Origin of the sequence: Haloechinothrix sp. LS1_15, assembly GCF_033042135.1 — a bacterium.
Lineage (GTDB): Bacteria > Actinomycetota > Actinomycetes > Mycobacteriales > Pseudonocardiaceae > Haloechinothrix.
In genome coordinates this window covers 228,730-342,908 of record NZ_WBXM01000001.1, presented here as the reverse complement: position 1 = coordinate 342,908, position 114,179 = coordinate 228,730, and the positions used below count along the sequence as shown (strand labels likewise).

Genomic DNA, 114,179 nt, shown 5'->3' with positions numbered 1-114,179 from the left:
AGTAGCGATCCAGCAGGATCGAACGCTGGAAATGTCCCCCTGTCCATGAGCCGCCATCCCACTCGCTGTCGAAGGCGGGCGTGTCCTCATCTCTGTCAGGGTCGCTTCTGGGGATCAACTCGTGCACTCCCAGCCAGCCGAAGGGTTGATCGCCTCCGGCGCGCACCACGCACCCCTGCCGGATCGACTCCTCCGGTGTCTCCATGTCGCCGGTCATGCCCGCCTGCTGCGCGACCTCCGAGGTGATCTGTGCGCAGTCGCCGGTGAACGGGAACGGGCGCTCCGCTGTCGACTTACGCTCGTCGTAGGCCACCGCGTCCTCCGGGATCTCCGGGGCGGGCATACCGGGTTCCGGCCCCGGCGGGGCCACACACGAGGCGAGCACCAGGCTTGCGGCGACGGCTGCCGTGACAGACATTCCCACTCGGATGATCACGCGCCCCATTTCACCATGACCGGCCGTGGCGCGGTGCCGGATCACCCCATCTCACACCTCGTCGATCACACCTCGTCGAGCAGCTCCCACGCCCGCTCGGTCAGCAGCTGGTTGCTTGCGGGCGCCAGGGTGCTCCAGTACCTCTCGCCGCCGGTGTCCTGAACCTGGAACAGGTACCGTCCCGCGTCGGTGTCGTGGAAGGCCACCACCCGCGCGCCACGCCGCCGCTGCCCCTGCCTGCCGTGCCGCTCCGCGCCGATCTGGCAGCGGCAGACCGTACCGAGGAACATGCCAGCGACCTCCTGCGCCTCCCACAGTTCCACGCCGCGATCGGCCAGCGCGGTCACCAGCGCGTGCGGGTCCCCGCGTGCCTCGGCGTCTGCCTCGCGGAGCAGCTCGTAGGGCAACGTCACCGACTGGCCCGGTCCCGCTTCGAACTTGCCCGCCACCGACACCGCCGCGCTTGCCAGCGCGTCGCAGGCGACGGGGATCAACCAGACCTCGTCGCCGTCGACCACGCCGAGGATCGCGTCGGTCCCGGTACTGGCCGCCACCGCGGAGATGCGCCGGTCCGCCCATACCCATGTGTCGAACAGCGCCGCCGGCTGGGCGAGCACGGCCAGCATGTCCAGCAACTCACCGGTGATCTGCCCGCCCCGCACCAACCCGCGCCGCGTCAGGTCGTGCCAGGCGCGTTCGACGAGCTCGGCACGTTCGCTGTGGGTGGTTCCCGGACTGGGCACCGACAGCGCCGCATGCCGCGAAGGGAGCCGCTCCTGTTCCCAGGCCACGTCGAACTCCAGTGCTGAGAGCACCACGCTGTCGCCAGGGACGGCAGCCGTCACTGGCGGCCCGGATCGACGTCACCCGCGCGGTCGTGCTCCCCCACCTCAGCCGGGTCCGCTTCCCCTCCCGCGTCCGAGGAGGCCGTGGTATCCGGGTCGACCACGGTAGGCAGAACCCGGCGCTCATCGGCGAACAGGTCGGCACCGGTCACGGGCTGCCTGCGCACGTTCTCGACTTCGCCGCTGGCGTCCTGCGGTGCCGCGGGCTCCAAGACACCCGGGTCGGGTTTGAGGTGTTCGGTCTGATCCTCGGCGGGCAGCGGGCACTCGGCGAGCGCCTGCTCCTGGTCGTCGAAGGGATACTCGCGCAGCACCCGATCGCTACCGTTCTCGCCGGTAGAGCGGGGCCGGCGGTCGGGATCGCCGCTCAACGCGGCCGCGGCACCCGCAGCGCCGAGCGCCGTCACTGCTCCACCGATCGCGTTCTCCGGCTGCTCGGCGGTCGCTGTGGCCTGCGTACCGCTGCCGACAGCGTGGGCCTGTTCCGCCGCGGGCGGCGGCGCCGCGCCGACCAGCTTGCCCTTGGCGTGCGGCACTTCCTTGGCCCCCCTCGGCGGGGCCTCGGGACCGCCGAGGCCGGGTGGCTGGCCGGGTGGCTGGCCGGGCGCCGGTCCCGACCGTGGTCCCCCGCCCGGTTGCTGCTGCCCCTGACCGGCTTGCGGGCCCGGCTGTTGGCCATGCAGTTGGCCGGGCTGCTGGGCTGCCTGCTGACCCGGCCCACCGCTTGCCGTGGCCCCACCGGCTTGCCCGCCGCCCCCAGGCTGCTTCGCCGAGGGCTGCTCGGCGGGCGGCGTCGCACCCGGTGCCGGTGCCACGCCGAGCTGACCCGCGCTTGCCCCCTGCGGCGCCGTGCCCGGCCCGGTCGTCGAGGCGGGGGCGGTGCCTTTCTGCCCTTCCTGGGTCTCCTCCGGCGGGCACGGCTGCTCGGGACCCAACACCGCGCCAGCCCGCGCCTCACCGGAGGAGAGTGCCTGCGTGCCCGGCGGGGCGGTCGCCGGGCCGTCCTGACGCGGCATCGCGCCGTGCCCGGCGGCCTGCGCGCCGGGCCCATGGGCATCGGGCGCGGCGGTCGACGCACCGCTGGCGGTTGGCTTCGGCGTGCCCAGCGGCTTCCCGCCGTCGTCGGTGGCAACGGCGGCCTTGCCCAGCATGTCGTCCGGGGACGGCTCGGGGACCGGGGAGGGCTTGCCCTTGTCCGGTGTCTCCTCGGGATGGGACAGCGCGAGGTGGTCGGGCGCGCGCAACGACTCGAGCCTGCTCAGCTGCTCGCCGGTCTCGGCGGCGTAGGTGTTCAGCGCGTCCACCGCCTGGCTGCGCGCGGCCGCGGCCTCGTTGACCCGCCGGGCCTGGTCGGTCTCGTAGCCGATGAGGCTGCCGAGGAAATCCCCGACGCCCTTCCCACCCGCACCCGCGCGCAGCGTGGCGGCGTCGGGGAGCTTGTGGAGCGTGCGGTTGAACGATTCGCCGTAGGCGAACGCGATCTCGGCGGCCTGTTTGATCCTCTCCTCGGCCTGGCTGGAGAAGTCCGAGTGGGAGGTCAGCAGTCGCCGCGCCCGCTGTGCCGCATCTCCCGTCCAGTCGATGCCGAGCCTGCCCAGCTCCGCCCGCAGTGTCTCCTCGGTCGCCGCCAGCGTGCTGGCCACCCGCTGCAGCGCCTCGACGGCGGCGTGCACATCCTCGCTGCCCCGGCCGTTCCGGAACCGGTCGATCTGCTCGGCGAGCATCTCATCGGTGTAGCCGTCGAACCGCTGGTCGGTGATCCTGCTGATGATCGATGCGGCTTCGGGCACGCTCATGAACCCTCCCAGGCTTGGTCGAGGCGCGTTCGGCTCACTCGCTAACACGGCCCGCTGCGATCGCCGAGAGCCGACGCGGCCTGCTCGTCGACCTTCCGGTACTCCTCGGCAGCGCGGCGCAGCTGGTAGGCGAAACCGTGCAGTTCCTTGACGTACTCGCGCACCCGAGCCAGGTGCGAGTGCCCGAGATCGGCCACCAGGTCGTTCCAGGCCTGCGTGGCGTGTTCGCTGACGATGTCTCCGGCTGGCGGGGCCAAACGCACCACGCCTTCCGCCTCGTAGACGGCCGAGTCCAGCGCGTGCATCTGCTCCTCGATGATCGAGGCGGCCTCCAGCAGCTGATCCGGCTCCACCTCGATGGTCGTGGCATGAGCCCCCGGCGGGATCGCCGCGTCCGCAGCATCCTCGTGCATTACCCTCACCACCGCTTCCAAACCGGCCACGGCACCGCGCGAGCGGTAGCACGGTCGGTAACCACCCACGTTCTCTTCGGAGGCTACCAAGTCGGCGCGACCAGCGCCGCTCCTTCCGCCGAATCCCTGGCGTCCCGGTCGGGTTTCCCGGCCGTTGTACTACTCCTCGCCCGCAGGCACGGAGATCTCGCCACGCACCGCGCGTAACGCGATATCGGTACGGTGATGCGATCCGGGGAGATGCACCGCGGCCACCCGCTGGTAGGCGATTTCCCGCGCGGCAGCCAGGTCGTCACCGACGCCCACGACGGACAGCACCCGGCCGCCAGCGGACACGGTCGCCCCGTCCTCGCGGCGTTTGGTCCCGGCGTGCAGCACGCCCTCGGCGTCGGCTCCGGTGATGACCTCTCCCGTGTAGGGCGTGCCCGGGTAGCCATCGGCCGCGATCACCACCGTGACGGCCGCTCCGTCCGCCCAGTCCAGCGGCGGCTGCTCGTCCAGCACGCCGGTGGCCGTCGCGTGCAGCACGCTCGCCAGCGGGGTGCGCAGCAACGCCAGCACCGCCTGTGTCTCAGGGTCGCCGAAGCGGCAGTTGAACTCCACCACGCGCGGACCGTCCGAGGTGAGCGCGAGCCCGACGTAGAGCAACCCGGAGTACGGGGTGCCGCGTGCGGCCAGCTCGTCCACGACCGGCTGCACGATCCGCCCGACGACCTCGGCGGTGAAGTCCTCCGGCACCCACGAGGGCGGGGCGTAGGCACCCATGCCCCCGGTGTTCGGGCCGGTATCGTCGTCGCCGACCCGCTTGAAGTCCTGGGCGGGCAGCAACGGTCGCACGGTGTGGCCATCGACGAAGCAGAACAGCGAGGCCTCCGGCCCGTCGAGATAGCTCTCCAGCAGCACGGGATGTCCACTGTCCAGCAGCGTCAACGCGTGCTTACGGGCCTCATCGTAGTCGGTGGTGACCACGACGCCCTTGCCCGCTGCCAGCCCGTCGTCCTTGACTACCCAGGTTGGACCGAAGCGCGCAAGCGCGGCGTCCAGGTGGGCTGGGCTGTCCACCACCTCGCTGTGCGCGGTTGGCACCCCGGCCGCAGTCATGACCTCCTTGGCGAAGGCCTTCGACCCTTCGATCCTGGCCGCTTCCGCCGACGGCCCGAAACACGGGATACCGATCTCACGGACCGCGTCGGCCACCCCAGCCACCAGCGGCGCCTCGGGGCCGATCACCACGAGGTCGGCACCCCATCCGCGCGCGGCGGCGACCACCTCCCCGGCATCGACCGGGTTGACGGGCAGCTGCTCGGCGAGCATCGCGGTTCCCGCGTTTCCCGGCGCGCACGCCAGCGCGGTCACCGCGGGGTCACGGGACACGGCGAGCAGGATGGCGTGCTCGCGGGCTCCGGATCCGATTACCAGGACACGCACGAACAGCAGGGTAGCCGCCCCGCCCGCGGGGCCGGAGCGTGGGGATGTGTCACCGCGGATGGCAGCAGGCGGTACGACCGTGCTACACAGACACGGGATACCGCGAGTTCCGGAGGTTGTCAGTGGGCACGATCACCAGGTCGTGGCGCAGGTCGGCAGGAGCACTGGTTGCGGCGGGCGCGCTGCTCGCCGCAGCGTGCGGCGGCGAGTCGGCGGACGAGGACGACCGCACCGGCGACGACGGCGCCAACGGCGATGCCGAGCAACGCGAGGAGCAGCCGGAACCGGCACACACCGAGGAGCAGGCCGCTGTGGTGGCCGTGGCGCAGGAGTTCTACCTCGCCATCGACGAGGGCGAGGGGCAGCGCGCGTGCGACCTGCTCGTCGACTCGATGCAGCGGTTCTACGCCGAGGAGGCGGCGGACTGCGCGAGCGCGATCGAGGGCATCCACGACGAGCTCGGCGACACCCGCCTGTCGACGATCCGATTCGACGCCGAGGACGTGGTGGTCGATGGCGACGAAGCCACGCTGAGCGCGGCGGACATCGCCGAGACCAACGCGACCGACCCGGACAACGTGGACGGTTTCGAGTTCGTCAACGCCGACGGCGACTGGCTCATCTCCTACATCAGCTGAATGGCGAGCTGAACGTCACGTCGGTTCCGTAGAGGGCGCCGAGCGTCACGTTCGGCGCCCCACCCGCCGGTAGCTTTCCGGGGCGAACTCGTCTCGGGCGATATGTGCCCGCCTGGCGCGCAGGTACTGCGGGCCGTTGATCCGCAACGCACGCGGCAGCAGCGGCGTGAGCGAGCGCGAGACGGCCGCGATGGCGCGCAACTGCACCTGCCGCACCGGTCCCCAGCGCAGCCCCAGCCGCTGCCGGAGCAGCGGCGGCAGTAGGCCCGTGGTGGCCAGCCGGAGCACGTACGAGGCCGGCCAGCTCGCCACCCGCCACAGCGGTTCCGTCCAGCGCGGCAGCACAGGTGGCCGCGCTGGTCTGGCCAGGCTGTCCACCACGTCTACTGCCGAGGTCGTGCGCTCCAGCCGCCTGCTCACCATCTCGTCGAAGTACGCGTCGAACCCCTCCCAGTCGGCGGGCAGGTCACCCTGACGGATGCCGAGCAGCCGCGCCAACCCCAGCCACTCCTGGTACAGCCGCGCGTGATCCTGTTCGGTCATCGTGCCGATGAACCAGCGATTGACATCCACGATCGCCCGCACCAGGGTGGCCTGCACCCAGGCGTAGGCCTCCGGTTCCAGCGCGTGATACCGGCTGCCGTCCGGGTTGGCGCCCTTGATCCGCTTGTGCATCTCGCGCAGCTTGCGGGTCACCTCGACGGCGTCGTCCCCGCCGTAGATGGTCAGGTTGACGTAGTCGAGCGTGCGGAACAGCCGCTGCCACGGCTCGGCCTTGTAGTTCGAGTGGTCCCGTACCCCCGCGCCGACGGTGGGGTGGGCGGTCTGCAACACCAGCGCGTACCCGGCACCGAAGAACCCCCGGATGTCGCTGGCGTACTGCCAGGAGACCGAGTCCGGGCCGAGCACCAGCTCGCGTGCCCACTCGTCGGCCATGTCCGCGCTACCCATCGGCGTACCTCGCTCCCGGCCCGCTCACCACCCGTCGCGTTCACGCTAGATGTAGACAACGTGCGTTGTCGAGAATTCGGACTGAGAGACCGATGGGCACGGCGAACCACCGCCACACGGTCACCCCGGAGCATCGGGCCGATCACCCGGCGGGAGGAGAAGGTCAGAAGCATCACAGTTGTCTACCACCTGACCAGGTGCGACATGAGACCGTGGGAACCGGAACCGACATGCTCCCCACGCAATCCGCAACACCGGCCGCTCCGGCGGCGGGAAGGTCGTGATCCCCGCCATGAAAGGGCCGCGAAGACCCGGAGCCAACCGGGGCAAGCCACACATCATCAGTCACCGGGGCGCCTCCGGCTACCGCCCGGAACAGACCATCGCCTCGTTCGAGCTCGCCGCCCGGCTCGGCGCCGACTACCTCGAACCGGATCTGGTGACCACCAGCGACGGCGTGCTGATCACCCGCCACGAGCCGGTACTCGGCGAGACCACCGACGTCGCCACCCGGCCCGAGTTCGCCGACCGCCGCACCACCAAGGTCATCGACGGCGAAGTGCTCCGCGACGAGTGGTTCGCCGAGGACTTCACCTTCGATGAGATCAAGATTCTCCGCGCCAGAGAACCCATGCCCCACCTGCGCCAGCAGAACACCATCTATGACGGCCGGTGCGCCATCCCGTCGTTCGCGGAAGTCATCGACCTCACCATGCGGCTGTCGATCGAGCTGGGCAGGGACATCGGTCTCTACCCGGAGACCAAGCACCCCACCTACTTCCAGCAACTCGACCTGCCGCTGGAGCCTGCGCTGGTGGGGCTGTTGGAAAGCAACGGACTCAACCGGCCGGACGCCACGGTGTACGTACAGTCGTTCGAGGTCACCAACCTCGTCAAGCTACGCGACCAGCTCGACGTCCCGTTCATCCAGCTGACCTGCCCGGAGGGCGCGCCCTACGACCGGATACTCGCCTGTCACGGAGGAACCTACCGCGACATGATGACCCCAGAGGGCCTGGCGGGGATCGCCACGTACGCCCAGGGCATCGGGCCGGACAAGCAGGACGTCATTCCCCGCCTGCCCGACGGCAGCCTCGGCGAACCCACGTCGCTGATCGCCGATGCGCACGCCGTAGGGCTAGAGGTCCACCCCTACATCTTCCGCGCGGAGAACGCTTTCCTGCCCATCGAGCTCCGTTCCTCACAACGCCCGTCCGAGCTGGGTGACCTGTTCGGCAAGATCGAGACGTTCGTCGAGGCGGGCGTCGACGGGTTATTCGTCGACCAGCCGGACATCGCCGTCGAAGCGCTCGGCGGGCCTGGCAGGCACGCACCGCGGTCGCGCGACGCCATGCGGTGATGCCGCGCCGGAAAGTGGCGCCGCGCCCCTCGGGTTCGGGCTGTCAGGCCCCGGCGATCTCGTGACGGACGATGGTCTGCTCGCGGCCGGGGCCCACGCCGATCGCGGACATGCGGGCGCCGGAGAGCTCCTCGACACGCTCCACGTAGGCGCGGGCGTTGGCAGGCAGCTCGTCGAAGGAGCGGCAGTGGCTGATGTCCTCCCACCAGCCGGGGAGCTCCTCGTAGATGGGCACCGCGTGGTGCACGTCGGTCTGCGTCATCGGCATCTCGTCGTGCCGGAACCCGTCGATCTCGTAGGCCACGCACACCGGGATCGATTCCAGACCGGAGAGCACGTCCAGCTTGGTCAGGAAGAAGTCGGTGATGCCGTTGACCCGCGCGGCGTACCGCGCGATGACCGAGTCGAACCAGCCGGTGCGCCGGGACCGGCCGGTGGTGACCCCGTGCTCGCCGCCGGTCTTGCGCAGCCGCTCGCCGAGCTCGTCGTGCAGCTCGGTGGGGAACGGCCCCGAACCGACCCGCGTGGTGTAAGCCTTCACGATGCCGAGCACCGTGCTCAACCTGCCCGGCCCGATGCCGGCACCCGCGCACGCACCGCCCACCGTGGGGTTCGAGGAGGTGACGAACGGGTACGTGCCGTGGTCCACGTCCAGCAGCGTGCCCTGTGAACCCTCCAGCAGCACCGACTCGCCCCGGTCCATCGCGCGGTGCAGCTCCAGCCGGGTGTCGGCGATGCGGTGGGCGAACTTCTCGCCGGCCTCGAGCACCTCGTCGACCACCTGCTCCGGGTCGAGCGCCTTGCGGTTGTAGACCTTCACCAGGATCTGGTTCTTGACTTCGAGGGCGGCCTCGACCTTCTGCCGCAGGATCTTCTCGTCGAGCAGGTCCTGCACCCGCACCCCGACGCGCGCGACTTTGTCCTGGTAGCAGGGCCCGATGCCACGGCCCGTTGTGCCGATCTTGCGCGAACCGAGGTAGCGCTCGGTGACTTTGTCGATGGCCACGTGGTACGGCATGATCAGGTGCGCGTCCGCCGAGATCAGCAGCCCCGAGGTGTCCACCTCCCGCTCCTCGAGACCGGCCAGCTCGTCAAGCAACACCCCGGGGTCCACCACGACGCCGTTGCCGATCACGTTGGTGATTCCGGGCGTCAAGATCCCCGACGGGATCAGGTGCAACGCGAAGTTCTGACCGTCCGGCAACACCACCGTGTGGCCTGCGTTGTTGCCCCCCTGGTACCGCACGACCCACTGCACGCGATCGCCGAGCAGGTCGGTGGCTTTGCCCTTCCCCTCGTCGCCCCACTGGGCGCCGATGAGCACGATGGCGGGCATGTCACACTCCAGGTTGATCGACGGCAGGATGTACGCACCGAGCATATGGCACGCGCGGGCCGATACGGCCGATGTCCGAGGGTAACGGAGGTAGGTGGCGTGCGGGGAGCAGTGATCGCATGCGGGAGACGCATCCCACGGCTACCCGGAGTGGACGAGAGCCGCATCACGCACGTACCGCACCGGCCGGGTAAGGCCGACATCGACGCGCTGCTCGCCTCGGCGGCCGAGCACGCCGCCGAGGCGCCTGCCGAGCGCACCGGCGCCGACGTGATCGTCGCGGGCACCGACGCCGACCTCGCCGCCGTCGCGCTCCGGCTGCTGCGCACGGACCGCTTGGCTGCGGTGTCGTTGGGGTACGTGCCGACCGAGTCCCGGTCCGCGGTCGCCGCGCTGTGGCGGCTGCCCACCCGGCCCGAGCGGGCATTGCAGCTCGCCTGGCACGGGGAGATCGATCGGGTCCCGCTGATCAGGGACGACGTCGGCGGCGTGCTGGTCGGCAGCGGGGTCCTGACGAAGGTGCGCGGTGTCGGGTACTGCGATGACACGGTCGCGCTGCGGGGCATGGCGCGGCGGATCCACGCCGAACCGGACAATTCGGGTGGGGCAGGCCTGGTGGTGCACGTGACCGGCGGCCTGCTCGGCAGGCGGCGTAGGACCTTCACCGGGCGGGCGTTCCAGCTGGGATGCGACCCCCTGGCCCCGGTGGTGGACGGGACCCCGCATCCCCGCGAGATCACCCGATGGTGCTGGTACCGCCACACCGAGGACCTCCGGCTGGTCCGCGGCGTGGTCTGACGGCGGGGTCGCGAGCTGAAGGACTCCTCCGGTACCGGCTATAGCAACTATCGCGAGGTGCAGATGGTGACCGCAGCGTGGCTGTTCACTATCGAGCGAGCATAGGGGTGATCCATGACTGTCGACGCCGACACGTTCCTGTGCGGCCCCCTGGCCTGCGGGGTCTTGCTCGCCGCCCGTGACGCGGGGTATACGGCAGCGGACGTGGTGGAACCGGCGGTGTCGTTCTCGCTGGTGGTCGCGGCCCGGGCCGCGATCGACCCGTGGGACGGCGACTTCGAGTCGGCCGTCGCCGAGGTACTGGCGCAACGCGCCTCCCTCCGCTCCTTCGCGCGGGAGGTGCTGGCGCAGCCCGGCGTGTCCTGGTGGCTGTCACCCGTCGCGCGCGGCTCGCAGGTGCACGGGCACGGCGCTACAACCGGACCGACCACCACCCTCGGCAGCAGTGTCTACGCGCAGTCGCCGCGGCACGCGACGGTGACGTCCACCCGGGTCGGCGGCGACACGTGCCACGATGCGATCACCGCCCACCATCTCGGCGACGGCGAACCCGATCCGTCTCCGACACGCACGCTGCTCCACGCCGACCACGGAGCGCGGGTGTTCGAGATCAACTCCGCGGAGTCGTGGCACCAGTTGGCGCATCGCTACCCGCTGGCAGACGCGACACCGCAGCGGGAACGTGGGGGGCTGGCACCGGACTGGAACGCGGTCGCACGGGACTGGGACGGTGTCCACCTCTCGCTGTTCGGCTACCTGGCCGCCACGCATGTGCCACTCGGCAACGGCGACGACACCACCGTGCTGTGGACCTGGGACGGCGAGCAAACATGCTGGCTGCGCGATGTCCTGACACCGGCGGACACTGTACCGGCGGCCTCGGACGCTGACCGCATGCCGCCAGCCCGGCTTCGGCTACGGTCCCTCGACCACGCGAGGGACGAGACCGTACACAGTCGCCGGCTCAGGCGCTCGGATCGATGACGCGGGGATAGTCCGGGGCGCCGTGGCGGCCGGTCACGACAGCCCGGTGGCGGTCCTGGCCTCGGGGTCGGAGTCGTCCAGTAGCTGCACGCACCGCTGGTACTCGTCGATCTCGCCGACATGGTGGGCGGCCCGTGCCAGCGCCGCCACCGACCGCAGGAACCCCTGGTTCGGCCGGTGCTGCCACGGCACGGGGCCATGGCCCTTCCAGCCTGACTTGCGGAGGTGGTCGAGCCCGCGGTGGTAGCCGGTCCTGGCGTAGGCGTATGCCGCCACGTGCTCCCCGGCCTCCAGCGACCGCTCAGCCAGCGCCGCCCAGGCCTCGCTGAAATCGGGATGCTCGGCGGCCACTTCGGCGGGCGAGGTGTCGGCATCCATCGCGGCCTGCGCGTCGGGGCGGTCGGGAAGCAAGGTGGGCTCGGGACCGAGCAGGTTGGATTGGGTCATGGTGCCTTTCTGTATGACAGCAGTCGGGGCGCGAGCGGATCACCCCGGTGGCCGCTGGTGGGAGCAGTACCCCGGGGAGGCTCACCAGGCGCTTCAGAGGAGCATGGTCACGACCACGCTGGCCGTCGACAGCACCAGTGCCGCCGCAAGTACCCCGGCGACCAGTCGCTTCGGCATCATCGCGGAAATTCTCCCCTCCGGGTCGTTCCCGTTTCGTACGGCGCCGGGATGTGGCCCGGCAGTGGCCCCACCCCGACGCCACGAGCTTGCGGTCAGCTCAACTTCTTACCGGCCGACTTGAGGTCCTCGGCCGCCTTGACGACACGCTCGGCCATCGAGCCCTCGGCCTGCTTGAGGTAGCTGCGCGGGTCGTAGGTCTTCTTGTTGCCGACCTCGCCGTCGACCTTGAGCACGCCATCGTAGTTGCGGAAGAAGTGGTCGGCGATGGCGCGGGAGTAAGCGTACTGGGTGTCGGTGTCGACGTTCATCTTGATGACGCCGTAGGAAACCGCCTCGTGGATCTCCGAGAGCAGCGAGCCGGACCCGCCGTGGAACACCAGCTCGAACGGCTTGGACCCGGCGGGCAGGCCGAGTTTCTCGGCGGCGACCTCCTGGCCGCGCTTGAGGATCTCGGGCCGGAGCTTGACGTTGCCCGGTTTGTAGACACCGTGCACGTTGCCGAAGGTGGCGGCGAGCATGTAGCGACCCTTCTCGCCAGCGCCCAGCTCCTCGACGGTGCGGACGAAGTCGCCCTCGGCGGTGTAGAGCTTCTCGTTGATGTCGTTGGCGACGCCGTCCTCTTCACCACCGACGACGCCGATCTCCACCTCGAGAATGATCTTGGCGGCCTTGGCCTTTTCCAACAGCTCGGCGCCGATCCGCAGGTTCTCCTCCAGATCGATGGCCGAACCGTCCCACATGTGGGACTGGAACAGCGGGTTCTGACCGCGGTTGACGCGCTCCTGGCTGATCTCAAGCAGCGGTCGGACGAAGCCGTCCAGCTTGTCCTCCGGGCAGTGGTCGGTGTGCAGCGCGATGTTGACCGGGTACTTCTCGGCGACGATGTGGGCGTACTCGGCCAGCGCCGTCGCGCCGGTGACCATGTCCTTGACCTTCTGGCCGGAGGCGAACTCGGCGCCGCCGGTGGAGACCTGGACGATGCCGTCACTTTCGGCCTCGGCGAACCCCCTGATCGCCGCATTGAGGGTTTCCGAGGAGGTGACGTTGATGGCCGGGTAGGCGAACTCCTGCGCTTTCGCGCGGTCGAGCATCTCGTTGTATACCTCGGGCGTGGCGATGGGCATCGTTGCTCCTCCTCGCGGCTGGACTGTGGTGCAGCGAGCACCGCATGCACTGCGGCACTGGGGTCTCTGGTTGCCATCCTACGAAGCCGCCACGATCGTGACACCGCCCGTATCGGCAGGAGCGGCAAGCAAGCCAGTCGTGAACTCGAGTAACAGTTACCTGTGGTTATATTACTTCGAGTAAGTTATGCTGCTGTGCTACAGCGGCCGTTCCGCATCGCTCATCAGCTGGAGGCACCATGCCGTTCAACCCGCTCGCCGCGCTGCGGCGACCAGGCTCCGTCGAGGGCAAGGTCGTACTGATCACCGGAGCCGCGCGCGGCATCGGCGCGGGACTGGCCGAACGCTTCGCCGCCCGCGGCGCGAAGGTCGCTCTCGTCGGACTGGAACCCGAGGAGCAACAGGCGGTGGCCGACCGCATCGGACCTAATGCCGCTTCGTGGACGGCCGATGTCACCAGCTGGGACGATCTCGAGCAGGCCACGGCTGGTGTGGTGGAACGCTTCGGCGGGATCGATATCGTCGTGGCGAACGCAGGCATCGCGACCACGGGCTTCGCTCGTTCGATCGATGTGAGCGCCTTCGAGAAGGTGATCGAGGTCGACCTGCTCGGGGTGTGGCGAACCTTCCGCGTGGCAATGCCGCATGTGCTCAAGCGCGAGGGGTACCTGCTGACGGTGTCCTCGCTGGCCGCGATCACCCACGCCCCCGGGATGGCGAACTACGCCGCGGCCAAGGCCGGGGTCGAGGCGCTGTCCAACAGCATGCGCGCCGAGCTGGCCCACCTCGGGGTGAAGGTCGGGGTGGCACACCCGACCTGGATCAAGACCGACCTGGTGGACAGCGCCGACGCGCACCCGGTGTTCGGCAAGCTGCGCGCGGGTATGCCCGGGCTGCTCGGCAAGACCTACCCGCTGGAGGTCGCGCTGGATCACCTGGAACGTGGCATCCTGCGGCGGGCACGGACGATCCACGTCCCGCGCTGGGTGGGTGCGCTGAAGCTGATCCGCTCCTTCCTACCGCCGGTCATCGAGCTCGGCGGGCGGTTCCAGGGCGTGCCCGAAGCCGATCGCGAGGCCCTTGAGGACATCGCTCGCCGCGGCGCCACCGAGGCCGCGATCACCGGCCACGGCGGCCGCGCCGCGACGCTCCGCGACTCGACCCGGTAACCTCGCACCAAACGTTTGCTCGGGTGGGGGAGCTGAACGTGACGTTCAGCTCCCCCACCCGAGACGGAAAGCGCGTCGGTGTCGAGGAGGCCGCATGTCCCGCCGTGACCAGATTCGGATGAGCCCACCCGAGGTCCGTGATTTCCTCACAGAACAACGGGTGATCAACGTCGCCACGATGGGACCGAACGGTAGGCCACACCTGACGCCGTTGTGGTACGTGCCGAAGGACGGCGACGGTGACGACGGTGTGCGCATCGAGACGTGGACCTACGGCAAGTCCCAGAAGGTGGCCAACCTGCGCAGGCTGGCGCAGGCCACACTGCTGGTCGAGTCAGGCAAGGACTACGAGGAGCTCCGTGGGGTGTCGATGGAAACCGACGTCGAGCTCATCGACGATGACGACCGGGCGCTGGCCATCGGTGCCGACCTGATGCGCCGCTACACCCTCGGCGGCCCCGAGGCCGAGATCGGCGAGGACTTTCTCGAGATACTGCGGGTACAGGCGACCAAACGCACCGGCCTGGTGTTCACCCCGACGAAAATCATCAGCTGGGACCACAGCAAGCTCGGCGGCGCCTACTGACGCGCGGGTTGCGAGCCGAAGGGGTCCTTGAGTACATATCGTGCACCGAAGTGGCCCTTCGGCTCGCACACCATCACGGCACCCAGGAACCGAGCACGGGCTTGTACTCGCGGATCGAGCGGTGCGCGATCGCGTCCTCGGTGTAGTACGGGTCGGTGTCGATCACGGCGTGCAGATCGTCCAAGTCATCGGCCTGCACCAGCATGATGCCGCCCGAGTCGTCGGCCAGCGGGCCCGCCACCGCCACCCGGCCCTGCTCGGCCAGCTCGCGCACGAACTCCCGGTGCCTCGGACGCACCTCGGCCAGCTTGTCCTGCACGTACTGGATCTCGACCAAGTACCACGCCATTGACGCCTCCCTGCGGAACTTCGGTGTGCGCCGTGACGGTACCGCGCCGGATCTCCCGTGCGGTTGCGAGCCGAAGGGCCCCTTCGGCTCGCAACCGCCACCCCCGAACGTGGTGCCGTCCGCGCAACCAGCTCCGGGCGCGTAGCGCCAGCTCCTGCAGGCGGTGCGGGCGGGGCGGGAGAGGGGCGGGATGGCGGCGCAACCGCTAGGCTGGGTCGGGTGCAGGAGCGTAGTGCGGAACGGTCCGTGGAGCGAACACTCGGGCATCTGCGCGCGATCGACGCCCCCGATCCGCACGCGGAGCCCGCCGGGCCGCTCACACTCGAGGACCTGTACCGGAAGCACCGCATGCAGCTCGTGCGGCTGGCGGTGCTGCTGGTGGACGACCAGGGCGTCGCCGAGGACGTGGTGCAGGAATCCTTCGCCGGGCTGTACCGGAGGTGGTCGCAGCTGCGCGACTCCGCGGCCGCGCTGGGCTACCTGCGCTCGGCAGTGGTCAACCGATCCCGCAGCGTGCTGCGCAAACGCAAGACCGCGCGAGAGTACGTGGCGCCCCACGGGGTGACCTCGCGCTCGGCGGAGAGCATCGCGATGCTCAGCAGCGAGCATCAGGCCGTGGTCGACGCGCTCGCCGCCCTACCGCGCAGGCAACGCGAGGTGCTGGTGCTGCGCTACTACGGTGGGCTGTCCGAAGCGGAGATCTCCGAAGCCACCGGCATCTCCCGAGGTACCGTCAAGTCCACGGCTAGCCGCGCCCTCGAGGCGTTGCAGCGGACCATGCAGCAGAACACGACCTGACCACACCCCATGTCCGAATCCCCGCACGAACGCGAGTCCCTGGTAAGCGAGGCGCTGCAGGCACACGCCGAACGAGCGACCTACGGTCCGGAGCCCGCAGCGACGCCCGACCAGCGACGCAAGGTCGGCATCCTTGTGGCGCTGCTGATCTGCGGCGCGTTCGGCCTGCTCAGCGGAGTCGTCGCGGCACTGATCACCCTGCTGTGACGGATTCCCCCGCGGTGGCGGGTTCCCGCAGGGAGAACATCGAGTTCGGGTTGAACAGGTTGTGCGGGTCGAGCGCCGCCTTGATCTGCCGGTGCACCCGCATCCCGACCGGTCCGATCTCCCGCTCCAGCCAGTCCTGCTTGATCTTGCCGATGCCGTGCTCGCCGGTGACGGTGCCACCCAGCGACAGGCCGACGGTGAGGATGTCGTCGAACGCCCGGTGCGCGCGGGCGGTCTCGTCCGGGTCCGCAGGGTCGTACACGATCGTTGGGTGCATGTTCCCGTCACCCGCGTGACCCACCACGGCGACGCGCAGCCCGACCTCCTCGCTGATCCGCTGGCACCCGGAAATCAGTTCGGCGATCCGGGTGCGCGGCACGGCGACGTCGTCGGTGAGCCAGGTGCCGTACATCTCCAGCGCCGTCAACACCACCCGTCGCGCCTCAAGCAGCATGTTGCCCTCGGCGAGGTCGTCGGTCGAGTACGTCATGGTGGCGCCTGCGTCGGCACACATCTGCTCGAGTGCGGTGATCTCACGGCGCGCCACCTCGCCGCCGGAGTCGGTCTGGCACAGCAGCAACGCCTGACAGTCGTCACCGGTCCCCAAGTCGGTGCGCAGGTAGTCCTCGGCGGCGGCGATGGAGGAGGCATCCATAATCTCCATCAGCGAGGGCACCAACCCTTCACCGACGATGCGGCGCACTGCGTCTCCGGCGGCCTCGGTGCCTGCGAAGCTGGCGACGAGCGTGCTCGGTGCCTGCGGCAGCGGGCGCAGGCTCACCGTGGCCTGGGTGATCACGCCGAGGGTGCCCTCGCTGCCGATGAACAGCTTCGCGAGGTCGTAGCCCGCCACGCCCTTCACCGTGCGGCGGCCGGTGCGCAGCAGCGAGCCGTCGGCGAGCACCACCTCCAGCCCCAGCACCGAGTCGGTGGTGACGCCGTACTTCACGCAGCACAGCCCACCCGCGTTGGTTGCGAGGTTACCGCCGATCGTGCACCAGTCGTAGCTGGACGGGTCGGGCGGGTAGAACAGGCCGCGCTTGCTGACGGACTCCCGGAAGTCGAGGTTGACCACCCCGGGCTGTACCACGGCGAGCCGGTTCGCGGCGTCGATCTCCACGATCTCGTTGAGCCGGGTGGTGACCAACACGACGCAACCGTCGATGGCGTTGGCGGCCCCGGTCAGCCCGCTGCCCGCGCCGCGCGGCACGATCGGCACTCCGGTGTCGGCGCAGGCCCGCACGCAGGCTTGCACGCCCTCGACGTCGCGGGGCATGACGACCGCGAGCGGCTGTCCCGACGGGGCCAGCGGCATCATGTCGCGCGAGTAGCTACCCATCACATCGTCGTCGGTCATCACGGCGTCGGTACCGACGTCGGCCCGCAACCGCTCCAGCAGCTCGGTGGTCATGCCTCCACGGTAGTGGCAGCTGCGCGGCGCGTCTGCATCACATTCGCCGCGATCAGCGCACTCGCGACGATCACGGCACCGACGACCATGAGCCCGATGGTGGCGGCCACGTCACCGGTCGGAGCGAGCAGCGTACGCTCCTCGGCCTCCCACGGCTGCCATGGCCACAGCGCGCGCAGCGAACCGGCCATCAGACCGGTCATCACCACCAGCGTGACGTGGTGGTGATGTTCCAGCAGCCACTGCAGCAACTTCACGAACAGCGCCAGACCGACGAACGCGCCGAACGCGAACGTGGCCAGGTACGCCACGTCGCCGTCGTTCACGGCGTTCAACGTCGCGGTGTACAGCCCGAAGGTCAGCAGCAGGAACGAGCCGGACACCCCGGGCAGCACCAGAGCGCTGACCGCCACTGCCGCGGCGAGCACCACGATCAGCGGGTTCGGTCTCACCTCGGTCGGCGGCAGCCCGGTGAGCACGAACGCCGCCGCGCCCACCGCCAGCGCCAGCAGGTAGTGCACCGGCGACCAGCGCCTGCCGGAGCCGCGGTAGGGCACCCACAGCCCGGCCAGCACGAGCCCGAAGAACACCGCGTAGGCGTACTGCGGGTGGTTCTCCACCGCGGGCGCGAGTAGCCGGGCGGCGAGCACGATGGCCACCGCCATCCCGGCGAGCGCGGCGAGCACCACCGGCCAGTCCGCCCTGCGGAACTCCGCGCCCGCCCGCGCGGCGCCCCTGCCTCGCGCCAGGTCTGTCGCGGTGATTCTCAGCCCGCTGACCACATGCCCGGCGGAGATGATCAGGCGGTCGTAGATGCCCACGATCAGCGCGACCGTCCCGCCGGAAACGCCGGGAACCACTTCGGCGGTGCCGATAAGGCCGCCTCGGAACGCGTTGAACAAGTGAGTGCCCGCGGATTTCGCCACGCGCCCAGCCTACGACCCGCCCCGTGAGGCGCCGGAGCGTCCCGCCTCCTTCAGGACGCGGGCACCGGCGCGTCGGCGGCCAGCAGGCCGTCCCGCCGGAGGGCGTCCCAGAACTCCGGGGGAATGGTGGCGCGGGAGGCCGCGACGTCCTCGCCGATGCGGGTCGGCCGTGAGGCGCCGGGAATCACCGCGGCCACAGCGGGATGGGCCAGTGGGAACTGCAACGCGGCCGCTTTGAGGTCCACATCGTACCGAGCGGCGATGGCCCTGAGGCGTTCCACGGTGTCCAGCACCTCGCGGGAGGCCTCCTGGTACTCGAAGTGCCTGCCGCCCGCGAGCACGCCGGAACTGTACGGCCCGCCGATCACCAGTTCGGCGCCCTGTTCGGTGGCGGTGGGCAGCAGGCGCTGTAGGGCGCGGGCGTGGTCGAGGAGGGTGTAGCGCCCGGCGAGCAGGAAACCGTCGGGCTGCGGTTCGTCCAGTTCCAGCGTCAGCTCGCACGGTTCGACCCGGTTGACGCCAAGGCCCCATGCGCCGATGACTCCCTCCTCCCGTAACCGGGTCAGTGCCCGGAACGCGCCGGTCCGCGCGGTTTCGAACACGTGCAGCCAGTTGTCGCCGTGGAAGTCCTGCGCCACGTCGTGTACCCAGACGACGTCCAGCCGGTCGGTCCCCAGCCGCTTGAGGCTGTCCTCGATCGAACGGAGGGCACCGTCAGCGGTGTAGTCGTCGAGCACCTTGTTGGGGCGCCCTTCGGCGAACAGCCCGTCCTTGCTCTCGGTCTCGTCCAGCACCAGCCTGCCTACCTTGGTGCTGAGCACGTAGTCGGTGCGCGGCCGCTCCGACAGGACCGCGCCGAGCCGGATCTCGGAAAGCCCGGCCCCGTAGAACGGGGCAGTGTCGAAGTACCGCACGCCCTCATACCATGCCGCCTCGACGGTGGCGGCGGCTTCGTCCTCGCTGATCGCACGGAACATGTTGCCCAGCGGTGCGGTGCCGAATCCCAGTGTTCCCGGTAGCAGCGACGTGATACGCACAGCTCTCCTTGTCGTGGTCTCCTGTGGTTGCTGTCGGCACGTGCCCGGCCGGCTCTCGCGTGCACGCCAGGCTTTCCGCTGGCCATGCTAGGTGCGGCCGGGCGTCTACGCTCCCGGTCGCGTCATGTGCCACACCCGATGGCGTGACGGCAACGTGGTGCATATACTTGTATCGCTCAACTAGTTGTTGAGGACAAGAAGCTTTCTGGACGAGGACGACGCCATGGCATCGACAGCGCAACAGGCCTCCAACCACGAGGACCTCGACACCGCCGATGCGCTGGGTACCCAGCTCATCCGGTTCGTGCGGCTGCTGAACCGGGCCACGGCGCAGCTGGCCAAGGCGCAACCCGACGGCATCGAGCAGGGCACCTTCGCCATCCTGGGCACGCTGGTACGTTCCGGGCCGCAACGCACCTCGGCGCTGGCAGAGCTGCTTCACACCGAGATCTCCACGGTGAGCAGGCAGACCGGCGTGCTGGTGCAGCACGGGCTGCTCCAACGGCAGGCCGATCCCGACGACGGCCGCGCCTGCCTGCTGGCTCCGACTGACAAGGGATTGCGGGTCTACGAGGGGGCGCGAGCGGCACGGAACCGGTGGCTCGCCGCCACGGTTCGCGAGTGGGATCCGGCCGATGTCGAGCATCTGATCAGGCTGCTCGACCGGCTGAACTCCGACCTGCTCGACAACGATCTCAACGCGGTGCCGCTGGTCGACGGCGCCGACAGGCCCGCTACTAGCGGAGAGGCAGGCGGGGGTAACGACCGGTGACCACGACCCATTCCCGCCAGGATGGTGGCGCGCACGAAGCCTGGTACTCGCCGCTGAGCCACAAGCAGATCTTGACCGTGCTGTCCGGCCTGCTCATGGGCATGTTCATGGCGGCGCTGGACAGCACCATCCTGTCCACTGCCATCCGAGTGATCGCCGACGACTTGCAGGGTCTGAGCATGCAGGCCTGGGCGACGACCGCGTACCTGATCGCGGCCACGATCGCCACCCCTATCTACGGCAAGCTCTCCGACATCTACGGCCGCAAGCCGCTGTTCCTGATCGCCATCCTCATCTTCCTGACCGGCTCGCTTGCCTGCATGCTCGCCCAGTCCATGTACAGCCTGGCCGCTTTCCGTGCGGTGCAGGGGCTCGGCGGCGGCGGGCTCATGTCGCTGTCGATCACGATCATCGGCGACATCGTGGCGCCGCGCCAGCGTGCCCGGTACCAGGGCTACATCGTGGCCATGTTCGCACTGGCCAGCGTGCTCGGTCCGGTGCTCGGCGGGTTGTTCGCGGGCATCGACAGCATCGCGGGCGTCGACGGCTGGCGGTGGGTGTTCGGCATCAACCTCCCTATCGGGGTCATCGCGCTGTTCGTGGTGTTCAAGGTGCTCAACGTGCCCCACACCCGGCAACAGCACCGTATCGACTGGCGCGGCGCGGCGAGCCTCGCCAGCGCGGTGTTCCCGCTGCTGCTCGTCGCCGAGCAGGGGCGCGTGTGGGGCTGGGATTCGGCTCCGGCGATCGCCTGCTACATCATCACCGTCACCGGTATAGCGCTGTTCATCCGGACTGAGCTGCGGATGGGCGACGCCGCGCTGATCCCGATGCGGTTGTTCCGCAACTCCACGTTCAGTGTGGCCATCGTCGGCAGCACCCTGGTGGGCGTCGGGATGTTCGGGTCCGTCTCACTCATCCCGCAGTACCTGCAAATCGTGCACGGTTACAGCCCCACCCAGGCCGGGTTGCTCGCGGTACCGATGATGGCCGGGATCATGACAGGCACTCTCATCACCGGTCGGGTCATCGCGGCGACCGGCCGGTACAAGGTGTTGCCGGTGACCGGCACGGCGACGATCGCGGTCGGATCGTTGCTGTTCGCGCAGGTGAGTTGGGACAGTCCGCTGTGGCACCCGCTGGTGGCGATGGCGACCATCGGGCTCGGGCTGGGCGGATGCCTGCAGACGCTGGTGATCACCGCGCAGAACGCCGGACCTCGTTCGGACATGGGCGTATCCACGGCCTCGGCCACGTTCTTCCGGCAGATCGGGGGCACGCTCGGCGTGGCGGTGTTCCTGTCGATCCTGTTCAGCACGCTCACCCGCAACATCCACGACGCTGCGGCGAGCCTGGGGATCGCACCCGAGGATCTGGCCAACGGACAGGCCGACATCATGCGGGATTCCTCGTTCCTGAAAGATCTGCCGCTCGCCGAGGCACAGCCGTACCTGATGGGTTTCTCCACCTCGGTCAGCCTGGTGTTCTACGTCGCGGCAGGTGTCGCATTCCTGGCGTTCACGTTGCTTCTCTTCCTGCGCGAGTTGCCACTAGCTGACGCGAACAACCCCCGCGACGCGGGCGCGAACAGTACAGTCGATCAGTAATGACGCTGGCGACCGTGGAGTACTCCGACATGGGTTTCGACCTGCTCGCCGGGGTGGGCACGGTCATGCTGTGGCTGATCGTGCTCAGCTTCATCTACGTGCAGTGCGGGCTGGTCATCGGGTTGGTGCTGCCTGGGGGAACGCTGCTGTTCCCTGCCGGGGTCGTGCTCGCCCAGCAGGGCGCCGACGTGCAGGTGTGGCTGCTGGCCGCGGCGACCACCGTGGCGGCCTTCGCGGGTAACCTCACCGGGTACGTGATCGGTCACAAGGCGGGCGCGATGGTGTCCGCTCGGCGAGGTGGCACCGTAGTGCGCCGGGATCGGCTGGAACGCACCCGCGCCTTCCTTGACCGCAACGGCATCGTCGCGGTGATCGTCGCGCGGTGGGTGCCGTGGGCCGGTCCGCTCATCCCACCGATCGCTGGTGCCGCAGGCATGGACCGCAGGCGGTTCGCGTTGGGTAGCGCCCTCGCGGCCCTGCTGTGGGTTCCGGTGGTGCTGCTCGCCGGCTACTACGCGGCGGGCCTGCTCCGGCTGGTGCCCGGCTGGCTGGAGGCGACGGCGGTGTGGGTGATGATCGCCCTGGTCGCGGTGGGCACGGTCGCGGGCGTGTGGCGCTACCTCGTCGAGATGCGCAGGCCCGCCGAACCCCTCGACGTGGCGGACAGCGAGGGCGTACGGGGCAACGTCACTCCGACCGGGGCCACAGGCCAGCATTCCCCCGACGGGGCGTGACGCGCGGTGCCCCGGCTGTCGGGGGCCGGTGCGATGATGCCGGGGTGTACAACGAGCGGCGATCGATCGTGCCGGGCGCGGTGGTGTGGTGCAGCGCCACCTCCGGCCCGTTGGACGTGCTGCCCGACGGGTGTATGGACCTGATCTGGATGAAGGGCGAGCTCGTCCTCGCCGGTCCGGACTCGCGACCGTACCGGGAGCATGCCCGCGCGGGCGAACGGTACACCGGACTACGCTTCCCGCCGGGGATGTTGCCGCGACTGCTGGCGGTACCGGCGAACGAGCTGCGCGACAGCCGGGAGGCGCTGCGCGACGTCGCGGCCACGGATGCCGTGAAACGGCTCGTCGACCGCCTCGGCCACGGGGACGATCCGGCGGCCTGTCTGGAGTCCTTCGCCCTGGATCAACGCCACGCCCAGCCGGACGCCCGGACCTCGACAATCGTCCGATTGATCGCCAGCCACGAATCTGTGTCCACTGTGGCTGATCACGTGAACGTGAGTGAGCGTCAACTCCACCGCTGGAGCCTTCGCCTGTTCGGCTACGGCCCCAAGACGCTGGCGCGGATACTGCGCTTCCAGGCAGCACTTCGCCTGGCGAAGGCGGGGCATTCGGGAGCCGAGGTCGCGACACGGAGCGGGTACGCCGACCAGGCGCACCTGCTCCGCGAGACGCGGCAGCTGGCAGGCACCAGCTTCGCGCAGCTGACAGGCGCACGGGCCGTGGCCTGAGCCGTATCAGCCGGGGAGCGCGGCGAACATGTCCACCGGGTTCCCGTCGGGGTCGGTCACGGTCGCATAGCGCTGGCCCCAGAACGCATCCCACGGCGCGTGATGGCCCGGATAGCCAGCAGCCGTGAGCTCGGCGTACGCGCGATCCACCTCGGCCGGTGTCCCGCAGTCGAAGGCCAGCGCCGCACGATGCCCACCGGATGGAGGTGTCCACCCGGGATCGATGGTGCGCACGGTGGCCATCGAGTCCCACATCAACCGCACCCCGCCTGCCACGGTGACCTCGACGTGCTCCTCGGCGTCCGCCTCGGCGGGGATGTCGAACCCGAGCAACCGGTAGAACGCGAGTGTTTCCTTCATGTCGCCTGCGATCAACCCGACCGCACTGAACCTCATCGTCATGTGTCGAGGCTAAGCGCCGTGACGGAGGATCACCTTGAACGAATCGGACACCTCGCACTCCCCCGGTGAGCGGCGTTCGGCAACCGCTGCACCCCAGCTTTCTCGCCGTTTCTTGACGCGACGCCAGCAGCACGGCCTAGGCTGAATCCACCCAGCCAGCCATCCCCGCGAGGTGATCCATGCGTACCGCCCACGTGACCTGCCCGCTCTGTGAAGCCACCTGTGGCTTGGACGTCACCGTCGACGGTGACACGGTCACCGAAGTACGCGGCGACGGGAAGGACGTGTTCTCGCGTGGCTACATCTGCCCGAAGGGTGCCTCGCTCGGCGCGCTGCACCACGACCCCGACCGGCTGACCTCCCCGCTGGTGCGCCGAGGCGGCGAGCTCGTCGAGGCCACCTGGGACGAGGCCTTCGCCGAGATCGACGCCCGGCTGCGCCCGATCCTGGAGCAGCACGGGCCGGACGCGGTGGCCGTCTACGCGGGCAACCCGGCGGTGCACAACATCTCCACCGCGCTGTACGGCCCTCCGCTGTACCGGGCACTCGGCACGAAGAACTTCTACACCGCAGGCACCGTGGATCAGATCCCGAAGCACTTCTCCTCCGGCTACCTGTTCGGCAACGCCTTCACGATCCCGGTCCCGGATATCGACCGCACCCAGCACCTGCTCGTGCTCGGCGCGAACCCGCTGGTGTCGAACGGCAGCCTGATGACCGCCCCGGACGTCCGGCGGCGGCTGCGCGGTATCCGTGAACGCGGCGGCAAGCTGGTGGTGATCGACCCGCGCCGCACACGCACGGCCGCCGTTGCCGACGAGCACCACACGATCCGGCCGGGCACCGACGCGCTGCTACTGTTCGCGCTGGCGAACGTGCTGTTCGACGAGGGTCTCGCACGGCCAGGCGCGCTCGCCGCACACACCAGCGGGCTGGATGAGGTGCGCGAGCTGGCGGCGCCGTTCACGCCGGAGGCCGTGGCCGGGCCGACCGGCATCGACGCGGGCGAGATCCGCCGCATGGCCCGCGAGCTCGCCAGGGCCGAGTGCGCGGCGGTCTACGGCCGGATCGGCACCACCACGCAGGCCTTCGGCACGCTGGCGAGCTGGCTGGTGGACGTGCTCAACGTGCTCACCGGAAACCTGGACCGGCCGGGCGGGGCGATGTTCACCGCCCCGGCGGCGGCGCTGCCTGCCAGCAGCAGGCCGTTCCGGCACGGCCGCTGGCACACGCGGGTGCGTGGGCTACCCGAAGTGTTCGGCGAGGTGCCGGTGGCCACGCTGGCCGACGAGATCCTCACCCCCGGCGAGGGGCAGGTACGGGCGCTGCTGACGGTGAGCGGCAACCCGTGCCTGAGCACGCCGAACGCCGAGCGGCTCGCGGGCGCGCTGCCTGAACTGGACTTCATGGTGTCGCTGGATGTCTACGTCAACGAAACCACCCGGCACGCCGACGTGATCCTGCCAGGACCGACGCCGCTGGAACGGCCGCACTACGACGTGGCGCTGTACCAGCTCGCGGTCCGCAACGTGGCGAACTGGAGCCCGGCGGCGCTGGAGCCCGAGCTGCCGCAGGAGTGGCAGACGATGCTGCGGCTGACCGGCATCGTCACCGGGCAGGGACCTGACGCCGACATCGCCGCGCTCGACGAGTTCGTGGCTGGCGAGGTCGCCAAGCGCAAGGGCATCGATCTCGCCGAGGTCACCGACCGCTCGGGCCCGGAACGGATCATCGACATCCTGCTGCGCTCGGGGCCGTACGGGCTGACGCTCGCCGACCTGGAAGACGCCCCGCACGGTGTGGATCTCGGGCCGCTTCAGCCACGCATCCCCGAGGTGTTGACCACCGCCTCCGGACGGATCGAGTTCGCCCCGGAGGCGATCACCAGGGATGTGCCGCGGCTGGCTGCGGAGCTGACCCGGCACCGCAACGGCGGCATGGTGCTGATCGGCAGGCGCCATCTGAGCTCGAACAACTCGTGGATGCACAACCTGGAGCCGCTGGTGCGCGGCAGCAACCGGTGCACCGCGCACGTGCACCCGACCGACGCGAGGCGGTTGGGGCTGGTCGACGGCGGGCTCGCCACCATCGCCTCCCGCGCGGGTGCGGTCGAGGCCCAGGTGGAGGTGACCGAGGACGTCGCGCCGGGCGTGGTCAGCATGCCGCACGGCTGGGGCCACGGGGTGGACGGTGTGCGCACCGAGGTGGCCGCCGCCCATCCCGGCGTGAACTCGAACGTGCTCGCCGACGAACAGCTGCTGGACGAGCTGTCCGGCACGGCCGTGCTCAACGGCATCCCGATCGAGGTGGCGCCTGCGGGGTGAGCCGAAGGGCTCCTCGGGTACCTGTCCTGTACCGAAGGGGCCCTTCGGCTCGCCTACCCGGAACCGTCACAGGCTCCGGAGCACGGATACGACGATGCCGAGCACTACAGCGTTGTCGCCGTCGATGACCTCGTAATCGGGGTTGCGAGGTTCGAGGTAGACGTGGCCGTGGCGGCGGCGGAACACCTTGACGGTGGCCTCGTCGTCGATCAACGCGGCGACGGTCTGGCCCGAATGTGCCTCGGGCTGCTGGCGGACCACGACCATGTCACCGTCGTGGATCCCGGCGTCGATCATCGAGTCGCCGCGTACGCGCAGCCCGAAGACGTTGCCCCGACCGGTCAGATCGCGCGGCAACGTGAGGATGTCGTCCACGTGCTCGTCGGCGGCAATGGGCGATCCCGCCGCGATATCGCCGACCACCGGCACGGTCACCGCATCGTCGGAGGCCTCACGTGTGGTGGTGTCCTGCAGGAACATGCGCACGTCGATCGGCCGGGAGACGGTGGAGCTGCGCCGGAGGAATCCCCGCTCCTCAAGGTCCTTCAGGTGCTTCGACACCGACGACGAGGACCGCAGCCCGACCGCGTCACCGATCTGCCGCGTGCTCGGCGAGTACCCGTACCGGACTACCCAATCCCGGATCGCGGCCAGGATCTGCCGCTGACGGGGCGGCAGCGTCGAGGTGTCCGGGAGGTCGGCGAGGTCGAGATCGTCGTAGGCAGTCACGCGCGGAATGGTAGAGGTCACCGCGCCCCGCTGGACCGCCGGGATGGCACAGCCCCCATCTCGATCACGAGACTGCTTTCCCGGAACCAGGAGGTCGGTGTCGAATTCAGCGGTGCGCCGTAGCAGGGCACGGCCGCCTGCGGCCAGCGCCTGGCACCACCGCGCGGCGTGTCCGACAGCTCCGCGAGATCACCAGCGGCCCGTGCCATCCGTAGTGACGACGCCTCGCCCCGCGCCGACCGGATCGTTCCGAAAAAATCCGTCGACCGTGTCGATCGGCGCCTGCGCGGTTCGACCTTGGGGTGACAGGATCAGAGATTGATTCGGACACCGAAGGAGCAGCGCAATGCCGAAGTACATGATGATCATGCGGGCCACCGATGAGACCCACGCCGCCTACGAGGGCGTCGACTTCAACGAGATCATCGAGCAGATGGGCCGGTACAACGAATCCATGATGAACGCCGGTGTCCTGGTCGCCGGGGAAGGTCTGGCCGAACCCACCGACGGCGTCGTCGTCGACTATTCAGGGGATACTCCGGTCGTCACGGACGGCCCCTACGGCGAGACCAAGGAGCTGTTCAACGGGTTCTGGATCATCCAGGTCGGCTCGCTCGAGGAGGCCACCGAGTGGGCGAAGCGGGCCCCGATGCAGGGGCCAGGGAGCAAGATGGAGGTACGCCGGGTGCACGAGGTGGACGACTTCCCGGCGGACAACGAGTGGATCCAGAAGGAGAAGGAGTGGCGCAAGCAGCTGGGGACCAGCTGACGCGCAGCTGCCATGCGTGATGCCCAGGAGGCGACCGACGCCGCGCGGCGGTCCGTGGAGGCGGTCTGGCGGATCGAGTCCTCCCGGATCGTCGCGGCGTTGGCGCGCTACACGAACGACTTCGCCCTCGCCGAGGACGTCGCCCAAGAGGCGCTGGCCGAGGCGCTGGTGGCCTGGCCGCGCGACGGGCAGCCGCGCGACCCGCTGGCGTGGTTACTGTCCGTTGGCCGGCGCCGCGCGATCGACACCTATCGCAGGCGCAACTCGCAGGACGGCGCGTACGCCGTAATCGCGGGGGATACCGGCGCCGACGACCTGCCGGACTCCGACCCGGACCTGCTGTGGGATCCGGATCGGATCGAGGACGACCAGCTCGCGTTGATCTTCACCGCCTGCCACCCGGTCCTGTCCAAGGAAGCCCGCGTCGCCCTCACACTGCGGGTGGTCAGCGGGTTGACCAGCGACCAGATCGCCCGCGCGTTCCTCATCCCGCTCCCCACGCTGCAAGCGAGGATCACGCGGGCGAAGAAGACGCTGGCGGCGTCGCGTGTCGACTTCGCACTGCCACCGGTCGAGGATCGCGGGGAGCGCCTCGGATCAGTGCTCAACGTCCTGTACCTGATCTTCACAGAGGGTTCGACCGGGTCGACGGGAGCCGAGTGGATACGCGCCGACCTGGCCCGCGAGGCAATCCGGCTAGCCCGGATGCTGATGCAGCTGGTGCCCGGCGAACCGGAGGCGCATGGCCTGCTCGCGCTGATGGAGCTGACTGCCGCGCGCTTCCCGGCTCGCACCGGCGCCAACGGGGAGCCGGTTCTCCTCGCCGACCAGGACCGCGGCCGTTGGGACCGGTCGGCGATCAGACGCGGCCGGGCCGCGTTGGCGTCCGCGACCTCCACCGGCCGTGGCCTCGGGCCGTACGGCTTGCAGGCCGCGATCGCCGAATGTCACGCAACCGCCTCCTCGGTGGACGAGACCGATTGGGAGCGCATCTGCGTGCTGTACGAAGCGCTCGGACGGATCGCGCCCTCGCCGATCGTCGAGCTCAACCGTGCCGTCGCTGTCTCGATGGCGTACGGCGCCGAGCGGGCCCTCCCGATGGTCGACGAGCTGGCCGCGACGGATGCACTCAGTGGCTCCTACCTGGTCCCGAGCGTCCGAGGAGAGCTGCTCGCCCGACTCGGTCGCAACGACGAGGCCCAGCACGAGTTCCGGCTGGCGGCCAACCGCTGCGGTAACGAGAAGGAGCGCGGCGTGCTCGAACAGAAAGCCGCCGCCCTCGACTGATCCCGCGACGTCGGGATCGACGCCGCAGATCGTCCGTGCCGAGGGGAACGCGGCGGAACCGCCGGGACGGCCAGCACGTCGCAGGGAAAGGCGTGGCCGACTGTCACCGTTCGCATCGACGTCGCTACGCCTAGCACGCGATGTGGGTAACGTGGCGGTCTGGCCGTCGTACTGTTGAGGGAGTGGGGTTGATGGGTGGCGCGCTTCGGAGTCGTCTAACCGTGGTGTCCTCGCTGGTCACAGGAGTGGCGTTGCTGCTTGCGGCTTGCTCGTCGGATGCGACGGCACCGGAGCCGGACGATGCCGACCAGGACGCGACGCATGCGGAGCAGGAACAGGATCCGGAGTTCGAGGTGTTCGAGCCGCCCACCACGTTCGACGAGGACGCCGAAGTCACGATCGAGGAAGCGTTGCCGGATCCTTACGTCACCGGGCACAGCGTGACGGCGGCGCACTTCTATGAACTCGGCGAAGGCGACGACGTCGTCTACTACTCGAACACCGACGGGTTACGCGCGCACAGCGTCGTGCGGGACACCGAACTGTGGGAAGTCCCGACCGAGAACGCCGTGACAGAGGCGCAGTACGGTACCGGGGTCGCGCTCGGTGAAATCGATGGGGAGCCGGTGGTCGCCGGATCGTTCGTCACCACGACGCCCGGCGAAGGAACCATCGCGGACCAGTACCACCTGGAGACCATCGCGGTCGACGCCCAGACCGGAGATGTGCGCTGGCACGTTGTACAGGATCGTGACGGCACTCGGAGCGTGCCCGTCTTGGTGGCCGGTGTCTCCGATGCGGGCGTCGTCGTCACCTACGGCGGAACCCACGGCCTGGATCCGGCCGACGGCAGCACGCGGTGGACCGACGAGGATACGACCTCCTACGGCATGGATGGAGGACTGGTCCTCGGACGCGACCGTATGGGCCGTGCTGATGTCGCCACCACCCGAGTGGTCACGGCTGACACCGGTGAGGAGCAGTGGCGAACCGACGGGCTGCCCCATGCGTGGCTCGCCGGCGAGGGCAGGCTCCTGGTAACGCATTCCTACGGCAGCGACGGCGGGGCACGCGGGGAGGTTCTGGATATGGCCACCGGAGCCGTCCAGCACGAGTTCCCCGCGCCCGAGGTGAGTGGCAACACGCAAGGAGTCACGTTCCAGTGCGCTGCCGATCACCAGGACCTCGTCGCGTGCTGGGTGCGCGGCCGCGGCCATCTGACCGCCTATGACCTCGACAGCGGAGAGAACCTCTGGACCCTGTCACCGGAGGCTACGCCCGACCGGAACGCGCCGAACGACGCCGACATGGCGCTCTGGCACGGCGCCCTGTACAGCGACCTGAGCGTGCTCGACCTGCGGGATGGCACCGATATGGAGCTGGAGCCAGGCGTCAAGCCGCATGCCACGAACGGCGTCATCGGGATCCGAATCGAGAGGGAGAATCTGGCGGCGTACCCCGCCATCGGATGAGCGGAGCGCGTAACGCGGAACCGCCGGGACAGCTGGCACGTCGCAGGGTAGGCCCACTCGGTCGAGGCGGTCCGACCGCTGCATCAACTGGTGAGGAACAGCTCATGCGTAGCGCACTTCAGAATCATCGAACCGCCGTGTTATCGCTGGCCGCAGGGGTCGCAATGCTGCTAGCGGCCTGCTCGTCGGACACGGCGACACCGGAGCAGGAAGCCACCGACGAGGACGCCACTCCAGCGGAGCGAACACCAGAGCAAGAGCCGGAGTTCGAGTTGTTCGAACCGCCGACCAAGTTCGATGAAGACGCCGAGGTCACGATCGAGGGCGTGCTGCCGGATCCCCGCTACATGGGCGGCGGCGCGACGGTGGCGCACTTCTACGAGCTCGGCGAAGGCGACGACGTCATCTACTACTCGAACAGCGACGGGTTGCGCGCCCACAGTGCCGTGCGGGACACCGAGCTGTGGAAAGTCCCGACCGAGAATGCCGTCACGCAGACGAAAAACGGAAACGGTGTCGCGCTCGGTGAGATCGATGGGGAGCCGGTGGTCGCCGGATCGTTCGTCACCATGACTCCGGGTGAAGGAACCGTCGCGACCCAGTACCACCTGGAGGTCATCGCGGTCGACGCCCACACCGGGGATACGCGCTGGCATGTCGTTGATGATCTGGCCAAGCGCCGCTTGGTGACCACGGCCGTGGCCGGTGTCTCCGATGCGGGCGTCGTTGTCGGCTTCGACGGCACCTACGGGCTGGATCCGGCCGACGGCAGCACGCGGTGGACCGATGAGGACATGACTCCCTACTTCATGGACGGCGGTCTGGTTCTCGGGCGCAATCGCAGTGCGGACCCCGAGGAGGACATGACCCGGGTGGTCGCGGCCGACACCGGGGAGGAGCGGTGGCGGAGCAACGAACTGTCCGGTACTCAACCGGCAGGCGAGGGCAGGCTCCTGGTGTCGCATTCCTACGGCAGCGACGGTGGGCCCCGCGGGGAGGTTCTGGACATGGCCACCGGAACCGTCGAACACGAGTTTGCCGCGCCCGAGGTGAGCGGCAATATGCAAGGAACGACGTTCCGCTGCGCTGCCGATCACCAGGACATCGCGATCTGCTGGGTCCGGAAGCACGGTCACTTGGCGGCCTACGATCTGGACAGCGGAGAGAGCCTCTGGTCCATGTCCCCGCAGGCCACTCCCGACCGGCGCGTGCCGACCAGCACCGACTCCGGTTTCGCGCTCTGGCACGGCGCGCTGTACAGCGAGTTCGGCGTGCTCGACCTGCGGGACGGCACCGACATGGAGCTGGAACCGGGCATCAAGCCGCATGCCACGAACGGCGTCATCGGGGTCCGCATGGAGAACCGGAGCTTGTCGGCGTACCCCGCCATCGGGTGAGCGGGACGGCCCCCGCAGCCGCGCGAGCCGTACCTACCTGGGGCGTACCGGTTCAGCTGGTGCCATGGTGCTCCGGTGGCGTCACTCCCGCCGGTGAGCCGCGCAGAAGGCGCGCCAGGCGGTGGCGTCGAGGGTCAGGATTCCGCTGTCGGGCGCCTTGGAGTCGCGCACCGCCGTGACCCGCTCGGTCACCGCGACCTCGACGCAGTTGCCGTCGCCATCGCTGTGGCTGCTGGTGCGCCACCCGAAGGCGACCTCGACACAGTTGTGGTCGGCACCGCTGTAGCTGCTGGTGCGCCAGCTGGCGCGGGAAAGATCCGGGGCGTTCATGGTCGGCTCCTCGCACTAGGTCAACTCGCCTGCGAGCTCGGCAACGAGCCGGGCCGACTCCTCCGGCGGCAGCGCCACGGCCCGTAGCCCTCGCCACGTCAGCCTAGCGCGCTGGATGACCGGTTCCTCCTCCAGCAGCCCGCTGATCGACCGCGCGTCGAAGGACACCAGGGTCGGTTGGTCGTCGAAGTCGAGCATCGTCAGCGATCCATCCAGTCCGGGATGCTGTTCGGTGGCGAACGGCACCACCCGGAGCTCGACCTTCGGCCGCTGCACCATGCCGAGCAGGTGCTGGAGCTGCCCGTACATCACCCCGGCCCCGCCGACCGGGCGGCGCAGCACCATCTCGTCCACGATCACGCTCAGCGTCGGTCCCCGGTACTTGGACAGCACGGCCTGCCGGGACATCCGCGCAGTCACCATCGCGTCCACCTCGTCCTCGGACAACATGGGGTTGCCGGTGCGGATCACCGTGCGGGCGTAGTCCCCGGTCTGCAACAACCCCGGGATCAGCAGCGACTCGTAGTTGTACAGCGCCACCGCCTCGTTCTCCGCGCGGATCAGGTCCTTCAGCGGGTCGGGGAGTTTGCCACCGATGTGGACCAGGTTGCGCTGCGCGCCGTTGCGCACCAGGGTCAGCAGCTCCTCCCGCTGCTTGGTTGGAACATGCAGCACCCCCAGCACGGCGGCGACATCGTCCACATGGAGCCCGCGGATCCCGGTCTCCATGCGGCTGATCTTACTGATCGAGCAACCCAGCGCGTCGGCCACGTCCTGGCAGGTCAACCCCTGTTCCTCCCGCATCCTGCGGAGCTCGGCCGACACCCGCCGCTGCCGGATCGACGAACGCTTCCCTCCAGACATGCGCACACCCTCCGTGGTTGTCACGGCGGCAAGGAAGTCCCCTCACCCGATCGGACAGTTGCTTGCACGAGCGGAGCACGGCGACCGTAGCTGGGCACACCGACAACGGAAGGGAGATGGGCCGTGGAGAAGACGCTGACCATCAACGGGGCCTTCGCGGAATGGACGGTCACGGTAACCGTCGCGCCACCCGAGGACCCGATCGACGCGCCGATCACCGACTGGCCACCCGCGATGGACCGGGTGACGCGGTACTTCTACGACATGGTCAACTACACCGAGAGCGTGCGTGACGCCGAGCTGGCCCGGGGCGACGGGCGGTGATCACCAGCCGCCGTCAGCGCAGCGCCGAGAAAGTCGCGGTCCAGCAGGCGGAGTACCGGTAACCGCGCGTGCACCGGTTCACTCCCCCTCCACGGCGACATGGTCCGCCTCCGACAGCAGACCCAGGTGCAGGGCACGCAGCACCGCGCGGGTGCGGTCCCGCACGCCGAGCTTCTGCAGCAGGTTGGACACGTGGTTCTTCACGGTGCCCTCGGCCAGGTGCAGCGCGGCGGCGATCTCCCGGTTGGCGTATCCGGCCGCGAGCAGCCGGAGGATCTCCCGCTCGCGCCCGGTCAGCGCCTCCGGTGCGGGATGCTCGGCGAACTCCTCCTGGGCGGGCAGGTCTGTCACCGACCGGGCGAGCCGCTCGGTCATCGTCGGTTCGACAAGCGTGCCACCGGTGGCCAGCGTCCGGATCGCCCCGACGAGCTGCTCGAGCGTGACGTCCTTGAGCAGGTATCCCCGCGCGCCGCCGCGCAACGCTCGCAACACCAGCTCATCGTCGTCGAACGTGGTCAACACCAGCGTGGGCACCGCGATCCCGCGCTCGCGCAACTCCGCCAGCGTGGTAATCCCGTCGCGGCCCGGCATCCGCAGGTCCAACAGCACCACATCGGGCTGCTCCCGCGCGATCACCTCCAACGCCTCGTCCCCGTCGCCCGCCTCGGCCGCCACAGCCACGTCGGGCGCGAGCTCCAGCAAGCTGCGGATGCCCTGCCGCACCAGGGTCTGATCGTCCACAACGCACACACGGATCATGGCACGGGCACCTCCGCGTTCACCCGGAAACCGGCGCGGGACTCGAACGTGACCGCGCCACCCAGCTGCTCCACCCTCTCGCGCAGGCCGGTGAGCCCGTTGCCGAGCCGCAGCAGTGGCGTGCCACGACCGTCGTCGCGCGCCGTGAGGGCGACCTTCCCTGACTCGCCGGACCCCACCGTGATCCACAAGTTGTCCGCATCGGAATGCCGGATCGTGTTCGTGATGACCTCCTGCGCGCACCGGATCAGTGCCGATGACTGTTCCGCGGACAGCTCCAGCGAGTCGTCCACGTCGAGATGCACCCTCGGGTGGGGAAGGTCGGCGACCATCTCCCGCAAGGCGTCCCGCAACCGGGGCGAATGCGCGCGCAGCTCGCCGACCGCGGCGCGGACCTCGGCGAGCAGGTCCTTGGCCAGTCCTCTGGCCCGCTCGACGTGCTCGCTCGCTGGTGGCTGACTGCGGTGTGCGGCCACCTCCAGCTCCAGGTTCAACGCGGTGAGCTGGTGGCCGAGGGCGTCGTGCAGGTCGCGGGCGATGCGCGTCCGCTCGCTCGCCCGGCTGGACTCGGCCAGCAGCGCGGTCGCCGCGCGCAGTTCGGTGTTGACGACGCTGAGCCGCTCGCGCGCCTCCGATTCCCGCAGCTGGAGCCACACCGCCCACACCGTGCAGGACTGCAACGCCGCGTAGATGAACGCGCTGACGATCACCTCCATCGCCGGGGCGCCGATCAGGTACACGACCAGCGCGACCAGCGCGGTGTTGGCCAGCAACAGCGCGATGACCGCCCGCCGCGACAGCAGGTATGCCGCGACCGCGGTGGTGAAGACCAGCAGGATCTGGGTCCAGACCGAACGGGGCGCGAGCAGCACCACCCCCGCACCGCACACGACCACCACGGCCAGTCCCAGCCGTGCGGTCCCCGGGCGCTGCTCCATGGTCAGGATGATCGACGCGTACCCGGCGAGGTAGCCGAGGTAGCAGGCCCACCACAACCACACCGGACCCGCGACGAGGTCACCAGCGGTCAGCAGCATCGGGGTGCCGATCAACACCCACACCGCCAGCATGCTGCCGAGCGCCCAGTACTCGCCTCGCCTATCGCTCATGCCAGCAGGTTACGCGCCGTCGCCTGCCCGGGCCCCGTGCCAGAAGTCATGGGTCAAGGTCATGACCATCGGCACAGGACTGGGGCCTTGTCCAGCCGTACCGTCGTCAGCGCAGGAGGGGAGCTCGCGCGTGTCGGCTCGCACCGGACCGACCAGCGCCCGACGAAAGGACGATCATGCCAGTCATCGAGGTCGAGGGGCTCCGTAAGCGCTACGGCGACACCGTGGCCGTCGACGGGGTGAGTTTCGCTGTACAGGACGGCGAGATCTTCGGGATGCTCGGCCCCAACGGGGCCGGAAAGACCACCACTGTGGAATGCATCGAGGGAGTGCGTCGCCCGGACGAGGGGCGGATCCGGGTGCTGGATCTCGATCCGTCCCGTGACCGCGCCCGGCTTCGCCAGCTGGTGGGCGTCCAGTTGCAGCGCGGCATGTTGCCGGATGACCTGCGGGTCGGTGAGGCGGTCACGTTGTACCGCTCGTTCTACTCCGACGGCGCCGACCCCGAGCGGCTGCTGCGCGAACTGGGACTCGACGGCAAGCGCGACACCCGGTTCAAGGACCTCTCCGGTGGGCAGATGCAACGGTTGTCCATCGCGTTGGCCCTGGTGGGCAATCCGCGGGTCGCGGTACTGGACGAACTCACCACTGGCCTCGACCCGCAGGCTCGCCGCGAGGTGTGGCAGGTGATCGAGCAGATCCGCGAGATAGGGGTGACCGTGCTGCTGGTGTCGCACTTCATGGACGAGGTCGAGCGGCTGTGCGATCGGGTCGCCATCCTCGACAGGGGCCGGGTCGTCGCGCTCGACACGCCGGGCGGACTGATCGCCAAGGCGGGCACGCCCACGCGCGTCCGGTTCCGCACCCCGGACGACGTCGACCTGAGCATCCTCACCGCGCTCGATGAGGTCTCCGAGGTCACCACCGATCGCGGGGAAGTCGTGGTCAGCGGCGAGGGGGAGTTGCTGCACGCGGTCAGTAGCACGCTTGCCCGGCACGGCGTGACGGCCACCGAGACCCGCATGGAGCAGGCCAGCCTCGACGACGCGTTCCTCGCGCTCACCGGCCGCGCCTTCGACACCGAGGACACCGAGACCGACCAGGAGGAACGTCGATGAACGAGACGACAACAACGCGCGCGACCCACCGGCCGGGCATCAACGCGTGGGCACGGATGACGTGGACCGAGGGCAAGCTCGTCGCGAGAGACACGGCCGGTCTGATCATCCCACTCGGGCTGCCGCTGCTGATCATGATCATGCACGGTCTCGGTTCGGACGGGGCCGGTGTCGAGGAGTTCGGTGGGCTTCCCCCGATGGACGCCTACGTCGTCCCGCTGGTGCTCGTGATGGTCACCGCGATCGTCGGCATGGTGAACATGCCCTCGTTCCTGGCGACCTACCGCAAGACCGGCGTGCTGCGCCGCCTCTCGGTCACCCCGGCGCACCCGATCATGGTGCTCGTCGCGCAGGTGCTCGTCAGCCTCGCGCAAACGCTGGTCGGCGTCGCCCTCGCGGTGGTGGTCGCCGGGTTCGCATTCGATGTCTCGGCACCGAACCACCTGGCAGGCGCGATCGGGGTGTTCTTCCTGGTGTGCGCGGCGATGTACGCGGTGGGCATGCTGGTGGCCGCGATCTCGCCGACGACCAACGCCGCGCTGGCGATCGGGCTGGTGCTGTTCTTCGGCAACCTCGCGCTTGGCGGTGGATTCGGGCCAAGAGAGAACCTGCCGGACGGGCTGGCCACGATCGGGGAGTACCTGCCCTTCGGGGCCGGGGTGGATGCGCTGAGCGCGACCTGGATCGGTGAGGCGCCCGACGCCTTGCACCTCGGCGTGCTCGCCGGGATCACGGTGCTCGCCGGGGCAGCCGCGACCAGGTTCTTCCGGTGGCAGTAGGCAGCGCGATCACCAGGCGGCGTCGAGCTGGGCGTGTTGACGGATCCAGGTGTGCATGACGATGCCCGCCGCCACTCCGGCGTTGATGGAGCGGGTGGACCCAAACTGCGCGATGGACACCAACATCGCCGCCTGCCTGGCCTCGTCGGTCAGTCCGGGGCCTTCCTGGCCGAACAGCAACAGGCACTCGCGGGGCAGCTCGACAGTCTCGATGCGGTGCGCGCCGGGAGTGTTGTCCACCGCCACGATCACCAGGCCGCGCTCGTCGGCGAAGGCACGGAGCGAGGCGACGTCCGGGTGGTGATGCAGGTGCTGGTACCGGTCGGTGACCATCGCGCCGCGCCGGTTCCAGCGCCGCTTGCCGACGATGTGCACCGCGGCCGCGGCGAAGGAGTTCGCGGTGCGCACCACGGTGCCGATGTTGTGGTCGTGCTGGAAGTTCTCCATCGCCACGTGGAACGGGTGGCGAGTGCGGTCCAGGTCCGCCACGATCGCCTCGCGACGCCAGTAGCGGTAGGCGTCCACCACGTTGCGCCGGTCCCCATGCGCCAGCAGCTCGGGGTCGTAGCGTTCGTCCTCGGGCCAGGGACCTTCCCACGGGCCGACACCGACCGCGCCCGGCACCTCCCACTCGGTCGGTCCGGGCTCGCCACGTGCATCGTCCTGCTCAGCCACAGCACGTACCGTACTGGGCCGCGGCAGGCCGAGTTCAGTCCACCACACTCGGTACCCGGTCACGCTCCTGCAGGAGGGCCTTCCACCGGAGGTACGCGCCGACATAGGAGACCACCACGGCGACGATCGCGCCGATCGCGACCACCGGCAGCAGCGAATACGGGACGATCGTGCCGTAGATGTAGTGCTCGTTGAACCCGCCGGGCAGCGGACCGAGGCCTTGCGCCGCGCGGAACCGGTCCTCCACCCAGGTCAGCGGGCAGATCAGGTCGAACGCGATGACCGCGAAGCCCCACAGCGCGAACGGGATATGGGGGAAGATCGCCCACGGCCACCGCCAAGCCAGGAACCCGCCCAGCCCGATGTACAGCAACGCGAGGAAGTGCACCCCCGCGGTGATCGTCGCCAACGCCGAGTACACGCTCTGCATAATCGGCTCCCGAGTCGGCCCCCTCGGTAGCCTCCAGGATACCGAACAAAGCGGACACCATGCAGGTCAGGCAAGTCCCAGGTCGTCACGGCCGAGCAGGCTGCGGTACTCGATGCCGCGCTGCTGCACGGCCTCCCGGGCGCCGGTGTCGCGGTCCACCACGGTGGCCACGCCCACGACCGTGGCACCCGCCTCGGTGAGCGCGTCCACGGCCGTGAGCACACTCCCGCCGGTGGTGGAGGTGTCCTCCACGGCCAGCACCCGCTGGCCGGAAACCTCGATGCCTTCGATACGGCGTTGTAGGCCGTGCTGCTTCTCGGACTTGCGCACCACGAACGCGTCCAGCACGATCCCTTCGGCTGCCGCCGAGTGCATCATCGCGCAGGCCACCGGATCGGCGCCGAGCGTGAGCCCGCCTGCCGCGACGTACGACCAGTCGGCGGTAAGCTGCCGCATCAACCTGCCGATCAGCGGCGCGGCGGCGTGGTGCAACGTCGCGCGCCGCATGTCCACGTAGTAGCTCGCCTGTTGCCCCGAGGACAGCGTCACGGTGCCGTGCACCACCGCGAGCTCGTCGATCAACCGCGCCAGCTCGGCTTTCGCGGCACCATCCACAGCCGGGATCTCAGCAGCGTCGTCCACGGCCCGTAGCTTCTCAGGGGGTGCGGCCGAACGTGACATCGGGTGCCGTAGATGGAACGGACGTCACGTTGGGTCCGTGACATGACCCTGCTCGCGCTCGGCTTTCACCAGGATCAATCGACTGCAAAACCACCCTCGACGGCGGTCAGCTATATGATAAGGGCTGCTCCGATCAACATCACCAATACCAGCCCGGCGAGCAACGCGATTAGGATCAAGTAGCGCTCGCCGCCGGCCTTGTCTACCGCCATCTCGAATTCACTTCCGTAAATGAAGTAGTTCGAGCGCCACAGCCAGCTGCGAAGCGCCCCGAATGCTGCGATCAGAGTGCCCACAACAACAAGCAGCAAGACAGAGTATAGCCCTGCAACACCGGAGATCTCCGGCCGATCCGGACTACTCGGCGACGGACTCGCCAGTGCCGCAAACAAAATGACGAGAAGGAAGAAAAAGACAACTACCTGACTCAAAAAAATGCGCGACATTACCTTGGTCCAGCGTACATCTGCAATACTCAAGTACCCTGTGGATACACACGAACGCGCACCAAGAAACGTCGCGGATAGCGCATACATGAAAAATATGAGAACAATGGAAAATACGCTGGCCATGATTCTCATGGGATGGCTCGGAAGAGCGTTGACCGGCACCCAAACGACTAAAGGGCTGGTAGCAAGGACGAGAACGAGCGCTATGCAGCCAAAGGAAGTCGACCGGACTCGCACTTGTCGAACAAGCTCTGGTGGAACGGTAACATAGCGGCGAATATAAGGCCGATCTCGCAACACTAGAAAGGCTCCCAATTATCTATATCCGATAGATCAAACGATGAGGTAGCCCACTCATCGCCAAGTGCCTCAGCCTTCTGCACTATCGATTCTTGTGCTATGCTTTCCTTATCCATGAGCGCCTTGATCTCAGTTACAGCCACTCCGGCAGACGCAATCAAGGCAGATACACCACCTGCGGCCGCTGCAATTCCCGCCGGTATTGTGACGACGCCAGCGAGACCTGCAATAGCGCCGGTAATCGCAACAAGGGCCGATGCAACCGCGAACGCCACCGCTATCCAGAATGTTTCTATACCATTAGCCAGCGACCTCAAAGAGTCGCGAATCTCGATTGCTACTGACTGAATCTTCTCGAGTAGTTCGCTTTGACGGGGAACGTTGGCCTTATACGCTTCTGCAGCCCGGCCAGTCCATTCGATGTTGGTCCGCATGTGGTCAAGTTTTACATTGGCTGCTACATTCCCGACAGGATTCCCGATCGCATCTGACCACTCATCTGCAAATCTGTTCAGCTTGTCCGGATCCCCGGAGTTATCCAGAAATTCGTTAACCTTACTCCACAGCTCGTCAATTTTCTGGCGAAGTCTATCAAGGCCGTCCCGAATCGGCTCGATGAGGTGCTCGAACTGCCCTGGGACCCAACTTAGCGCATCGTTAGCCTTGTCAAAAAAATCTGCTACTCGTTCTTCGAGTTCGCGAAATTTGTCCTGAGTATCACCGATAACCTCAGATGTCATTCCCCATCCAGCACCTTACCGATAGAGTTAAGATTCGACGAAATTCCTTCCTCCTGCGGCGTAATCCGACGCTACCTGGCGAAGCGTTGACGCCAACTTGAAAAAGTAATCGTTCGCTTGGTTCAACATATCTTGAACTTGAACTCGTACTTGATTATACTTCTCGTCGAGTCCCGCGCTCATGCCGAATGGCATAATATCTTTCGGACCGCTAATCTCAAGTGGCCAGATCGAGTAGCTTGGTCCAGTTAGATCTTCAGCGACTTCCTCCCATTTTTTTGCATCGTGAACGAGCGCTTCGAATGCCGCTTCCACATCCGGGTCACCGTTTCCCGACATTTTCTACTACCCCCTGCTAAGATGACGGCCTGATACGCTGTATCAAAGATTCCGGGTCCGCTGTCAAGGCCAGCAACTCAGATATTGCCTTGCTCTTTGGCCCCTGGGCGAGACCGCCCAGGGAACATTCGGATTCCTGCTGCTGAATCGCGTCTAGGATCTCGCTCTGGATCTACGTGTGGCGTACTTGCGAGGCCCAAGCTAAATCGACCGATACGGCGGAAATCTGACCTTGCTTCGACGTAACGTTTACGTGTCCGCCTCCACTTTCTACAGTAAATTCCCGACTGATAACCCTAGTAACCTCATCAAGGTAGTTACCGAGATCAGTCGAAACCGCGTCAAGGAGTCGCATAGCGTCCTGCTTGGTGATCGGCGAATCGTTTTGACTCGTTTCCTTCAACCACGATGCTGGCGCTTGGGCGTGTACGTCCTGTACAGTCTCCTCCCCACTCATATCCGTTTGCTCAACTTGTTTGGCCAGCGCGTGCATGGTGGCCGCGTTCGCGGCCTCAAGAACGCTTGAATCGAGAGCGCGTGGTGCGATCGACGACCTCCACGCTGGCTCAAGGTGAACTAACACGACCTTGGCTTGATCGGTGACGGTTACCGTCACGATGCCGTGCGAATCTTGTCCGTGCAGCAGCTCATCGTCGTCCGACGAGTCGTCGACATGTGCCGACTCGTCTTCTTCGTCCCACTCGTCACCTTCGACGAATCCCCACCGTGGTCGCATGGGAACTAACCGTAGCAGACCTGCACGAGGGAGGCGGCTGATTCGTCCCACTCCATCCACTCAGGTGCGGGTGTGGCCGCCAGCGATCGTTCGCTCTGCGAAGCAGAGCACCGGCGGAGAAAGCATCCTGCCGCCATCGGCTACGTTCAGTCATGCTGCGGCTATATCTTCCCGGTATCGATCTCCGCGAACGCCGAGTTCAGCCCATAGCGCGACGGTCCAGGTAGGTCAACACGGCACGCACCCTGCGGTGTTCCTCGGCGTCGCCGGGCAGGTCGAGCTTGGCGAAGATGTTGCCGATGTGCTTTTCCACAGCGCCGTGCGAGACGACGAGGCTGCGCGCGATCGCGGTGTTGGACAGTCCCTGCGCCATGAGCCGCAACACCTCGGCCTCGCGCTCGCTGAGCCGGTCCAGCGGGCTACCGGCACGCCGGGCCATCAGCTGCGCGATCACCTGCTGGTCGATGGCCGTGCCACCACCGGCGACCCGGCGCATCGCATCGAGGAACTCGTCGACATCGGCCACACGCTCCTTGAGCAGGTAGCCGACCCCGCCCGCGCCGCCGGTGAACAGCTCGACCGCGTAGGTCTCCTCCACGTACTGGGACAACACGAGAACGGGGAGCCCCGGCACGATCTCGCGGGCGTGCAACGCCGCGCTGAGGCCCTCCGCCGTGTAGGTGGGCGGCATCCGGACATCGACCAACGCCAGGTCCGGCCGGTGGTCCCGAACCGCAGCCAGCAAGTCCGCGCCGTTGTCGACGGCCGCGACCGTGCTGATTCCTGCGTCGGCCAGCAAGCGTTCGAGGCCGGCCCGCACCAGCGCGGCGTCCTCCGCGATCACCACACGCATGGCAGCACCGCCCTGATCACAGTGGGACCGCCAGACGGGCTGTGCACGGTCACCGTGCCCTCGATGGCGGCCGCGCGATCGGCGAGTCCCGACAAGCCACTACCGCCCCGCAGCCTCGCCCCACCGACGCCGTCGTCGGTGACCTCGACGATCACCGTGTCACCCTCCCGCCGTGCGTGCACCCGCGCGCGGGTGGCTGCCGCATGCTTGGCGACATTGGTCAGCGCCTCCCCGACGAGGAAGTACGCGCAGGTCTCGACGGCACTCGGTGGGCGGGGCGTGACGACCTCCGGCTCGACGTCGACATCCACCGGCGCCGGGCAGCTCGCTGCGAGGGAGGACACCGCGGCGTCCAGCCCGCGATCGGCCAGCACAGCCGGATAGATCCCACGAGCGAGGTCGCGCAACTCGGTGACAGCGGTCTTGGCGTCAGCGTGCGCGTCGGCGACGAGCTCGCCCGCCGCTGCGGGATCACTGGTCATCTTCGATCTCGCCATCCCCAGGTTCATCGCCAGCGACACCAGCCGCTGCTGCGCCCCGTCATGCAGATCCCGCTCGATGCGCCGCCGCTCGTTCTCCGCCGCGTCCACCCCGCGCGCCCGTGAGGCCTGCAACCGCTCGGCCTGGGCGGCCAGCCGCCGCGACTCGTCCGGGCCGAGCAGACCCATGGCCATCCTGCCGTGCAGCCACGCCAGGCCCGGGGCCACCCAGATGCCGACCGGCACCAGCACGATGCCCACCAGCCCGACGACCAGACCGAGCACGCCCAGCGGGAACGCCAGGAGCAGGTAGCCGAGATCACGCCAGGTACTCGGGTCGGTGAGCCGCACCCGCCACCGCCGCACGTGTCCGCCTGACTCGGGACTGCGGACGGCGGGTGGCAGCGGCGCGCCGAGCATAGTGCGAATCCACTGGCGTTCCCGGTCGCCGAGGTAGCGCACGAGTGCCGTGATAACCATCAGGATCGGCACGCCGATCCAGACGACCGTGGTCGCGATACCGACCAGGGTGAGCACCACGACGGCGACGAACTGCCCGAGCCGGATCGGGAAGCTCGCGATCAGGAAGACGATCGCGCGGACGGGCCTCGGCCACGGCAGCTGCCCGTGATGCGGGGCGGTCACGCTGCCCTGCCGAGCATGCCGAGCGCGAACCTGGCGTGTGCTGCGCCGAGCGCCCTGGTCAGCGCGATCGCCAGGAGAAGGGCGAGCACACCCGCCGCCGCGAACGGCAACGCGGTGGCGACCGAGTCGACGGTGAACCACGCGTGATCCGGCTCGTAGGTCGGGAAGTGGTAAGCCCCGCTCGGCAGGAACCGGTAGTAGATCGGTAGTCCGAGCAGCGCCAAACTGGTCGACCAAGCCGTCACCATCAGCACGAACTCGACGATACCGGCGGGCAGCAGCACGAGCAGATACCCGAGGTCCTTCCAGGTGGCAGTGTCGCGCAGGCGTGCCTTCCAGCGCACCGACTGCCGGTCGTCCGGCAGCTCCCGGTACGGCTCGGGGATGTGGCTGCCCAGCATGGCGTGCGCCCGCGCCCGTTCGATCGTGGCCGCGCCGCGCCACAACAGCACGGTGAAGGCGCCAGTGGCCAGGCCGACCCAGATGATCGCGGTGCCCGCGCTCACCGCGATCAGGGTGACGAGCAGGCTGAACCAGAAGATCCCGAGCGGCAGGTTCATCAGCAGGTATCCCAGCGAGCCGAGCATGGGTGGGCGCTCGGTCCGGGCTGGCGCCGGTGATTCGGTCCGGGTCATGGAGCAAGTCTCGTTACCGGGCGGTGCGATGGCCATGCGGCTCACCGGCCTTCACCGGGTGGGGCTGTCCCTACCTCGCGCAGCGGCGCGCCCGCATCGTGCAAGTGCCGGAGGGCCTCTTGCCAGGACCGCAGCAGCCCCACCTCGTGGTAGGAGATCCCGAGACGCGCGCAATGGTCCCGTACCAGCGGACGCGCCGCGCGCAGGTTCGGTGTCGGCATGCTCGGGAACAGGTGGTGCTCGATCTGGTGGTTCAGCCCGCCAAGGGCCAGATCGGTCAACCGTCCGCCGCGGACATTGCGCGTTGTGCAGACCTGCTTGCGGAGGAAGTCACTGCTCTCAGGTTCCGGCATCCCCTTGTGGTTGGGCGCGAAGATGACTCCGAGATAGACGCCCCAGAGTGCCTTGTGTACCGCGACGAAAGCGATGGCCTGCGGTAGCGGCAAGACCGTACCCACAACCGCCAGGTAGCCAGCGAAGTGTGCCAGCAGCAGGCCCGCCTCCAGGCCGCGCCGTCGCATCCCGGGCTCCAGCACAGCCCGCACGCTGGCAACGTGCAGGTTCAGGCCTTCCAGCGTGAGCAGCGGGAGGAACAGGTACGCCTGCCACCGGCCGACGAACCGCGGGAGACCGCTGCTACGCGTCGCCTGCCTGCGGGACCACACCAGAACCGCCGGAGCGACGTCGGGATCGAGGTCCTCGTGGTTCGGGTTGGCGTGGTGACGGGTGTGCTTGCGCATCCACCAGCCGTACGACATGCCGAGCGTCAGGTTGCCGAACAGCAGGCCTGCGATCTCCGCCGATCGCCTGCTCGGGAAGACCTGCCGGTGCGCGATGTCGTGCGCGAGGAGGGCGACCTGCCCGCTCAGTGCCGCGAGTACGACCGCGATCAGCGGCCACCAGGTCTGTCCGAACAGGGCGAACACTGCCCATGCCGCGACGAGCGCGGTGGTTACGACGGCGATGCGCGCCGTGTAGTAACCGGGACGGTGCGCCAGGAGTCCCGCCTCGCGGATGCGCCGGGACAGCTCGGTGAAGTCACTCGATCCCATGCGCGGAGTCGCTTCCGGCGACGATGTGTGGCTCATACGTCGAGTCTCGGCACCGGCCGGCGTCACTGGAATCCAGCGCGCTCCCGCATCTCAGCGGGGGTTTGCCCTACCCTGTCCGGGACACAATCGTCTCGCCATTGGCTGGGACCCCGATGTCGGACCCGTCGGCGGATTCGAAACGGAAAGGAATTCCCGCCGCTCCTGCGCCCGGTCTGTCTTGGAGCTGGAAATGCACATGTGGCTCCGTGCTGTTCCCCGAGTTTCCGCACTCCGCGAGGAACTCGCCCCGCCGCACATACTGACCGAACTGCACGCCGGCAGAGTTTCGTCGAAGGTGAGCGACGACTGCGTAGACCGAGTTTCCGGCGTCGATGACAATATGATTACCCAATACGCGAGACCGCCCGAGCAGCGATCGCACGATATTTTCGATCATGAAGTACGCGAGCCCGGCGATCGAGTCACGCGAGCGGTGGTCCCGGTCCCAGCGATCCCGAGCCACAACCACACGGCCGCTGACAGGTGCGATGACGGCGGCTCCGAACGCGGGGTACTCGCGCGGCTTGCGGAAACTGACGATCCGGATCCTTCGGGAGGAACCTTGCTCGGGTTCATCCGCGATTCTCACGAGATCGATGGCGAACGTCTGGGCGTAGTCATGAACTCCGTGGCTGGGAATCTTCGTCCCCGGACTGTTGAGGGCGCGCCAGGTGCCCGCGACGGGCACACCGACAGGCACCGGCGCAGCTTCGCTGTCGCCGCGGGGTGCGATGAACAGCAGTACGACACATCCCGCGAACAACGGACCGGCGAGGTAGCCGGGTGGCCCGAACCCGGCGACCGCGGTCACCAGCGCTAGTCCGGTGATCCAGACTGCTGGAAGGCTGATCCGACTGGCGAATCTCGCCAATACGCGCAGGATCGACTCGCGGCGAGCAGGGGCGGTCAAGATCGGCCTCCCTGTCGAATGGATCGGATGCCGTCATGCGCACGGCTCGGGACGGAGCCGAACGGGACACCGGTGCCGTAGAGGGCGCCGAACGTCACGTTCAGCTCCCCAACCCGCCCCGTCAGGTGCGCGTTCGGCCGCCGGAGATCTTGCGTTCGGCGAAGCGGAGCACCGGTGGGGGCAGCATCCTGCCGACGCCGGTGACAAGTTTCCAGCGCTTGCCGGGTACCGAGATGCGCTTGCCCTTCGCCAGGTCGTCCAGGCACTCGCGCACCACGCGGTCTGCCTCCAGCCAGAGCCAGCCGGGGATGCGGGAGACGTCGTCGCCGGACCGCTGGTGGAACTCGGTCCGGGTGAAGCCAGGGCACAGGGCCAGGACCCGCACCCCGCTTTCGGCCAGCGAGGCGGCCATACCCTCGGAGAACGCGGTGACCCACGCCTTGGTGGCGCCGTAGGCGGGACCGGTTGACGGGAAGTATCCGGCGACGCTGGATACGTTGACCACGGCCCCGTGGCCACGCCGCACCATGCCGGGCACGGCTGCTCTGGTCAGCCGCAGCACGCTGGTGACGTTCACGTCGAGCTGCGCCTGCAGCTTCTCTGGGTCGACCTCGGCGAACGCCGAGTTCAGCCCGTAGCCCGCGTTGTTGATCAGCACGTCGACCGGGTCGTCCGCGAGCCGCTTCTCCACCCGCTCGCGGTGCTGCGGGTCCGACAGGTCCGCGGGCAGCACCTCGGTACTCACCCCGTGACGCCGCTGGAGCTCGTCGGCGGCCGCGTTCAGCCGGTCCTCGTCACGAGCGACGAGCACGAGATCGTACCCCTGGTCCGCGAGCTGCCTGGTGAACTCCGCGCCGATACCCGCAGTGGCGCCGGTGACCAATGCTGTAGCCATATCGAAAACGCCCCGTCCCGTTTAGATCTCGCCGTGCGGCCTCTCGTGCATGGTGTCCACGGGGCGCACGCCTTCCGGTGGGTTCTGCCAGATGTGCTTACCGTCCGGACCCTCGTCCTCGTCGGCCGGATCGATGATGTCTGCGATCTCACCGACATCGCGCAGCAGCCGTTCCAGCCGGGACGGCCCCGCGTTCGGTGAGACGGCGGCGAGCACCCAGTCGTGCTCGACCCACACCACGCTGACGTCGCCACCCAGCTCGTCGGCAGCGTCCACCAGGTCCTGCGTGACCGTTTCCCTGGCCTGCTCGACGTCGTCGGTGAACGCGTAGCGTTGCCCGGCAGGGCCGAGCAGCTCCGGCATCTCCGCACGCTGGAACGGCACGCTGGCCAGCCACAGCTCCAACAGCACCGGGTACGCCTTGCCGCACCGCACCGCCACCACGATCGCGGGAATCTGCCGATCGGTTTCGAGATCGAAGATGTACACCGAGCGCCTGCCCTCGCTGGTGAACGTGGTACCCGCGACCACGTTCACGGCGGCGTCGGCGCCGAAGTAGCCCATCGCGCCCTCGGTCCAGTGGCTGACCATCCGCGGGTCCTCCTCCGCGAACTGCCAGCCACGCAGGTCCGCCCAGCGCAACCGCTCCCGGTTGCGCTGGCCTTCGCGCGCGCGGTCGGTCGCCAGCAGCGCCAGGCCCGACACAAGGGCGACGAAGGCGATCACAAACCAGATCCACGCCGGTATACCCACGCGTACACCCTATCGCGCACCCCCCGGGTACCACGATCACCGCAGCGTGTCGCTGCCAGATCGGGGCGAGCCGAAGGGCCCGTTGGGTACCTATCCGGTACCCGAGGAGTCCTTCGGCTCGCCCCTGCCCACCGGTTCCGGCGGCCCAGCAGCGGCTACCGGCCAGGCCGTTAGCCGTCGACGCGGGTGACGGACAGCCGGGTGGCGTTGTCGGCTTCCGGGACGTCAACGCGGACGGTGTCACCGTCCTTGATCTCGCCTGCGAGCAGCTTGCGGGCCAGCTCGTCGCCGATCGCCGACTGCACCAGCCTGCGCAGCGGACGCGCGCCGTAGACGGGGTCGAACCCGCCGACGGCCAGCCACTCCTTGGCGGCGTCGGTGACGTCCAGGGTGAGCCTGCGCTGCGCCAGCCGGTCCGCCAACCGACCGATCTGGATATCCACAATGGCAGTGAGCTGCTCGGTGTCGAGCGAGTGGAACACCACCATGTCGTCCAGCCGGTTGAGGAATTCCGGCTTGAAGTGCTGCCGTACCACGCTGAGCACGGCATCCCGCCGCTGCCACTCGTCCATACCGGCATCGGCGATGGCCTGCGAACCGAGATTCGAGGTCAGCACCAGGATGGTGTTACGGAAGTCCACCGTCCGGCCCTGGCCGTCGGTGAGCCTGCCGTCGTCGAGCACCTGCAGCAGCACGTCGAACACGTCCTGGTGCGCCTTTTCCACCTCGTCCAGCAGCACCACCGTGTACGGTCGCCTGCGCACCGACTCGGTCAGCTGGCCACCCTGATCGTAGCCGACGTAGCCGGGTGGTGCGCCGACCAGTCGCGCCACGCTGTGCTTCTCGCTGTACTCGCTCATGTCGATGCGCAGCATGGCGCGCTCGTCGTCGAACAGGAACTCCGCCAGCGCCTTGGCCAGCTCGGTCTTGCCGACACCGGTGGGGCCGAGGAACAGGAATGAGCCCGACGGGCGGTCCGGGTCAGCCACCCCGGCTCGTGCCCTGCGCACCGCGTCCGAAACCGCGCGCACCGCGTCGTCCTGGCCGACGACCCGCTGGTTCAGCTCGCTCTCCATGCGCAGCAGCTTGCCGGTCTCGCCCTCCAACAGCTTGCCAGCGGGGATACCGGTCCACGCACTGACCACATCGGCCACGTCGTCGGCGCCGACCTCTTCCTTGAGCATCACCTGCTCCTGCGACTCTGAAGCCTCGGTCGCGCTGTCGAGCTCCTTCTCCAGCGAGGGGATCTTGCCGTAACGCAGCTCGGCGGCCCTGCCGAGGTCGCCGTCCCGCTCGGCGCGATCCGCCTCGCCGCGCAGCTGTTCCAGCTGCTCCTTGAGATCACGCACGCGGTCGATCGAGCTCTTCTCGTTCTGCCACCGCGCGGTGAGCGCCGACAGCTTCTCCCGCTGCGCGGCCAGTTCCTGGCGAAGGTTGGCCAGCCTCTCCCGCGACGCTTCGTCGTCCTCCTTGGACAGCGCCATTTCCTCGACCTCGAGCCTGCGGACGACCCGCTCGACCTCGTCGATCTCCACCGGACGCGAGTCGATCTCCATGCGCAGCCGGGAGGCCGCCTCGTCGACCAGGTCAATCGCCTTGTCCGGGAGGAACCGCGCGGTGATGTAGCGGTCCGACAGCGTGGCAGCGGCCACCAGCGCCGAGTCGGTGATCCGCACACCGTGGTGCACCTCGTAGCGCTCCTTGAGCCCGCGCAGGATGCCGACCGCGTCCTCCACCGACGGCTCGTTGACGAGCACCTGCTGGAATCGCCGCTCCAGCGCGGCATCGGTCTCGATGTGCTCGCGGTACTCGTTGAGCGTGGTCGCTCCCACCATGCGCAGCTCGCCGCGCGCCAGCATGGGCTTGATCATGTTGCCTGCATCCATCGCGCCCTCGCCGGTCGCTCCCGCACCGACGATGGTGTGCAGCTCATCGATGAACGTGATGACCTGCCCCTCGGAGTCGGCGATCTCCTTGAGCACGGCCTTGAGTCGCTCCTCGAACTCGCCCCGATACTTCGCCCCAGCAACCATCGAACCGAGGTCGAGCGCGACCACGCGCTTGTTACGCAGCGATTCCGGCACGTCACCAGCGACGATCCGCTGCGCCAGGCCCTCGACGATGGCGGTCTTGCCCACGCCGGGATCACCGATGAGCACCGGGTTGTTCTTGGTCCGCCGGGACAGCACCTGCACCACGCGGCGGATCTCGGCGTCCCGGCCGATGACCGGGTCGAGATCACCGGAACGGGCACGCTCGGTCAGGTCGAGACCGTACTGCTGCAACGCCTGGTAAGTGCCCTCCGGGTCGGGGCTGGTAACCCTAGCTGAGCCACGCACCGCGGTGAACGCCTCCCGCAGCGCGTCCGGCGTAGCGTGGTGCCTGCGCAGCAGGTCGGCCACCTTGCCGCCCTCGGCGGCAAGACCGACGAGCAGGTGCTCGGTCGAGACGTAGTCGTCGCCAAGCTCCGTGGCCAGCTGCTGCGCGTGGGTCAACGACTTGACCGCTTCGGCGTCGAACTGCGGGCTCGCTACCCCGGAACCCGTCACCGACGGCAAGCCTTGCGTGATCGATTCCAGCTCCGACCGGACCTGGGCCGGGTCGGCCCCCACCGTGGTCAGCAACGGCTGTGCGATCCCCTCACTCTGCGCCAGCAGCGCTCCCAGTAGGTGCGCGGGCGTCACGTCGGGGTGCCCGGCCACGGTCGCCGCTTGCACTGCCGACGAAATCGCCTGCTGTGTCTTCGTTGTCGGGTTGAAAGCGTCCATCCCTCACCTCAAGCTCGTTCTCGCGCCACACCCTCGGTGCACACGTTGCGCCTGTGTCCTTCATCACGTCATCGGCCGCCGGTACCCCCGGGGATCCAGCGCCTGCTCCTGACAATCCAACGCAAGAAAAGTTGAGTTTGTTCCGCTCAACTCTATCGAATCAGGAGCGCGCGGGAGGCCAGGCCAACGGTATGCCCAGCGAGGTCGTGCCACATAGTCGAGGATGCCGCCCGGAACCACACCACTGCATCACAAAGACCAGAGCACTCGCCTGAACAGTGGACAAACTGGTACGACCGTTCAGCTGTGTGGAACATCACTGTCCGTGGTCCTCAGGGCAAAGACACCCTTGTCCGCGCCCCGATCTTGTTGTGCACTACGACACCATGTCCACAACCAGTACGGATACGTTGGCCACCAGCCAACCCGATAGCGGTACTCCGCTCCTGGCCCAACCGGCCGACGGAGCCGAGACCGAGTTCCTTGCCCGTATCGAACAATCGATCAACAACCTCTTCGACCCCATCGCCGCAGGGCTGAGCTCGTTCGTCTTCTACGAGGTGTCCCTGTTCGGCGTGGAGTTCCCGTGGATCGTGGCCTGGCTCGTGCTCGCCGGGTTCGTGTTCACGATCTACTTCGGCTTCATCCAGTTCCGCGGGTTCAAGCTCGCCACCGAGATCGTCCGCGGCAAGTACTCCCGGGACAGCGACCCCGGCGAGATCAGCCACTTCCAGGCATTGAGTTCGGCCGTGTCCGGAACCGTCGGGCTCGGCAACATCGCGGGTGTCGGCGTCGCGGTCACCATCGGCGGCGCGGGCGCCACGTTCTGGATGATCCTCGCCGGTTTCCTCGGGATGTGCACCAAGTTCGTCGAGTGCACCCTCGGCGTGAAGTACCGCGAGGAACATCCGGACGGGACCGTCTCCGGCGGACCGATGCACTACCTGCGCAAAGGGCTGGCCGAACGGCTGCCCGGCAACGTCGGCAAGATCGCGGGCACGACACTGGCCGCGCTGGCCTCCGTCATGATCCTCGCCTTCGCTCTCGGCGGCGGCAACATGTTCCAGGTGAACCAGACTGTCGCGCAGCTCCGCGACACCACCGGCGGCGAGGACGGACTCCTCGCCGGTGACGGAGCCGCGCTGATCTTCGGACTGGTGCTCGCCCTGATCGTCGGCGCGGTGATCTTCGGTGGGATCAAGTCCATCGGCAACGTCACCAGCAGGCTCGTGCCGTCCATGGCGCTGATCTATATCAGCGCCTGTGCCGTGGTCATCCTGTTCAACATCACCTCGGTGCCTGACGCGTTCCGGCAGATCTTCGAGGGCGCGTTCACCGGCCAGGGCGTCGTCGGCGGCGCGATCGGCGCGCTGATCGTCGGCTTCACCAGGGCCGCGTTCTCCAACGAGGCCGGGCTGGGCTCCGCCCCCATCGCACACTCGGCCGTGAAGACCAGGCACTCGAGCACCGAAGGCCTGGTGGCCACGATCGAGCCGTTCATCGACACGGTGGTCGTGTGCACCATGACGGCACTGACGATCATCATCGCCAGCCCGGCGATCTGGCATGAGGGCCAGCAAGCGGTCTTCGAGTCCGGCGACCGCAGCGAGGCACCGGACGGCGTGACGGTCACCTCGCACGCCTTCGAGACGGTGTTGCCCTGGTTCCCCCATGTGCTCACCGTCGCCGTCGTACTGTTCGCGATCTCCACGATGATCACCTGGGCCTACTACGGGCAGAAGGCCTGGACCTACCTGTTCGGCAAGAGCAACTTCAGCGAGAACCTCTACCGACTGGTGTTCTGCTTCTTCATCGTGGTTGGTGCGGTGCTGACCTTCGGCAGCGTACTCGACTTCGTCGACGCCACGCTGTTCCTGCTCGCGCTGTTCAATATCATCGGCCTGTACGTGCTGGCACCGGTGGTCAAGCGCGAGTTGCGGTCGTTCATGACCTGGGTCCGTTCCCGCGAGGTCGAGAAAGTCGACTGACCTGCACGTCCGTACCAGTTATCACGTTGGTCCCGCCCGCGACCTCGCGGGCGGGACCAACCTTTGGTTGGGGGCTGACCGGTGGAACGGGCACCGCTAGTCTGACGACGAAGCGGGTGACGGGCGCGCGCGGCCGCGGCGTGCCACACAGTGGAAGATTGCCCCGAACGACGAATTGGATCGGTGTGGATTCGCACCCAGAGCACAGCTCCGCTGCGGTCAGCCCGGTGCCACAGTCGCAGCTGTCCCGCGAGGCCCCACCCGCGGTGGCCGCTATGGTCCAGCTGATCAAGCGAACCTGGGCGGTGGTGGAACCGGAGGTCGCCGACGTGTCGGTCACGTTCCATGACCTGCTGTTCCGGATCGCACCCGATATCCGCGAGATGTTCCCGGTGAACATCGAGGTGCGACGCGCCAAGCTGGTACGCGGTATCGCGCACGTGGTGCAGATGGTGGACCGGCCGGACGACCTGGTCCCGTTCCTGAACCAGCTCGGCCGGGACTACCGGAAGTTCCACGTACGGTCCCGTCACTACGAGGCGATCGGTACCGCCATGCTCGGCGCGCTCCGCCACCACCTCGGGCCGCGCTGGACACCCGAGGTCGAGCGCGCCTGGGCTGAGGCCTACACGGTGGTGGCTCGCTCGATGCAGGACGCCGCCGAAGCCGACCCCAGCCCCGCGGTGACCACCGCCACCGTCGTCGATCACCGCAGGCTCACCTGGGACCTGGCGCTGATTCGGGTGCGGCCGGAGAGCCCGGTCAACTACCGCGCGGGCCAGTACATGAGCGTCGAGGTGCCGCAGCGCCCCCGCCTGTGGCGGTACCTCTCACCGGCGAACGCGCCCCGGCGCGACGGGATCATCGAGTTTCACGTGCACGCCGTCGAAGGCGGCTGGGTCAGCAGGGCGCTGGTCAGCCACACCCAACCCGGCGACGTGTGGCGCCTCGGGCCCCCGCTTGGCAGGCTCAGCGTGGACCGCGAATCCGGCAGGAACGTGTTGATGATCGCCGGAGGGACCGGGCTCGCCCCGCTACGGGCACTCCTGGACGACCTGTCGCGCTGGGGCAAGAACCCGGCCGTGCACCTGTACTACGGGGGCAGGACCGCGGAGGACCTGTACGACCTCGCGGACCTGCGCGCGCTCGCGGCGACCAACCCGTGGCTGCGCATCACCCCGGTCACCGAGGACGGCAGCCTGCCCGGTGCGGAGCGGGGCACCCTGGCCGAGGTCGTCACACGGCACGGCGCGTGGCCGGAGCACCACGTACTCGTCTCCGGATCCCCCCAGATGATCAAAGCGACGATCTCGCGGCTGCTGGTGGCTGGCAGCAGCCTCGACCAGATCGCCTACGACCCGTTCGCGCTCGACTGATCCGCCTGGCACTGCGTCCGGGTGGCCTGGTTGGCCAGAGCGGTCTGGTCGGCCTGTTCCTCCCGCTGGTTCCGGCGGACGTTGAAGTAGTCGCCACCCTTGCGCTTGGTGTCGTCGGTGCCCCACGCGCGCTGGCGCTCCATCGGCACGAGTCGCGGGATGTGCTTGCGGCAGTGAATGTAGGCTTCGGCCACCTCGACGACGACCCACCGCTCCGGGACCCGACCTCGCACGGTCTCGGTGGGTATCCCGGAGAACTCGGCCCGCATCTGGTCGTCCTCCACGATGCGGGCACGCCCGTTGATGTGGAGCCCGATCTGATCGCGAGTGAAATCGAGCAGCATGACGCCGATGTGCGGGTTCTCGGCGATGTTGCCGAGACTGGCCATCACGCCGTTGCCCCGGTACTCGGGGTAGGCGATGCGCTTGTTGTCCAGCACCTGGATGAACCCGGCGGGACCGGCCCGGAACGAGCAGTCGGCCTCACCGTTGGCGTCGGCCGTAGCGACGAACGCCATGTCCATCCGCCCGACGAACTCCATCATGTCTTCGTTGAGGTGATCGAGCATCTGGTCGTTGTAGAACCGATCCGCCCGCTTCGTCGTGCCGTAGGCCTGTTGGAGCTGATGTTCACCGGTCGAGCCCGGCTTGTGCTCGTCCGGGTGCCCGAGCTGCTCGTGCTGGCCGAGTCGGTCGAGCTGGTCACCGCCAGCGGCGCACGAAGACTCCTGGTTTCCCTGCTGACTCTCCGCAGGCGACTGCTGTGGATAGTGCTGTGGATAACTGGGGGACGGGGGTGCCGCGTAGGTGTAGGGCTGGTGAGGTTCCGGGGCGGCGTACTGGTTGCGCCGAGACACGCGGGATCGCCGCTCCCTTCCAGTGTGCTGCGAATCACCATCGGGAGGCGTCAGCTCCCCCGAGGCCATCCGTGCCAGCCTGCGCGAGTGTTTCAGGTCCACGACGTTCCGTACCGAGGTCGGGGGCACAATCCGTATGCTGTCGTTCCGCACCACGTTGCGATAGCCGGGATGACGGCAGACCGCAATACTGTGCCACGACACCGGGCGAGCACTGGAACCCGTGAGACGGAAATTACCTCGAATAGCCCAACGAGCTTCTACATTGCGCCAGCCTGCGACTACGGAGCGGAATCCACTCGGAGAGCCCAACGTCAAGATCCACAATCTTGGGGATAATCAGGTTACGCTCGGTCGGCAGGATCCCGCCCGACCAACGCGGCTGGGCACGGTGCAGCACCGCGCCCGGTCGAGATGACAGGTACCCCACTGGAGCCCCGCCCGCCGATGACAGCCAACGCCGCGCTCGACGACCCGGGGGAGCACGAGAACCCGTACGCTGCCCAGCAGCGCCGTGCGGCACGCGTCGTGCACCTGATCCGGGACAGCTTCGCCACCGTCGAACCACGGGCCGACGAGGTCGCGCGGTACTTCTACGCTGTGCTGTTCACGATCGCACCGAACACCCGCGATCTGTTCCCGATCAACATGGAGGTCCAGCGCAGCCGGTTCTTCCACGCGATGGTGCACGTCGTGCAGATGATCGACCGGCCCCAGGAGTTGGAACCGTACCTGCGCCAGCTCGGCAGGGATCACCGCAAGTTCGACGTGGTCAACGAGCACTTCGAAGCGGTCGGCACGGCGCTGCTGGCCGCGTTGAAGCACTACCTCGACGAGGACTGGACAGAGGAGCTGGAACGGGCCTGGGCTGATGCGTACGCCGTGGTCGCCCGGACGATGCAGGAAGGCGCGGCTGATGCCACCGGCCCCGCGTGGTGGCCCGCCACCGTCGTCGACCACCACAGGATCGACCGCTCGGTCGCGGTGATCCGCGTCCAACCCGACGAGCCGGTGCCGTACCGGTCCGGGCAGTACGTCAGCGTGGAGATCCCGCAGCGCCCGCGGCTGTGGCGCAGCCTCTCACCAGCGAACCCTCCCCGCGACGACGGCATCATGGAGTTCCACGTGCGCACCGTGGACAGCGGTTGGGTGAGCCGCCCCCTGGTGCACCACGTGCAGATCGGGGACCGGTGGCGGATCGGGTCTCCGATGGGAAACCTGTGGATGAACCCCGCAGCCGATCGGGACATGCTGCTCATCGCGGGCGGAACCGGGCTGGCACCGATGCGCGCAGTGATCGGCGAGCTCGAACAGCGCACGAACACGCCCAACGTCGAGCTGTTCTTCGGCGGCCGGACCGCGAGCGATCTCTACCAGCTCGACGAGCTGCGTCAGCTGGCAGGCCGGTACCCGTGGCTGAGCCTCACTCCGGTCACCGAGGACGGCTCGGTTCCCGGTGGATTCGCCGGAACCCTGCCCGAGATCGTCACGTCCTACGGACCATGGACCGGATACGACGTGCTGATCGCGGGGTCGCCGGAGATGATCCGCGCCACCGTGTCCCGCATGCTGGTCGCAGGCACCACCTTCGACCAGATCTCCTACGACTCGTTCCCGACGGACTAGGCACGCATTCGCTGCACGTGCAGCGGCGCCGAACCGGGATGTGAGTTGGACTGAATCGATTGCAGGCCCTACGGGCCATTGCTAGCTTCAACACAATGTGATGTGCCGTCGACGCCACTGGGGCTGCGACGCCGGTAACGCGTAGTTGGGGAGTGACCACACCATGGCCGGAAGCCCGCCACCGCTCGAAGACAGGCCAGGCGCGCGCCTGTACAACGACAACGACGACGCTGGCAGCCAGGACGAGCAGGCCGCCAACCAGAACGAGGCCTCCGGCAGCCAGACCGGCACCCTCGACCGCAAAGACCTCGAACACATGCCCATCGTCGGCGACTACTACAAAGCCATCAACTACATGCACGAAGCCCGCGCCCGCGCGGAACTCTCCGGCAAAATCGGCGACATCGAATTCACCGAAGAAGGCATCGACAAAATCATCCAACGAGTGCGCGGAATGCTCCAGCAGCTTGAGACGGCCCGCGAGGCTACCGGATATCTGCATGCGATCGATGGTGGACACGAGTACGCCAGTCAACAGTACAAGCAAACCGCAGAAACCATGGCATACGACTACGAAGACTTCCACGACAAGGCCATCACTGGCTACCTCGAATTTCAAAAAATGCTCGAACTAGTCAAGGACGACTATGTGGCGCATGAGCAGAACATCGCCAGTGACCTGCGAGGGACTCAGCTCTGATGAAAAGCGCCCGAACGCTCGCTGCCACTGCCCTGGCAACGCTACTACTAGCGGCCTGCGCCAACGATACTCCTGGAGAACCGGAGCACACTGACGGCACGAACCAGGAGGCAAACGCTCAAGAGCCAGCGGATGTGGATCTGCCACACAGCGGCGCACCGGCAGTCGACGATCCGATCACCGAACTTGAATCATTCCAACGAGATCCCTGCTCGATCTTCTCCGAAGAAGAACTCGCTGAAACAGCTGGGTACCCCGTGGCTGACACGAAGTCGGACGCCGACGGGGCGACAGGTCTGCGATGTCGCTACTCGCTCGCCAGTGACGATCATCATGCTGGCGGATTCAGTGCAGTGCTAAGCGAACCTGGGTCCGAAGGTTTAAGTCACATCTATTCGCTGAACGAACAGGGAACCACTGAACTGTTCGCCGAAGCCGAGGACATCGACGGCTACCCAGCGGTCTTCGCCAGTAAGAGAGATCGACGAGACCTCGGTTACTGCGATGTCTATGTCGGCATACAGGACGACATCACCTTCACCATCCAGCTCTCCGCTAGTGACGACAGGAACGCGCACCACGACACACCCTGCGAATCGGCGTACGAACTCGCTGAACTCGGTATGGAAACACTTCACGGAGGGGCATCATGACCGGGGCTGACCCGCAGTGCTACAGCGGAAGCGCGATCTACCGACTCATGCACCAGGGGCACAGGCGTGCCCGCCTCGCTTGTGGAGGGGCAGGATGCTTCCCGGAAGCTGCGTGACGAGCACGACGAGCTGATGACCGAGCTGGCGGCGCTGGAGATGTCGGTGGACGACTCCTGGCGAGGGGAGACCGCCGAGAAGGTCAAAGGGGGCATCCACCAGCTGTTCGAAGCCGCAGGCACCGCCTCGTCGAACCTCGATCCGGCCGGGCGCAGCATGAGCAACCAGTCGCACGCCTTCGAGACGGCGCGGAACAAGATGGAGGACGTTCCAGATGAGGCGCCGGAAGCCGGGTTCTGGGGCACCTACACCCCGTTCGGGACCTCCCAGGAGGAGCTCAACGCCGAATGGGGCAAGAAGAACATGCAGAACATCCAAGCGTACGAAGAATACGTCACCGCCACCCATCGGAACCAGCCGCCGCTGCAGGCGAGCTACGGCGACATCACTATCCCCGAGCTCGGCGGTGGCTCGGGTGCAGGCACCGGCGGTCCCGGCGCGGTGGGGGGCTCCGGGGCTACCGCCCCGTCGGCGGCCGCTGGCATGGGCGCCGGTGGTGGTGCCTACGGCGGTTCCGGGGCTGCGGGTGCGTCTGGTGGTTCGGCGGTGGCGCCGGGGGTGCCTGGTGGGGCTGCTGTTGGTGGTGCTGTCGGGGGTGGTGCTGGTGGTGGCACCGGGGCCGGGGCTGGTGTTGGTTCGGGTGCGGTGCGGTTGCCGGATGGCAGTATCCGGTATCCGGACGGGTCGATCCGGCGTCCGGATGGCAGTTTGGTGCGGCCGGATGGCACGGTGATCCCGCCGAGTGGCACGAGCGCTTCGGGAATCGGTGGTGCCGCAGGCCGGTCGGGCGGTGATTTCGGGCCGGTGGGATCGGGGGCGGTCGCCGGGGGTGCAGGTATGGCCGCTGGGGGTCTGGCCGCAGGCGGTGCCGCGGGCGCACGACCCGGTGGCGCCGCAGGCGGCGCTGCTGGTGTCGGCGGTGTGGCTGGTCCCGGCGCGATGAGTGGGCAGGGCGGCTTCGGCCCGACGGGCTCGGGCGCGGCTGGTGCGGCCGGGGGCGGCGCGGGCGGTGGTGCCGCGGCCGGGGCGCGGGCGCCGATGGGCGGCATGATGGGCGCCGGAGCTGGCGGTCGTGGTGGCCAGGGTGGCGAGGACGACACCCACCAGCGCAAGTTCATCCAGGACGAGCAACTCGACACCGGCCTGCCGGTGGTGCGCGACGAACACGGCGAGAAAGAGTACGACCCCGTCACCGGCATGGTCATCATCGACGGCGTCATCGGCGAATGAACCGGTGAGTCCGAGGGGGAGCAACATTCGTGATCACGAAACCGATCACCATCAGCCTGGAGACCTACACCACCCTGCTCGACAAGGAGAATCTGGGCGAACCCCACCCAACCCTGGTCGGGGGCGAGCTCTGGTACCCGCCGGAGCTCGCCCGAGAGCGGGATGTCCGCATCCTGCACGAGTTGCGGGAGCAGGGCCTCACCTCGGGTAACCGGGTCAGCGAGGACTTCCACGACACGCTGCGCCTCGTGCAGCGCCCTGCCGTGGAGTACTACACTTTCGCCGTCTCACCCGAAGGCGACCAATGGACCGCACGCACCGCCATGATCGGACGGGACGCCCTGCTGATCACCAAGCACGGTGCCGACATCCATCTCGAACCAATCCCACATGAACAGCTCGGGGTACGGCTAGCGGCCGCGCTCCCGGAAACACCCCCGGCACAGCTGAAGTCGATCACTTGCTCGGTGGCCGAGCTGGAAGCGCTACAAGCCGGAAAGTCGCTACCGCCCGGCCCGTCGTCCAGTGACGCCAAGCGCATGCAGCGCTGGCTCGACCTGGAACGGCAGAGCGCGGGCCAGCTGTACGCCGCTATCCGTGACGGAATGAACCGTCGGCACACCACCACTGCACCCATGCCGTGCTGGATCGACACCGAGTCGGGGAGGCTATTGCTCACCCCCGACGGTTCCGGCTGGTGCACCCTTACCGGAGGTGACACGATGAGCATCGCGCAGAAACTGTCCGCGCTGGAGGAGAAGCTGCGCGGCTGAAGCCCCGAGTCGTCGCGCGAGGGCTACCGCCGGTTCGGCGGGCGCCACACCACCAGCGCATCCCGTTTGCGGAACGGCACCAGATCCCTGCGGTACGAGGCGTGCACAGCCGCCGCGGCCTGTTCGGCGGCGGCGTAGGCTGAGGCAAGCTCCTCGTTCAGCCGGGCCACCTGGTCCCGCAACGACTCGATCTCGTTCTCCAGCTCGATGATGCGCTTGATTCCCGCGAGGTTGACACCGTCCTCTTGGGACAACCGCTGCACCTCGCGCAGCATGGCGATATCACGCACCGAGTACCGCCTGCCGCCGCCAGCGGTACGGCCCGGTGACACCAACCCCATGCGGTCATACGACCGCAGTGTCTGCGCGTGGAGGCCGGACAGCTCAGCGGCCACCGAGATCACGAAGACCGGTGTGTGCTCGTCCGCGCCATGGGGAAGTTCACCGAACCCTATCGCCATCGCCATCACCGCTCCTTCAGCATCCTCGTGATCTCAGGACGCGGATCATGATCAGCCATCTCCTCGGTGTAGGTGCGCAGCGCCGAAGCGGCCTTCTCGCTCAGCGACGACGGAACATTCACTTGCAGCGTGACCAGCAGGTCACCCGTGGATCCGTCCCGCTTCGCGATGCCCTTACCGCGCACCCGCAGCACCTTCCCGCTGTCGGTCCCCGGAGGGATCTTCACCGACACCTTGCCCTCCAGGGTCGGTACCGAGATCGTGGCACCGAGCGCCAGCTCGGAGAAGTCAACCGGCACTGTGATCGTCAAGTTGTTACCCGACCTGCCGAAGACCTTGTGCGGCGTGACGTGCACACGCACGTACAGATCACCCGCGGCCGCTCCGCCGCGTCCCGGCTCGCCCTGCGCTGCCAGCCGGATCCGCTGGCCGTCGGACACCCCCGGCGGGATCCTCACAGTGAGTGTCCTGGTCCGGGTGCTCGTACCTGCACCACGACACTCGGTGCAGGGAGAGTCCACAATGGTGCCGCGACCGCGGCACTCGCGGCAAGGCTCCGAGAACGCGAACGAACCCTGGCTGGTGCTGATCAACCCGACACCGCCGCACAACCCGCAGGTGCGCGGCGACGTTCCGGGGCGCGACCCGCTACCACCACAGGTACCGCAGCTCGCCGGGCTGGTGAGCCGCAACGGGACTGTCGCGCCTTTGACGGCCTCGGCGAAATCGATGCGGACGTCGGTCTCCACGTCACTGCCGCGCTGCGCCATCGTGGGACCCGCAGTGCCGGTGGTGGCACCACCGCCGCCGCGCCTGCCGAACAGGCCGCCAAGGATGTCGCCGAGGCCCCCGAATCCGCCGGGCTGCTGGCCACGACTCGCGCCACCGAACAGATCGGTGAACTCGAAACCTCCACCGTCGGGGCCGCTCCCGGCGCCGAAGGGGAAGCCACGCCCGCCTGCACCAGCCCCGCTTCCGGCGCCGGCACCGAACAGGCTACGGGCCTCGTCGTACTCCTTGCGTTTCTCCGGGTCGGAGAGCACCCCGTAGGCTTCCGAGACCGCCTTGAACTTGCGCTCGGCCTCGGCGTCTCCCGGGTTGGCGTCGGGATGGTTCTCCCTGGCGAGCTTGCGGTAGGCCTTCTTGATCTCTTCCTGCGACGCGTCGGGGGAGACGCCCAGCTCGCGGTAGAAGTCCTTGCCGATCCACTCCCGAGCGCTCACCGGACGTCCCCTCCTTCCGCGTCAACTCGATCAGTTCTGCTGTTCCTGCTCACCAGATGATGTCCCGACCTCCTGGTTCGGCTGGCCTGTCTCGCCGTCGACGGTCACGTCACCCGGAACATCGGGTGTCGCCGAATCGCTATCGGTCACGGCCACCATCGCCGAGCGCACGACCCGATCACCCATGCGGTAACCGCGCCGCAGTACCGCGGTCACGGTCGGACCGTCCACGTCGCTGGACGTGGTGTGCTGCACGGCCTCGTGCACGCTCGGGTCGAACGGCTCGCCCTCCTCGCCGAACGGCTCCAGCCCCGCCTGCTGGAGGGTGCTGATGAGCTTGTCGGCGACGGCCTTGAACGCACCCGTCAGGTCGCCGTGCGACTCGGCGCGCTCAATGTCGTCGAGCAGCGGGAGCAGCTCGCCCATCAGCGAAGCCTTCGCCGAGGCGATGACAGCCTCCCGGTCCCGGTCGACCCGCTTGCGGTAGTTGGCGTACTCAGCCTGGATCCGCTGCAGGTCGGCGGTCCGCTCGGCGAGCTGCCGCTCCAGGTCACTGACCTGCTCAGCGTCCCCCGTCGAGGTGGCGACCCCGCTCGGTCCAGCGAGGTCGTCACCACCGGCGGTCGCCTCGTGAGCGAGATCGGTCTCCGTGGCCTGCGTCCTGAGCTCACCCGTTTCCGGGTCCACTTTCCTGCGGTCACGCACGACGACGGGCTCTTCCGGTTGGTCGCCTGTTTCCTGCTCTCGTGCTGTCACTTCTTGTCGTCCTCATCGACAATCTCGGCGTCCACGACGTCCTCCTGGCCCGACTGGGCGTCCTGGCCCGAGTCGGCAGCGGTCTCGCCAGCACCTGCCGCACCGGCAGCACCTGCCGCACCGGCAGCGCCAGCCGCGGCACCCGTGTCCGAGTACAGCGCCGAGCCCATGGCCTGGGACTCGTTGGTCAGCTTCTCGATGGCCGAGCGGATCGCCTCGGTGTCCTCGCCCTTCAAGGCTTCGTTCGCCTCGTCGATCGCACCCTTGACCTTGGTCTTGACCTCGTCGGAAAGCTTGTCCTCGTTCTCGCCCAGGAACTTCTCCGTCTGGTAGACCAACGTCTCGGCCTGGTTGCGGGTCTCGGCCGCCTCGCGACGCTGGCGGTCCTCCTCGGCGTGCTGCTCGGCATCCTTGATCATCTGGTCGATGTCTTCCTTCGGAAGCGCGGAACCCCCAGTGATCTTGATGCTCTGCTCCTTGCCCGTGCCGAGGTCCTTCGCGGTCACGTGCACGATGCCGTTGGCGTCGATGTCGAAGGTGACCTCGATTTGCGGAACACCGCGCGGCGCGGGCGGGATGCCGGTGAGCTCGAAGCTGCCGAGCTTCTTGTTGTGCGCGGCGATCTCCCGCTCACCCTGGAAAACCTGGATCTGCACCGAGGGCTGATTGTCGTCAGCCGTGGAGAAGATCTCGCTGCGCTTGGTAGGGATGGTGGTGTTGCGCTCGATGAGCTTGGTGAACACGCCACCCTTGGTCTCGATACCCAGCGACAGCGGGGTCACGTCCAGCAGCAGGACGTCCTTGACCTCACCCTTGAGCACACCGGCCTGCAGAGCCGCACCCACGGCGACGACCTCGTCCGGGTTGACGCCCTTGTTCGGCTCCTTGCCACCGGTCAGCTCCTTGACCAGGTCGACGACGGCAGGCATCCGGGTGGAGCCACCGACGAGCACCACGTGGTCGATATCGCCGACCGAGATGCCCGCGTCCCTGATGACGTTGTTGAACGGCGCCTTGGTGCGGTCCAGCAGGTCCGAGGTGATCTTCTCGAACTCGGCCCGCGACAGCGTCTCGTCCAGGAACAGCGGGTTCTTGTCCGCGTCGACCGTGATGTAGGGCAGGTTGATGTTAGTGGTCGATGCGCTGGTCAGCTCGATCTTGGCCTTCTCGGCGGCCTCCTTGATGCGCTGCAGCGCCATCGGGTCCTTCTTCAGGTCGATGCCGTGCGAAGCCTTGAACTTGTCGACCAGCCAGTCGACGATCCGTTCGTCCCAGTCGTCACCACCGAGGTGGTTGTCGCCGCTGGTCGCGCGAACCTCGACGACGCCCTCACCAAGCTCGAGCAGCGAGACGTCGAACGTTCCACCACCGAGGTCGAAGACCAGGATGGTCTGCTCCTTCTCGCCCTTGTCCAGGCCGTAGGCCAGCGCTGCCGACGTCGGCTCGTTGACGATGCGCAGTACGTTCAGCCCGGCGATCTGGCCCGCTTCCTTGGTGGCCTGCCGCTGGGCGTCCTCGAAGTAGGCCGGGACGGTGATGACTGCGTCCGTGACCTCTTCGCCGAGGTAGGCTTCCGCGTCCCGCTTGAGCTTCATCAACACGCGCGCGCTGATCTCCTGCGGGGTGTAGTTCTTCCCGTCGACCTCTTGCTTCCAGTCGGTGCCCATGTGGCGCTTGACCGACCGGATCGTCCGGGCCGAGTTGGTGACAGCCTGGTTCTTAGCTGGCTGACCGGTGAGCACCTCGCCGTTCTTGGCGAACGCCACCACCGAGGGCGTGGTTCGCGCCCCCTCCGAGTTCGCGATGACCGTCGGTTCACCGCCTTCGAGGACGGCGACGACCGAGTTGGTCGTACCGAGGTCGATACCGACCACTCGCGACATGTGTGTATCCCTCCTGGCTCTTCGCTTACATAGCCCGGTTGAGCATGCTTGACTCAAGTCGTACCGACTTCAGCATACCGCCGTCAAACCGACCTTGAGTCATGCTCACTCAATATTCCTTACCGGGCAACGCCTGCGCTGCATCGATTGTTCCCCGAAGCGCTCGGCACGTTGAGGAGTCGCGGATCACAAACACAACGAACAAGCCCCCTCGGCTCGCTCCCACCGGAGCGGTGGCTCACCTGATCAGGCTTGGTCGGCTCACTACTAGGCTCGCTGGACGGGGAGTTCCGAACGTCGTACGAGAACCAGGAGGAACGATGGCGCAGCCACCCAATCCCTATGACTTCCTGCCGCAGCTACCCGGTTTCACCCTGACCAGCACCGACCTCACCGATGGCTCGCCGCTGGCTACCGCCCAGGTCTCCGGGATCATGGGCGCCGGCGGCCAGGACGTCTCGCCCCAGCTGAGCTGGTCCGGGTTCCCTGAGGGAACCAAGAGCTTCGCGGTTACCTGCTTCGACCCGGACGCGCCGACTGCCAGCGGCTTCTGGCACTGGGCCGTCTTCGACATCCCGGCATCGGTGACCGAGCTACCCTCCGGCGCGGGTGACGACAGCGGCAGCGGCGTGCCGTCCGGTGCGGTCACGCTGCCCAACGATGCCGGTGCCCGCCGTTACATCGGCGCCGCCCCGCCACCGGGGCACGGGCCGCACCGCTACATGTTCGCTGTGCATGCCGTGGACGTCGAATCGCTCGGTTTCTCCGACGGCACCCCGGCGTTCCTCGGCTTCAACCTGTTCAGCCACGCCATCGGGCGGGCCATCATCACCGGCATCCACGAGCGCTGACCAGTGGGGGAGCACCCGGCGCCGGGGCGTGGCCCCGTGCCCCACCGGCCCCGCCCCGGCGCCGTTGCTTACTATACCGTCCGGACGGTATAGTATCACTATGGCCAGGCCGTCCTCCCGCGATCGCATCCTGGACGCGTACGAAGACATCCTCATCGAGCACGGTCCATCCGCCGTAACGCTGGAGTCCGTCGCCGCCAAGGCATCGGTGTCCAAGGGCGGCCTGCTCTATCACTTCGGCTCGAAGGACGCGCTGCTGAACGGGCTACTCGAACGCTGGTCGCAGCTGAACGAGCGCGAGATCGAGCACGCGCGACGAGCACCGGAAGGCATCGTGCGGTACTACCTGCACAGCTCAGCCACCGACGTCGGCGCTGACGCCGCACTGCACCGTACGACGATGGCCGCCGTCCGCCTGGTGCTGTTCGACGAGCGGGTCGCCGAAGTCTCCCGCGAAGTGTTCGAACGCTGGCGTACCGTGCTGCGCGAGCACACCGCCGACCCGGTGCTGGCCGAGCTCGTCGCTACCCTGGGCGATGGGGTGTACCTACGAGCCGCCATCGGCGGCAACTCCGAGCCTGCGCTGCACGACCTCGACGCGGCCCTCGAGCGTATCGGCCTGTAGGTAACGGCCACACCGAACGCGCTCGACACCTCGACACTCTGTCTCCGCGTCGTACCCTGGAGGTTCCCGGCTCCGTAACCCCGAACCGGCCCCAGCCGGAACAATCGGCCAGTCGAGGAGTGAGGAGGTGCTGCGTGGTCACACAGGCCGAGACGACGGATACGACCGTCCCCATCCCGGAAACCCCGAGCCCGCAGAGCGCGCAGCTCGTCGACATCTACCGGCGCCAGGTCCGGCCGCGTGTGGACCTGTGGCGCCCCCACGGCATCCGGCTGCACGCGCTACGCACGCTCACCGACCTGGTCGGGCTCGCGCGGCTCGACCGAACGGCCACGACCTGGACCGCCCGCCACGGCACCATCGGCGGGACCTGGTTACGCGCCACGGACGCGCATGCGGCCAACGGAGTCGTGCTGCACCTGCACGGTGGTGGCTTCGTGTTCGGCTCCCACCGCTCGCACCGGGTGCTCGCGCACGAGCTGTCACGGGCGAGCCGGATGCCGGTGTTCCTGCCGCACTACCGGCGTGCGCCGCGGTACCCGTTCCCTGCCGCCGCCGATGACGCACTGACCGCCTACCGAGAGTTGCTGGATCGCGGGATCGCGCCCGAGCGCATCCGCGTCGTCGGTGACTCCGCAGGCGGGCACCTGGCGGCATGCCTGCTGGCGGACCTGGCACGCAGCGACCTGCCGATGCCCGCCGCCGCCGCGCTCTACTCACCGCTGCTGGACCTGAGCTGCACGCGGCTGCACGAGCTGGACGAGAAGCACACGGACCCGTTCATCTCACCGCTAACGACCCGGCGGGTGTGCGAGGCGTACCTGCAGGGCACGGACAGTTCGGACCCGCGGGTGGATGTGCTCGGTGCCGACAAACGCGACTGGCCGCCCACCCTGATCCAAGTCGGCGACACAGAGTGCCTGCGTGTGGATGCCGAGCGGATGCTCGAGTCGCTGCGGGCCGCGAACATCCCCTGCGAGCTGCAGGTCTGGCCGGGGCAGATACACGTCTTCCAGGGCTGGGCGAATCTACCGGAAGCCCGCGCGGCCAACGACTACACGGGCCGTTTCCTGCGCGCCCACGGCGCAGACCAGGTCACGACCCACCCAACCGGCGCCAACGCGCGGTGACTGCCCGCCAGGTGCGAGCCGAAGGACTCCCTGGGTACCGAATATGTACCCAAGGGCCCCTTCGGCTCGGGTCCGGACAGCCGGACCACCGCTAGTGGGGCTTGAGCAGGTACTCGACCACGGGGCGGAGCTCGTCGGCGGTCGGGGGCTCGTCGTCGATCAGGCCCTGGATGAGCAGCCCGTCGATGCCCGCCAGAAACACCCGGAAAGCGACCTCGTCGTCGTGGCGCACCATCGAGGTGAGCACGTCGAGCCAACGGCGCGCCGCCGGTCGCAGCTCCGGCTTGCGCGCGGCCATCAGGTAGAGCTCGTACTCGGCCATGGTCCGGCCACGCTGCGGGCCGAGGGCCTCGGCGAGCAGCCGGGAGACCTCGTCGGCGGCGCTCGCCCCGCCACGCCCGCCTGCTGCGGTGCGACGTAGACCTTCCCGGGATCGGGCACGGTCGATCATCCAGTACACCTCGGTGGCCATGTCGCGCGCGCACGAGATGAGGGTGGCGATCAACAGGTCGTCGAGGGTCGCGTAGTGGTAGGTGATCGAGGCGGACGGGACTCCCGCTTCCCGCGCCACGGTGCGGTGAGTCACGCCCGCGACCCCATCCCGCTCGATCACTCGCAGGGCAGCATCGATGATCTCCTGGCGGCGCCGCTCGCCGCGCGCCTTCCGCCCGTCGACATGGGATCGCTGTGTCATCGAGGGAACCTCACCCTCTCGAGGAATCTCCGCCCGTAGCGCCGCTACCGGACACCGGACCACCCGCCGGATAGGCTGGTCGGGCTAACAGCACAATACCTGGACTATCGTACAGATATGCTGCGAGTCGTATACCACATCGGTGGGACTTAGGGTTCGCTCATGAACTACTGATCGGTAGGAAGCGTTACGCTCCAACCCACCACGAAGCCATCAAGCCCGAACGAAAGGCGCCGCCCCATGGGTGCTGTAGAGATCACGCTCGGCGGGATCGCTGTCGCGGTGAGCATCGTCGCGTGGGCGATGTTCATCGGCGCGATCATGCGCATCGTCCGCACGATCAAGCTCGGACAGCCGGACTCCAGCCGTAACGGGCCGTTCCTGCCGCGGCTGCTGAACATGCTCAAGGAGTTCGCCGCACACACCAAGATGAACAAGCTCCGCCACGTGGGTCCGTGGCACTGGCTGGTGATGTGGGGCTTTATCCTCGGCGCCATCGTGCTGTTCGAAGCCTACGGCGAGGTCTTCTACCCCGAGTTCCACTGGCCGATCATCGGCGACTGGGCTGTATGGGGCCTGATCGTCGAGCTGCTCGGCATCGGCACCGTGGCCGGTGGTGTGGCGCTGGTCGTCATCCGCCAGCTCAACCACCCACGGCGCGCCGACCGCCAGTCGCGGTTCGCGGGCTCCAACTTCTGGCAGGCCTACTTCGTGGAGGCCGTGGTCATCATCGAGGGGCTCGGCTTCATCGGCGTGCGGACCTTCCAGTTCGCCTCCGGGATCAAGGACCAGCCGCTGTGGAGCAGCTTCCTCACCCAGCCGCTCTCGGAACTCATGCCGTCCGACCCCGTGTGGGTGTCGGTGGCCGCCTTCGTGAAGTTGATGAGCGGCATGATCTGGCTGATCGTCGTCGCCCGGTTCCTCACCATGGGCGTCGCCTGGCACCGGTTCAGCGCCTTCTTCAACATCTACTTCAAGCGCGAGGACGACGGCAGCGAGGCACTCGGCAAGCTCAAGCCGATGCTCTCCGGCGGCAAGCCGATCGACTTCGAGGAGGCCGACCCCGAGAAGGACGTCTTCGGTGCCGGTCAGGTGGAGGACTTCAGCTGGAAGGGCTGGCTGGACTTCACCACCTGCACCGAGTGCGGCCGGTGCCAGGACCAGTGCCCCGCATGGAACACCGGTAAGCCGCTGTCGCCGAAGATGCTGATCACCCAGCTTCGCGACCACGCCTACGCCAAGGCGCCGTACCTGCAGGCTGGTGGCAAGAAGGACATGATGGGTGAGGAGATCGGTCTCACCCAGGGGAACGGCCACGAGAACATCGACGCGCTCGCGCTGGCCGAGGCGGAGCGCCCGCTGGTCGGTGGCCCCGAGGAGATGGGCGTGATCGATCCCGAGGTGCTGTGGTCCTGCACCAACTGTGGTGCGTGCGTGGAGCAGTGCCCGGTGGACATCGAGCACGTCGACCACATCGTCGACATGCGGCGCTACCAGGTGATGATCGAGTCGAACTTCCCGACCGAACTCGGCGGGATGTTCAAGAACCTGGAGAACAAAGGCAACCCTTGGGGCCAGAACGCGAAGGACCGGTTGGAGTGGACCAAGGAGCTCGACTTCGAGGTGCCGGTGTTCGACGGCGAGTGGGGCGATGCCGAGTACCTGTTCTGGGTCGGCTGCGCGGGCGCGTTCGAGGACCGCGCGAAGAAGACCACCAAGGCGGTGGCCGAGCTGCTGCACATCGCAGGTGTGAAGTACAAGGTGCTCGGCGCGGAGGAGACCTGCACGGGTGACCCCGCCCGCCGCGCGGGGAACGAGTTCGTGTTCCAGATGCTGGCGCAGCAGAACGTCGAGGTGCTCAACTCGGTCTTCGAGGATGTGGAGCCGCTACAGCGCAAGATCGTGGTGACCTGCGCGCACTGCTTCAACACGCTGGCCAACGAGTACCCCGAGCTGGGCGGCCAGTACGAGGTGGTGCACCACACGCAGTTGCTCAACCGGTTGGTGCGGGAGAAACGCCTCACCCCGGTCGCCCCGGTCTCCGAGGGCGTGACCTACCACGACCCGTGCTTCCTCGGCAGGCACAACAAGGTCTACGAGGCGCCCCGCGACCTGGTGGAGGCCTCCGGCGCGCAGTTCCGCGAGATGCCGAGGCACGGCGACCGCTCGATGTGCTGCGGTGCCGGTGGTGCCCGCATGTGGATGGAAGAGCACATCGGCAAGCGCATCAACGTGGAACGAGTCGACGAGGCACTGGGCACCGCGCCGTCGAAGATCGCGACCGGCTGCCCGTTCTGCCGGGTGATGCTCGGCGACGGCGTGACGCAGCGGGAGAACGAGGGCACCGCAGAGAACGTCCAGGTCGTCGACGTTGCCCAGCTGCTGCTGGAGTCGGTGAAGCGAAGCGAGCAGCGCGAGGCGTCAGTGCCCACCGGTGCTCCCGACCTCGAAGCAGGCGGCGGGGACGGTTCAGCTACGACGACCTGACCGCCAACCCCAGCGAACAAGGGGCGCGTGGCAGGCCTTACGGGCCACCACGCGCCCCTTGTTTTCGCTTGTGAATCCCGCTGCGGGTCGCCGCGCGACTGCGCTACTGCCTCTCCTGCCTGCTGGTGTCGGAGCGGTGGAAGTTCTTGTAGGCCCTGCTCGGGGTTGGTCCACGCTGCCCCTGGTACCGGGAACCCGCCTCGGCCGTGCCGTACGGGAAGTCGGCGGGGCTGGACAGCCGGAACAGGCAGAGCTGGCCGATCTTCATGCCGGGCCACAGTGTGATCGGCAGGTTCGCCACGTTCGACAGCTCCAGGGTGATGTGCCCGGTGAAGCCCGGGTCGATGAAGCCAGCAGTGGAGTGGGTCAGCAGGCCGAGCCTGCCAAGGGAGGACTTACCCTCCAACCTGCCTGCCAGATCGTCGGGGAGGGTGACCTGCTCGAATGTCGAGGCCAGCACGAACTCCCCTGGATGCAGCACGAACGGGTCGTCGCCCTCCTGCTCGACGAGGGAGGTCAGCTCGTCCTGCTGCAGCGCCGGGTCGATATGGGTGTACTTGGAGTTGTCAAATACCCGGAAGTACCGGTCGAGGCGCACGTCGATGCTGGCAGGCTGCACCATCTCGGTGTCGTACGGGTGCAGGCCGAGCCTGCCTGCCTCGACTTCCTTGCGGAGGTCGCGATCACTGAGCAGCACATCAACTCCCTGGTGGGGTGGAGCCGAACGTGACGTTCAGGGCCGTAGACGGAACGGACGTCACGTTCGGCTCCCTAGCCTGCCATATGGGAGGCATAACTCTGATCGAGGTCCACCAGTCTGCCCAGCTGGCGGGCGTACTGCGTCCGCGCGATCGCACCCACCTTCTCCTGCAACAACGTCGCGCCCGGTACCCGCTTGCGCACCGTCTCGACCACGAAGTTGGCCGAAGCCAGACCCAGCACCACCACCTGCGCGAGCGGCTGCTTCGGCAGATCGAGGTAATCCGCGTTGCGGTCACCGATGAGCATCCGGCTGATCGCCGAATGCAGCGCGATCGACGCGCCTCCCACCAGCTCGCCGAGCGCGCCGAAGCGCTCAGCGACGCCGCCGTGTGTCTCCAGCAGCGCGCTGGCCAGGCGCTTGGAATCGTCGTCTGGGATGAACTCTGTCGCAGCCAGCAGCCACAGCATCCGCCAGGCGTCCTCTTCGGTGGCGGGCAGCAACCCTTCGTCCACCCCCATCAGCCACCCGATGTAGCGCCACAGGTGGAGGATGTCGTCACGCTCCCGCTTGCTGTAGCGGATGCCGAGCATCTGCGTACCGAGCACGAACACCTGGGAGAACAGTAGCAGCGTGCCAACAGTCTGCACCTGGTTGACGGGATGGTCCCAGGCTTCGTAGTCCCAATCCTTCCGACGCTGCATGGCCGCGCGTACATGTGCGTGCACCAGCCGCACGCGTAGCGCGGAGCAGTACCCGATGGCGCCGTGCCGCATCGCGCCCGGAGTCGTGACATCCAGCCACCAGGTGGCGGTCTCGATCAGGCGTTTGGGGGCGGTGTACTCCAGATCGCCGGTCGCGACCAGCGTCTTGGCGGCGCGCGAGGCGAGATAACCACCCATGAGCGACATGTCGGCGAGCGGGAACATCCCCAGCAGTCCGGTCCTGGTGATGGCGCGCGCTCCCCGGTCAAGGCGTGCCGGATCCACCCAGTACGGGGTGGCCTCGACATCGGCGAAGAACGCCACCAGCTCGTCCGGCGCGTCGTGCACGCTGGCGATACCTTGCGTCAGTGCCTGCTCGAACAGCGCATGACCACGCCCGTGCGGCATCGCATCAATCATCCGCACGAGCGCGTCCGCAGGCGGGTCGCCTGCCTCGGCATAACCGCGCAATCGCCGCAGCTGGGCAGGCTCTGCGCGCAGATCACCAGTGCTCCACAGCGCCTTCGCCAGGCGCAACGGACCCTGCCGGAACAGCTCGGGGTCCGGCAGCCGCACGTCAGAACCACTCCCCGCAACAACCTCGGTGACCATCGCACGACCTGCCTTCCGCGACACGATTCTGCTTGAGACAACAAGTGTTGTCACTTATCGAGTCCAGGTCAAGACGTGAACGAGTTCTCACCGGGGAGGGGGTTGATCTCCGGGTCGCCGAACTGTGTATCCTATGGGGCGACGTGCGGATGTAGTTCAATGGTAGAACATCAGCTTCCCAAGCTGAGAACGCGGGTTCGATTCCCGTCATCCGCTCCACCACAAAACCCCCAGGTCGGAAGGTGTCCACACCAGACCTGGGGGTTTCGTTTGTGCACTGCGACGGGTGCCCCACGCGCCCCGCTGCGCCGTCCTGCGCGCGACCGCAGAGCCGGGCAGCACGCAGGCGATCGCTTGTCGCACACTGACCGCATGGACGATCTCGCAGTCCGCCCTCCGAACGACGATGAGCTCGCCACGCTCGCCGAGTTTCGCTGGCAATGGGACTTGGAAAACGGTCGAACACCTACCATCAACCACGACGAGTTCGTTCACAGCTTCGTGCTGTGGGCCCAACGGAACCGGCGGTCACACCGGGCCGTAGTCATGCTTCGCGGCAGCGAGATCATCGGCATGGCGTGGTTGGCGATCGTTCCGCGCGTACCGACCCCGCGATCGGTCGAGCGCTCATCCGGCGACGTACAGAGTGTGTACGTGGTCCCGCACGAGCGGGATCGTGGTCATGGCGGCCGGCTCATCGAAGCCATCATGCGGTTGGCACGCGAAGCCGGGGTGGAACGTGTCACCGTCCACTCCAGCGACCGGGCGGTGCCGATGTACGAGCGGCAGCGGTTCGTCAACTCCCCTCGGCTACTCCAAGCCGAAGTGCCACCATCATCCGGCCGGATCGCAGGGTAGGTGTGACGGACCCGCTATCCCTCCTGCCCAGCCTGTGATGGGTACGGCCACGGTTCGTCGGCGAACACACGCGCCCACCAATGCGGTTGCAGCGCCCGTAACGGCATCATGCGGTACCGCGTGACATCGTCCGGCTCGGGAACCGCCACCTCGACGTCGGGACCGTATGCGAACAGACGCTCCTGGCAGAGCCCGCACGGGCTGAGGATCCAGAAAGCGGCGTCAGGTTCCGAGCGGACGACGCACACCGAGGCCACGACGGTGCGCCCTCGTTTGTACGCCTCGCACAGCGCACCCACTTCGTGACACACACCGACCGTGTCCGCGTGGCCATCGACCCCTCCTCGAACCCCAGCTCCGGATAACTCCGGCGAGCGGCGGCGATCATCTGTGGTGACAGGTCGATACCGAAGGTCGGTACCCCGAGCGCGTGCAGGTGCGCTGTGATGCGCCCTGGGCCGCAACCGACATCGGCGACCGGCCCCGTGGCGTCCGCCCGCACGAGCTCGGCGACACAGCCGAGCAGCGCCCGGTCCATCGGCTTGGCATCCAGCTCGTCACGGAAGTGTGCCGCGTAGTCCGCAGCCAGCGTGTCGTAGGACGCGCGGGTCCGGGCAAGAAAATCAGCCTCGCTCACGCTGGCTCATCGTACGCGGCCACCCGCTCCGAGGAGGCCGGATCATAACGCTCCACTACCCACGACCTCCACCCGCGATCGCCGTTGCACGGATTTCACCCCAGGCTCGGGTGGGGTTGACGCGCATCACACCTGCACGCTGCCGCGAGCCACGTATAGTCGCTGTCGATACTCCACACACGCTGAGCAGGGATGACCGGGGATAACGCTGTCGCCGGATCGTCGCGAAGGGGCAGCGGCCGAGCGGCGCACGTTGCCTGCGGCGTGTGGTCGAGACCGGACCGCGATAGGGCCCTCGAGTGATCGCTGACTTCCTCGCGTGGCTGGCCAGCCTGCCGCCGAAACTGCTGATCCTGGTCGCTGCGCTGCTCGTGGGCGCGGAGACGACCGTGGGCCTCGGCATGATCGCGCCGGGCGAGTCGGCCCTGCTACTCGTCGGGACGACCGCCACCAGCCCGGAGCGGTTCATCGCCACGTGGATGGTGACCTCGATCTTCGCGGTCGCCGGGTACTGCATCGGGTACGCGCTCGGTTACTTTCTCGGTCCGCGCATCCGCCAGTCCACGCTCATCCGCCGCTACGGGGCGGGCAGCTGGGACAGCGCCACCGCTTTCCTGCGCAGGCGCGGCCCGCTCGCCGTCATGATCGCGATCTACCTGCCGGTGATGCGCTCGCTGGTGCCTGCCGCCGCTGGGGCGGCCGGGCTGCCGCTTCGCCGGTTCCTTCCCGCCGCCACGCTCGCCGGTGTCAGCTGGTGCGCGCTGCACATCGCGCTGGGCGCGCTCGCCGGGGCCGCTGCCCGCCGGATCGAGGAAGCTCTGGAATACGGCAGCCTGGTTGTCCTCGGGCTGATCGTCATCGCGGTTGCTGTCCTCGTTGTCCGCAAACGACGCAAGCGCCCAGTGACGCCGGCGCCGGAACCGCAGCACGTGCCGTAGCAGCTGCGGCTGCGCGCCCGGTGGGGGCACCACATCCCGAAATCGCGCCCGGACAGCCTTCCTGTGGGCAAGAATGCCCTTATGACAAGCCATATCGCCGTGATCGCGATCGATGCCGTACAACCCCGCCCGGTCGCTGAATTCTGGTGCGCCGTGCTCGGCTGGGAGGTAGTGGAGGTGGCCGAAGAGGGGATCGGCATCGCCGCAGCCGACGGGAGCTGGCCCCGCATCGATGTCCTCGCGGTCCCGGAACGCAAGGAGAGCAAGAACCGGCTGCATCTCGACCTGCGGGCGGATGGCAGCACCTTCGACGAGGAACTCGCCAGGCTGGAGGCGCTGGGCGCGCGCCGGGTCGATGTCGGTCAGGGACCCGATGTCAGCTGGGTGGTCCTCGGCGATCCCGAGGGCAACGAGTTCTGCCTGCTCTCCCGGACGGTGCAGGAGGTCTCCTGATCGCCAGGCACCGCACGGGAGCGGCGTAGGCTGATCAGCATGCACGTGGCGACCGCGCAGCTTCCGGCCATCCACGACAGCGACGACAAGATCTTCACGGCAGGGCACGCCGTGGTCGTGCTCGACGGGGCCTCGGCGTTCCTGCCGGTTCCCGTACCCGCCTCGGTCTACGCCGACCATCTGGGCAGCTACCTGCGTGACGCGCTGAACGCCGCGCCCGACGCCGATCTGCGCAGGCTGCTGGCCGACGGGATCGAGCACACCGCGCGCCAGCTGGACCTGACTCCCGGCCGGTCGCCGTCGAGCACTGTCGCCATCGCCCGCGAGCTCGACAAGCGGGTCGAATTCTTGCTGCTCGGTGACAGTGTGATCGTGCTTCCCGAGGAGGTGCTCACCGACGCGCGGATGGACGACCTCGACCTCGAACCCCGCAGGCGGTACCGCGAGCGGCTTGCCGCCGGGCACGGCTACGACTCCGAGCACACCGCGCTGCTGCGGGAGCTGCAGGAGCAGCAGGCGGCTCGCCGCAACCAGCCGGGCGGCTACTGGATCGCCGAGGCGGATCCGGTGGCTGCCGAACACGCCCTGGTCGCCTCGCATCCGGTCAGCACGGCGCCGTGGGCGGTGCTGCTCACCGACGGTGCCTACACGACGATGGACCATCTCGGGCTCGACGACTGGCCGCACCTGGTGCACTCGGACACTGGAAAGCTCGCCGACATGCTGCACCATTGCGAGGCGTGGGAGGCGCACGGCGATCCCGATGCCGGGGAGCTACCGCGCGCCAAGCGCCACGACGACAAGAGCCTCGCGGCCGTCCGGTTCACCGCCCTGCCTGCCTGCATCGCGGGCAGCTCCGACCAGTAACGGTCACCCGTCGCGGGTGGCGACGACGATCAGCTCGGGGCTCCACGGAGTCACCGGCTCACGGCCCCAGTCCCCGTAGACCTGCTGGACCGCGAAACCCGCGCCTGCCAGTGCTCGGGTGAGTTCGGCCCGGCTGCGGAACCGCAGCTCGGTGGTGGAGGTCAGCGTGTCGCCGGTGGCGGTGAGGGTGTAGGTGAGCTGCGAGCGAGCCAGGTCGCCGCGCGGCGCCAGCTCGCGCAGCCGCACCGCCACCCGCCCCAACACAGGATCATCGACGTATCGACACGACTCCGGGGCCATTCCGCCAGCGGTCCATCGCGACGCGTCCGGGTTACGGGACTCGAATGCCAGCACACCACCGGGTCGCAGCGCTTGCCAGGCAGCCCGCAGCGTGCGGTGCCACTGCCAGTCATCGACGATCACCTGTGCCACGTGGCCGGTCATGACCGCCAGGTCGGCGCCAAGCTCGCCGACCGTGCCCGCGTGGCCCTCGACCCAGCGCACGGCCGTACCTCCCGGCCGGTTCCGAGCGAACTCGATCATGGCAGGTGCCGGGTCGACGCCGGTCACCTCGCACCCGAGCGCGGCGAGCTCACAGGCGAGCCGCCCGGTGCCACAACCGATGTCGACGACCCTCCAAGCGGCGTATTCCCGGGCGAGCCCGAGGTAGAAGTCGATATCGTGGCGCCCGGAACACACCGCGTCGTACAGCCGGACGAGCCGGGGATCGGTGTACTCGGCGAACCTGGTCACCCCAGGCACGTTAGCCGGGATCCACCGCAGTGTCGCCCGAATATCCAGGCAGGCGCACACGTTTCGCGGGCGGAAAGCGACGATGTCGGTCGGGGGACCTACCCTCCCGTCATGACTCAACCGCGACCCACCCACTCCATCGGAGACGTCGCCACCGCGGGCGAGCGGGCGACGCTAGACGCGTTCCTCGACGACTACCGGGACACCGTCGTCGGCAAACTCGCCGGGGCTTCGGAGCAGGACGCACGTCGCAGCCTGGTGCCGTCGGCGACCAACCTAGGCGGCATCGTCAAGCACCTTCGTTGGGTGGAATACGGCTGGTTTCACCAACTGGTCGGCGCGCAGGCAGGAACCAACGTGCGCGACCACGACCGAGCCACCGAGTTCCGGCTCGACGAGAACGAGACCGTGGCATCCGTGATCGCTGACTACCGCGCCACGTGCGCGGCGTCCCGAACCGCGGTCGCGGAGTACGCGCTCGACGACACCGTCGAGCACCACGAGTTCGGCCGCGTCTCGATTCGCTGGATCTACGTACATCTCATCGAGGAAACCGCACGCCACGCGGGCCAGATGGACATCTTGCGCGAGCAGATCGACGGCAGTACCGGCTAACTCACCGGCGCTCGAACAGACCTGGAGATTTCCTTCCGTCCCCCTGTAGGGGGTCGTGCACCCCACAAGATTGACATAAACATATACGCATACAAGTATCGGTGTTGCTTGCTGTTAGCCGAGACCTGAGGAGGACTGCATGGCGACGCCCACCCAACACCGACCGGCCGAGGAGCATGCCCACACGCACGGCCCGGGCTGCGGACACGCATCGGTGATCCACGGCGACCATGTGGATTACCTGCATAACGGGCATGTGCACCGCGAGCACCGCGACGAGAACGGGGTGCACTACGACGAGTGCACCACCTGCTCGTGCCCGAACTGCTCGGATTCCTGTGCGCTCTGCGACTGCGCCGACTGCACCTGCCCCACGTGTAACCACGCGCAGTGCCAGTGTGCGAGCTGCAACGATGCTTGCAGCAGCTGCACCTGCGTCGACTGCACCTGCCCGACCTGCGAACACGCCGCGTAACACCATTCCACCCGCCGGGCGGCGCGCGCGGTTCAGTGGAGCGCGTCGGGATCAGCGATCAGCGCGTCCACCTCTGCCGGGCTTGCTCGAGTCACGTACGCGGATGGATCCCGGCCCGAACCACCGGTCCCAGGTGTCGAGCACGAGCTCGCACGTCATCGGCCGACCAGTCAGGATCAGCACCGCGAGATCCCACGCTTCCGGGTCGTACTCGTCCTCCCGGCACCCGTGCGCGAGCAAGCCTTCCGGGTCGTGCCAGCAAAGCACGGCCCGCACCTGAACAATCAACCGGTCGACCCGGTCGTCATCCGTCGCCATATCCCCAAACTTAATTGACCACATCTACCGGGCCGATACGGTTGGCCTCATGGACTCCGCAGAGCTGTCCGGGATTCTCGAGTTCCTCAAGCGGACCGAGCGATTGAAGGACACCACGCGTACCGCGCACACGTCGCAGGGTCGTCAGGAAAGCGTCGCCGAACATACCTGGCGGCTGTGCCTGATGGCGAGCCTGTTGCACGAGCACCGGCCGGAGATCGATCTCGCCAAGCTGCTGCGGATGTGCCTCATCCACGACCTCGGGGAGGCGGTCAACGGCGACATCCCTGCCCCGGAGCAGGCAGCAGGGAGCGCGAAGGCGCAGCACGAACGCGCGGACCTGCTGCACCTCACCGGTTCGTTGCCGTCGCGGCTTCGCGAGGAGATCGTGACGCTGTGGGACGAGTACGAGGCAGGCGCGACGCCGGAAGCCGCGATGGTCAAGGGGCTGGACAAGCTGGAAACGATCTTGCAGCACGTCCAGGGCCGCAATCCCGAAAGCTTCGACTACCGCTTCAACCTGAGTTACGGCCAGCAGTACACGGCTCACGACGAGGTCATCGTGGCGCTGCGCCGCACGCTCGACGGTGAGACGGCGAACCGGGCGGCAGCGGCCGAGACAGGAGACACGTGAAACCGGCGTGGGCCTGTCGCGTCGCCGGATGAGGACCGAGCAGGTCGGGACGGGTCAGTCGCGCTCGCGACTCCGCGAACCGCGGTACACGCCGTTCGTGGAGACCGGCGCGCCATTCCGGGTGGCCCGGTCGCGGAACGAGCCGACCATCGATTCTCCCCACCGCACCGGGTAGGTCAGCACCTGCCGCCGAGCCATCGCGGCGCGCACACCATCCCCCGCATCCGCGCGCGGTGCCGGGCTCGGAACCGGACGGATCCGGTCATCTCCCGCAACGGCGGGGGAGGGACGCCGCTGCTGGGCGGCGGCGCCCTCACGCCACGGCCACCAGCTCCTGGTCCGTCCTGGTGGGACGGTGCGGTCGAGCACGATCACCAGGCGCAGCGTCAAGCCACCGGCGATCATGCCCGCCACCAGGTCGGTGAACCAGTGGAACTGCATGAAGACCGACACCGCAGTCTGCACGACAGCGATCGCGACGATGCCGTAGATGAGCTTCCTGACAAGGGGCTGCGCGATGAGCTTGTAGCGCATCAGCAGGTACACGATCAGCCCGTAGAACATGATCGCGTTCGCACCGTGCCCCGAAGGAAACGCGATGCCCTCGCCGTCGGAGAAGTACGTCGGGTCGAAGGTCTTGGGGTGGTGCCTGGCGAGCAGCAGCTTCAGACCCCACACCAGCCCGCTCATGCCGACAACGCCAGCGGCGCCAAGGATGAGCGGGCGCCAGCTCCGGAAGCGGTGCGCCAGGTACAACGCCACGATCCCCAGCGCGGGGATAGCGACGAACCTCGACGCGATCTCGTCCGGGCCGTAGTCGAGGAAGAGCCACGTCGCGCGGCTGATCTCCGGACGCGGGAACTCATTGAAAAAGGTGTCCACGAAATGCAGGGGCCCAGCCGCGAGAACAGTCATCAGCACGAACGCCCCGGCGAGTACGATCGCGGGCCCGTCGGACAGCATCGCGCGTGTGATCTCCCGCAGGCGCGGCCAAGTCACCAGCGCCTCGCGCGTGTCAGGCGTACGCCCTCCCGTCGACTGCCGTGCCGCGACGGGGCTCCGGTCCCGTTCGCCCGAACGGCACCGGGATTGTGTGGACGCCGACCGCGACGTCGCGTCCGTCCGTGATGTATCGGTCATACGGTCGCCAATGCTTCGCGAATCACGGACCCACGTGGATACACCTGGATCACCAGACCCCCTGCCGACAACTGGTCACCCTGCCTTTATATCTGATCCGTGTTTCGCGCCTACCATGCACCGGGGTTAATGCGATACTCTGCTTGGTTTCCGCTGGCCACGTCGCCCGGAACAGCGCCATGGGCAGCGCTCCGACCAGGAAAAACGCCGTCGTGCGTGAGAGTCGCTACAACCCCATGCTTGACATCACCAAAAGTACAGGCGCGGAAACGCTTCGTGCGCGATTTCCGACGCGGCAACCTGATTACTATGTATACACCTCGGAGCCGTACTAATCCGGACGAGATTCCCGGAACGGCTCGCACCGCACCCACCTGGCTCGTATGCTGCGGTGCAACAACGAGCACGGGCTCGCAGCGTGCGAGGTCACCGCGCAGGAACTCACGGGGGAGAAGGACGGCGAGCAGCATGACGATGCAGCGAACCATCGGCAACGTGATCCTCGAAGTCACCGAAGGCGACATCACTAAACAGCACGACATCGATGCCGTAGTCAACGCGGCCAACGCGGAACTACGCACGGGGGGTGGGGTGGCTGGTGCCATCCATCGTGCCGCGGGTCCAGGCCTGGCAGAGGAGTGCAAGTCGCTGGCACCCATCCGGCCGGGCGACGCGGTGATCACCAGTGGCCACGGCCTTCCCAACAGCCACGTCATCCACTGCCTCGGCCCCGTTTTCGGGGTCGACACCCCCTCCGACGAACTGCTGGCATCCTGCTACCAGCAGGCACTCGATCTCGCCGAGCGGAACCAGCTCGGCAGTGTGGCCTTCCCTGCCCTGTCCACAGGAGCGTTCGGCTACCCGTTACCGGAGGCGGCCCAGATCGCGCTGGCCACGGTGATCCAGGCAGCCGAGGGACTGCGGTCGGTGCGCCGCGTCCGCTTCGTGCTGTTCGGGCGTGAAGCCATGGAGGCGCACCGACAGGAACTCGAACGGTTACTACCGGAGACATAGCGCTGCGTCGGGGTATCGCCTTCGAATGAGCAGCTGTCCGCAATTCGGCGGTGCCATCGGGGTGACGAGCGTGCTAGGTTGCGCCGCATGGTCCGGCTTCTCGCCGTCGTGTGCACGGTCGCGTTGTGCTCACTCGCCGCACCCGCTGCGGCGGCCTCGCCGCAGCACGGCTACTGGTTCGGCGAGAACCCCTGGCTCGACCGGCAGGTGCTGCACATCGCCCATCAGGGCGGCGAGATCGAAGCCCCGTCAAACACCCTCTACGCATTCCACACCGCTCTGGTCAAGGGCGCGGACATGTTGGAGATGGACATCCACGCCACCGCCGACGGCGAGCTAGTCGTGATCCACGACGCCACGGTGGACCGCACTACCGACGGCAGCGGCCGGGTCGACGAGCTCACGCTGGACGAGATCCGGCAGCTGGATGCGGCGCACTGGTTCGTTCCCGGTTGCGGGACCTGCCATGGCCAGCCGGAACGGGATTACACCTACCGAGGATTCGCTACCGGAGACCGCACGATCCCACCCGCGCTCGGTGATTTCGAGCCCGCCGATTTCCGCGTCCCCACACTGCGAGAAGTGCTCGAGGAGTTCCCGGACACCTACCTGACGATCGAGATCAAGGCGACCGTTCCGGACACCGAGCCCTACGAGGAGGAACTAGCCGCGCTGCTGAACGAGTTCGACCGCGATACCGACACCATCGTGGCCTCGTTCAGCGACCTCGCATCCGAGCGGTTCAAGCGGCACGACACCGAGGTCAGCACCTCCCCCGGCACGTTCCAGGCCGCGCTGTTCTGGGCAAGCGTGCAGGGACCGCTGCCCGGCCTGCCGAACCCGCGCCACCACGCGCTGCAGGTACCGATCTCGTTCGAGGGGATCGACGTGGTCGATCGGAACTTCATGGCTCGCGCCCATGCCAACGGGCTCGCCGTCCACGTCTGGACGATCAACGACCGCGAAGAAATGGAGTGGCTACTCGACATCGGGGTGGACGGCATCATGACCGATCGCCCTACGATGCTGCAGGAACTTCTCGACGAACGCGGAGTCGGCTACCCGGGCTAGCCGGAACAATTATCTGAACCTCTCAAAAATGAGCATTTCTCATTTTTCAATCTGCATGTTGCAGGCTATTCTCGCCCATTCGAGTGAGAAGTGCGTCATGATTCCCCATGCCACACCTGTGTCGTGTGGAATACGCCCCTAGCAGGGGTACACCGGGCTGGACAGGCGCGTGAGCTGTCCTAACAACCGACGGGACGATACGGAATAGGAAAACCGCGGTGAGCAGTATCACGGCAGGGGTCCGTCACGTTGGCAACGGCCCGCGCGTCTCACCACAGTCAGGGGAAGTCGCGGAGAGGGAGACAGCATGACTCGTAGTATCGAGCCCCGCAGAGTCGGGCAACATCACGAGCGAAACGGAACGGTGCAGCGGCAGCGCACGCTGTCACTCGGTCTCGTCGATACCGTGCCACTCTTCCGCGACGGCATCACCGCGCTGGTGGACAAGACACCGTGGATGAGCTTCACCGCACACGCGGCGAGCAGGCAAGGCGCCGCTCACATGGCCGAGCAGGTCAAGCCCGACGTGATCCTGCTCGACTCGGGGCTCGACCCCAACTGCCAACTCACCCAGCAGCTGGTGACCGCGAACCCCTCGCTAAGGGTGGTGCTGCTCATTCGAGACGCGGAGCGCACCTCGGGCTACCTCGCCGCCGCCATGGCCGCGGGAGCACACGGTGCCACCCCGCGCTGTGTGGAGCCGCACCGCGTACTGGAGGCCATCAAACACGCCACACGCGCACGCCGGTATCTCGACCCGGCGCTGGCCGCGTTGATTACCCAGGCCCATGACCGTGAGACGGCGACTGTCAGCGCCCCTCCCGCCACCGCTACCGCGGAGCAATCCCGCGTGCGGTTGTCGCGCCGGGAGCTGCAGGTGCTGCAACTGGTAGCCGAAGGCCTGGAGAACGCCGCGATCGCCAAGGTGCTCTTCCTGTCGGTGGAGACCGTCCGCACGCATGTCAAGAGCATCCTGCGCAAGCTGTCCGCCCGTGATCGCACACACGCGGTCACCATCGCGTTCCGCACGGGCCTGCTGGCGCTGACACCGCCGGAGAACGAGCCCGCGGTCAAACGAGCAGGAGTGACCCCGGCAGAGCAGTGCGCAACCGGCGCTACGGGCGCGACCGGCATTCCGGTGCGCCTTGCCGCCTCCGGCGCTTGAGCTCGCCGAACCGGCACCGACTCCTCACCCAGAGTCACCCCGGTACGCAGCAGCTGCCGCTGGGCGAGGGAAGCGTTCGTCACAACGGCCTTGCTGCTCTTGCGGCTCATTACCACTCAGTAATACCGTTATGTTACTGGCCAGTAGTCTGGGTCAGTAAGAGAGCACGGTGCGTCACAGGCGCCGCAACGAGCTGTCCAACCAGCCGTCCGGGCCCGCGCCCCGTCAAGACCTCGTCGCGAAGCCACGAACAACACGGAGCGAGTCGACATGGGCCACTACAAGAGCAACATCCGTGACCTGGAGTTCAACCTTTTCGAGGTCCTGCGGATCCAGGAACACCTCGGTACCGGTCCGTTCGCCGAAGCGGATCAGGACATCACCCGGACCGTGCTGAACGAGGTCAACAACCTGGTCTCCGGCGTCGTGGCCGACGCCTTCACCGACGGTGACCGCAACCCGCCGGTCTTCCACCCCGAATCGGCCGACGTGACCATGCCCGAGTCCATGAAGAAGGCCTACCAGGCCACCGTGGAGGCAGGCTGGGACCGCATGAGCCTGCCGACCGAACTCGGCGGATTCGGGATCCCGCCGACGGTGGCGTGGTCCATGTCAGAGCTCTATCTCGGCGCCAACCCCGCGCTGTTCTTCTACATGGCGGGCAAGACCTTCGCCCGGATCCTGCACGACAACGGCAACGAGCAGCAGAAGCGCTGGGCCGAGATCGCCATCGAGCGAGACTGGGGCTCCACGATGGTGCTCACCGAGCCGGACGCCGGTTCCGACGTGGGCGCGGGCCGCACCAAGGCCGTCAAGCAGGAGGACGGTTCCTGGCACCTCGAGGGCGTCAAGCGGTTCATCACCGGTGCGGCGCAGGACGACATGACCGAGAACATCTTCCACCTGGTGCTCGCCAGGCCGGAAGGCCCGGACATCGAGCCGAAGCCGGGCACCAAGGGTCTCGGCCTGTTCTTCGTCCCGGCACACCACTTCGACCACGAAACCGGCGAGCTGACCGGTGAGCGCAACGGCGTGTACGTCACCGGCGTCGAGCACAAGATGGGCATCAAGGCCTCGACCACCTGCGAACTGACCTTCGGTCAGCACGGCACGCCCGCCAAGGGCTGGCTGGTCGGCGACAAGATCGACGGCATCGCGCAGATGTTCGACGTGATCGAGCACGCGCGGATGATGGTGGGCACCAAGGCGATCTCCACCCTGTCGACCGCGTACCTGAACGCCCTGGAGTTCGCCAAGGAGCGTGTCCAGGGCCCGGACATGACGCAGATGGTCGACAAGACCGCCCCCCGGGTGACCATCACCCACCACCCGGATGTGCGCCGCGCGTTGATGACGCTGAAGGCCTACGCCGAGGGCCTGCGCGCGGTGTACCTGTACACCGCCGCCTACCAGGACAAGATCGCCCTGGGGAGGGCCAACGGCGAGGACGTCGAACTCGCCGAGCGGGTCAACGACCTGCTGCTGCCGATCGTCAAGGGAGGGGGCTCGGAGCGGAGCTGGACGCTGCTCGGCACCGATGCGCTGCAGACCCTCGGCGGCTCCGGGTTCCTCCAGGAGTACCCGATCGAGCAGTACATCCGGGATGCCAAGATCGACACCCTGTACGAGGGCACCACGGCCATCCAGTCGCTGGACTTCTTCTTCCGCAAGATCGTCCGGGACAAGGGTGAGGCCCTGACGCACCTCGCGGGCGAGATCACCAGCTTCATCGAGGCCGAGGACGGCAACAGCAGGCTGAAGGAAGAGCGCGCGCTGCTCAAGCAAGCGCTGGACGACGTGCAGGGCATGGTCGGCGCGCTGATCGGCTACCTGACGGCCTCGCAGGAGGAGCAGGAGAACATCTACAAGGTAGGCCAGCACTCGGTGCGGCTGCTGCTGTCGACCACCGACCTGATGGTGGGCTGGCAGCTGCAGAAGCAGGCCGAGATCGCACTCAGTGCGCTGGATGCCGGTGCCACCGAGAAGGACCGGCCGTTCTACGAGGGTAAGGTCGCGGCCGCGTCGTTCTTCGCCAAGACTGTGCTGCCGGAGCTGTCCGGCAGGCGCCGGGTCGTCGAGTCCGCCGACAACGAGCTGATGGAGCTCGACGAAGCGGCGTTCTGATCCCCTTTGCGGCTACGGCCGCATCCCCGCAAGCCGTTCCCGCGGCGTCACACGGCGGCGGCCCCCTTCCCGGGGCCGCCGCCGACGTGTATGGCGTGGGGGTTGGACTGAACGTGCCGTTCGGCTCCCGCAACGGAACGGACGGCGCGTTCATCACAGTCACGCTGGTTCTCGCCGAATACCCCACGCGTCGCGCGGGACAGTGCTAGAGTAAGGTGGCACGGCATTGGCTACCCCACAAATCCGACGGCCGGATGGCTCTGGTGGCGACGCCGGGAACTTTCCCGGGATCGGCTTCGATCCGGCTCACGGGGATGTGGGAGTTGTCGACGAATTCGCTACCCAATTCCTCTACACTGCGGAATGCGCTGGTCGCGCGCACGAAGCGATGAGCTCGGTGCTCCGTGGCCAACACGATGTGTGGTTCGGTCAGGCGGCGGCCGCTTTCGCCGACGAGCTCGACGACCTGCCACGTTATATCGACAAAGCGCGCGAATCACTCGAGCTAGCGGGCAAGGCGCTGCTCGCCTGGAGTGATCAACTGCGTCAACACCAGTGGCGTGCGGTCGAGATCGAGGGGGAGATCCAGAACCTCCTGCGCAAGTTCGATCAGGCCAATGACTACCTCGAGCGGACCCGACAGCACTGGAACGCCCAGCCGGACGACCCGTCCGCCGCCAGCGCGTTCGAGACCGCGCTGCGGAGCGCGAACACCATCGCCGACCGTATCGAGCAGCTCCGCAGGGAAGCACGCGACGACCTCATGGAGCGCTGGCGGGACGACGGTACGCGCTGCGCGAGGGCTCTCGACGAAGCGGGAGCGATCGCTCCAGACGTCGGCCGGTTCGAACGATTCGGGGATGCGTTCCGGGGCATGATCGGCACGATCGGCGACGTCGCTGGCATCGTCGCCGCGATCGCCGGAGTGCTCGCCTTCATTCCCGTGCTGACGCCGATCATGGCACCGATCGCACTGGTAGCCGGTGGTGTCGCGCTGGCAGCGAACGCGACGGACATGGCACTGAACGGGAACTGGGATGATCCGATGGCCTGGGTGGGACTCGGTGGTGACGTCCTGGGCGTCGTACCGGGCGTTGGCGCGGCGATGCGGGGCGCGCGGTGTGCACCGGGCAGCGGACGTGGCTACCGACGGCGCGCAGACGGTGACGCGTGGCGTCGAAGCCGCGAGCAGACTACCGACCACTTCGCGAGCGCGGGCAGCATTGGATGCGGTGACGGACTCCGCGCGGCCCGGCGACGCGTTCTCCAGGGTGACGACGTCACTCGAGGTTCCGGCGGCCATCGCCGGGGCCAGCGACAACGACGTGGTATCGGGAACCGGAACCGTGTCAGGAACGATACTCAGCGGAATCGGGGTGCTGCGCTGATGACGACAGCAGGCGAAGAGAGCGTTGACCAGCTCTACTTCACCGTTCCTGACGTTTTCCGGGAGATTGAACTGGACGGCGACCCGGAGGATCGGGTTGCGCGCACCTTCGACCGACTCGGCTCAACACTCGGCGGTGCCACGCCGGAGCAGTGCGGTTCGCTGACGGTGCAGCAGGAGTTGGCCATCGCCCAGCTACGACAGCACAGCGCGGTCTACGCCGCGACCTGCCTGGTTCGCACGGAGGATGAACCACCACGGTTGAGCACGGCACAGTTCACCTTGTGCGTGCGCGAGGCGAAGCTGGACGGTGAGCGTCCGTTGATCGCTCTCGCCGACGGCCTACGGCTTCCCGGCTCTGCCCGCGAGGTAGCTTTCGCGGACTTCCCGGCAGGCCAGGCGGTACTGGTCGGTGAGGAGGTCGAGGTGCACATGCCGTACTCGGTGGATGGCAGGGAAGAACCGCGAACCCACCGGATACGGCAGGCGCAGGTGATACTCCCGCTACCAGGCAACCGGAAAATCGCCGTGTTCGGGATCGCCAGCCAGTGCCTTCACGAGTGGAGGTACTACGCGGCCATGCTGAACGATATCGCCTACAGTGTGGCTTTCACGCCGCCAACGGAGCCGGGGGATTCGTCGATCTCCGCCGTTCTCGGCTGAGCCGCGCGGCGACACCGGATCGTCCGGTCGGTGGAAAGGTGGCGTTGTGGAAGCGTTCGTGATGACGCTGGGATTCGCGGTGCTTCCGTCGATCGTCCTGTACCAGTATCTCCGTAGGTACCGGCTGCGCAGGCGTTCACTTCGGGAAGGACTCGCCGCGTTCGACACGCAGTCCAGCCCCTCCGGCTGCGCTATCGACGTGACGGAGTGCTACCCGCTGTCCGAGCACATGATCAAGGAGCTTGCCGTGCGGCGAGGCTTGCGTTACACCGGGCGAGCTCGCGACGGCCACCGGCTCGGCCCGATGCACTTCGCGCCGGATCGTGAGGTGCGGTGATGCTACCGACCTTGGCACTCAGCGTCGCGGTCACGCTCAACGTCGTGGCTATCGGAGCGATGTTCCACATCGGCATCACGCCCTCCTACGGCAGCGTGCGGGCTCGGCGGCGCGCCCGCGCGCGGCAGGTGGAGTCGTTGCGGGCTGTCCACCAGCATGCACGCGGTGACGTGCTGGAGCTCGACCGTGCGGCCTACCGTGAGGTACCCCGGTGCGAGTTGATCGAGCTGCTCGCTCGGAACGGCTGGCACTATACGGGCGAGCACCTGGACACTGATTCGTGGCTGATCCGGTTCAACAGGGTCGAGCAGGGGGGACCCGTGCCTGTCGTCGATGCAAGGACGCGGTTGCGTCAGGAGCTCGCGACCGCGAGGCCGGACGTGAACGGCATGTACCGGCTCGATCTGAACAACTACCTCAACCTCCCGCACGACGAGGTCCGCGCGCACGTGGGGGCCGCGGGCTGGCGCGTGTGCGCTACGGTACCCGACTCGCCGTCCGACGGCCTGCTCATCGCACCGGCATGGTCGGGCCCCGTCGGGCAGCAACACGGCCACGGGCCCGTCGCAGCAAGCGGCGGGCGGAGCGGAGATCCCATCGGCGACGTCGATGTCGAAGCCATGCGGTCGGACAGAACGGTGGCGCACCGAGCGGTCGAACTGCGACGCGAGCTCGGCTTCGACCCGCTGGACGCGAGGAACCTCGAGCTCCTCCGTGCCCGCCACCGCGCGGTACAGAAGCGGATCGTGGTGCCAGCGAACGTGGCGGGTCTGCTCTTCCTTGTCGTCGCGACCGGACCGCTCGCATGGCTGTTCTACGGGCACTTCGCGGACAACCTGCCCATCGTGTTCGCGATCAGTGGAGTCGCGGCAGTTCCGTGCCTGATACTGCTCGCCTGGTGCCTGGTGCTCGTCAAACGGCGTAACGACGAGCTGGGCCCGGCGATACGTGCCTACCGGGAGCTGCGGCAACTCGCCGAGGACCGGCGGCGGCTCACGCAGTGGTTCCGTGATTGATGCCGCTTCCTGGCTGCGACCGGGTTTTTCGGAGCCCGGTTCGCGCTGCGGTTCGCGGGCAGCCGGCAGCTTTCCGGGAGCCGAACGTGGCGTTGGTTCCGTCTACGGCACTGAACGCAACGTTCGGCTCCCCACCCCGCTGGGCGTGGATCAGTCCCCGTCCTCACACACGATCTCGGGCTTGGGGTTGTAGGTCACCGTCTGCGGCTCGCGGCGCACGACCTCACCGGTATCGGCGTCTCGCAGGATCCTGGTGTCGGTGATAGTGAAGCCCTCGATGCCTGAGGACGGGACACAGTCGTCGTCGTCGACCCGTCGCACGGACGGCTCCACGACGTTGGTCCGGTCACCGGTAACGGACTCGACCTCGTAGCGCTTGGTACCCCAGATCCGCACCGTGATGCTGCTCGGCGTCCAGTGCGTCTGGATGGCCACGCCGGTATCGGCATCGTTGGTGAACGCCAGGTCGATCCCACCACCGGCGGCCTGGAACACCGTCGCCTCCCGCGCGGGCGGGTAACGGCTGATGTAGTAGCTGTGTGGCGTATGCCCGGCGTCCTGCATCCCCGCGAAGTACGCCGCGTTGTACAGCGTGGTGGCGAATTGCGAGATGCCGCCACCGACCGCGCGGCCCGGCAGGCCGTCCTCGATGATGCCTGCCTCGACATAGCCCTGGCTGGCGGTACGCGGACCGGTGTGCTGGTTGAGACGGAATGTCTCACCCGGCTTGACGATGGCGCCGTCGACCTGCTCGGCCACCCGGCGGATGTTGACCCCGGAATCCTCCGCGAAGTCCTCGGTGGTGAACTCCCCGATCACCTCGTCGATACCGAGCGCCTCGGCCTCTTCGGTGGTGACCTCCGGCTCGTCGTCGGTGTAGATCACCTCGATAGTGCGGTCGTTCGCGGTGACCACCACGTCCATGAACGGTTCGAGAGTGGGCTCCCAGTCGATGACGACACCCTCCTTGGAGGGCTCGACCGTCGGTTCCCCGCCGGAGAACACGATCTCCGCGTCACGCCCCTCCTCCTCGGTGTCGGCGAGCTGCGGCTGCAGCGCCTCTGTGAGGGCTTCCTCGTCGGCCGAGGCCTCCAGGGAACCGTCCTCTTGAGGTTCGAACTCCAGCGCCTCACCGATCTCGACGGGGCGCAGCCGGGCGTCGGCGCCGTCACCTTCGAACACGACTGGAGCTGACACGGCGGGCTCGGCCACGGATTCCAGGGCCCGCTGCACCCCTTCCTCGGAGACCATGACCGGCTCCGTGGTCACCTCGAGCTCCACGCCCTCCTCGTCCAGCCACGACGTGCGGACGGTCTCGCCAGCGGCTTCGAGGTCGACGAGTTCCTGCCCCGCCCTCGGTGCCACCGCAATGGCCTCGACCTCGCCGTCGGTATTCGGGATGGGCTCGAACTCGATATCGCCCTCTTCGGTCTCCCGGTTGAGTTCCTCGTCGGCCAGCTCGTCGATGGCCGCGAGCAGTCGGTCGTCCTCGGCGTTGCCCACCACACCGACCTCGCGGGTGGTGAAGAACGACGCGACCCGGGTGAACGGGTTCAACGGCTGACGTCCAGCCTGTTCCAGGGTCTCGCCCCAATCCACGGACAACCCGGCCGCCTGCGGATCCAGCTCGGACTCAACCGCTCCCGCGGTGATATCCACCGGCTCGGAGAGCCTCGGGCCGAGCTCGGACTGCAGCTTGTCCTCGGCTGCCTCCTCGCTCATCCCGCCGACACTGACGCCTGCGACCGTCACACCCCGCGGCACGTCTCCAGCGCTGAGCAACACATCGGCGCCGTAGATCAGGCCGAGCGCCGCCAGCACCCCGCCCGCGGCCAGCAGCGGCTTGCGCAGCCTGCCCGTCCCGTCAGGCGCTTCCTCCCCGAGGTCACCGCCGTCGCCACCGTCACCGCCATCGCCGGAACCAGCGGCCTGGTGCGCCCCGAATGCGGTGAACTGACTCGTCTGCGCGATCGGCGGGTCCGCGGGCACGGCGGCGAAGGCGTCGGTCGCGCGGTCGTCGACACCTCGGTCGGTGTCGTGGCCGGTAATCGCGGCGAACGTGGTGGTTTCCTGATCGTCACGATCACCCTGCGCGCCGTGGCCAGGATGCCTGTGCCCCGGGAGATCCGGCGGCACCGCCGACATCGTCTGGGTGGCATCCAAGTCGTGCGGCACCCGCACAGGAGTCAGCGACACCGTGGTCGGCTCACTGTCGGCGTAGGTCGGGGTGTGCTGATCGGTCGGCGCCTCATCGGTCGGCGCCTCATCGGTCGGTGTCGTGGCCGCGGGCGGCCCGGCAGCGGCCTGCGCGGACGGTTCGCCGGGACCCGCAGGCTCGGCCTCCGTAGGCTCGGTCGATCCGGCGGGCTGGGCGGACCCCGTCGACTCGGCGGGTTCGGCAGGCTCGGCGGGCTGGAAGAGCGCACCCGGGGCGCCGGTCCCGGCGGGAGCCGTGGTCACGGTGGGCTCGTCAGGTTCGCCTGGCAGCTCCGACAGCTCGGCGAGCTCGGGATCCTCCGGCCAGTCGGACAGCTCGGGAAGGTCGTTGGCAACGTGGCCCTGGCTCGCCACGTCCTCATCCGCGGCAGGCCACCCACTTGCCGCCGATGGTTCCTCCTCGGATCCCGGGGCCTGCGAGCCGACCTCAGACTCGGTGGGCTCGGCGGGCTCGGCGGGCTCGAAAGATTCCGGAGGCTGCTCGGGCTCGGCCTGCTCGGCCTGCTGGTCGGCGTCGGCGGCCTGCTCGGGCACAGGAGCCTCAGTTGTGGGCGCTTCCGACGCCGTGGCAGGCGTGGCGTCGCCCTCCGGAGCGTCGTCGGCGGGCTGTTCCCGATCGTCGCCACTGGCATCGGCCACGGCGTTCACCGGGGTGAACAACGTCTCGTCAGCAGCTGTCCCAGCTTCGGCTTGATCCGCCGTCTCGCTCTCGGTGGCATCCGGTTCCGCCGCAGGCTGCGGGGTATCCGGCTCACCCGCGTCGGAGTCCGCCGCCGGCCACTCGTGTTCCTCCGGCACCGAATAATCCTCCCGCGCTACAAGTACAAACCAGTGCCGTGCTCGGTGCGCTCACTGGCGATCGCGTGCACGTCGCGCTCACGCATGACCAGGTACGCCTTGCCGTGAATCTCGACCTCGAGCTGATCCTCAGGATTGAACAGCACTCGGTCATTCACCTTAACGTTCCGGACATTGTTCCCCACACCGAGGACATCCCCCCATTCCAGGCGGCGGGCCATCTGCGCCGTCGCCGGAATCACGATCCCGCCACTGCTTCGACGCTCGCCCTCATCCTCAGGCACGTGCACGAGCAAACGGTCGTGCAGGAGCTGGATCTCGAGCTTCGAATCCCCGCTGGGAGCGAGATGAGAGTCGGACACGACGGCCATGCTACTGGCATGCATCGCACCGCATGTCAGGAGGCTCCAACCGGCTCGGGGTCAGGAAACGACACCCCGCCCCAACCCCCGGTACGTCCACCCTGCGGCCTCCCAGCGCCCGACGTCCAGCGCGTTACGCCCGTCGACCACGTACCGTTGCGCCACGACCTCCCCGAGTTGTACCGGGTCGATGTCCCGGAACTCGCGCCACTCCGTCAAGTGGAGCACGACGTGCGCACCCCCGCAGGCAGCCTTGATCGAATCGGCGTAGTCCAGCGTAGGGAAGTACCGAGAGGCGTTCGTCATGGCCTTGGGGTCGTACACGCTCACCTGCGCCCCCTGTAGCTGGATCAGCCCTGCCACGTTCAGCGCGGGGGAGTCGCGGACGTCATCGGAGTTCGGTTTGAACGCGGCACCCAGCACCGCCACCCGCTTGCCGACGAAGCTACCGTCACAGCACTCCCGCGCCATATCGACGGTGCGCGTGCGCCTGCGGATGTTGATCGCATCCACCTCTCGCAGGAAGGTGAGTGCCTGGTCTGCGCCGAGCTCGCCCGCCCGGGCCATAAACGCGCGGATGTCCTTCGGCAGGCACCCGCCACCGAACCCGATACCGGAGTTCAGGAACTTCCTACCGATACGGTCGTCGTAGCCGATGGCGTCGGCGAGCATGGTTACGTCCCCACCCGCGTGCTCGCACAGCTCGGCCATCGCGTTGATGAACGAGATCTTGGTGGCCAGGAACGCGTTCGCGGCCACCTTCGACAGCTCCGCCGTGGCGTAGTTGGTCACCAGGAACGGCGTACCCGCGGCGATCTGTTCGGCGTATACCTCACGGAGCACCTGCTCGGCGTGATCCGAGGAGACGCCGATGACCAGCCGGTCCGGTTTGAGGGTGTCCTCGACCGCGAAGCCCTCCCGGAGGAACTCGGGATTCCAGGCCAGCTCGGCCGCGGCACCGGCAGGCGCCAGCTCGGCGACACGTTGCGCGAGATGATCAGCCGTGCCGACCGGCACCGTCGACTTACCGACGAGCAGGCACTGGCGGCGCAGGTGCGGCGCCAGCCCTTCCACCACGTCTTCCACGTAGCTGACATCGGCGGCGAACTCACCCTTGCGTTGCGGTGTTCCCACGCAGATGAAGTGCACATCGCCGAAGTCGGCTACCTCGGCGTACGAACTCGTCAACCGCAGCCTGCCGGACTCGACGTGCTTGCGCAGCAGCGGCTCCAGGTCCGGCTCGTAGAACGGAACGTACCCCTGCGACAGTTTGGTGATCTTCTCGGTGTCGACATCCATCCCGACGACCTCGAAGCCGAGCTCGGCCATACACACGGCGTGTGTCGTACCGAGGTATCCGGTACCGATGACGGAAATGCGCTGTGTCACGTGGGATCCCTCACCGATCAGCAAACGGCGTCGACAACGACGACAGGCATGCTACCGGTCGGTTCAGCGCTGCCCGCGCCCGGAAGTAACTGGAGAGTACCTTTCCGGTGGCATCCAACACACGGCTCCGCTCGCGGGATCTCGACGCTCGTCCGCGATGGGTAAACTTCACCACACTATGGAACCAACGTCGGCGCCGTCACCGAGTCAGCACTCCGGTACCAACCACCCCGGCATCTCGGTGATCATGACTGTGCTCAACGAGGAGCGGCACCTGCGTGCTGCCGTCACTGCGATCGTCGAACAGGACTACCCGGGTCCGGTCGAAGTGATCTTGGCGCTCGGACCGTCCTCGGACGGCACCGACGGTATCGCCGCCGAGCTCACCGCCGCCGATTCCCGCGTACGGACCGTGCCGAACCCCGAGGCGACCACCCCGCGCGGCCTCAACATCGCGTTGAAGGAAGCCACCCACGACATCATCGTTCGCGTCGACGGCCACTCCGTCCTCCCGGCAGGCTACTTGCGTACCGCCGTGGAAGTCCTGGAGGAAACCGGGGCGGACAACGTCGGCGGAATCATGGCGGCCGAGGGCACCACCACCTTCGAAAAGGCCGTGGCGTGTGCGATGAACAGCTGGCTCGGTGTCGGTGGCGCGTCGTTCCATCTCGGCGGCGAGGCCGGTCCCGCGGAAACCGTCTACCTCGGCGCCTTCCGGCGCTCCGCGCTGGAGCGGGTCGGCGGGTACGACGAGGCGCTCTCGCGCGCCCAGGACTGGGAACTGAACTACCGCATCCGACGCTCCGGCGGCACCGTGTGGTTCACCCCGCAGATGCGGGTGTCCTACCGGCCGAGGGGTGACCTGCGCGGATTGGCCAAGCAGTTCTTCCGCACCGGCCAGTGGCGACGTAAGGTGATCCGGCTGCACACCAAGACGCTGAGCCCTCGGTACCTGGCGCCGCCGCTGGCGGTGGTCGGTATCGCGGGAGGGCTGGTGGCCGGGGCCGCCGGTTTCACCCCGGCATTCGTGCTGCCCGGCGGGTACGTGCTGGTGATCCTCGGGGGCTCGGTACTCACCGGGCGCGGCGAGGCACTAGCTACCCGGGTACTACTACCCGCGGTGTACGCCGTGATGCACACCGCCTGGGGGCTGGGCTTCCTGTTCAGCCCGCGAAAGGCGGGGTAGGTGAGCCGAAGGCCTCCTTGGGTACCGAATGTGTACCGAAGGCCCCCTTCGGCTCAGCTGCGAACCGTGCGTTCGGTGCTTTCGCTGCACGGCGCGGTCCGCTCACCGATGAGTTCCCGCCGCGTCGGCGGTCCGTACCGGTGACAGCATCACGACGACAACGGCAACGACGGAGTGGGAACGAGCGAGGTCATCGCCGACATGGCGATCTCACTGGACGGGTTCATCGCGGGGCCGAACGCGCGCCCTGGCAGCCCGTTGGGTGACGGCGGAACGCGGTTGCACGAGTGGACGTTCGGCTTGCGGAGCTGGCGGGAGCGCTCTGGCCTGCCAGGTGGCGACAACGGCCGCGACGATGATCTGGTCAAGGAGACCTTCGACCGAGTCGGCGCCTACATCATGGGCCGCCGGATGTTCGATGAGGGCGAGGTCGGCTGGCCGGATCCACCACCGTTTCGGGCACCGGTGTTCGTGCTGACCTCCACGCCCCGCGAGCCCTGGCCCCGCACGGGTGGCACGACCTTCAGCTTTGTCACCGACGGCATCCACAGCGCTCTCGAGCAGGCGAAGGAGGCAGCGGCCGGTGCGGACGTGCAGGTCTGGCGGCGGGGCCAGTACCATCCGGCAGTTCCTGCGGGCCGGGTTGCTCGACGAGACCCAGCTCCACCTGACTCCGGTGCCGCTCGGCACGGGTGTCCGGCTGTTCGACGGTCTCGATCCCGGCACCGCCCCCTGGCGGATCGACCGGGTCGTGGAGTCACTGTCGACGTCGACCACACACCTGCGCTATCGCGTCACCGCGTAGCTGGCTCCCCGGCCGGTTCGAGTGGCCACCGGCGCCGTGAACGCGCATCCACCTCGTGTGCGGGTGGCGGCGTCGGTCGGGCCAGCTCAGTGCGCGCCGCGCCCCTCGCTGTGTTCCCGGCGCGTCAGCGCACACTCGATGCCCTCCATCGATCTCGTCGTCCGCACCAGCAGACTCACCACATAAATCAGAACGCACACGATCGCCACCATGAATACGACAAGCGCGATCAACCGAACGTCATCCCCCTGACTGCCCATCGACGAGTGTGTACTTCTCACCGCGCACAGCGGTCGAGTCTCCCGATAACGTACTTCATCAACCCGGCGATCACAGGCAGAATCGCTTCACGCGGTTCGGGACGCGATCTTGCCCGACGCCCCGCTGGGTAGTGGAGCCAGAGGGGCCGTTCGGTACCGGACACGTATCGAAGGAGTCCTTCGGCTCGCCCCTGGCGGCTACCGCGTCCAGCGTTCCAGGTTCGCGACGAAGTCGCGGGCGTGCACCGGCCAGGCGTACTCGGCCAACGCCGCCTGGTGTGCCCGCTTACCCATCGCCTCGCGAAGCTGGGCGTCCTGGCGCAGCCGCAGCACGGCATCGGCAGCGCCGTCCGGGTCGCCAAACGGCACGATGAACCCCGCTTGGTGACGCTCCACGATCTCCGGCGCGGGCGGGGTGGGGGTGCTGACCGTGGGGATGCCCCTTGCCATGTACTCCACCGCCTTGGTCGCCCACGAGTTGCGGTAGTTCGCCTCGTCGTGCCGCAACGAGAGCCCGGCCAGCGCGCCCTCCACCATGGGCAGCGCCTGATCATTCGGCACGAAGCCGTACCAGACCACCGCCCCCTCGGCGTGTGCCTGCTCGACCAGCGGCCGCATCTCCGCATCTGCGTCGCCGACCAGCTCCACCCGCACGGTGCCGCGCAGCCGCCTACCAACGGCGACCATTTCCTCGGTACCGCGCGCCCTGGTCAGGTGCCCCACGTAGATCGCCCGATCCGCGCCGGGCGGCGGGACCTGCTCCGGCACGTAGGTGGTGTTCGGCACCACGGGGTGGTCGTTCCGGAACAACTCCCGGTAGCCGGTGTCGGCCAGCAGCAGGTGGTAGCGCCGCTCGGCGAAACGCTCGATCAGCTTCGCCGCGCCCACCGCGACCGGCCGCAGGGCGCGGGGCAGCCACGGCTTCAGCGTCATCGTGGCGGCGGTGTCCTCATGCACGTCCCACACCACCGGCGGAAGCCGCCGCAGCCCGGCCACCGCGAGAACCAGCTCCGGGTCGTGCATGAGCACGATGTCGGCGCCTGGAGCGTGCGCGGCGACCGCCGCTCGGACCGCCTGGAGCGCCCCGAGCCGCCTGCGTCCCACCGCACGTGGCACCGATACTCCCGTCAGTCCCGTCACCTCGACGGGCAGTGGCGTGTCGAAATGCTCGAACGGCGCGATGTAGGTGACCTCGTGCCCGGCTTCCAGCAACGCGGGGATCTGCCGGTAGCGGATCCGCGCGTCCCTCGGGTTGTGCACAACGGTGACCACCAGGACACGCACGCGCGGACCTCCTAGGAGTTCTCGTCGAGATAGGCCTGCACCACGGACTCGGGATCGCCGTCCATGCGCAGCAGCCCCTTCTCCACCCAGATTGCCCGGTTACAGGTCCTGATGATCTGCTTCATGCTGTGGCTGACCAGGAACACCGTGCCCGCTTCCTTCCGCAGTTCCTGGATGCGACGCTCGCTCTTCTTGCGGAAGTCCCGGTCACCGGTGGCCAGCGCCTCGTCCACGATGAGCACGTCGTGGCTCTTGGCGGCGGCGATCGCGAACCGCAGCCGCGCCCCCATACCGGTGGAGTAAGTGCGCATCGGCATCTTGATGTGCTCGCCCAGCCCGGAGAACTCCACGATCTCGTCGTGCCGTTCCCTGGCCTCCTCGCGGCTCATCCCCATCGCAAGGCAACCCAGCTCGATGTTGCGCTCACCCGTCAGCCCACTCATCAGCGCCGCGTTCACCCCAAGGAAGGACGGCTGCCCCTGCGCGTACACCGCGCCGTTGGCTGCGGGGAGCAAACCCGCGATCGCCCGCATCAGGGTGCTCTTGCCGGAGCCGTTGCGGCCAACCACGCCGATCGCGTCGCCCTCGTAGGCGGTGAACGAGATGCCGCGGATCGCGTGCACCTCCTTGACCGACGGCTGCTTCTGCCGCAGCAACAGGCGCTTGAACGCGGTCGCCGCGTTGCCCTTCTCCTCCTTGTTGCTGGCACCGATCACGCGGTAGACGACGTGCAGGTCGTCCACGATCACGGTGGGCTGCCCGGTCGCGGCCGCGCTCACCGGGCTCGGGTCGGGTTCAGCCACGGCCGTACACCTCCTCCTTGCGCCAGAAGAAGAGGAAGCCTCCCACCAGGAATATTACGGCCCAAAGCACCGCTGCCGCCCAGACGTTCAACCCGAGCGGCAGGTCCATCGGGACGTGACTCTCGATCAGCACCGTGCGGTACAGGTCCAGGAACACCGCGCCGGGGTTGAGCTGGATGATCGGCATCATGATCTGTTGCAGCCACTCCTGCTCGATCCGCCCGACCCATACGTCGATGCTGTAGAACACCCCGGAGGTGTAGAACCAGAGCCGGGTCAGCACCGGCAGCACCTGGTTGATGTCCTGGCTGACCGCGCCGATCCTGGCGATCGCCAGGCTGATCCCGATGTTGAAGACCATGTGCAACAGCAGCACCGGCAATACCAGCAGCCACTCCCATCGGATGGTGTCTCCGGTGCCTACGGTGATCCCGGTGATCGGGATGATGACCAACAGCGCGCACATCGAGATCAGCATCTGCCGTAGTTCGACCAGCACCGAGGACAGCGGCAGCATCGCGCGCGGGAAGTGCAACGCCCGCACCAGCGCCAGGTTGTCCCCGATGGATTTCGCGCCGTTGTTCAGCGAGCGCTGCATGAACGTGAACGCGAACACGCCGGTGACCAGGAACGCGGGGAAGTTCTCGACCCCCCTGCTGAGCTGGAGCAGTACCCCGAACAGCAGGTAGTACACGCCTGCGTTCATCAGCGGGGTGGCGAGCTGCCAGACCTGGCCGAGCCGGGACGCCGAGTACTGCGCCTTGGCACGCGCGCCAGCGTAGGCCTGAATGAAGTGCCTACGCTCCCACAGCTGCCGGACGTAGCCGGTCAGGGTCGGCCGCGCGGTGGTGTCGTGTAGCCCGTACTGCGCGGCCAGCTCGGCCGCCTGTCGGCCTTGTGGCTGGCTACCCGTGGAACCGGTCATACACTCTCCACGCGAAACCGTCACCGGCTGCGGCGCCGGCCGCCACCCGGCGCGGCCCCTCGTCGCGCTCGCTCATGCGATGCACTGTACGGGGTTGCCGCACCGGGGATGCCGCCACCCGCTGCGCCTCATGTCGCGTCACACACCCTCCTGTACCCGGTAGTAACGCCGCGCGATCCGTAACCGCCGGTGCCGGTACCCCGAGCTCGCGCCGTCGATCAGCTGCTCCACCGGATACCCCGACTGCAACAACTCGTTGTCCAGTTCCTCCGCCAACACCAGCGGGGTGGCGGCGGCCCCAGTGGGAGAGTTGCCCTCCTGGCGAGCCTCCACCAGCCGCACCGGCATCCGGCCCGTCGGACCGGGGCTGGGCGCGCGCCCGAGTGCGCGGCGCACCATCGCCGTCCCGCGCGGACCGAGCGCGCGCATCGCGGCCAGCCGCGCGCGCACCTCCACCGAGTGTGTCCGCGGTCGCGGTCGGCGCTCACGCGGGTCATCCAGCAGCCCCATCAGCCGGGTCGCCGCCGCGGTGCCACCCGTTGGCCGGTCCAGCGCCGCGCACGCGTCGGACAGCTCGGCGCGCACGGTGGCCTCCCGCAGCCGCCCAGCCTGGGTCCGCACAGAGTCGAGGTCGGCTTCCTCCGCGTGCAGCGCCATCCCGGCCCCGGCCAGCCACGTCACCCGCGCCGCTTGGTCATCGGTGGCGGCGAAGCGGTTCGGTACCAGCAGCGTCGGCACCCGCGCGTAGAGCAGCTCGTGCACCGAGTTGTACCCACCGGCCGAGACCGCCGCGTCCACCGCGTTCAAGTACTTCGCCAGCGGGTAGATGCCCTTGAGCTCCACGCAACGGGACGCCTCGGCCAGCTCGATGCCTTGCTGGTTGAGGGCGCTGCGAGTGACGACCACCTGCCACTCCGGGTCGGCCAGCAGGGCGTGCAGCGCGGCGGCACCGGGGGCGATGACATCGTTGACGGTGCCCGCGGCCAGCGTCACCAGCGCGGTCGGCCGGTCCGGGTCGATCCCCATGGCCGCGGCCGCCTCCTCACGCGGCAGCGGCCGGAGGTGCTCCAGCAACGACACCGGTGGCAGCCGCACGGCATCACCCGCATGCGCGGTCGCCCCGGTATCACCCTCACCCGCTAGGTCCCCTGGCTCCAGCACCAGGTCGAACAGCGCGGCCGACCGCAGCGGCGTGGTGCGCGCGCCTGCTCGCCAGTAGCCGCGCCGCATCCACACGAAGGCCACATCGGGCATGGCCAGCCGGGCACGCAGCAATCCCAGGTAGGGCACGACCCCGTCGAACACCACAGCCCGCGCGCCCGTCTCGGCGACGAAGGCGCGCAGCCGCTCAGCCAGGTAGTCGTGCCAGCGGGTTTCCGGGATCCAGCCGCGTTCCCGGCTGGGGCAGTACTCGCCGCGGAACCCGTAGTGGTTGATCACCCCGGCGGCGCCGGACAGCGAGAAGAACACCGGCTCCACGCTGGGCTCCAGCGACAGCGCAACGCAGAGCTGTCGGGTGAGATGCCCCATCCCGGTGCCGTTGCTCGTCGCGAGCACAACCCGGTCCACTGGCTGATCCGCAGCCACCGTCGCGTTCTCTCCTCGTCGGTCGTCGTGGGCGCCAGAGCGTGAGGCAGCGCGCATCACCGGCCCGGCACACCGGCCGCCCTCGTGGCGGCACTACAGCCGGGCGACGTTGTCGTCCTCTATCTTGCCCCTGGTGTCGAACAGCAGCGCGGCCTGCTTGGCGATGCTGGGCAGGTCGTAGCTGCTGTGCGGCTGCAGCAGCACCGAGATGTCGGCCGTAGTCAGCTCCGTCTCCAGGTTCTCGGCACGCCGGATCGTGGCCCCGCCCACCGTCCACTCGGGCACGTACGGGTCGTGGTAGACCACGTCGGCACCCCAGGCAAGCAGGTACCGCGCCACGTGCGCGGCAGGTGACTCCCGCTGGTCGTGGACATCCGGCTTGTAGGTCACGCCGAGCAGCAGCACCGTCGACCCGCGCAGCGGCCTGCGGTGCTCGTTGAGCAGGTCCTGCACCCGACGCACCACGTAGCCCGGCATGCTCTGGTTGACCTCCTGCGCCAGCTCCACGAACCGGAACGAGTAGCCGAGCGTGCGGACCTTGTAGGACAGGTAGTTCGGGTCGATGGGGATGCAGTGCCCACCCACGCCTGGCCCGGGATAGAACGCCTGGAACCCGAAGGGTTTGGTGGCCGCACAGCGGATGACGTCCCAGATGTCCACTCCGAGTTCCTGGCAGAACTTGGCCATCTCGTTGACCAGCGCGATGTTGATGTGCCGGTAGGTGTTCTCCAGCAGCTTGGCCATCTCGGCCTCGCGGGTTCCCTTGGAGATCACCACGGTGTCTACCACGTGCCGGTAGAACGCGGCACAGCGCTCGGCACAGCTTTCGGTATGCCCCCCGACGATCTTGGGGGTGTTGCGCAGGCCGTAGGTGGGGTTGCCGGGATCGATCCGTTCCGGGGAGAAGGCCAGGTGGAAGTCCTGGCCCGCGCGCAGCCCGCTACCTTCCAGGATCGGGCGCACGATCTCCTCTGTCGTGCCCGGGTAAGTGGTGCTTTCCAGCACCACCAGGGTGCCGGGTCTCAGGTGCTCGGCGATGGCGCGCATGGCCGACTCGACCGCCCCGAGATCGGGTCCACCGTCGTCGGCCAGCGGGGTAGGGACGCACACCACTACGGTCGAGGCCTCGCCCAGCACCGTGGGATCGGTCGTGGCGCGGAATCCGGAATCGACCGCGGCGGCTACCTCACCGTCGGTGATGCCGTCGATGTGCGACCGCCCGGCATTGAGGTCGGCGACCGTATCGGCGTCCCTGTCCAGCCCGGCCACCGGGTACCCGGCCTCGACGGCACCCATCACCAGCGGAAGCCCGACGTAACCGAGCCCGACGACGACGACATTCCCCGACCGCGGCGCGGGAGGTGCGCTCGCCGACATAACGGGCGGGTTGGCAGGTGGATCGGAAGGCACGGCCGGATACTACCGTCGTGCTGAGGTGAACACGTAAGCGGCAACGGCAGCCCGCACCGCGGTAGCCCTGCGGGCACCCGCGCGCGGCTACGCTGACATCCCGTGACCGACGCCGACCGACCCCGCGTGATCCTCGCAACCAGCAACGGCACCGGCATGGGCCACCTCGCCCGCGCCGCCGCCACCGCGCTGGCCTGCGAGGACATTGAACCGATCATCTTCTCGCTGTCTCGCGCGCTGCCGTTGGTCGCCGGGCTCGGCCTCCGGTGCGAGTACTGCCCAAGCCGAGGCCCCACCGGTATGACCGATTCCACCTGGCAGCACTACCTCGCCGCCCGGCTCCAGGCACTGGTCAACGAGAGCGGCGCCCGCGTGGTCGCCTTCGACGGAGCATGGCCGTACGCAGGCCTGCAGATCGCCAGAGCGCGGCTCGCCGGGGTGGCGTTCGTGTGGATACGACGCGGCATGTGGCAGCCGGGAGTGAACGAGAAAGCGCTGCGCCAGCGGCGGATGTTCGACCGGGTGGTCGAACCAGGGGAGCTGGCAGGCGCGGCGGATCACGGCGCCACAGCGGATCTCGGTGACGCGCTGGTCGTCTCGCCGGTGACGCTGCTTGAGCGGGTCACGCGGTTACCCCGACAGCAGGCCGCGCGGGAGCTCGGGTTGGATCCCGGCAAGCCGACGGCGCTGGTCACGCTGCGGGCAGCGCCCGGACCGGCGGGCGGGACCGATGATGCCGACCCGGGGGCCGATCCGGACGCGGCGCGGGCGGCGGTACGCGCGGTGCTGGCCACGCGGGACTGGCAGGTGGCGATGACCTCCACCTCGATCTCTCCTGGTGAGCTCGGTGTCGACGACGAGCGGGTGGTCACACTGCGCGGGGTCTTCCCGCTGGCCCGCTACCTGGCGGCGTTCAACGTCGCGGTGACCGAGGCCGGGTACAACTCGTTCCACGAGGTACTGCACGCCGGGTTGCCCTCGCTGATCGTGCCGACCCGCGCGGCCGTCACCGATGACCAGACAGGGCGGGCACGCTGGGCCGAGCGCGAAGGGCTCGCGCTTGCCGCGGCGGAGAGCGAGCCGGGGCAGGTGGCCAACCGTGCCGACCACCTGCTGCTGCCGGAGACCAGGGAGAGTCTGGCTGCCCGGTGTGCGAGTTTGCCCGCGCCGCGCGGGGCAGCGGAGACGGCGGCGGAACTGGCCGCGCTGGCCGAGGAGTTCACCCGGCACCGGTTCAGCACCGCCGAACGGTCACGCACCGCGCGGCTGCACCTGCGTCCGCTCGCGGTGCGAGCCGCCTCCGCGCTGCCCGGCGGGCTCGGTAAGCGGCTCGCGCGCTCCCCGGCGAACCCGGCTGCCCCGGAGTTCACCGGCGACCTCGCCGAGATCGAGACCGCCACGGAGCACATCCCGCCCGGTGCCTCGGCCACCTACCGCGCCACGCGGGAACGCATCGCCGCCCACTACTACGGCGCCCTCGGCAGCTGAACGTGCCGTTCGTTCCTTCTACGGCGCCGAACGTTACGTTCAGCCCCACCCCTGCCGGGTAGGTGCCGGGTGCGGCGTCGGGGCCACGCACCGGGCGGCAGAATGGCGGAGTGGACGGCGAGCAGGCGATCGGGCCAGTACCGCACGCGGCGTGGCCGGTGAGGTGGTAGGCGAGATGACCGGGGCGACCGGGGAACACCAGACCGAGCAGGGGCCGTGGCTACGGGTGTGCGGCAGCCTCGGGGGCCCGGCCGACGACCGGGTGGCCGCCATGGGGGCGCTGCTCGGCGAACCACCGTCCCTGATCGACCGGCAGGGCGGCAGCGTGCGCGGCAATCACGGCACCCCATGGACCGAAGGGGGGACCGAGGCGGTGTCCTGGTCACCGAGCCCGCTACCCGGCTCGTTACCCACCGACGCGCGGGAGATCGCAGAGCGCCACGACGCCGCCACCCTCGCCGTCCCCGACTCCGGGACGCCGTACCTGCACGCAGGCATCTCCGGCGCGGCGCCGCTGTACGTCGACACGGCGCCGGTCCGGGCAGGCAGCACCAGCCACTTCTGCTCGCACGTCGACCCGCTGGCCCGGACCCGGCGCGGCCCACTGCGACCCGACTGGGACGCGTGGGCGCAGATCATCGCCATGGGCGGCCCGCTGGAGGGCCGCACTCCGTTCGAGGGCATCCGCAGGCTCGCACCCTACGAGCGGCTCACCACCCCAGCCGAGCACCCGCAGGGAGGTATCGCCGATGGCTGGCCGTGGCTGGAGGTGACCAGCAGCGGCGACGCCACGCTCGATCCGCTGCGCGACGCCCTGGTGGAGGCCGTCGCCGCGCTCGGTGGGCGTACGCGGCTGGCGCCGCTGCTCAGCGGCGGCTGGGACTCCCGGATCCTGGCGAGCCTGGCTGCCCACACCACCGGCGACACCACCGGAACCGCGCCTGCGGCCTGGACGACCTCCTCGGACACCGGCACCGTCCTCGAGGAGCTGGTGGCTGCGCGGGTCGCGGGCAAACTCGGCCTCGCGCACACCATCGTCGCGCCGCGCCGCGACGAGTTCGCCCGCGACCTCGACGAGTTCGCCAGGGCGGTGGACTACCAGACTTCCTTCCACGTCTGGCTGGTTCCGCTGGCCAGGGCGCTCGCCGGTAACGGGCGCACCGTGCTCGACGGGCTCGGCGGTGGCGTGTTCGTCGGCGGCGCGTTCGCCGACGACGACAGCGACCGCCCGGCGGTGGAGAAGCGGTTCGCGCTCATGGCCAAGTACCTCGACGCGGTGGACGTGCTGCTGCACCCCACCGTCGCCAGGCAGATCCGCAACCGCACCAGGGCGGCCTTCGAGAACGCGGCCACCCCGCTTGCCGACCACCCGTACGGCAACACGTTCACCGCCTACCTCACCAGGACGCTGCCCGGCATCAGCCTCGCCCCGTTCGGCCTCGTCGCGCGTGGCAACCCGGTGGCAACCCCCTTCCTCGCCGACAGCGTGGTGCGCGCCGCACTGGCGATACCGCCCGAGCGGCACGCCGACGGCGCCCTGTACGCACCGCTGCTGCGGCCGCTGGCGCCGGAGGTCGCGGGCTTGCCTACGGCGGCCGAGACGCCCCAGCCTCGCCGCCACCACCGCAGACGAGTGGCGTCGGCCGAGGCCGCGGAACGGTTCCGTACGCTGCTGAACCGGGAACCGGTCCGCGGACTGCTGTCGCCCCGCTTCGCCACCGAAAGCTCCGGCACGTGGCGATGGATGCTCAACCGGACCGGCTACCAGCATGTGATCCGCAGCGTGGCGACGCTGGCGCTGTGGTTGGAAAGCTACGGCGACCTGCTCGACGACACCGGTACCGGCGAGTTGCTGGAGCGTGCGGCATGACGATCCGGTTGTGGTTGCGCCCGGCCAGCCACTACACGCGGCTGCGCCTCGGCTCGCTCGGGACCGTGCCCGGCCCCGTTGGCGAGCTGGTCAGCCAGGACCTGCTCGAAGGGGAGGCGGGCACGTCGATGCCGGACCTGGTGCTCGTGCCGGGAGCCAGCCTCGACGGGCCCGACGGGCTGACCGAGCCGGTTGTCGACGCGCTGATCCGGTGCGAGCAGCACACCGTGCCCACCGTGCTGATCGCAGGCGAGCCGGACGACCTCGACACCCCGGTCGCCGCGGTGTGCCGGGACGTGGCCGCCACCGGCACGGAGGTGATCGACCTGGCGCGGGGCTCCTTCGGCGCCGACCGGGCGCACCTGCTTCCCGCCCCCGCACGCCGCGCGCTGCCAGGGGCGCGTCACCGGCACCCGCGCACCCACCTGCCGCTGTTGAAGGTCCTCGCCAGGGGGGTCGGCCTGGTCACCCCGCGCTCACCGGTGGCCTCACTGCGAGCGAGGCTCGGGTTGGCTGGCAGGATGCGCTCCGGAGCGGGCCGTACCGGTCGGTAGCGCGTCAACCACGCAGAAAGGTCCCGGAAAGATCGGCATGACAGGCACGCACGTGGCATACGACATCCTCATGGTCACCGACTGCCGGTTCCCCGGCGGGAACACATCGAGCGTGGTCGAGGAGATCCACGCCCAGCACCGCGCCGGGTACCGTACCGGCATCCTGCACGTGCCCTCGCCGATCCTGGGGGCAGCCCGCCCGTTCGCGCGGAAGATCCGTGACGTGCTCGACGCGGGCCTGGCCGAGCTGGTGGTCGGTGCCGAGCAGGTGGACACCAAGTTGCTGCTGGCGCGGCATCCGAGCGTGTTCACCGAGCTGCCGGAGGGCCTGCCCGTGGTCCGAGCCGACGAGGTGTTGCTGGCGGTCAACCAGGTGCCCACCGACGAGCGCGGGGTCGAGCCCTACTACGACGTGCCCCACGTGCAGCGCCAGATCGAGCGCCTGGTCGGCACCGGAGCCACCTGGGCGCCCATCGGCCCACGCACCAGGGAAGCGTTGCTTGAGTACCAGGACTCGGTGCCGCTGCTGCCGTGGGACTGGGAGAACGTCATCGACGTGGCGCAGTGGCGTATCGCCCGCGAGGGCTTCGTCGCCGACCGTCCCGTGCTCGGCAGGCACAGCAGGGGCCACTGGTCCAAATGGCCCGAGGACCCGGCCGACATCCTCGCCGCCTATCCCGACGACCCGGGCTACGAGGTGCGCATCCTCGGCGGCACCGACATCCCAGCCGAACGGCTCGGGTACCTGCCTGCCAACTGGGTGGATTACCCGTTCAACTCGATCCCGGCCCGCGAGTTCCTCGGCTCCATCGACTTCTTCGTGTACTTCCACCACACAGGGCTCGTCGAGGCCTTCGGCAGGGTGGTTCTGGAAGCCCTGGCCGCGGGGGCGGTGGCGATCGTTCCCGGCTACCTGGAGCCACTGTTCGGCGATGCGTGCCTGTACGGCACGCCGAGGGACGTGCGCGGCTACGTCGACCGGCTCTACGACGACTGGGACGCCTTCGCCGCCCGCTCGGCCGCCGGGGTCGAGCTGGCCGAGCGGCGGTTCAGCTACGACACCCACGTGCGACGGCTGGCCGAGCTCATCGGCCCACCGGCCGAGCATCCCACCGGGGCCGCGGCGGTCGGTCCGCAGGTACCGGCAGCGGCCTCGCAGACCTCGGACCGGGTGCTGGTGGCCGACCTCAGGCGGGAGACCGACCACGCGGTGGCTCCGGCGACGCTGAAGGCGATCCAGGAAACCGGCGCGACGTGCACGGTCGCCGTACCTGCCTGGCACGCGCGCTACCTGCCCTCCGGGGTGGCGGTGGAGACGTTCCCGCGCGTGCTGGACAGCCTCGCCGAGGACGAGCGGCGGCGTTACCTCGCCACCCGGCTCGGCGACATGGTGGCCACCCACGGCCCCGCGCACGTGGTGGTGCTTGACGACGGCAGCGCGGGCGCGGCCGCCGCGCGGCTCGCCGCAGCGGAGCGGTCGCGGCTGGACGTGCTCCGGGTCCACCGGGACCCGACCGCGGGCACCGCGAGCGGCCAGCTGGCCGAAGCGATCGCGGCGTCGCTACCTGAGGGGTGGGGGGTTGCGCCGGTAACGGCCACCGCCCCACCACGCGCGGCGTCGACCAAGCCGTCGCGCCTACAGCGGCTGATCGACCGGCTCCCCGAGTCGTGGCACCTGCACACCCGCGCCCGACGCAAGGCGTGGACGCTGCGCCGCGAGCACCTCAACCGCGAGATCGACAACGCGGCCGACATCGACGCGGTGGTCTTCGAGGCCACGGACGCGGAGGTGAGCTTGCCGGTGCCCGCACGGGTGACCCACCCGATGCCGCAGCGGCTGCCCGTGGCCCTTGTCGTGGTTACCGGGGAGTCGCTCGAACCGGCCGCGACCATCAGGGAGCTGCTGCAGCGCCAGCAGATCACCAGCGGTTTCCGGCTCGCGTTGCTCGCCCCACCCCGGTGGGAGCCGGAGGCAAGCGCGCAGCGGTTGGCGATCGAGACGCTAGTCCCGGAATCGACGTGGCAGTCGCTGCACGGCCACGGGTGGTCCGGCTACCTGCGCAGGCGGGTGCACGAGGCGTGCCTGTCGTTCGGGCCCCACACAGTGGTCTTCGCCGACCGGCCGGTCGGCGAGTCGGGGGTGCTCGAGGTGCTGGAAGCCGCACGTACCCGGCGGCGCATGGAAACCCTGTACCGCCGCCCCAGATAGGCTGGCGGCACGTTGCGGAAGGGAGCGATCGATGAGCGGCCTGCGGCCACGGCTCGCGTGGGCGAGGAGGAAGGCGGGCGGCGCCGTCCGCCGCGCTCGCAGGCTGCCCAAACGGGTGCGGCAGAAATACCGCACCGGTCGCCTGAAGTGGGCAGCGATCCGCAAGCTCGCCAAGCGCGAGCGCGAGTGGCAGGTGCCGCTGCGCAACCGCCGGCCGCGCTGGTGGCTGCGCGGGTACCTGTCGCGCAGCGTCGTGCTCTACGACCTCGACCGCCGCGGCGGTGACAACTACATCTCGGACCTGCAGCGCGTGTTCCGGCTCAAACGCATGGTGCACCCGCTGCTGCAGGACGTCATCAACAACAAGCTGACCACGCACCTGCTGCTGAGCATGCTGGACGTGCGTTCAGCGAAGCTACTCGGGGTGTACTGGCGTGGGGCGGTGCACGCCTTCCCCTCGGAGGGCAGGGAGCCGATCGCCGAGTACCTGCGCGGGCTGGATACCGGCAAGCCGGTCTTCTTCAAGGTGCTTGCGGGCGCCGAGGGCAAGAACCTGGTCAAGCTGCAGCGGGACTCCGCCGAGCAGTGGGAGGTCAACGGCGAGCAGCTCGGCCACGAGGCGGCCTGTCGCGTGTTCGAGGAGCAGCAGCATCCCATGGTCGTGGAGGAGGGCCTCGACCAGCACCCGAAGGTGGACGAGCTGTACCCGGGCGCGGTGAACACGATCCGGGTGCTGACCATGCTCGATGTCACCGATCAGCAGCCGTTCATCGTCATGGCTGTGCAGCGGATCGGCACCAGCCAGTCGCAGCACGTGGATAACTGGAGCAGGGGCGGACTCAGCGCCAGGATCGACGTCGCCACCGGCAGGCTCGGCCCGGCGTCCCGGTTGCCCGCAGGGACCGAGCTGGAGTGGTTCGACGCGCACCCCGACACCGGCACACCGATCAACGGCGCCGAGGTCCCGTACTGGGCTCAGATCCGCGACACTGTGCTGCATGCCGCGCGGATCCTGTCGTTCCTCGAGTACATCGGCTGGGACATCGTGGTGACGCCGGACGGCCCGGTCATCCTGGAAGCCAACATCAACACCGGCATGAACGTGCTGCAGGTGCACCAGCCGCTGCTCGCCGATCCCCGCGTCCGCGCTTACTACGTCGAGCGCGGCGTCGCCCCCGAAGCCCCGGACACCCAAGACCCCGCCGCGGGCGGCGGCCCGGTTTAGGTGACGGCTCGGTTTAGGTGACGGCCCGGTTTAGGTGGCGAGCCGAAGGACTCCTCGGGTACAGCATGTGTACCGAAGGGTCCCTTCGGCTCCACCAGCCCGCGCGCCGGGTCCGAGCCGAAGGGCCCGTTGGGTGCGTATCCGGTACCGAAGGAGTCCTTCGGCTCGCACCCGTGACCTGAGAGCATGCCCGTCGTTACCACGATCGGGGGGATCAGTTTGGGCGTGCTTGACTACCGATCGGTACGGTTCGGGGACTGCCGGGCCGCCGCCGGGTGGGCAGGCGGCACGCGGAGCTAACCTGGTAGGAGGAAGCCCAACCGGGCCGTCGCGTCGGCGAACGATAGGAGAGTTACGTGGTGATGTCGCCGCTGCTGGGGGTATTGGGCGGTATGGGCCCGGCCGCGACGAACAGCTTCCTGGCCGCCCTCGTCGAGCACACGCCTGCCCGGCGCGACCAGGAGCACCTCGCCACGATCGTCTACTCCGACCCGGCCACCCCCGACCGCTCGGATGCCATCCTGGCAGGCGGCGCGAGCCCGGTGCCTGCCATGGTGCGGGGAATCGAGTTCCTCGACCGGTCAGGGTGCGACCTGATCGCCATCCCGTGCAACACCGCGCACCGGTGGTTCGACGAGCTGGCCGCGGCGGCGGACACCCCGATCCTGCACATCGTGGACGCGGTGCTCGACCGGATCGAACAGGACGCCCCGGCGGTGGGCACCGTCGGCATGATGGCCACAGAGGGCACCGTGCACGCGGGCATCTATCACGAACGGCTCGCCGCGGCTGGCCTCGACGTGCTCGACCTGAACGATCTCGGCAGCGACAACCCGGTCATGGCCGGGATCCGCGCGGTGAAGGCGGGCGAGCTCGACCAGGCCAGAGCGTACCTGACGAAGGCCGCTGAGATGTTGGTCACTCGCGGTGCACAGGGGCTGATCTTCGGCTGCACCGATGTCGCCGCGGCAGTCGGCGCCGGGGTCCCCGGAGTCGACGTCCCCGTGTGGGACTCGTCCGACGCGCTCGCGGCCGCCTGTCTTGCCCGGATTGGCACCGAAAATGCTGATCAGGGCGTTACACGCGGCAAGGAGGTCCACGCGGGCCAGTAAGAGGGTCTCTACAATGTGCTGCCGCACACCCGAACGCCGTGCCCCGGCCGGGCGCGACGAGAGCTGCCTCGGGTGAGCACGCACGGTAACGCGGAGAGAGGAACTACATGGAGGATCCAGGGCGAGCGCTCACCGTCACGCGGGTGCAGGCGATCGCTTATCAGGCACGCGCGTCGGGCAGGAAGGTGAACGCGCTCAACCACCTGGTCAAGCTCGGTGCCACGACTCGTGACGGCAAGCAGCTCGTCGGTATCGGCGAGGGCCAGCTGCGTACCGCCGCGACCGGCGACCGCAACGAATCCTCGTGGAACTTCCTCGTCGCGTGCCTCCGGAAACTGCACGAACGCGAGATCACGGTCACCGACCCGAGCACGGCGGTCGCGACCGTGCGCGAACTGATGGGCCAGTTCCGGGAGCTGGCCGAGGATCACCACAGCCAGGGGCACATCGATTTCCAGGTGCCCTTCCGCGGCACCCTGCTCGGTCTCGAGGTGGCACTGCTCGACCTGTTCGGGCGCGCGCTGGACGTCCCGGTCGCCGAGCTGCTCGGCAGGCGGCGTGGCAGCGCGCCCGCGCACCCGACAGGGGCGCCCCCGAGGGAGAGCGACAACGCGCTGCGGCAACGCCTCGAAAGCCAGGCCGACGGCTTCCCAGCCAGCCACCTCTCCGGCCTCCACACCGTGGAGGAGAACCTCGAACTGCTCACCTCCGCCGCCGCCGTCAACCGCTCCGAGGCAGTCGGCCAGCCGGGCAAACCGCTGTGGATCAACCTCAAGGGCGCGTTCGACACGAAGGAGGCCACCCGCTTCCTCAAGGCGGTCGCAGGTGCGATCTCCGAAGGCAAGCTGCCACGCGAGATCTACGTCGAGCAGCCGGTTCCCACCAGGGAGCGCTACTACCTGCCGCTGCTGCAGCGCACCGCCGACCGGATCGGGGGGGTGCTGCCGCGCCGGGGCGCCGACATCCGCATCGTCTCCGACCAGGCGGCGTGGAACACCGAGACGGCGGGTCGCCGCGCCCGGTACGTCGCACGGTTCGGCCGATGGGCCGGGCTGCGCCCGCCACGTGCCGCGCACATCAAGCCCGCGCAGGTAGGCGGGTTGCTGGCGAGCATCGAGATGGGCGAGCGGCTGCGCAAATCCCACCCGAAAACCCGGATCTACCTCGGCGCCGCCGAGGGCGCGACGACCGTCACCGGAGCGGCCATCCGCAACCTCACGGCCGCGATGCCGGAGCTCGACGCGGTGGTCGAGGGCACTCTCGCCGACGAGTCAGTGGTGGCGGCGCCGACCGAGCCGGGTCTCGGCGTGCCCATCCCCTACGAGGAGTTCGCCGGGGACGCGGAGAACACCTTCAGCGTTCCCGAGCCGGTGGTCGCCACCCACGACGGCGCATCGCCGAACGTCTACCCCGAGGTCACCTACCTGCAGCCGCTCGGCTCGAACGGCACCAAGGGGCACCTGCTCGAACGCGAAGCGCTGATGCTCGGGCTGGACACCGTCCGCTACAACAAGGGCGCCTTCATCGCCACCGACGGCGACCACGAGCCGCTGAGTTTCAAGTGGAGCCGGTCACCGCTGTCCAGCGCGGTGTCGCTCGCCCTGTGCACGCACAAGGAAGCGACCCGGATGCGGCTGCGCCGGGCGGGTGTCCCGGTGCCGAAGGGCAACACCTTCGCCAAGGGCGACTTCGACGCCGCCCGCGAGTTCGTGCGACGTATCGGCTACCCCGTGGTGGTCAAGCCCGCCATGGGGGTCCGCGGTATCGGTGTCGTCGCCGACATCCGCGACGACGAAGCCCTCGAGCAGGCCTTCCGTCACCTCTCGGACAGCACCCTCGGCGACTCCGACTTCATCGTCGAGCAGCACGTCCCTGGGCGGGACTACCGCATCGTGGTCATCGGGGACGAGGTGATCGGCGCGATCCTGCGCGAACCGGGTTCGGTCACCGGCGACGGGGAGAGCACGGTCGCCGAGCTGATGATCGCCAAGAACGTGGCGCGGCGCGGCAACCCCCATCTGTGGGGCAGGCCCATCAAGTACGACGACACCGCCCGCTTCCTGCTCGAACGGTCCGGCATGACGTTGAGCTCCGTGCCGGAGAAGGGGCAGCGGGTATTGCTGTCTGGTTCGTGCAGCCTCTCACAGGGCGGCGATTCGATCGACGTGCTCGGCGAGATGCACCCGTCGATCAAGCAGGCCTGTGTGGATGCGGTGCACGCGGTGCCCGGCCTGGCGTTCTGCGGTGTCGACTTCCTGCTCGAAGACCACACCAAACCGCTCGACGAGCAGCACTCCGGCATCTGCGAGCTCAACGCGCACGCCGCCATCGGCAACTGCGAGTACCCGCTGTACGGGCAGGGGCGGGAAGTCGCCAGGACGCTGATGAACGAGTGCGTCTCCCGGTTCGGGCTGCACACCACCGAGCGGCGGGACAACCTCGCGCTGCACATGATCGTCCGTGGCCGTGTCACGGGCGTGGGCTACCGCGCATGGATCCGGCGACACGCCGAGGAGTACGGCCTGACCGGCTGGGTACGCAACGTGCAGGACCGGATGGTGGAGATCGTCGCCGCCGGGGACTCCGAGCCCGTCACCGCGCTCGCCGCGCTGGCCGTGCTCGGCCCGAGCAACGCCGTGCCGACCGACGTGACGACCACCCATATTCAGCCGCCCGACGTGTCCGGGTTCGAGGCCGTCGAGGCTGCCCCGAAGGAGATCACCCATGTCCGCTGACGTGGCGACCACGGAATCGACCGAGATCGGCCCCGAGCTCCGGGACGGGTTCGAGGTACACCGCGCCGCGCTGAGCCGCGGTCTCGACGTCGTGCAGTTCCCCAGGCAGGTCATGATGGCCAGCCAGCGGGGGGCCACGCACGACAAAGAACTCTCGTTCGTGCACGGCGTGCCGCGCACCTCAACGTTGTCCGCGGTGACCTACGCGCAGGACAAGCGGATGCGCCGCGCGCTGCTGACCAACGCGGGCCTGCCGATCCCGAAGGGCGGTTCGTACTCGGTCGGCAAGGGATTGGAGTTCGCCAAACGGCTCATCGAGCGGATCGGCTACCCCGTGGTGGTCAAGCCCGCCGTCGGCGACAACACGATCGAGGCGCGCACCGGGCTGCGCGACGAGCAGGAGCTGGTCGACGCGATCGGCTACCTCCGTACCCCCACCACCGAGCGCCCGACCTACACCCGAGCCGCCTACTCGTTGACCCTGCTGGCCGAACCGGAGGAGCTGGACGGTCGTGTCATGATGCCGTCGAGCTACCGGTTCCTGCTGGAAAAGCATGTGCCGGGTCAGTACCTGCGGTTCTTCGTGATCGGCGACGAGGTCCACTCGGTGGTGCACTGCCAGGGCGGCCCGTGGGGCGAGGGCGAGCAAGCCCACCGGGACGTCACCGCGGCGACCCACGAGAGCCTGCGCAAGCTGGCGCTGGACGCGGTGCGGGCCGTACCGGGTCTCGCGCTGGCCGCGGTGGACATCGTGACCGCCGACCACACCGTCGACACCGCGGAGCAGGACCCGCGCATCGTGGAGCTGTCCGAACGCCCATGGCTGGCGGTGCAGGGCAGCGTGGCGCCGGAACTCGCCCAGCGGCTCGGGGACGCGATCCTGCGCCAGCACGCCGACGAACTGCGGGTCGAGCTGGCCGATCCCGCCACGGACGTCACGGTGGATGTCCACCTGGAGGGGGTGACCGACCCGGAACGTGCCATGGCCGCGTACGCCGAGGCAGGCAACGCGCGCGGGATACGCGGGTACCTGACGGTCACTGACCCCGTGGAGGGAGTCGCCGACGGCGTGCTGCGGGGTGCGCCCGAGCATCTCGCGTGGCTCGCCGAGACAGTGCTCGACGGCAAGCTCGATGGCGGCTACCGGGCGGCGCTGGTGGAGGAACGCGCGAGCACCGTGGCCGACGGCGAGGGGCTGGCGCCGCTAGCGGTGCGCGGCTGACCGGCTGGGTCGCCGACCAGCGACCGGTCGCGGTCAGCGCGGCATGCCTGCGACGAAGCGGGGGCGCAGCTCACCAACGGAGCCGTGCATCAGCTCGGCCGCCAGATCGGCCAGCGCGGCCGGGGTGGCGCGAACCGCCACGGTGCACTGGGTGCCCGAGGCGTCCCACCGGCGTTCGGTGGCAACCACCCGATGAGCGGGCATCGCTCCGGCTAGCAACTCCCCATCCCTGCCCGAGTCGAGTCCGGCGATCGTGAGCTCGACATCCTGCTCGGCGCGGCCACTGCCTACGCTGATGCCCGCCTGACGTGCGTAGCGCTCGAGTATCGCGTGCGCCAGGGTCGCACCGGTTCCGGGATCGGCCTGGTCGAACAGTCCCAGCCGCGGGTGCGGCTCGATCGCGGTCACGGCGTGCGGCTGCCGCCGCACCGATTGTTCCGGGTCGTCCACGGCCACGGTGACGGTCGCGACATCGAGGCCGTCCACCGCGTCAGCGGCGTGCTCAACCACCTGCCGCAGCCACCGGTGGGGCGCTATGGCGCGGCACGCACCGTCCCGCGCCATTGCCCCGGTCGCGGGTCGGGAAACCCCCGCCACGCAGCGACCCGCGACCACCAGCGCTCGCGTCTCACAACGGGCGGGCACGTGCTCCACCAGGTAGCGACCGCGCACGCGCTCGAACTCCGCGTCACCGGTGTCGAACGCCGCAGCGAGCGCGGCGA

111 protein-coding genes and 1 tRNA gene (2 of these 112 only partly in view) are annotated in these 114,179 nt (G+C 68.2%); 55 read left to right on the top strand and 57 right to left on the bottom strand.

Annotated elements, in window-relative coordinates:
- The 5 genes from F8178_RS01620 to purD form a co-directional block, all read right to left on the bottom strand.
- Positions 1-418, bottom strand: partial view of a hypothetical protein gene (locus F8178_RS01620; protein WP_317492772.1) — the 5' portion only. Its footprint begins 290 nt before the window's first position; 418 of the gene's 708 nt are visible here — the first part of the coding sequence; its start codon is at positions 416-418; its stop codon lies off the left edge, out of view.
- Positions 419-501: 83 nt separating this feature from the next.
- Positions 502-1,281 carry an ESX secretion-associated protein EspG gene (locus F8178_RS01615; RefSeq protein ID WP_317492771.1) on the bottom strand — a complete coding sequence of 260 codons (780 nt, stop codon included), beginning with the start codon at positions 1,279-1,281 and terminating at the stop codon, positions 502-504.
- Complete coding sequence (locus tag F8178_RS01610; protein WP_317492770.1) at positions 1,278-3,077, bottom strand: hypothetical protein; 1,800 nt, start codon at positions 3,075-3,077, stop codon at positions 1,278-1,280. Before F8178_RS01610 ends, F8178_RS01615 begins: the two co-directional genes overlap by 4 nt.
- A 41-nt stretch (positions 3,078-3,118) precedes the next feature.
- Positions 3,119-3,490 (bottom strand): type VII secretion target, encoded by a 372-nt coding sequence (locus tag F8178_RS01605; RefSeq protein ID WP_317492769.1) that lies wholly within the window; start codon positions 3,488-3,490, stop codon positions 3,119-3,121.
- 159 nt (positions 3,491-3,649) lie between these two features.
- Positions 3,650-4,918, bottom strand: coding sequence for a phosphoribosylamine--glycine ligase (gene purD / locus F8178_RS01600; RefSeq protein WP_317492768.1), 1,269 nt, complete (start codon positions 4,916-4,918; stop codon positions 3,650-3,652).
- Between the two features lie 122 nt (positions 4,919-5,040).
- Here purD and F8178_RS01595 point away from each other — a divergent pair, with 122 nt between their 5' ends.
- On the top strand, positions 5,041-5,556 hold the full coding sequence (locus F8178_RS01595; protein WP_317492767.1) for a hypothetical protein: 516 nt from the start codon (positions 5,041-5,043) through the stop codon (positions 5,554-5,556).
- A 45-nt stretch (positions 5,557-5,601) separates the two neighbouring features.
- On the opposite strand, the gene F8178_RS01590 is transcribed toward F8178_RS01595, so the two are convergent.
- Entirely contained in the window at positions 5,602-6,507 is a 906-nt protein-coding gene (locus tag F8178_RS01590) for an oxygenase MpaB family protein (RefSeq protein ID WP_317492766.1), read from the bottom strand.
- Between the two features lie 292 nt (positions 6,508-6,799).
- Here F8178_RS01590 and F8178_RS01585 point away from each other — a divergent pair, with 292 nt between their 5' ends.
- On the top strand, positions 6,800-7,867 hold the full coding sequence (locus tag F8178_RS01585; RefSeq protein ID WP_317492765.1) for a glycerophosphodiester phosphodiesterase family protein: 1,068 nt from the start codon (positions 6,800-6,802) through the stop codon (positions 7,865-7,867).
- A gap of 43 nt (positions 7,868-7,910) precedes the next feature.
- Here F8178_RS01585 and F8178_RS01580 read toward each other — a convergent pair whose 3' ends face one another.
- Positions 7,911-9,203, bottom strand: coding sequence for an adenylosuccinate synthase (locus tag F8178_RS01580; protein WP_317492764.1), 1,293 nt, complete (start codon positions 9,201-9,203; stop codon positions 7,911-7,913).
- A gap of 99 nt (positions 9,204-9,302) precedes the next feature.
- Here F8178_RS01580 and F8178_RS01575 point away from each other — a divergent pair, with 99 nt between their 5' ends.
- Entirely contained in the window at positions 9,303-10,001 is a 699-nt protein-coding gene (locus F8178_RS01575; RefSeq protein ID WP_396344951.1) for a hypothetical protein, read from the top strand.
- Between the two features lie 114 nt (positions 10,002-10,115).
- Positions 10,116-10,985, top strand: coding sequence for a hypothetical protein (locus tag F8178_RS01570; protein ID WP_317492763.1), 870 nt, complete (start codon positions 10,116-10,118; stop codon positions 10,983-10,985).
- 33 nt (positions 10,986-11,018) lie between these two features.
- Here F8178_RS01570 and F8178_RS01565 read toward each other — a convergent pair whose 3' ends face one another.
- Together F8178_RS01565 and fbaA are read right to left on the bottom strand one after the other, a co-directional pair.
- Complete coding sequence (locus tag F8178_RS01565; protein ID WP_317492762.1) at positions 11,019-11,432, bottom strand: DUF3151 domain-containing protein; 414 nt, start codon at positions 11,430-11,432, stop codon at positions 11,019-11,021.
- 272 nt (positions 11,433-11,704) lie between these two features.
- Positions 11,705-12,736: a class II fructose-bisphosphate aldolase gene (gene fbaA, locus F8178_RS01560; protein WP_317492761.1), complete on the bottom strand. Its 1,032-nt coding sequence runs from the start codon at positions 12,734-12,736 to the stop codon at positions 11,705-11,707.
- Positions 12,737-12,975: 239 nt separating this feature from the next.
- Between fbaA and F8178_RS01555 the strand changes: the two genes are divergently transcribed.
- Together F8178_RS01555 and F8178_RS01550 are read left to right on the top strand one after the other, a co-directional pair.
- Complete coding sequence (locus F8178_RS01555; protein WP_317492760.1) at positions 12,976-13,905, top strand: SDR family oxidoreductase; 930 nt, start codon at positions 12,976-12,978, stop codon at positions 13,903-13,905.
- 94 nt (positions 13,906-13,999) lie between these two features.
- Complete coding sequence (locus F8178_RS01550; protein WP_317492759.1) at positions 14,000-14,491, top strand: pyridoxamine 5'-phosphate oxidase family protein; 492 nt, start codon at positions 14,000-14,002, stop codon at positions 14,489-14,491.
- 73 nt (positions 14,492-14,564) lie between these two features.
- Here F8178_RS01550 and F8178_RS01545 read toward each other — a convergent pair whose 3' ends face one another.
- Entirely contained in the window at positions 14,565-14,840 is a 276-nt protein-coding gene (locus tag F8178_RS01545) for a YciI family protein (RefSeq protein ID WP_317492758.1), read from the bottom strand.
- Between the two features lie 219 nt (positions 14,841-15,059).
- On the opposite strand from F8178_RS01545, the gene F8178_RS01540 reads away from it, so the two are divergent.
- Together F8178_RS01540 and F8178_RS01535 are read left to right on the top strand one after the other, a co-directional pair.
- Positions 15,060-15,638: a SigE family RNA polymerase sigma factor gene (locus F8178_RS01540; RefSeq protein ID WP_317492757.1), complete on the top strand. Its 579-nt coding sequence runs from the start codon at positions 15,060-15,062 to the stop codon at positions 15,636-15,638.
- A gap of 9 nt (positions 15,639-15,647) precedes the next feature.
- Positions 15,648-15,845, top strand: a complete 198-nt coding sequence (locus tag F8178_RS01535; RefSeq protein ID WP_317492756.1) for a hypothetical protein — start codon at positions 15,648-15,650, stop codon at positions 15,843-15,845.
- Here F8178_RS01535 and F8178_RS01530 read toward each other — a convergent pair.
- The 3 genes from F8178_RS01530 to F8178_RS01520 are packed head-to-tail and all read right to left on the bottom strand — an operon-like array spanning position 15,832 to position 19,219.
- On the bottom strand, positions 15,832-17,256 hold the full coding sequence (locus F8178_RS01530; protein WP_317492755.1) for an FAD-linked oxidase C-terminal domain-containing protein: 1,425 nt from the start codon (positions 17,254-17,256) through the stop codon (positions 15,832-15,834). The two genes, F8178_RS01535 and F8178_RS01530, sit on opposite strands and share 14 nt — an antisense overlap.
- Positions 17,253-18,182: a DUF368 domain-containing protein gene (locus tag F8178_RS01525; protein ID WP_317492754.1), complete on the bottom strand. Its 930-nt coding sequence runs from the start codon at positions 18,180-18,182 to the stop codon at positions 17,253-17,255. Before F8178_RS01525 ends, F8178_RS01530 begins: the two co-directional genes overlap by 4 nt.
- Before the next feature lie 50 nt (positions 18,183-18,232).
- Positions 18,233-19,219 carry an aldo/keto reductase gene (locus tag F8178_RS01520; protein WP_317492753.1) on the bottom strand — a complete coding sequence of 329 codons (987 nt, stop codon included), beginning with the start codon at positions 19,217-19,219 and terminating at the stop codon, positions 18,233-18,235.
- Between the two features lie 223 nt (positions 19,220-19,442).
- On the opposite strand from F8178_RS01520, the gene F8178_RS01515 reads away from it, so the two are divergent.
- From F8178_RS01515 to F8178_RS01500, 4 genes are read left to right on the top strand one after another with little or no spacing between them, the layout of a single operon-like run.
- Complete coding sequence (locus tag F8178_RS01515) at positions 19,443-19,991, top strand: MarR family transcriptional regulator (RefSeq protein ID WP_317492752.1); 549 nt, start codon at positions 19,443-19,445, stop codon at positions 19,989-19,991.
- Positions 19,988-21,598 carry an MDR family MFS transporter gene (locus F8178_RS01510; RefSeq protein WP_317492751.1) on the top strand — a complete coding sequence of 537 codons (1,611 nt, stop codon included), beginning with the start codon at positions 19,988-19,990 and terminating at the stop codon, positions 21,596-21,598. The genes F8178_RS01515 and F8178_RS01510 overlap by 4 nt, the downstream gene beginning before the upstream one ends.
- The gene (locus tag F8178_RS01505) at positions 21,598-22,332 is read left to right on the top strand and encodes a DedA family protein (RefSeq protein WP_317492750.1); all 735 of its coding nucleotides are present in this window, start codon (positions 21,598-21,600) and stop codon (positions 22,330-22,332) included. The genes F8178_RS01510 and F8178_RS01505 overlap by 1 nt, the downstream gene beginning before the upstream one ends.
- A gap of 44 nt (positions 22,333-22,376) precedes the next feature.
- Complete coding sequence (locus F8178_RS01500; RefSeq protein WP_317492749.1) at positions 22,377-23,063, top strand: helix-turn-helix domain-containing protein; 687 nt, start codon at positions 22,377-22,379, stop codon at positions 23,061-23,063.
- A 6-nt stretch (positions 23,064-23,069) separates the two neighbouring features.
- Here the strand turns inward: F8178_RS01500 and F8178_RS01495 are convergent, their stop codons facing one another.
- Positions 23,070-23,465, bottom strand: coding sequence for a VOC family protein (locus F8178_RS01495; RefSeq protein ID WP_317492748.1), 396 nt, complete (start codon positions 23,463-23,465; stop codon positions 23,070-23,072).
- 179 nt (positions 23,466-23,644) lie between these two features.
- Here F8178_RS01495 and F8178_RS01490 point away from each other — a divergent pair, with 179 nt between their 5' ends.
- A complete protein-coding gene (locus F8178_RS01490; RefSeq protein ID WP_317492747.1) occupies positions 23,645-25,789 on the top strand; it encodes a molybdopterin-dependent oxidoreductase in 2,145 nt (714 codons plus the stop codon).
- Positions 25,790-25,855: 66 nt separating this feature from the next.
- On the opposite strand, the gene lexA is transcribed toward F8178_RS01490, so the two are convergent.
- Entirely contained in the window at positions 25,856-26,518 is a 663-nt protein-coding gene (gene lexA, locus F8178_RS01485) for a transcriptional repressor LexA (protein WP_317492746.1), read from the bottom strand.
- A 346-nt stretch (positions 26,519-26,864) separates the two neighbouring features.
- On the opposite strand from lexA, the gene F8178_RS01480 reads away from it, so the two are divergent.
- The 4 genes from F8178_RS01480 to F8178_RS01465 all read left to right on the top strand — a co-directional run bounded on the left by F8178_RS01480 (position 26,865) and on the right by F8178_RS01465 (position 31,443).
- The gene (locus tag F8178_RS01480; RefSeq protein WP_317492745.1) at positions 26,865-27,287 is read left to right on the top strand and encodes a YciI family protein; all 423 of its coding nucleotides are present in this window, start codon (positions 26,865-26,867) and stop codon (positions 27,285-27,287) included.
- Between the two features lie 12 nt (positions 27,288-27,299).
- The gene (locus F8178_RS01475; RefSeq protein ID WP_317492744.1) at positions 27,300-28,574 is read left to right on the top strand and encodes an RNA polymerase sigma factor; all 1,275 of its coding nucleotides are present in this window, start codon (positions 27,300-27,302) and stop codon (positions 28,572-28,574) included.
- Positions 28,575-28,765: 191 nt separating this feature from the next.
- On the top strand, positions 28,766-30,046 hold the full coding sequence (locus F8178_RS01470; protein ID WP_317492743.1) for a PQQ-binding-like beta-propeller repeat protein: 1,281 nt from the start codon (positions 28,766-28,768) through the stop codon (positions 30,044-30,046).
- A 104-nt stretch (positions 30,047-30,150) separates the two neighbouring features.
- Complete coding sequence (locus F8178_RS01465; protein WP_317492742.1) at positions 30,151-31,443, top strand: PQQ-binding-like beta-propeller repeat protein; 1,293 nt, start codon at positions 30,151-30,153, stop codon at positions 31,441-31,443.
- Positions 31,444-31,524: 81 nt separating this feature from the next.
- Here the strand turns inward: F8178_RS01465 and F8178_RS01460 are convergent, their stop codons facing one another.
- Together F8178_RS01460 and F8178_RS01455 are read right to left on the bottom strand one after the other, a co-directional pair.
- The gene (locus tag F8178_RS01460) at positions 31,525-31,773 is read right to left on the bottom strand and encodes a DUF397 domain-containing protein (RefSeq protein WP_317492741.1); all 249 of its coding nucleotides are present in this window, start codon (positions 31,771-31,773) and stop codon (positions 31,525-31,527) included.
- 15 nt (positions 31,774-31,788) lie between these two features.
- Positions 31,789-32,637, bottom strand: coding sequence for a helix-turn-helix transcriptional regulator (locus tag F8178_RS01455; RefSeq protein ID WP_317492740.1), 849 nt, complete (start codon positions 32,635-32,637; stop codon positions 31,789-31,791).
- Positions 32,638-32,760: 123 nt separating this feature from the next.
- Here F8178_RS01455 and F8178_RS01450 point away from each other — a divergent pair, with 123 nt between their 5' ends.
- Positions 32,761-32,961, top strand: coding sequence for a hypothetical protein (locus F8178_RS01450; protein ID WP_317492739.1), 201 nt, complete (start codon positions 32,761-32,763; stop codon positions 32,959-32,961).
- A gap of 78 nt (positions 32,962-33,039) precedes the next feature.
- On the opposite strand, the gene F8178_RS01445 is transcribed toward F8178_RS01450, so the two are convergent.
- Together F8178_RS01445 and F8178_RS01440 are read right to left on the bottom strand one after the other, a co-directional pair.
- A complete protein-coding gene (locus F8178_RS01445; RefSeq protein WP_317492738.1) occupies positions 33,040-33,720 on the bottom strand; it encodes a response regulator transcription factor in 681 nt (226 codons plus the stop codon).
- Complete coding sequence (locus F8178_RS01440; protein WP_317492737.1) at positions 33,717-34,829, bottom strand: sensor histidine kinase; 1,113 nt, start codon at positions 34,827-34,829, stop codon at positions 33,717-33,719. The genes F8178_RS01445 and F8178_RS01440 overlap by 4 nt, the downstream gene beginning before the upstream one ends.
- A 176-nt stretch (positions 34,830-35,005) precedes the next feature.
- Here F8178_RS01440 and F8178_RS01435 point away from each other — a divergent pair, with 176 nt between their 5' ends.
- Both F8178_RS01435 and F8178_RS01430 read left to right on the top strand, forming a co-directional pair.
- A complete protein-coding gene (locus F8178_RS01435; RefSeq protein WP_317492736.1) occupies positions 35,006-35,947 on the top strand; it encodes an ABC transporter ATP-binding protein in 942 nt (313 codons plus the stop codon).
- The gene (locus F8178_RS01430) at positions 35,944-36,726 is read left to right on the top strand and encodes an ABC transporter permease (protein ID WP_317492735.1); all 783 of its coding nucleotides are present in this window, start codon (positions 35,944-35,946) and stop codon (positions 36,724-36,726) included. The genes F8178_RS01435 and F8178_RS01430 overlap by 4 nt, the downstream gene beginning before the upstream one ends.
- 9 nt (positions 36,727-36,735) lie before the next feature.
- On the opposite strand, the gene F8178_RS01425 is transcribed toward F8178_RS01430, so the two are convergent.
- From F8178_RS01425 to clpB, 15 genes are all read right to left on the bottom strand, one after another.
- Positions 36,736-37,401, bottom strand: a complete 666-nt coding sequence (locus tag F8178_RS01425; RefSeq protein WP_396344950.1) for a TrmH family RNA methyltransferase — start codon at positions 37,399-37,401, stop codon at positions 36,736-36,738.
- A 34-nt stretch (positions 37,402-37,435) separates the two neighbouring features.
- Positions 37,436-37,831 carry a DUF2784 domain-containing protein gene (locus tag F8178_RS01420; protein WP_396344949.1) on the bottom strand — a complete coding sequence of 132 codons (396 nt, stop codon included), beginning with the start codon at positions 37,829-37,831 and terminating at the stop codon, positions 37,436-37,438.
- A gap of 66 nt (positions 37,832-37,897) precedes the next feature.
- Entirely contained in the window at positions 37,898-38,473 is a 576-nt protein-coding gene (pyrE, locus tag F8178_RS01415) for an orotate phosphoribosyltransferase (RefSeq protein ID WP_396344948.1), read from the bottom strand.
- Positions 38,474-38,622: 149 nt separating this feature from the next.
- The gene (locus tag F8178_RS01410) at positions 38,623-39,084 is read right to left on the bottom strand and encodes a hypothetical protein (protein ID WP_317492734.1); all 462 of its coding nucleotides are present in this window, start codon (positions 39,082-39,084) and stop codon (positions 38,623-38,625) included.
- Between the two features lie 176 nt (positions 39,085-39,260).
- Positions 39,261-40,001: a hypothetical protein gene (locus F8178_RS01405; protein ID WP_317492733.1), complete on the bottom strand. Its 741-nt coding sequence runs from the start codon at positions 39,999-40,001 to the stop codon at positions 39,261-39,263.
- Between the two features lie 27 nt (positions 40,002-40,028).
- A complete protein-coding gene (locus tag F8178_RS01400; RefSeq protein ID WP_317492732.1) occupies positions 40,029-40,316 on the bottom strand; it encodes a hypothetical protein in 288 nt (95 codons plus the stop codon).
- 196 nt (positions 40,317-40,512) lie between these two features.
- Positions 40,513-41,076 carry a hypothetical protein gene (locus F8178_RS01395; protein ID WP_317492731.1) on the bottom strand — a complete coding sequence of 188 codons (564 nt, stop codon included), beginning with the start codon at positions 41,074-41,076 and terminating at the stop codon, positions 40,513-40,515.
- Between the two features lie 199 nt (positions 41,077-41,275).
- Positions 41,276-41,929, bottom strand: a complete 654-nt coding sequence (locus F8178_RS01390) for a response regulator transcription factor (protein ID WP_317492730.1) — start codon at positions 41,927-41,929, stop codon at positions 41,276-41,278.
- A complete protein-coding gene (locus F8178_RS01385; RefSeq protein WP_317492729.1) occupies positions 41,917-43,053 on the bottom strand; it encodes a sensor histidine kinase in 1,137 nt (378 codons plus the stop codon). The genes F8178_RS01390 and F8178_RS01385 overlap by 13 nt, the downstream gene beginning before the upstream one ends.
- On the bottom strand, positions 43,050-43,688 hold the full coding sequence (locus F8178_RS01380; RefSeq protein ID WP_317492728.1) for a sensor domain-containing protein: 639 nt from the start codon (positions 43,686-43,688) through the stop codon (positions 43,050-43,052). The genes F8178_RS01385 and F8178_RS01380 overlap by 4 nt, the downstream gene beginning before the upstream one ends.
- A gap of 41 nt (positions 43,689-43,729) precedes the next feature.
- Complete coding sequence (locus F8178_RS01375) at positions 43,730-44,776, bottom strand: acyl-CoA desaturase (RefSeq protein ID WP_317492727.1); 1,047 nt, start codon at positions 44,774-44,776, stop codon at positions 43,730-43,732.
- 70 nt (positions 44,777-44,846) lie between these two features.
- Positions 44,847-45,689 carry a M23 family metallopeptidase gene (locus F8178_RS01370; protein WP_317492726.1) on the bottom strand — a complete coding sequence of 281 codons (843 nt, stop codon included), beginning with the start codon at positions 45,687-45,689 and terminating at the stop codon, positions 44,847-44,849.
- A 121-nt stretch (positions 45,690-45,810) separates the two neighbouring features.
- Positions 45,811-46,584, bottom strand: a complete 774-nt coding sequence (locus tag F8178_RS01365; RefSeq protein WP_317492725.1) for an SDR family oxidoreductase — start codon at positions 46,582-46,584, stop codon at positions 45,811-45,813.
- A 21-nt stretch (positions 46,585-46,605) separates the two neighbouring features.
- Positions 46,606-47,337 (bottom strand): hypothetical protein, encoded by a 732-nt coding sequence (locus tag F8178_RS01360; RefSeq protein WP_317492724.1) that lies wholly within the window; start codon positions 47,335-47,337, stop codon positions 46,606-46,608.
- 170 nt (positions 47,338-47,507) lie between these two features.
- Positions 47,508-50,105: an ATP-dependent chaperone ClpB gene (clpB, locus tag F8178_RS01355; RefSeq protein ID WP_317492723.1), complete on the bottom strand. Its 2,598-nt coding sequence runs from the start codon at positions 50,103-50,105 to the stop codon at positions 47,508-47,510.
- A gap of 386 nt (positions 50,106-50,491) precedes the next feature.
- On the opposite strand from clpB, the gene F8178_RS01350 reads away from it, so the two are divergent.
- Together F8178_RS01350 and F8178_RS01345 are read left to right on the top strand one after the other, a co-directional pair.
- The gene (locus F8178_RS01350) at positions 50,492-52,093 is read left to right on the top strand and encodes an alanine/glycine:cation symporter family protein (protein WP_317492722.1); all 1,602 of its coding nucleotides are present in this window, start codon (positions 50,492-50,494) and stop codon (positions 52,091-52,093) included.
- A gap of 275 nt (positions 52,094-52,368) precedes the next feature.
- Positions 52,369-53,469: an FAD-binding oxidoreductase gene (locus F8178_RS01345; RefSeq protein ID WP_317493053.1), complete on the top strand. Its 1,101-nt coding sequence runs from the start codon at positions 52,369-52,371 to the stop codon at positions 53,467-53,469.
- On the opposite strand, the gene F8178_RS01340 is transcribed toward F8178_RS01345, so the two are convergent.
- Positions 53,445-54,428: a pyridoxamine 5'-phosphate oxidase family protein gene (locus F8178_RS01340; protein ID WP_317492721.1), complete on the bottom strand. Its 984-nt coding sequence runs from the start codon at positions 54,426-54,428 to the stop codon at positions 53,445-53,447. The genes F8178_RS01345 and F8178_RS01340 overlap by 25 nt on opposite strands.
- A gap of 345 nt (positions 54,429-54,773) precedes the next feature.
- Between F8178_RS01340 and F8178_RS01335 the strand changes: the two genes are divergently transcribed.
- The 5 genes from F8178_RS01335 (at position 54,774) to F8178_RS01315 (ending at position 59,425) form a co-directional block, all read left to right on the top strand.
- Entirely contained in the window at positions 54,774-55,952 is a 1,179-nt protein-coding gene (locus F8178_RS01335) for a globin domain-containing protein (RefSeq protein ID WP_317492720.1), read from the top strand.
- A gap of 163 nt (positions 55,953-56,115) precedes the next feature.
- A complete protein-coding gene (locus tag F8178_RS01330; RefSeq protein ID WP_317492719.1) occupies positions 56,116-56,652 on the top strand; it encodes a hypothetical protein in 537 nt (178 codons plus the stop codon).
- On the top strand, positions 56,652-57,305 hold the full coding sequence (locus F8178_RS01325; protein ID WP_317492718.1) for a DUF3558 domain-containing protein: 654 nt from the start codon (positions 56,652-56,654) through the stop codon (positions 57,303-57,305). Before F8178_RS01330 ends, F8178_RS01325 begins: the two co-directional genes overlap by 1 nt.
- Before the next feature lie 66 nt (positions 57,306-57,371).
- Positions 57,372-58,652, top strand: a complete 1,281-nt coding sequence (locus tag F8178_RS01320) for a hypothetical protein (RefSeq protein WP_317492717.1) — start codon at positions 57,372-57,374, stop codon at positions 58,650-58,652.
- 29 nt (positions 58,653-58,681) lie between these two features.
- Positions 58,682-59,425 (top strand): ESX secretion-associated protein EspG, encoded by a 744-nt coding sequence (locus tag F8178_RS01315; protein ID WP_317492716.1) that lies wholly within the window; start codon positions 58,682-58,684, stop codon positions 59,423-59,425.
- A gap of 23 nt (positions 59,426-59,448) precedes the next feature.
- On the opposite strand, the gene F8178_RS01310 is transcribed toward F8178_RS01315, so the two are convergent.
- From F8178_RS01310 to dnaK, 4 genes are read right to left on the bottom strand one after another with little or no spacing between them, the layout of a single operon-like run.
- Entirely contained in the window at positions 59,449-59,886 is a 438-nt protein-coding gene (locus F8178_RS01310) for a heat shock protein transcriptional repressor HspR (RefSeq protein ID WP_317493052.1), read from the bottom strand.
- Between the two features lie 5 nt (positions 59,887-59,891).
- On the bottom strand, positions 59,892-61,109 hold the full coding sequence (gene dnaJ, locus F8178_RS01305; protein WP_317492715.1) for a molecular chaperone DnaJ: 1,218 nt from the start codon (positions 61,107-61,109) through the stop codon (positions 59,892-59,894).
- A gap of 30 nt (positions 61,110-61,139) precedes the next feature.
- Positions 61,140-61,865, bottom strand: a complete 726-nt coding sequence (gene grpE, locus F8178_RS01300; protein ID WP_317492714.1) for a nucleotide exchange factor GrpE — start codon at positions 61,863-61,865, stop codon at positions 61,140-61,142.
- A complete protein-coding gene (gene dnaK, locus F8178_RS01295) occupies positions 61,862-63,748 on the bottom strand; it encodes a molecular chaperone DnaK (RefSeq protein ID WP_317492713.1) in 1,887 nt (628 codons plus the stop codon). The genes grpE and dnaK overlap by 4 nt, the downstream gene beginning before the upstream one ends.
- 320 nt (positions 63,749-64,068) lie before the next feature.
- Here dnaK and F8178_RS01290 point away from each other — a divergent pair, with 320 nt between their 5' ends.
- The 3 genes from F8178_RS01290 to F8178_RS01280 all read left to right on the top strand — a co-directional run bounded on the left by F8178_RS01290 (position 64,069) and on the right by F8178_RS01280 (position 66,354).
- Positions 64,069-64,599 (top strand): YbhB/YbcL family Raf kinase inhibitor-like protein, encoded by a 531-nt coding sequence (locus F8178_RS01290; RefSeq protein WP_317492712.1) that lies wholly within the window; start codon positions 64,069-64,071, stop codon positions 64,597-64,599.
- Positions 64,600-64,699: 100 nt separating this feature from the next.
- Positions 64,700-65,224, top strand: coding sequence for a TetR/AcrR family transcriptional regulator (locus tag F8178_RS01285; RefSeq protein ID WP_317492711.1), 525 nt, complete (start codon positions 64,700-64,702; stop codon positions 65,222-65,224).
- Positions 65,225-65,358: 134 nt separating this feature from the next.
- On the top strand, positions 65,359-66,354 hold the full coding sequence (locus tag F8178_RS01280; protein ID WP_317492710.1) for an alpha/beta hydrolase: 996 nt from the start codon (positions 65,359-65,361) through the stop codon (positions 66,352-66,354).
- A 91-nt stretch (positions 66,355-66,445) separates the two neighbouring features.
- Here the strand turns inward: F8178_RS01280 and F8178_RS01275 are convergent, their stop codons facing one another.
- Positions 66,446-67,048: a TetR family transcriptional regulator gene (locus F8178_RS01275; RefSeq protein ID WP_317492709.1), complete on the bottom strand. Its 603-nt coding sequence runs from the start codon at positions 67,046-67,048 to the stop codon at positions 66,446-66,448.
- A 240-nt stretch (positions 67,049-67,288) separates the two neighbouring features.
- On the opposite strand from F8178_RS01275, the gene F8178_RS01270 reads away from it, so the two are divergent.
- Entirely contained in the window at positions 67,289-69,535 is a 2,247-nt protein-coding gene (locus F8178_RS01270) for a 4Fe-4S dicluster domain-containing protein (protein ID WP_317492708.1), read from the top strand.
- 103 nt (positions 69,536-69,638) lie between these two features.
- On the opposite strand, the gene dcd is transcribed toward F8178_RS01270, so the two are convergent.
- Both dcd and F8178_RS01260 read right to left on the bottom strand, forming a co-directional pair.
- Positions 69,639-70,232 (bottom strand): dCTP deaminase, encoded by a 594-nt coding sequence (gene dcd / locus F8178_RS01265; protein WP_317492707.1) that lies wholly within the window; start codon positions 70,230-70,232, stop codon positions 69,639-69,641.
- Positions 70,233-70,306: 74 nt separating this feature from the next.
- Positions 70,307-71,551: an oxygenase MpaB family protein gene (locus F8178_RS01260; RefSeq protein WP_317493051.1), complete on the bottom strand. Its 1,245-nt coding sequence runs from the start codon at positions 71,549-71,551 to the stop codon at positions 70,307-70,309.
- Positions 71,552-71,696: 145 nt separating this feature from the next.
- On the opposite strand from F8178_RS01260, the gene F8178_RS01255 reads away from it, so the two are divergent.
- Together F8178_RS01255 and F8178_RS01250 are read left to right on the top strand one after the other, a co-directional pair.
- Positions 71,697-71,770: transfer RNA gene (locus F8178_RS01255), tRNA-Gly, on the top strand.
- Between the two features lie 153 nt (positions 71,771-71,923).
- On the top strand, positions 71,924-72,409 hold the full coding sequence (locus tag F8178_RS01250) for a GNAT family N-acetyltransferase (protein WP_317492706.1): 486 nt from the start codon (positions 71,924-71,926) through the stop codon (positions 72,407-72,409).
- Positions 72,410-72,515: 106 nt separating this feature from the next.
- Here F8178_RS01250 and F8178_RS01245 read toward each other — a convergent pair whose 3' ends face one another.
- Positions 72,516-72,947, bottom strand: a complete 432-nt coding sequence (locus F8178_RS01245) for a class I SAM-dependent methyltransferase (protein ID WP_317493050.1) — start codon at positions 72,945-72,947, stop codon at positions 72,516-72,518.
- A gap of 398 nt (positions 72,948-73,345) precedes the next feature.
- Here F8178_RS01245 and F8178_RS01240 point away from each other — a divergent pair, with 398 nt between their 5' ends.
- The 3 genes from F8178_RS01240 to F8178_RS01230 all read left to right on the top strand — a co-directional run bounded on the left by F8178_RS01240 (position 73,346) and on the right by F8178_RS01230 (position 75,304).
- On the top strand, positions 73,346-73,984 hold the full coding sequence (locus tag F8178_RS01240) for a VTT domain-containing protein (protein WP_317492705.1): 639 nt from the start codon (positions 73,346-73,348) through the stop codon (positions 73,982-73,984).
- 81 nt (positions 73,985-74,065) lie between these two features.
- Positions 74,066-74,437 (top strand): VOC family protein, encoded by a 372-nt coding sequence (locus tag F8178_RS01235; RefSeq protein ID WP_317492704.1) that lies wholly within the window; start codon positions 74,066-74,068, stop codon positions 74,435-74,437.
- A 39-nt stretch (positions 74,438-74,476) separates the two neighbouring features.
- The gene (locus F8178_RS01230) at positions 74,477-75,304 is read left to right on the top strand and encodes a hypothetical protein (RefSeq protein ID WP_317492703.1); all 828 of its coding nucleotides are present in this window, start codon (positions 74,477-74,479) and stop codon (positions 75,302-75,304) included.
- 3 nt (positions 75,305-75,307) lie between these two features.
- On the opposite strand, the gene F8178_RS01225 is transcribed toward F8178_RS01230, so the two are convergent.
- Positions 75,308-76,057 carry a methyltransferase domain-containing protein gene (locus F8178_RS01225; RefSeq protein WP_317492702.1) on the bottom strand — a complete coding sequence of 250 codons (750 nt, stop codon included), beginning with the start codon at positions 76,055-76,057 and terminating at the stop codon, positions 75,308-75,310.
- A gap of 111 nt (positions 76,058-76,168) precedes the next feature.
- Here F8178_RS01225 and F8178_RS01220 point away from each other — a divergent pair, with 111 nt between their 5' ends.
- Positions 76,169-76,672: a DinB family protein gene (locus F8178_RS01220; RefSeq protein ID WP_317492701.1), complete on the top strand. Its 504-nt coding sequence runs from the start codon at positions 76,169-76,171 to the stop codon at positions 76,670-76,672.
- A gap of 291 nt (positions 76,673-76,963) precedes the next feature.
- On the opposite strand, the gene F8178_RS20375 is transcribed toward F8178_RS01220, so the two are convergent.
- Positions 76,964-77,119: a hypothetical protein gene (locus F8178_RS20375; protein WP_396344947.1), complete on the bottom strand. Its 156-nt coding sequence runs from the start codon at positions 77,117-77,119 to the stop codon at positions 76,964-76,966.
- A 79-nt stretch (positions 77,120-77,198) separates the two neighbouring features.
- Complete coding sequence (locus F8178_RS01210) at positions 77,199-77,465, bottom strand: hypothetical protein (RefSeq protein WP_317492699.1); 267 nt, start codon at positions 77,463-77,465, stop codon at positions 77,199-77,201.
- 49 nt (positions 77,466-77,514) lie between these two features.
- Between F8178_RS01210 and F8178_RS01205 the strand changes: the two genes are divergently transcribed.
- Positions 77,515-78,099, top strand: a complete 585-nt coding sequence (locus F8178_RS01205; protein ID WP_317492698.1) for an HD domain-containing protein — start codon at positions 77,515-77,517, stop codon at positions 78,097-78,099.
- Between the two features lie 54 nt (positions 78,100-78,153).
- Here the strand turns inward: F8178_RS01205 and F8178_RS01200 are convergent, their stop codons facing one another.
- Complete coding sequence (locus F8178_RS01200; protein WP_317492697.1) at positions 78,154-79,098, bottom strand: phosphatase PAP2 family protein; 945 nt, start codon at positions 79,096-79,098, stop codon at positions 78,154-78,156.
- A 609-nt stretch (positions 79,099-79,707) separates the two neighbouring features.
- On the opposite strand from F8178_RS01200, the gene F8178_RS01195 reads away from it, so the two are divergent.
- From F8178_RS01195 to F8178_RS01165, 7 genes are all read left to right on the top strand, one after another.
- On the top strand, positions 79,708-80,253 hold the full coding sequence (locus F8178_RS01195; RefSeq protein ID WP_317492696.1) for a macro domain-containing protein: 546 nt from the start codon (positions 79,708-79,710) through the stop codon (positions 80,251-80,253).
- Positions 80,254-80,340: 87 nt separating this feature from the next.
- On the top strand, positions 80,341-81,324 hold the full coding sequence (locus F8178_RS01190; RefSeq protein ID WP_317492695.1) for a glycerophosphodiester phosphodiesterase: 984 nt from the start codon (positions 80,341-80,343) through the stop codon (positions 81,322-81,324).
- A 307-nt stretch (positions 81,325-81,631) separates the two neighbouring features.
- Positions 81,632-82,489 carry a response regulator transcription factor gene (locus F8178_RS01185; protein WP_317492694.1) on the top strand — a complete coding sequence of 286 codons (858 nt, stop codon included), beginning with the start codon at positions 81,632-81,634 and terminating at the stop codon, positions 82,487-82,489.
- A gap of 270 nt (positions 82,490-82,759) precedes the next feature.
- Positions 82,760-84,613, top strand: a complete 1,854-nt coding sequence (locus F8178_RS01180; protein ID WP_317492693.1) for an acyl-CoA dehydrogenase — start codon at positions 82,760-82,762, stop codon at positions 84,611-84,613.
- 226 nt (positions 84,614-84,839) lie between these two features.
- Complete coding sequence (locus tag F8178_RS01175; RefSeq protein ID WP_317492692.1) at positions 84,840-86,663, top strand: putative T7SS-secreted protein; 1,824 nt, start codon at positions 84,840-84,842, stop codon at positions 86,661-86,663.
- Positions 86,664-86,709: 46 nt separating this feature from the next.
- Positions 86,710-87,000, top strand: a complete 291-nt coding sequence (locus F8178_RS01170; protein WP_317492691.1) for a hypothetical protein — start codon at positions 86,710-86,712, stop codon at positions 86,998-87,000.
- A complete protein-coding gene (locus F8178_RS01165) occupies positions 87,000-88,016 on the top strand; it encodes a hypothetical protein (protein ID WP_317492690.1) in 1,017 nt (338 codons plus the stop codon). The genes F8178_RS01170 and F8178_RS01165 overlap by 1 nt, the downstream gene beginning before the upstream one ends.
- A gap of 150 nt (positions 88,017-88,166) precedes the next feature.
- Here the strand turns inward: F8178_RS01165 and F8178_RS01160 are convergent, their stop codons facing one another.
- Genes F8178_RS01160 through F8178_RS01150 form a run of 3 tightly spaced genes read right to left on the bottom strand, consistent with a single transcriptional unit; the run spans position 88,167 to position 92,782 of the window.
- Positions 88,167-91,031 (bottom strand): VanW family protein, encoded by a 2,865-nt coding sequence (locus F8178_RS01160; RefSeq protein WP_317492689.1) that lies wholly within the window; start codon positions 91,029-91,031, stop codon positions 88,167-88,169.
- A gap of 17 nt (positions 91,032-91,048) precedes the next feature.
- A complete protein-coding gene (locus F8178_RS01155; protein ID WP_317492688.1) occupies positions 91,049-91,402 on the bottom strand; it encodes a co-chaperone GroES in 354 nt (117 codons plus the stop codon).
- Between the two features lie 51 nt (positions 91,403-91,453).
- A complete protein-coding gene (locus F8178_RS01150) occupies positions 91,454-92,782 on the bottom strand; it encodes a UDP-glucose/GDP-mannose dehydrogenase family protein (RefSeq protein ID WP_317492687.1) in 1,329 nt (442 codons plus the stop codon).
- Between the two features lie 178 nt (positions 92,783-92,960).
- Between F8178_RS01150 and F8178_RS01145 the strand changes: the two genes are divergently transcribed.
- Both F8178_RS01145 and F8178_RS01140 read left to right on the top strand, forming a co-directional pair.
- Entirely contained in the window at positions 92,961-93,968 is a 1,008-nt protein-coding gene (locus F8178_RS01145; protein WP_317492686.1) for a glycosyltransferase family 2 protein, read from the top strand.
- A 583-nt stretch (positions 93,969-94,551) separates the two neighbouring features.
- A complete protein-coding gene (locus F8178_RS01140) occupies positions 94,552-94,773 on the top strand; it encodes a dihydrofolate reductase family protein (protein ID WP_317492685.1) in 222 nt (73 codons plus the stop codon).
- An 86-nt stretch (positions 94,774-94,859) separates the two neighbouring features.
- Here F8178_RS01140 and F8178_RS01135 read toward each other — a convergent pair whose 3' ends face one another.
- The 6 genes from F8178_RS01135 to F8178_RS01110 all read right to left on the bottom strand — a co-directional run bounded on the left by F8178_RS01135 (position 94,860) and on the right by F8178_RS01110 (position 101,042).
- Positions 94,860-95,033, bottom strand: a complete 174-nt coding sequence (locus F8178_RS01135; protein WP_317492684.1) for a hypothetical protein — start codon at positions 95,031-95,033, stop codon at positions 94,860-94,862.
- 198 nt (positions 95,034-95,231) lie between these two features.
- A complete protein-coding gene (locus F8178_RS01130; protein ID WP_317492683.1) occupies positions 95,232-96,317 on the bottom strand; it encodes a glycosyltransferase in 1,086 nt (361 codons plus the stop codon).
- An 11-nt stretch (positions 96,318-96,328) separates the two neighbouring features.
- Complete coding sequence (locus F8178_RS01125; RefSeq protein WP_317492682.1) at positions 96,329-97,120, bottom strand: ABC transporter ATP-binding protein; 792 nt, start codon at positions 97,118-97,120, stop codon at positions 96,329-96,331.
- Positions 97,113-98,045 carry an ABC transporter permease gene (locus tag F8178_RS01120; RefSeq protein WP_317492681.1) on the bottom strand — a complete coding sequence of 311 codons (933 nt, stop codon included), beginning with the start codon at positions 98,043-98,045 and terminating at the stop codon, positions 97,113-97,115. Before F8178_RS01120 ends, F8178_RS01125 begins: the two co-directional genes overlap by 8 nt.
- A 138-nt stretch (positions 98,046-98,183) precedes the next feature.
- Positions 98,184-99,632, bottom strand: a complete 1,449-nt coding sequence (locus F8178_RS01115; RefSeq protein WP_317492680.1) for a glycosyltransferase — start codon at positions 99,630-99,632, stop codon at positions 98,184-98,186.
- Between the two features lie 93 nt (positions 99,633-99,725).
- Entirely contained in the window at positions 99,726-101,042 is a 1,317-nt protein-coding gene (locus F8178_RS01110) for a nucleotide sugar dehydrogenase (RefSeq protein ID WP_317492679.1), read from the bottom strand.
- Positions 101,043-101,144: 102 nt separating this feature from the next.
- On the opposite strand from F8178_RS01110, the gene F8178_RS01105 reads away from it, so the two are divergent.
- The 8 genes from F8178_RS01105 (at position 101,145) to F8178_RS01070 (ending at position 113,457) form a co-directional block, all read left to right on the top strand.
- On the top strand, positions 101,145-102,530 hold the full coding sequence (locus F8178_RS01105; RefSeq protein WP_317492678.1) for a glycosyltransferase: 1,386 nt from the start codon (positions 101,145-101,147) through the stop codon (positions 102,528-102,530).
- Between the two features lie 151 nt (positions 102,531-102,681).
- On the top strand, positions 102,682-104,400 hold the full coding sequence (locus tag F8178_RS01100; RefSeq protein ID WP_317492677.1) for an asparagine synthase-related protein: 1,719 nt from the start codon (positions 102,682-102,684) through the stop codon (positions 104,398-104,400).
- Entirely contained in the window at positions 104,397-104,954 is a 558-nt protein-coding gene (locus tag F8178_RS01095; protein WP_317492676.1) for a hypothetical protein, read from the top strand. The genes F8178_RS01100 and F8178_RS01095 overlap by 4 nt, the downstream gene beginning before the upstream one ends.
- A gap of 37 nt (positions 104,955-104,991) precedes the next feature.
- Positions 104,992-107,163: a hypothetical protein gene (locus F8178_RS01090; RefSeq protein ID WP_317492675.1), complete on the top strand. Its 2,172-nt coding sequence runs from the start codon at positions 104,992-104,994 to the stop codon at positions 107,161-107,163.
- Between the two features lie 31 nt (positions 107,164-107,194).
- A complete protein-coding gene (locus F8178_RS01085) occupies positions 107,195-108,388 on the top strand; it encodes a sugar-transfer associated ATP-grasp domain-containing protein (protein ID WP_317492674.1) in 1,194 nt (397 codons plus the stop codon).
- A gap of 362 nt (positions 108,389-108,750) precedes the next feature.
- A complete protein-coding gene (locus F8178_RS01080; protein ID WP_317493049.1) occupies positions 108,751-109,500 on the top strand; it encodes an amino acid racemase in 750 nt (249 codons plus the stop codon).
- A 107-nt stretch (positions 109,501-109,607) separates the two neighbouring features.
- Positions 109,608-112,235 carry an acylphosphatase gene (locus tag F8178_RS01075; protein ID WP_317492673.1) on the top strand — a complete coding sequence of 876 codons (2,628 nt, stop codon included), beginning with the start codon at positions 109,608-109,610 and terminating at the stop codon, positions 112,233-112,235.
- On the top strand, positions 112,225-113,457 hold the full coding sequence (locus F8178_RS01070) for a hypothetical protein (protein ID WP_317492672.1): 1,233 nt from the start codon (positions 112,225-112,227) through the stop codon (positions 113,455-113,457). The genes F8178_RS01075 and F8178_RS01070 overlap by 11 nt, the downstream gene beginning before the upstream one ends.
- A gap of 33 nt (positions 113,458-113,490) precedes the next feature.
- Here F8178_RS01070 and F8178_RS01065 read toward each other — a convergent pair whose 3' ends face one another.
- A protein-coding gene (locus tag F8178_RS01065; RefSeq protein ID WP_317492671.1) for a hypothetical protein crosses the window boundary here: on the bottom strand, positions 113,491-114,179 show its 3' portion. The gene runs 421 nt beyond the window's last position; only the last 689 of its 1,110 coding nucleotides appear in the window; the start codon falls outside the window, past its right edge; the stop codon is at positions 113,491-113,493.

Coding starts and splice junctions, on each gene's coding strand:
- fbaA (WP_317492761.1), bottom strand. CDS start 12,736: ATGCCCATCGCCACGCCCGAGGTATACAACGAGATGCTCGACCGCGCG.
- F8178_RS01550 (WP_317492759.1), top strand. CDS start 14,000: ATGTCCCGCCGTGACCAGATTCGGATGAGCCCACCCGAGGTCCGTGAT.
- F8178_RS01085 (WP_317492674.1), top strand. CDS start 107,195: ATGAGCGGCCTGCGGCCACGGCTCGCGTGGGCGAGGAGGAAGGCGGGC.
- F8178_RS01430 (WP_317492735.1), top strand. CDS start 35,944: ATGAACGAGACGACAACAACGCGCGCGACCCACCGGCCGGGCATCAAC.
- F8178_RS01445 (WP_317492738.1), bottom strand. CDS start 33,720: ATGATCCGTGTGTGCGTTGTGGACGATCAGACCCTGGTGCGGCAGGGC.
- F8178_RS01195 (WP_317492696.1), top strand. CDS start 79,708: ATGACGATGCAGCGAACCATCGGCAACGTGATCCTCGAAGTCACCGAA.
- F8178_RS01135 (WP_317492684.1), bottom strand. CDS start 95,033: ATGGGCAGTCAGGGGGATGACGTTCGGTTGATCGCGCTTGTCGTATTC.
- F8178_RS01190 (WP_317492695.1), top strand. CDS start 80,341: ATGGTCCGGCTTCTCGCCGTCGTGTGCACGGTCGCGTTGTGCTCACTC.
- F8178_RS01475 (WP_317492744.1), top strand. CDS start 27,300: ATGCGTGATGCCCAGGAGGCGACCGACGCCGCGCGGCGGTCCGTGGAG.
- F8178_RS01270 (WP_317492708.1), top strand. CDS start 67,289: ATGGGTGCTGTAGAGATCACGCTCGGCGGGATCGCTGTCGCGGTGAGC.
- F8178_RS01435 (WP_317492736.1), top strand. CDS start 35,006: ATGCCAGTCATCGAGGTCGAGGGGCTCCGTAAGCGCTACGGCGACACC.
- clpB (WP_317492723.1), bottom strand. CDS start 50,105: ATGGACGCTTTCAACCCGACAACGAAGACACAGCAGGCGATTTCGTCG.
- F8178_RS01405 (WP_317492733.1), bottom strand. CDS start 40,001: ATGACATCTGAGGTTATCGGTGATACTCAGGACAAATTTCGCGAACTC.
- F8178_RS01350 (WP_317492722.1), top strand. CDS start 50,492: ATGTCCACAACCAGTACGGATACGTTGGCCACCAGCCAACCCGATAGC.
- F8178_RS01205 (WP_317492698.1), top strand. CDS start 77,515: ATGGACTCCGCAGAGCTGTCCGGGATTCTCGAGTTCCTCAAGCGGACC.
- F8178_RS01570 (WP_317492763.1), top strand. CDS start 10,116: ATGACTGTCGACGCCGACACGTTCCTGTGCGGCCCCCTGGCCTGCGGG.
- F8178_RS01155 (WP_317492688.1), bottom strand. CDS start 91,402: ATGGCCGTCGTGTCCGACTCTCATCTCGCTCCCAGCGGGGATTCGAAG.
- F8178_RS01535 (WP_317492756.1), top strand. CDS start 15,648: ATGTCCGAATCCCCGCACGAACGCGAGTCCCTGGTAAGCGAGGCGCTG.
- F8178_RS01590 (WP_317492766.1), bottom strand. CDS start 6,507: ATGGGTAGCGCGGACATGGCCGACGAGTGGGCACGCGAGCTGGTGCTC.
- F8178_RS01275 (WP_317492709.1), bottom strand. CDS start 67,048: ATGACACAGCGATCCCATGTCGACGGGCGGAAGGCGCGCGGCGAGCGG.
- F8178_RS01460 (WP_317492741.1), bottom strand. CDS start 31,773: ATGAACGCCCCGGATCTTTCCCGCGCCAGCTGGCGCACCAGCAGCTAC.
- F8178_RS01545 (WP_317492758.1), bottom strand. CDS start 14,840: ATGGCGTGGTACTTGGTCGAGATCCAGTACGTGCAGGACAAGCTGGCC.
- F8178_RS01075 (WP_317492673.1), top strand. CDS start 109,608: ATGGAGGATCCAGGGCGAGCGCTCACCGTCACGCGGGTGCAGGCGATC.
- F8178_RS01235 (WP_317492704.1), top strand. CDS start 74,066: ATGACAAGCCATATCGCCGTGATCGCGATCGATGCCGTACAACCCCGC.
- F8178_RS01290 (WP_317492712.1), top strand. CDS start 64,069: ATGGCGCAGCCACCCAATCCCTATGACTTCCTGCCGCAGCTACCCGGT.
- F8178_RS01380 (WP_317492728.1), bottom strand. CDS start 43,688: ATGACCCGGACCGAATCACCGGCGCCAGCCCGGACCGAGCGCCCACCC.
- F8178_RS01490 (WP_317492747.1), top strand. CDS start 23,645: ATGCGTACCGCCCACGTGACCTGCCCGCTCTGTGAAGCCACCTGTGGC.
- F8178_RS01210 (WP_317492699.1), bottom strand. CDS start 77,465: ATGGCGACGGATGACGACCGGGTCGACCGGTTGATTGTTCAGGTGCGG.
- F8178_RS01185 (WP_317492694.1), top strand. CDS start 81,632: ATGACTCGTAGTATCGAGCCCCGCAGAGTCGGGCAACATCACGAGCGA.
- F8178_RS01310 (WP_317493052.1), bottom strand. CDS start 59,886: ATGGCGATAGGGTTCGGTGAACTTCCCCATGGCGCGGACGAGCACACA.
- F8178_RS01120 (WP_317492681.1), bottom strand. CDS start 98,045: ATGACCGGTTCCACGGGTAGCCAGCCACAAGGCCGACAGGCGGCCGAG.
- F8178_RS01345 (WP_317493053.1), top strand. CDS start 52,369: ATGGTCCAGCTGATCAAGCGAACCTGGGCGGTGGTGGAACCGGAGGTC.
- F8178_RS01165 (WP_317492690.1), top strand. CDS start 87,000: ATGCTACCGACCTTGGCACTCAGCGTCGCGGTCACGCTCAACGTCGTG.
- F8178_RS01395 (WP_317492731.1), bottom strand. CDS start 41,076: ATGCGACCACGGTGGGGATTCGTCGAAGGTGACGAGTGGGACGAAGAA.
- F8178_RS01410 (WP_317492734.1), bottom strand. CDS start 39,084: ATGGCCAGCGTATTTTCCATTGTTCTCATATTTTTCATGTATGCGCTA.
- F8178_RS01585 (WP_317492765.1), top strand. CDS start 6,800: ATGAAAGGGCCGCGAAGACCCGGAGCCAACCGGGGCAAGCCACACATC.
- F8178_RS01090 (WP_317492675.1), top strand. CDS start 104,992: ATGACAGGCACGCACGTGGCATACGACATCCTCATGGTCACCGACTGC.
- F8178_RS01260 (WP_317493051.1), bottom strand. CDS start 71,551: ATGGTCACCGAGGTTGTTGCGGGGAGTGGTTCTGACGTGCGGCTGCCG.
- F8178_RS01390 (WP_317492730.1), bottom strand. CDS start 41,929: ATGCGTGTGGTGATCGCGGAGGACGCCGCGCTGGTGCGGGCCGGCCTC.
- F8178_RS01365 (WP_317492725.1), bottom strand. CDS start 46,584: ATGGCTACAGCATTGGTCACCGGCGCCACTGCGGGTATCGGCGCGGAG.
- F8178_RS01480 (WP_317492745.1), top strand. CDS start 26,865: ATGCCGAAGTACATGATGATCATGCGGGCCACCGATGAGACCCACGCC.
- F8178_RS01610 (WP_317492770.1), bottom strand. CDS start 3,077: ATGAGCGTGCCCGAAGCCGCATCGATCATCAGCAGGATCACCGACCAG.
- F8178_RS01220 (WP_317492701.1), top strand. CDS start 76,169: ATGACTCAACCGCGACCCACCCACTCCATCGGAGACGTCGCCACCGCG.
- F8178_RS01530 (WP_317492755.1), bottom strand. CDS start 17,256: ATGACCACCGAGCTGCTGGAGCGGTTGCGGGCCGACGTCGGTACCGAC.
- F8178_RS01440 (WP_317492737.1), bottom strand. CDS start 34,829: ATGAGCGATAGGCGAGGCGAGTACTGGGCGCTCGGCAGCATGCTGGCG.
- F8178_RS01505 (WP_317492750.1), top strand. CDS start 21,598: ATGACGCTGGCGACCGTGGAGTACTCCGACATGGGTTTCGACCTGCTC.
- F8178_RS01145 (WP_317492686.1), top strand. CDS start 92,961: ATGGAACCAACGTCGGCGCCGTCACCGAGTCAGCACTCCGGTACCAAC.
- F8178_RS01080 (WP_317493049.1), top strand. CDS start 108,751: ATGTCGCCGCTGCTGGGGGTATTGGGCGGTATGGGCCCGGCCGCGACG.
- F8178_RS01420 (WP_396344949.1), bottom strand. CDS start 37,831: ATGCAGAGCGTGTACTCGGCGTTGGCGACGATCACCGCGGGGGTGCAC.
- F8178_RS01515 (WP_317492752.1), top strand. CDS start 19,443: ATGGCATCGACAGCGCAACAGGCCTCCAACCACGAGGACCTCGACACC.
- F8178_RS01095 (WP_317492676.1), top strand. CDS start 104,397: ATGACGATCCGGTTGTGGTTGCGCCCGGCCAGCCACTACACGCGGCTG.
- F8178_RS01470 (WP_317492743.1), top strand. CDS start 28,766: ATGGGTGGCGCGCTTCGGAGTCGTCTAACCGTGGTGTCCTCGCTGGTC.
- F8178_RS01465 (WP_317492742.1), top strand. CDS start 30,151: ATGCGTAGCGCACTTCAGAATCATCGAACCGCCGTGTTATCGCTGGCC.
- F8178_RS01230 (WP_317492703.1), top strand. CDS start 74,477: ATGCACGTGGCGACCGCGCAGCTTCCGGCCATCCACGACAGCGACGAC.
- F8178_RS01325 (WP_317492718.1), top strand. CDS start 56,652: ATGAAAAGCGCCCGAACGCTCGCTGCCACTGCCCTGGCAACGCTACTA.
- F8178_RS01495 (WP_317492748.1), bottom strand. CDS start 23,465: ATGACGATGAGGTTCAGTGCGGTCGGGTTGATCGCAGGCGACATGAAG.
- F8178_RS01285 (WP_317492711.1), top strand. CDS start 64,700: ATGGCCAGGCCGTCCTCCCGCGATCGCATCCTGGACGCGTACGAAGAC.
- F8178_RS01180 (WP_317492693.1), top strand. CDS start 82,760: ATGGGCCACTACAAGAGCAACATCCGTGACCTGGAGTTCAACCTTTTC.
- F8178_RS01070 (WP_317492672.1), top strand. CDS start 112,225: ATGTCCGCTGACGTGGCGACCACGGAATCGACCGAGATCGGCCCCGAG.
- F8178_RS01580 (WP_317492764.1), bottom strand. CDS start 9,203: ATGCCCGCCATCGTGCTCATCGGCGCCCAGTGGGGCGACGAGGGGAAG.
- dnaK (WP_317492713.1), bottom strand. CDS start 63,748: ATGTCGCGAGTGGTCGGTATCGACCTCGGTACGACCAACTCGGTCGTC.
- F8178_RS01375 (WP_317492727.1), bottom strand. CDS start 44,776: ATGAGCCACACATCGTCGCCGGAAGCGACTCCGCGCATGGGATCGAGT.
- F8178_RS01250 (WP_317492706.1), top strand. CDS start 71,924: ATGGACGATCTCGCAGTCCGCCCTCCGAACGACGATGAGCTCGCCACG.
- F8178_RS01335 (WP_317492720.1), top strand. CDS start 54,774: ATGACAGCCAACGCCGCGCTCGACGACCCGGGGGAGCACGAGAACCCG.
- F8178_RS01330 (WP_317492719.1), top strand. CDS start 56,116: ATGGCCGGAAGCCCGCCACCGCTCGAAGACAGGCCAGGCGCGCGCCTG.
- F8178_RS01455 (WP_317492740.1), bottom strand. CDS start 32,637: ATGTCTGGAGGGAAGCGTTCGTCGATCCGGCAGCGGCGGGTGTCGGCC.
- F8178_RS01245 (WP_317493050.1), bottom strand. CDS start 72,947: ATGGACCGGGCGCTGCTCGGCTGTGTCGCCGAGCTCGTGCGGGCGGAC.
- F8178_RS01565 (WP_317492762.1), bottom strand. CDS start 11,432: ATGACCCAATCCAACCTGCTCGGTCCCGAGCCCACCTTGCTTCCCGAC.
- F8178_RS01605 (WP_317492769.1), bottom strand. CDS start 3,490: ATGCACGAGGATGCTGCGGACGCGGCGATCCCGCCGGGGGCTCATGCC.
- F8178_RS01555 (WP_317492760.1), top strand. CDS start 12,976: ATGCCGTTCAACCCGCTCGCCGCGCTGCGGCGACCAGGCTCCGTCGAG.